Below are 115,343 nucleotides of genomic sequence, written 5' to 3' on the forward strand. Positions count from 1 at the left end.
GTAAGGTGGTGTTCGGTAATAACTTGGTGGTTCTATTTTTGTTACAAATCACGCGGTTAAATTTTTTACTCTGTTGTGGACGAGGCTAGGAATCCCGCCGTGCCACTAAGTCGCTGGGATTCGTAGCCTCGTCCACTACCTCCAAAGCGGGCCGACCTACGCCCATTCCGGTAAAGCTCTAGCGGAACGGCCCAAACGCCACCGGAGGGTTCGTGTCTTTCTGGAAACATTTTGAAGTGACGAAGTTAATTCCGAACGGTTCCTAAAGAACCATCGAATTTGGCACCAACCCTGTGGGGTTTACTAGTTGCAACCGGGCGGCTCGCGCCGTACCGCTACGAAAAATTGAACAGGTTGTCTGCTAAACCTCTCCACCAAGTTCGAGGACCGCTGTTTCAGCAGCAAGCGCATAGGCCGGAGGCCGAAACATGACCTGCCGTTGGTGTGAGCCAACGGTTTGAGGACGACCTGCCGTCGCGAGGCCGGAGGCCGACACACTGACGGCAGAGTGTGTCGCCCGCTGGGCGATGTTTTCCCACCTCCGCTATCCGGTGGCTGACGCCACCGGCAGAGGATGTGTCGGCCTCCGGCCTTTAATCAATGCCACGAAATCAGCAGTCTCTTTGTCGGTGGAGAGGTGGCAGACGGCAAACGCACGCACGACCAGACCCGTTCCACTGTTTTGACGGCCAAAGCGAGGACAACAGGGATTCGTCGCCTCATCCACTACCGGGAAAACGACGGGTAGCAAGGCGGATGGGCGTTAGCGATTACAGACTGCTGCTGGTCGCGTGCTCATGCAGTCGGTTGGTTTGGTAGGCTTCGATCAGCCGCTCGAGCATCTCGATCCGATAACGAATCCGCTGGCCGCGTTCGGTATCACGGGTGCACCGTGGTTGATCGAAAACGCGAATTTCTTGAACCGAGGGCACGATGTCGATTCCGTCGCGGATCGCCGCATCGACCGATTCGAAATGATGATGTTCGGCCAACACGATTCGGTTCGGCTCGAGCACCAAGGTGTATCCGTAGTCGCCGTAAGCTTCGGAAAAAGCTCCGTCGATCGTGATCGCTTTGCCACTGCGTTTTAGCGGAGACTCTCCTTCTTCGACCTTGACCGGCACGTGCCCGTTGACGATCAATCCGCCCTCGGTTTCCATCCCAAATTCCGCCAACACCTTGTCGCAAAACTCGGTTTCATGAATCAGCGAGAAGTAGGGGTCTTTGGTCTCGCGATGCGGTTTTTTGTCTGCAATGAAATCACGCTCGAGCGTCGCGATCCGGTCCTTCCCAAACAACGGTGACCGCGGCCCGCTCCAAAGGTACCAGAGGAAATCAAGATCCTCTTGGGCCGATTTTTCGACCGCACGACGGACCACTTTTTCGATCCCTTCAAACAATTGGCGTCCCGCCAGCGGTTGACCGTCGACCATCAGCGGTAAAAACGAACCGTCGGCATCCACCGGTACGCAACCGTGAAAAATCAAACATTCGTCGCGTCTCAAATACATCGACCCGTGTCCGACCATGAACCGCATTTGCTCTTGCAGTTTCTGGCTATCCAAGAACGAGTGTTTCAAACGGGCAAGGCAGTCCGATTCCTCTGAGGTCAATTCATATGGGTTTTCGGGATCCACGGTCGGGAATAGGTTGTCGCGTAGTTCATAGGTGTTTCCGTCAATTTCGATCGTGCCACGACGATAGTCGATTCGGTGCAACAAACGCCGATGGTCCAAGCCCCACTGCGGATTGCGTTGGATCAATTGGCCTTCGAGTTTGAACTGCATCACTGCCGCGGCTTTTTGCATCCGCGCCACCACTTCGTTGGGACGCATGCCCTCTCGTTTGGGCATAAAAAACGTAGCGGGATCGTCGGCATAGACGGTGCGTGCTAGGTGTTCAAGCGGTGTCAGCGGAACGCTATACCCTTCGTCCAATTGTCCAATCCGGCGATATCGCAGCGACACACGAAGCACCGTGCAAATCAACGCCTCGTTACCCAGCGATGCACCGAGCCACAACGCATCGTGGTTCCCCCAAATGAATTCCACATTGGGTTGCCGACGCGAATAGTCCACGACACGATCGCCGCGCGGACCGCGGTCCCAACAATCGCCCCCGATAATCAGTTCGTCGACGGCCAGGTTGCGAATCAAACGCCCAATCAAATGAATCAGATGTAGCGCACGTCCTCGCCGGACCAGTTCATCGAGCATGGCACCGACGAATTCCGGGCCACGATCGGTCGAAGGCGAGTGCAGCATCTCCAACAGCAATTCGCTGTATTCACGCGGAAATAGATTCGACGCTAACCGCAGACTGAAATTGGATACTAAATGACGCAGCAGCTCCAATTGCGACTTTAACATTCGCGCCGCGTACGTTTTCACCTCCTCGGGGCTCTTCAACGTGTGCCGTAGCCGCTCGGTGACTTCCGCTGGATAGAACGTCAGCTTCAGAAACTCTGCCAACTCATCCGCGTCCATCCTTCCCGAAAACATCTCCTCAACCAGCGGGCGAAGCGTTCCCGAGGCGTTATTGATCACATGCTGCAGTTTCTTGTCTTCCCCATGAATGTCGCTGATCACATGCACCGCCCCTTTGGGCAACGTTTGCACGGCCGCAAGCCGCGCCACCTCGGCGATGGCCGCGTCGACATTGGGATACTTCGCCGCAAGCAGTTCCAGACCGGATAGATCCGCTTCGGGACGTTTAAAAGATAATGACGTATTGAGCATGGCAGAGCACGTGTGAAGAAAAGTAGCGAGGCAGCGATCGAAGAGGTCCCTGCAAACTCAGGCCGCAAGCCGCCGGTGCTGCTGAAGCCCATCCCGGGGTGGCAGCATGTTTCAGCCGAGTTTCTCGGGTTTCGTCCCCCCCTTAGTGTAATGGCATGAGCACGCTCGAGGCTAGCGACGACATACCCCTTGCCGAATGAATCTGATCTTATTGGCAGCAGCCATCGGATTCGCGATACGGTTCGAAAACCGACGCGACTTTCGATTCCTGGAGCCGCGGATTAGCTCTGCAATTGCGACACTTCGACTTCGACTTCCATCACCGATTTTGCTTGCCCATGATAGGAACCGGATACAGGCGGAATCCACTCGGGGTGCCGCGCGACAGCGACGGCGATATGATCGCCTCCGACACGCAGTCCGGCGGTCGAATCGAAACCACGCCACCCGGTGCCGGTTAGGTAGACTTCGCACCACGCATGCGTGGCGCCTTCACCAGGTGCCAAATTCGGATCATGTCGATACCCGCTGACGAATCGAGCGGCCAAACCGAGATGACGACAAGCCTCCATGAAAAGGGTCGCGAAATCGCGGCACGATCCGGTTCCTTTTGACAGCGTTTCAGCGGGCCGTTGGACCCCGATTTCCTCTCGGCGGCCGTATTGCAACCGAGCCGGAATGGCTTCATTCATTTGATTCAATAGATCCAGCGTCGGCAGCGACTGCCCCGGCTGCCAGAATTGCTCGATCCAATCCTTCAGCGATTCGGCGCCTCGCGTGAAAACCGGCAGCATGTACGGCAGCAAGTCTTCCCGCTCGCCAACGTCATATTGGAAGGGAAACTGTTGGACTCGGGGATCCAAGCGAACGTCGGTCGGTGTGTCCTCGTAATGATCGATCACGACTTCGCTGTCAAATTCAAGCAGATCCGCCTCTTGTTGAAACGTCACCACCGCCACCGAGTTTCCATGGGCGTCGCGATGCCAATGAATCGAATGTTCCGGCTGGATCCCTAACCGCGACGAGACAATTCGAATGTCGTGGCCCTCGCGTGGTCGCAGCATCACCTTGTGTGCGTGTAACTTGACCGGATGGGGATATCGGTAACGTGTTTTGTGTATTATTTTTAGTCGGCGCATGTGTCAAGTTTATCGGACACAGGGTGCTAGAAACTACCCCTCGCGGCAAAACGAAGACTCGATGGACTCAGAAGATGACGTGATGCAGGCATTGGCCGCACACGATGAAGCGGTGGCTCGCTGTGGGCGAACGATTTGGGTGGGTGCAGAACCGACCTACACCGACCGCAATGCAGAAACACCGCAGTGGTTGTTTAATGCACTGGGCGATGACAAACTCCAGCGGGGCCAGCGGATGCTCAAACGCGTCGCCCAGGCCAATCCCGGCGCGGCGGTATTGCATTGCGTCGGTCGTCAATACAGTGGTGAACCGTGCCCACGGTGGAGTTTGGGACTCTATTTGCGGCGTGACGGTCGCCCGATTTGGCAGGGGCCACCCGATGTGCTGTTAGTGAACCCGAAGGAGCCCGCGGAGACGCCGGTGGCTAGATCCGAAGCGTTTGCCGCGGCGCTGACCGGTGTCTTGAACTCATTTCAATGGACCGCCGCAACCCTCGACGCTCCGCTTACCCAGCGTGTCGTTTTTCGCACTGACGGCGAAGCCCCCGTTACGGATGTCACTGTCGAACCCCTGCTGAATCGACCATCGCTTCACGGTGATAAGGTCGAAGGAGCCGAAGTGACCGATTCGCTTGCCGAGTCCGGAACCTACCTGGTCGTTGCTTCGGACGAGGCCGAGGGATTGCGAGTCGAGTTGCCTCGGGTCAGTGATGTCGCCGAGTTTGAGCGGTTGTTGTCCGCGGTCTCGACCGCGGCTCTCGAAGCGGAAGTGCCTGCGATCCTGCTCTCCGGCTTTCCGCCCCCCGTGGATTCGACCGTGGCGTGGACGACCATCACCCCCGACCCGGCCGTGATCGAAGTCAACATGGCGCCGGTCGGCTGCGCCACCGATCTGCTAACGCGACTGCGTGAGTTGGCCAACGCGGCGGATGCCGAGGGGCTATCGACGTACCGGTTGCAATACAATGGCGTCGAGAGCGATTCGGGCGGTGGCGGGCACATTACCTTTGGCGGCATCGAGCCTTCGTCGAGCCCCTTTTTGACCGAACCAAGTCTGTTGTCCAGTTTGGTGCGTTATTTTAATCGACACCCCTCACTGTCGTACCTGCATGCGGTCGACTCGGTTGGCTCGGACAGCCAGGCGCCGCGGGTCGATGAAACGCTCTCGCAAGCATTGCCGGAGCTGTCACTTGCACTCGAGCTGCTCAGCCGCGTCGAAAACCCGCTGCCAGAGACCATTTGGGGAACGCTGGCGCCGTTCTTGTCCGATCCTTCGGGGAACAGCCACCGTGCCGAGATCAATATCGAGAAACTAGCGAATCCGTATCTGGGCGGTCGTGGACGACTCGGCTTGGTCGAATTTCGTGCGTTGCGAATGGCAGCCGATCCCGAGACGATGGCGTCACTGGCCGCGCTGCTTCGTGCGATCGTCGCCATGTTGGCCGAGCATCCTTCGTCCGAACCGCTGATCGATTGGGGCGAATCACTACACCAACGATTCTCGCTGCCGTATTACTTGCACCGTGACCTCAAAGAAGTGCTCGCCGATTTGCAAACGCAAGGCTTCGGGTTGGCCCCGCCGCTGGTTGACCGCGTGCTTTGCGATCAACATCGCGTTTTGAAAGAGTGTCAGCTGGGGGAACTGAGAGTGGAGCTACGTCGTGCACTGGAGTTTTGGCCGCTGGTGGGTGACGTTGCCACGCAAGAACGAGGCGGATCGCGACTGATCGATTCAAGCACCTCGCGGATTGAGATCCGATTGCGATCCGCCAATACCGAATCGCTTGCCGATTGGACGGTGTCGGTTGCCGATTGGATCATTCCGCTGCAGCAGGAAGCCGACGACGAAGGATCGTTGCGATTGGCGGGGCTGCGTTATCGCAGCTTTGTACCGTTGGCCGGACTGCATCCCACGCTCGGCGCCCAGTCGCCGCTGACATTGACTCTATCGCATCCCATCGAGGGCACATGGAACATCACGATCCACGAGTGGCATCCGTTGGGCGAACCGTATCCGGGGTTGCCATCGACCATCGATGAAGCACGCGAACGACGCGCGGCGCGATGCGTGGTCCAAAGCAACGACAATCCCCCCGCTGCGCTGACAGCGCCACCAGCCGAAGCCGTCGGTGAATGTGTCGTTGACCTACGCTGGCAGTAAAGTCGGCGCTGGCAGTAAACTCGGCATTCCCGCTGCGGAGTGTGGCAAAACCGGGTGGGTTCACGCGTGAACGCGGGGCGTCACCTTCGGGCGATTGTCACCACGAGCGACTGGCTCACCGCGTTACCCGTCACCGTTTCGAATTGACATTCACTGGCGGGTACAGCCATCGCTGAAACAACCATGTCAAAAATGGCATGATCCCCCATGTCATCATCGCAACGCTGATCGCGGCAATTCCCGCACTGCCAATCGCCGAAGGAAGTGGGGCAGCGTAGGGCTTCAAAAAGCCGACCAGCGGAAGCACGGCGGCGTAGACAGCGATCCAGACGACGATCGCCATCTTGTATTTCGGTGGTGCCGACGAATCGCTTCCGCTCGGATGAGGCAACTCGAACCAAGTTTCCAACCCGGTCAAGTGGTGAATGTCCGCCGGTTTACGCTCGAGTGGCTGCAGTCGCGAAACTTTCTCTTTGCGTTGATCCGAGTGATGCCAACGCTGCATGTTTTCAACCGAATCGAATTTGGAAATCACACGATAGTATCGATCTCCCGATTGCTGAGGCCGAAGTACCAGCGATCCCAAATGCCCTGGGAAACTCAGCGACGTGCGAATCAAATCGCCAATCGCCTGTTCCCACTCACGCTCGCGTCCCGCCTTGGGCAGCGCCGTCACAAAGATCGTGGCAGGCTGAGTGGATGCCGACGCAGCGACGTTCACGTCAGACTCTAGGTCTGGATTGGAGGAGGCCGCCATCCCAGCCGACTCGCGAACATCGTGCGGAACGCGGGTCGCAAACTCGTGGTTCGCTTGTCGCAGCGGCGAACCCGAGATCCGCGACGCCGTGTTATTCAACAAGCTCATTGACGTTCCTCCTCGGCCAACGATTGGCGGGTCTTTTCCAATAGTGAAATCAGCTGCTTTAGCTCTTTTTCGGTCATCCGTTTCAGCAACGTCGATTCGAGTTTTTTCAGCAGCGGAATCGCTTGGTTGCAGACGGCTTCGCCCTGCTTGGTGATGCGAACATAAACGACCCGTCGGTCATCTCGGCACCGCTGACGCTCAACCAGTCCTTGTTTTTCCAGCCGATCGACGACGCCAGTGATTGCTGGCACGACTTGCACCATCCGCTCTTTGATCTCACCACAGGTGAGTTGCCTGCCCTCCGTTTGCAGGATACGCAGCATATTAAACTGAGTTAGCGTCAGATCGTGTTCACGAAAAAAACGCACTAGCCGGTTTTCCAGCTGGTCACCGGTGCGCAGCAAGCTCACCAAGGCTTCTTGCTGCACGGAAGCGAAGGGCTGTTTGCGATGTAGTTCGTTTTGCAGAGACATGACGGGCTTTCGTTGTACTTGACGTGTAATTATTTTACACGTAAAACTTTTGGGGTCAAGCAGTGAACGCGGCGGAGCGTTTGCTGTGAAACGTTGCCTATCTACGGTGCACCATGAAACCATTGCTCACTCTGTTGATTGCCCTGCTATTGGCGGCGGCTGGATGCCAATCGCAAGAAACGCCCCCCGCAGCGGCGCCGGCGATGCCCGCGCCCGAGGTGGAAACGGCCGAGGCAACGACGCGAACGATCATTGATTATCGTGAATTCACTGGCCGCACGGCGGCGATGAACTCGGTCGAAATTCGTGCGCGGGTCAGCGGTTATCTATTGCAAAGCCCCCGTTCCGCGAAAAGCAATCCGCCGCAGACAAGCGAGCCCACCGACCCTGATTCGTCAAACCGCGGCAGCGGAACCGATGAGGCGGCCGAAAGCGACAGCCCGATGAATCGTTCGATACCCGAGGTCAATGTCAACGAAGGCGACCTCGTCAAGAAAGGGGATCTGTTGTTCATGATCGATCCACGGCCTTATGAATTGGCGTTACAGCAATCAAAGGGCTCGCTTGACGCTGCCGAGGCACGACTTGAAAGAGCGAACAAGGATTTGTCGCGATCCGAGGAATTGCTCGATCGAAACGCCACCAGTGCGGCGGAATACGATCAAGCCGTTTCGACGGTCGCAGAGTTGCGCGGGCAGATCGATAACCTACGAGCCACGGTGGCACGCAACGAATTGGATCTCGATTACACTCGCGTCCGGTCTCCGATCGATGGGTTGTTGGGGCGTACGTTGGTCACCAGTGGCAACCTTGTCGCGGCGGACACGACGATTTTGACCACGGTGGTCTCGGTCGACCCGATCTACGTTGAATTCAACGTCGACGAACAATCCGTCCTGGATTATCGCCGCCGTATGCTTGAAGGCGAAGTCAAGGATGCTCGCGTGACTTCGATCCCGATCCGCTTGGGGCTCGCCAACGAAACCGGTTTCCCTCACGAAGGCACGATCAATTTCGTCAACAACATCACCGATCCAGACACAGGCAACACGCTCGTCCGAGGCCGATTCGACAATGATTCGGGGATCCTTTCGCCAGGCTTGTTCGCCCGCATCCAAGCCCCGTTCACATCAGAATACGAGGCCGTCTTGATCCCCACCAAAGCCATCGGGATGGATCAACAGGGGCGTTTTGTCATGGTGGTCGGTGATGGCAACAAGGTCCAGCGGCGCAGTATCAAAATGGGGGACAATGTTGATGAGATGACGGTCATCCGCAAAGGCATCAAGCCGGGTGAGACGGTGGTCACGTCAGGATTACAAAAAATCCGCCCCGGCAGCGAAGTGCGTCTTCAAGGAGCCAAGTCGTGATCAGCAACTTCTTTATCAACCGTCCGGTCGCGGCGAACGTGATCGCGTTCATGACGGTGATTCTGGGCATCGTCGGACTGGTCAATCTGCCCGTCGAACGCTATCCCAATATCACGCCCCCGACGATCCAAGTGACGGCGAGCTATCCCGGCGCGAGCGCGCAAGTGATGGCCGATACGGTTGCTGCGCCGCTAGAGCAACAGATCAACGGGGTCGAAAACATGTTGTACATGCAGTCGACCTCATCATCCAACGGCAGCTATTCGTTGACGGTCACCTTCGAAGTCGGAACCGATCTCGAGGAAGCTCAGGTATTGGTGCAAAATCGTGTCGCGCTCGCCGAGCCGTTTCTGCCTGCGGATGTTCGTCAACAAGGCATCTCAGTCCGAAAACAATCGACGAACATCTTGTTGGTGGTCTCGCTTACGTCGCCCGACGACACGTTCGACAGTTTGTACCTTTCGAACTACGCCAACCTACGACTCAAAGACGAACTCAGCCGCGTCGAAGGGGTTGGCGACGTTACCGTCAGTGGCATCGGTGCGTACAGCATGCGTATCTGGGCCGACCCAACGAAAATGGATGCACGGGGATTAACCTTCACGGATCTGGTCAGCCAGCTGCAACAACAGAACGTGCAAGTCGCGGCGGGGCAGATCGCTCAACCGCCGCTGGATCAATCACAAGCGTTTCAGTACACGATGACGGCGCTCGGGCGATTGTCGGATCCGAAACAATTTGAAGACATCATTGTCAAAGTCGGAGACGACGGCAGTCTGACCTACTTGCGTGACGTCGCGCGCGTTGAACTGGGCGCACAAACCTACGACACGTTCGCGCAAAAAGGCGGAATCAGTTCTGCGAGTGTTCTGATTTACCAACTGCCTGGTGCAAACGCCTTGGATGTCGCCGAGGGCGTCAAGGAAGCCGTTGCGGATCTGTCCGAGTCGTTTCCCGCCGGATTGGAGTACGACATCCCCTTTGACACCACGATCTTTGTCTCTTCGGCGATACACGAAGTCTACAAGACGCTTTTCGAAGCGGGCGTTTTGGTGTTGATCGTGATCTTGGTGTTCCTGCAGAACTGGCGTGCCGTCTTGATCCCGGCGACAACCGTTCCGGTCACGATCATCGGCGCGTTTGCGATCATGCCGCTGCTGGGATTCTCGGTCAATCTGTTGACGTTGTTTGGGTTGGTCCTTGCGATCGGAATTGTGGTGGATGATGCGATCGTGATTGTCGAAAACGCGTCGCATCATATCGAACGAGGCGAATCGCCCAAGGAAGCAACGATTCGCGCCATGAGCGAAGTCACCGGGCCGGTGATCGGGATCACTGCGGTGTTGATGGCGGTGTTCATCCCCACCGCATTTTTGGCGGGGATCACCGGCCAATTGTATCGACAATTCGCTCTGACCATCGCGGCCACTGCGTTTCTTAGCGCGGTTAACGCATTGACGCTCAAGCCTGCTCAGTGTGCGTTGTGGCTGAAACCTGCCAAAGCGGAAAGCGAAAAGTTTTTTCTGTCGCGATGGTTCAATCGCGTATTCGGATGGATCGAAGGTCTTTATGTCATCTGCGTGCGAGGTTTGATCCGGGTCTGGCCGGTGGTGATGCTGGCGTTTGTTTTGACCGTCGCAGGAACCGCGTGGTGGTATCAAAAGGTACCAACCGGTTTTCTGCCGACCGAGGACCAAGGCTATTTGATCACGGCGATCCAGTTGCCCGATGCGGCATCCCAAGACCGCACACGCGAAGTGGTCGAGCAGATGAACGCGATCCTCGCTGATCAACCCGGTGTGAAGACTTGGTTTACGCTCGGCGGAATGTCATTACTCGAAGGCAGCCAATCATCCAACGCGGCGACGATGTTCATCGGTCTAAAGGACTGGGAAGAACGTACGACACCGGAACTGCAACAAGGACCACTGATTGGCCAAATCTCACAAAAATTTTCGGCGATCAAAGACGCTTTCATTTTGGTCATTCCGCCCCCGGCGATTCAAGGCTTGGGAACAAGCGGCGGATTCGAGATGCAGGTCGAGGACCGCGGCGGTGTTGGGTTGGATGAATTACAAAAGGCGGTCAACGATTTGCTGGCCAGCGCGGCACAACATCCGGAACTGCAACGCGTCAACTCGACTTTCCGGGCTGGTGTACCGCAGCTGTATGCGGACGTCGATCGCGCCCAAGTGCTGAGCATGCAAGTCCCACTGAGCGAGGTGTTCACGACGCTCCAAGCGGCACTCGGGTCTACTTACGTCAACGACTTTAACAAGTTCGGTCGCACCTATCGGGTCACGTTGCAAGCCGATGCCGAGTACCGAGACGAGGTCGACGACGTGCGTCGTTTGAACGTCCGTAACGCGCAAGGCGAAATGGTTTCGCTGGGCAGTTTGATACGGGTCGACGAGATTTCTGGACCGCAAATCATTCGTCGATTCAATCTGTATCCGGCAGCTAATGTGACCGGATCGGCAGCACCGGGAACGAGTTCGGGCGAAGCGTTGCAAACGATGGCCCGCTTGGCGAAAGACGCGTTTCCCGAATCAATCGGATTCGATTGGAGCGGCGTTTCGCTGCAAGAGAGCCAAGCCAAAGGCGAAGAAGTCTACATCTTTGGATTGGCGGTATTGATTGTCTATTTGGTGTTGGCGTTTCTATACGAAAGCTGGGTACTGCCGTTTGCCGTGATCTTGGTCGTGCCGCTGGGATTACTGGGCACGGTCGCTGCGATCGCGATGATGGGGATGGACAACAACACCTACGTGCAAATTGGCGTGGTCTTGATCATTGCGTTGGCCAGCAAGAATGCCATCTTGATCGTCGAGTTTGCTCGCGATTTGCGAATGCAGGGCAAATCGATTCGCGAGGCTGCAATCGCGGCATCACGGATGCGTTTTCGACCGATCTTGATGACTTCGTTCGCGTTCATCCTAGGCGTGTTGCCGTTGGTGTTCGCAACCGGAGCGGCGGCCGCGAGTCGTCGATCACTTGGAACCGCCGTTTGCGGCGGGATGGTCACCTCCACCGTGCTTGCGGTCTTCTTCACGCCAGTGTTCTACGTTGTATTCCAGTGGATCAGCGAATGGAGGCAACCTCCGGTAGCGAAACCCGAGCCCGTCGAATTGGTTTCGTGATAGGACGCCGCGTGAGCCAAGCCAATTAACGCAGTGAAGCATCTCGCAAGTGGAAATCGTTAACGGCTCGTTGTTTTAGTCGTACGATGGACTTCCTAGTCCGTCGAATACACCATTGACGGACTAGAAAGTCTATCATACACCTCTTGCCGCAGGAAACTTCATTAAATCAACCAACCGTCAAGCGGATTGTTGATTCAATCCAAATGCAAATCGCTCTGGTGAGCCGTGGGTCGTTAGGCACCGGGTAGCACGTGGAACGGTGCCGGTGACACGTCGCGGCTCAATCGATCAACAAGCCGTCTGAGTCTTCCGCAACGCTAAAGCTGAAACAACTTTACCTGAAAGAATGCCTCACAGCGTTTCGACGTGTTCTGCGAGTTCGCTGTTGAGCGTCATCTGCGGAATTTCGGAATGCGGATCCATGAATCGGCGATGGTCATCGTAGCGAACCAAATACCAACCTGACCCGATCGCGGTCACCGCCTGCATTTGATGAGGATCTGCCAATCCGCCAGTGAACGACGCAGGGCGACTTTGCGGAGGATGCCATTCCACCCAGTCGCCTCCATCGGATCCCGTCAATTGCAACTTGATCGAGCCAGAGCTTCCTCGCTCGACCGCACTGACGTAGACCCGATCGTCGACTAACCACGGTGAATGCAACAGAACCAACGTGGTGGGGTTACCAAACGGGTATGCCATAAAGGGACCGATCGTCGACAGCTCGCCATCACGGGTTGGCCAAGCTTTACGCAGCGGTGCAGCGACCGCCTCGAGTTCATCAACACGCCAGGCAAAGCGAATCCGTTTGCCCTGCCACGCGATCGCGTCGTGATGAATGCCAAGCGAACACCATCCCGCCACAATCGCGGTCATCGCCAACAATGATCGTAGCGAGCGTGAGCGAACGTTGCCTCCGCAACGCGAAAACATCGCAGCAAACATCGCCATCAAACTTGAAGACGCCACCAGACTTGCCATCAAAAATAGCAACGTGCGTCCCCAGCCAACCTGCGAGACCAAATGCTCGGGCGCGGACCATGCGTAGTGGAGCGTGGTTTCAAATTTCGGATCGGCCACAGCCCAAACGCCAGCCGCTACCAGCGTTCCGATATGAATGACCCAGATACGATTCCAGCTCATTCCCGTCTCAGTTTCGCGATCGTGACTCACTTGCAATACGCCAATGACATTAGTGCAAAACTGGTCGCTAGATTTTTGTCATTCTCGAACCAGCGTCGATTGTCATTCGACCACGAACCGTCAGCGTTTTGGCGGCTGGCCAGCTCCTCCACTAAGTCCGCCTTCCAATCATGCTTTGTTCCGTCAGCAGCATCGACCGTCTTCAGCCCGGCAGCACTCAGTGCCGCTGCGAACGTGTGGTAGTAGTAATACAATCCCGCCGACCCCATACCGGGGTTGTTGTCGACGTCATAGTGCGTGGCAATCCACTGAAGCGCCGCTTTGACACGAGGATCCGTTGGGGTCAGCCCGGCAAAGATCATGCTTTTGAGTCCCGTGTAGCCCATCGAGCCGTAGCTTCGCAAACCGCCGTTGGCGGTGTAGCGTTCATCGGAGGTGCTCGGATCAATCTTGGTGGTGGGGATCTCGTAATAGAAACCACCGTCGTCAACCTTCGCAGCAAACGGGGTATCGTTGAACTTGCTGTCCAGGTTCTGACATCGCGACACAAACGCAAGCGCCCGCTGAATCGCAGGATCCTCGGGTCCCGACTCGGTCGCACGAAGCGTCTCGATAAAGTAGCCGGTGTTGGACAAATCGGGTCGTCCTTCGCCACCGTACCCGACGCCTCCGTACCAAGGATCCGAGGGGTCACGTTTCCCCTGACCGTACTGGATCCCGGTGACAAACGCTTTGGCGCGTTTGAGCGTTTCGTTATATTGTCCCGACTTGTTTGCTTCGGCGAGGCAAACCATCGCGACGCACGTTTCATAATTGCGCAGCCGGCCGTTGCCGTAGATGCCGCCGTCGGGTTTGACGAAGCTTTCGAGTGCTTTGAGCCCCTGGGCAACCATCGGGTCGTCGATCCCCCGCCCATTGCGAAGCGCCGATGTGATCGCCAACGCGGTCACGCCGGGCCCCACTTTTTCTGAAAACGTTCCCGAGTCGGATTGCCCTTGCTTTGCTAGAAACGCGAGCCCTTTGGCGACAATTTCTTGACGCAGCGTTTCGGTTTGGGAAGCGGATGGCGATTCCTCGGCAAAGACGGGAGCGAAGCATAGGCTGGCAGCGGCCGCGGTCACAAAAATCCGTCGGCCAAGGTGGAATTTCCATCGGTGATTCATCTACGGTCTCCAAAAAACACGCGTTTTGCCGCGTCTACGAACGCAGCACGTTTGACAAGCCATAGAAACGCAAGCGGCGCGCCATGGATAAATTTCGACCGAGCCAGGATGTGGACGCGCGCCGCTACGAAAAGGAATTCTTAAGCGAGACTCGCTAACGGCATGTTGATCTAATCCCAATGCGAATCGCACCGCTGAGCCGTGGGACGTTAGACCAATGCCATCTACTTTCGCACTAAGTGGGTGTTTTTTCTAGCGGTGCGGCGCGATCCGCCCGGTCAACATCGAACGTTTCACTTGCTGTAACCGGACGGCCCGCGCCCCGAGCGTTACCCAAACTTGATGACATTGGCCGTCAGGCACCGGGTCGTGCGTGGTACCCGGCCGCTGACGCGCGAGCGGCTCAAGACATCAACAAGCCGCTTACGAGATTTGGCTGGCGTGCGTGTATCGATCGAAAGTCATGACGGCTTGTTGATTTAATGAAGTTTCCTGCGGCAAGGGGTGTGCATGGACTTTCTAGTCCGCCAATGGCGTATTCGACGGACTAGGAAGTCCATCGTACGACGAAAACAACAAGCCGCCCGCGACTTCCGCTACGCTAGGAGGGCGGGCAACGCCCACGGCTCCGTCCGCCCGGCGAAGGTCGAGCAGACGCGCGACTTTTTCTCAGCACGGTGCATATTTTTCCAGCAACCGTGGGCGACTTCACTTGCAACCCCGCGAACCATCCCCCCCAGGTCACCGCGTGTATCTGGCTGTGAGGATGAGCGTTAACGCCGCAGAACACGCCTCCGACACCGCGATTCAGACCATTCGTTTCCCTAAAACGACGGATCTTCTCGTAAATCGTCTCACGCGAAAATGTTTGGAACAACGTTTGCTTAACTCTGCAGCCAATCCCAAACGTTGTCATGTGCCCCTAATCTGAAGGAAACAATTGTGGCGATTGCAATGAGAAACGGTGAGGTGACGATCCAAACCAATCATGGTCTTGTCTTCAAAGTGGTCGTTCCCACGACGGACTCAAAACGGCAAAGTAAAGAGGGAACATCCGGCGTGTGCCAACAACAGGGGACCGAGCCCACTGCTTCCGCGGAAGTTCAACACTAGTCGCAATCGATTCGCGATCGACCGATGCCCGAGCCGATCGACCGATACGTGAGCCGATCACTCGATGTGTGATCGGCAACGTCGTGAAGCGTGTAATCTCGTAGCGACCTTCGCCAGAAGGTGGTGGTACGGATCCGCCAAGCATCCGTCCACGCGTTGGGGAGCGTTGCCACGAAACGCAATGCCACAAAATTGCTGCGTGTCGCTAGCGGCACCGCGATCCCGAACGATCGCTTACTTCTTCTTTTCTTTCTTGTTGGGTTTCCCCATCTTGTGGACGGCGTGCGCCGCGACGACCCAACCACGGCAATTCAAGGCACCACAGCGGCATTGAGGGGTACCTTCGTGAGGTTCCCATTGATAGTCGAACACGATCTCGGACTCGGGTTCGATATTACAGATCGCAACCAACCCAAGCGAGTATTTGGTCAGCTGTACCAATTCCGAATTCGGGCTGCAGCTATGATTCAAAAACGCGGCAGGGATGGTGGGCTCGAGATACCAATTCTCGTTCAACTCCATCACGTAGTTTGAACCATGATAGTTCTCATGAGACAGCAGCTGTCCGGTGACTTCGAACACCAATTCTCCGGGCAGGAATTGACGTACCGCATAGACGCCAAGGCCATATTTGCCCTTGCGAACTTCGACATCGTCGTCGTGATAACATCGGTAGCCGTGAAGCTCGTCCACTTTTTTCTGTAGCTTCTCGCGACGTTTCTTAGCGGATTTCTTTTTCATTTTGCACAAGGTTGCGAATTTCAGATGGCGGAGCCAGGTGGTAAGGTTCTCTGCGTTGCTTGGCTGTCCATCGCGGATGCACGCAAAAAGTATCGTTACGCTAATTAGCCGCCAAGATTAAAACAGTCTTACCTGCGGGGATAGTGGGTGAGCGACACCAAGCACGAACGGTTGGTGCGAGTCGTATCGAAAAAGACACTTCGGCAACGCCCCGCTGCCACGATCGCAGCAACATGGTTCAAAGCATCCGGCGTCATCGCATTGCCGCTTGCGAGTTTGGCCCTGGCGAACCGGTTGCAAGTTTCACTCACGTTGCGGTGTTGCGTGTGGTATAATCTCACCCCCTCACTCTCCCCTTCCAATCGACGATTTCGATTCGACGATCTCGATTCGACTCGAACGCGATCATCCCCACCCGATCACGACATGTTTATGGTTCGCTCACCCCGATTTGCCCAATACAGCCTTCTGGTAATTGTTTTCGCATCCGTATTTCAGCTCACAGCAACCGCAGCAGAGAACGGCCACGTGCTTCGTCCTGACAATCTGGTGGCATGGTGCATCGTTCCCTTTGACGCCAAGAATCGGACGCCCGAGGCACGTGCGGCAATGTTGCAAGAACTCGGAATCACGCGAGCCGCCTATGATTGGCGAGCGGCCCATGTTCCGACATTTGAACAGGAGATCTTGGCGTACCAAAAACATCGTATCGAGTTCTTCGCGTTTTGGGGCGTGCAGGAAAATGCGTTCAAGCTTTTTGAGAAATACGACTTGCATCCTCAAATCTGGCAGATGCTTCGCGACAACGACGGCGACACCCAGGCAGTGAAGGTCGAAGCGGCGGCACAACAGATGCTTCCCCTCGCCAAACGCACCGCTGCGATGGGATGTCCGTTGGCGTTGTACAACCACGGAGGCTGGGGAGGCGAACCACAAAACCTTGTCGCCGTCTGTCAACGATTGCACGAACTCGGGCAAACGCATGTTGGCATCGTCTACAATTTCCACCACGCGCACGGGCACATCGACGACTGGGCCGCGTCGTTCGCCATAATGAAGCCGTTCCTCCACTGCTTGAATTTGAACGGCATGAATGCGGACGAGCAGCCAAAAATTCTGGGCATCGGCAAAGGCCAACACGAATTGGAGATGATCCGCGTGGTGGTCGACAGCGGCTATGACGGGCCCATCGGCATCCTGGACCACCGCAATGAACTTGATGCACGCGATTCGCTGATCGAGAACCGTGATGGATTGCAGTGGGTTCGACAAGAACTCGAGAAACGCGGTAGTGCAGGGCCGCTGCCGGCTACCCCGTCAAGTTACACAAAACCCAATGAAGAACCGAACGCCGGACTGGGACGAATCTTCCCCGGCGCCGACGGCTACCGCAATCCGCCGATTACCGTCGAAGTCCGAGCGACGATGCATCGCCACGATCGCTATAACATCCTGGTGGCAAGCGATTCCAAAAAATCGTCGGACCACTGGGAACTGTTTTCGATGAATCGTAGCGGCCATTTGACCGCCTACCTGCCCGGCAAGGTTCCCGATCACGTTCACACCAATGCAATGATTTGTGATGGTGATCCGCATACCCTGTCGATGACCTATGAACCAGGTCGCATCCGGATTTTTGTGGATGGACAACAGGTAGCCGACCAACCGCTCACCGACGCAAAACAGCGTACAAGCGTTCCTGGTGCACTGGGAATTGGACGACTCGTCCAGCGAGACCTAGGCTTTGATGGCGAGATTCAGTGGGTGCGAATTTCCAAAGGAGTCCGCCCGATCCCGGACAAACCGTTGGTCGATGTGTCTCGCGATGACGCGACGCTTGGATTGTGGAAGTTTGGCAACGAACACGCCCCCGATTCACCTCGCGTGGATCAACACAGTGGAATCGATTCCGGGCGATCCAACGTCGATCCGGCACCGGTCGCCACCGAAATGCCGTACGATCCCAAGACGGTAACACGAATCATCCACGAATCGAACGCGTCGGGCGAAGCGGCACGGGGCGTCCATGTTTTCGCTGATGCCAAATTGGGGTGTTTATCGTGTCACAAGATCGGTGATCACGGAGGCTCGATTGGTCCCGATTTGTCGGCGATTGTCAAAGACCGGACGCCGGCCCAGATCGTCGAATCGGTATTTTGGCCGCAACGCGATGTCGCAGCTGAGTATATGAATTGGAAGGTGCTGACAGCGGACGGCAACGTCATCACAGGTTTCAAACACAGTTCGGATGACCAGCAAGTGGTGATTCGTGACTCAGCCACCGGGAAGCTGACCCGCATTGCGGCAGATGAAATCGAAGCCGAGATCCCCGCGGGTTCGGTGATGCCAAGCGGGTTGACGGCGACATTGTCTTCTCAGCAGCAACTGGATCTGATTCGATTCCTCATCGATCTGGGACGTGACCAAGGCCGCCTTTCGGAATCAATTCAACACGCAATTGCTCACAGCCAAATGCACGGCCCTGCCGAAGCCCCATTGTCCTCGGCGCCGCTTGCGGCCGAGAACTGGCCTCATGCGGAGCACCGCGTGAACCGTGATCGATTGTACGATTTCTACACAAAACAAGCCGAATATTTTCGCAATCAACCGCATCCGCCCATGTTGATCTCGCCCTATCCGGGGCTCGACGGTGGCGAGCAAGGGCATTGGGGCAATCAGAGCGAACCCGACTGGAAAGATGACCGCTGGAATTCCACGCAACTTGGTTCGGTCCAAGCGGGCGTCTTTCGTTGGCGCGGGATCAAGGTGCCACGCGGCGTTTGTATCCGAATCGGTGAAGACGACGAGATGTCCGCCTGCTTCAATCCCGAGACGTTATCCTACGAAGCCGTCTGGACCGGCGGTTTTGTCAAATATGATTCGGTTCGTTTTGGCTTCGTTGGCGGTTTGCGTCCCGATGGCGATTTGCTTGAAGTTCCCAAGACAGAGAAGATCACAGAACCGTTTCAGTACCATGGCTTTTATCGACATGGCAAACGGACCGTGTTCTCCTACACCATTGGCGATGTCCACTATCTCGACTGTGCCTGGGTCGACGATGGCAAATTTGTTCGTGACGTTGCGCCGGCAGAGCAACATCCGCTGAGTCATGTCACCTCGGGCGGGCCCCAACAATGGCCGGATGTGATTGAAACCAAGATCACGCGAGGCAACCAAAATCCCTATGCGATCGATACGATCGAATTGCCAACGGACAATCCGTGGAACGCGTTGCTGTTCTGCGGTGGCCACGACTTCCTTCCCGTTGGCAGCGCATTGGTGTGCACGATGCAAGGTGACGTTTGGCGAGTCCGCGGCATCGATGCCACGAAGGACGATGAAAGCAAAGCGAGGTGGACGCGTTTCGCCAGCGGGTTACATCATGCTTTGGGCTTGGTGGTTGCGGACGGTCAAGTCTATGTTCAATGTCGTGACCAATTGACGCGTCTGAGCGATCTGAATGGCGACGGCGAAGCCGACTTTTACGAGTGTTTCAGTAATGCGTTTGTCACCTCAGCCGCCGGACATGATTTCATTTGCGGGTTACAGCGAGACCAACAGGGCAACTTTTACACGGCGTCCGGCAACCAAGGGTTACTGCGGATTTCGCCAGACGGCAAACAGGCGGACGTGATCGCAACCGGGTTCCGCAACCCCGATGGCTTGGGAATCCTGCCTAACGGAATGGTGACAGTGCCTGTATCCGAAGGCACCTGGACGCCTGCCTCGGCAATCCATGCGGTCCCACCATCCGCGTTGTCATCCACCGGCAATCCGCCTCACCACGGCTATGGAGGCCCAAAAAATGGACAACCTCCGGAGTTACCGTTAGTATACCTGCCTCGTGGGCTGGACAATTCCAGTGGCGGTCAGGCCTATGTCGACAGTCACGCATTTGGACCGTTACAGACGCAATTGCTGCACTTTTCGTTTGGTTCCGGGTCTTGGTTTTCGGTGCTTCGCGATCAGGTCAATCAGCAAATCCAAGGTGCCGTTGTCCCATTGGCCGGAGACTTTTTGTCCGGAGTCCATCGCGGTCGCTTTCACCCGATCGACGGCCAATTGTATGTTTCCGGCATGACTGGCTGGGGATCGTATACCCGTGATGACGGTTGTTTCCAGCGAGTTCGTTATACCGGCCAACCCGCTCAGGTTCCCGTTGGCTTTCATGTCCACGAAAATGGCATCCAAGTCACCTTTTCAATGCCGATCGACGAAGCGATCGCCAGCAACCCCGAGCAACATTTTGCGCAGTGCTGGAATTACCGATACAGCGGCGGTTACGGATCGCCCGAGTATTCTACGACACATCCTGGAACCGCAGGCCATGATCCGCTGCGAATCCAATCCGCTCACGTCCTTGACGATCGACATTCGTTGTTTTTAGAGATCCCCGATCTGCAACCTGTCAATCAATTGCACTTGCGAATGCATGTCAACGACGACAATCACCCGTCGTGTAATCCGGCAGGGGATGGTCAAGACATGTTCATCACTGTGCATCAATTGGATGAACCCTTCACCCAATTCCCTGGCTACCAGGTGGCCGAAAAACAGATTGCGGCTCATCCGCTGCGAGTCGATATTGCTTCGATGGCGGAGCGTGTTTCCAACCCATGGCATCAGAAAATCAAAGCCGCCCGCCCCATCAAAGTCGAAACCGGCAGCAATCTGACCTACAACACTGCCGAGTTCAACGTGCGAACCAACGAACCGTTAGCCGTCACGCTGGCGAATCCAGACGTCGTGCCCCACAACTGGGTACTCGTGCAGCAGGCATCGCTGCAACATGTCGGAGAGCTTGGCAATCAGATGATCGCGGATCCCAAAGCGTTTGCTCGGCAATACGTTCCGGAATCCGACCAAGTCATCGCACACACGGATATCGTTTTACCGGGGCAACAGCAGACGATCTATTTCATCGCGCCGTCCGCCCCCGGTCGATATCCGTTTCTTTGTACCTTTCCGGGCCACTGGATGGTAATGAACGGCGTGATGGTGGTTGAGCCGGCGGCGCGGTGATCACAACCGCCTGGATTTTTCGCAACCAAAGCGAATCAATCGATTGCGTCTCGGCGAACTTGGGGCCGAACCGCGTGGGTCGAGTTAAGTTCAGGTAAATGATCAACCGATTCGTGATGCAAGTCACGCTCGAATGACTGCAGACGCACGTCGCCAACCTCGGCGGCACCGTCGACAAACGCGATCATCGGTTCGCCGGGATCGTATGCCGCTTCGGCCGCAGCGGGCAGCGACAATTCCGTCGCGGAAACGGTCTCGGGTTGTTCACCGCTACGCAATCGTCCCGCCAACCACAAGCTGCTCATCCCCACAACGGCTGCGATCCAACCGACGGTCCCAAATCCTTCCAACGCCGCACCTTCACCGGCTTGCGTGACAAACAAACCGCCGACGTAGGCACCAACGCCGCCGAAAATATGTTGAACCGACGAGTTTGCACTGAGAAACGATCCACGGTGTCGCGGCGCTACGCTGGCCGTGATCATCGCCATCGCGGGGATCATTCGTCCCACGTTGCACACCATCAACGCGCCGAACACGGCAATGGCTAACACGATCCCCCCCTCGTACAAATGGGTGATCGCAAACATCAGTGCGGCCGACAGCGGTGCGATCACTCGAAACACCAACAACTTTCCCGCTCGGTCAGCCCAACGTCCGATGATCGGCGAAGCCACAAACGTCAACCCGCCCCCGGCGATATAGACCCAAGGCAGCTGTTGCTCGGACATACCGATGTTTCCGACAAAATAGGCACTGATGTAGGGGAAGATCAAAAAACCGCTGCAGGTCAGCGCTATGATCAGTGCAAAGGCGTTCAAGTGGTTGGGAACCGTAAACGTCCTGCGAAGGGACTCAAGCGGGTGCACTCTCGCTTCGCCAAAGTGGGCATCGAGCGACGGCAGCGAATATGCGGCAACGAACAGCACCGGCAACCCCGCCAAGGCCAACGCGATGAACGTCATGTTCCAACCGAAGTGATTGCCAATCACCAACCCCAATGGCACTCCGGCCACCGACGCAATCGCAAAGCCAGTCATCATCGCACCGGTGGCACGTCCTCGCCGGCTGTCTGGGAACACGTCCCCGATGATCGCCATCGATATTCCCCCTAAGATACCGCCAAATGCCCCCGTCAACACGCGAGCCAACACGAGCGTTACGTAGTTAGGAGCCAATCCACACAACAACGTGCCCAGGATAAATCCCGCGTACAAGACCAGGAATGCCGATTTCCGGCTGAAGCGATCGACCGTCGCCGATGCCACCAATCCCGCTAAACCTGCGGCAAACGTGTACGACGAAACGATCAACCCAAACGCACTTGGATCGATCTGCAATACACGCATCAACTGCGGACCGAGAGGCATCACGATCATAAAGTCGACGATGGTGATGAATTGAACCGTCGCCAAGACGAACAGAATTAACCGCTCGTTGTAAGTCGTCGTGTTGTTGGATTCCGCTTCAGACATTCACAGTTCGCTTGTATAAAAAATGAAGATGGCTCACATGGATTGAAATCAGCTGAAAACGTTTGCATGCATTTGAAGGTCCGCTTGAAATCGCCTTTGACATGCAGCGTTTCATGCTGGCGTTGTGGCCACCGTCGTAAAGGATCTCGTAGTGAACCCGCAGGCGGCTTGTTGGTTGACTGAGCCGCGACGCGTCAGCGGCTAATTCCATCAGCAGTGTCGCGTGACGGAGGCAACGCAGAATCAACGGTCCTTTTCCGATCCCACCTTATGACACGGCATCGGGTGCGGGGTTCATGGTGATTTCAACACGACGACGGCATCTGAACAAGGCTGTAAAGAGTCGCATTTGCAAAGTTCAGCAAATCTTTGCAAAGCGTTCAGCGCGGCCGTCGACATCGCTTTTTAGCCCCCCAAGTGCCCCACCCCCACTGCAAAAGCCTGTAACGGCGGACAAGCGACCACGCCACCTGAGCGAATGGATCGGATAGCGACCTAAAAAGAGTGCGTCATCGCAACAGCCGTTGCATCGCGGCGGCAACGCCTCGAGTGACCTCGCTCATTCGTTGGTAATCGAGCGTATCGGGGGTGTCGGTGGCTTGGTGATAGTTCGCATTGCGTAGAAAACTGGTGTCGGTCAACATCAACGCTGCATATCCATGGTCCCAAAACGAGCTGTTGTCGCTGCGACGGATCTCGCTCACTTTTTCAGGAAGCACGATCGAGAACAGTGGCATTTTTGTTCCGTGTTTAAAGCCACGGCGAAATTGCCAATTCAGTTTCCAAGAAGCAGGGTTGCCGACGGCGGCCAAGAAATTACCGCGTTTGGGAAACAAGCGATGCAGCGGTTTGGGTATCGATGGCGGGACTTTTTGTGAGCCGACTTCGTCGCGAAAATAGCCCACCATTTCCAGACACAGCATGCCAATTATCTTATCCCCTCGCTGTTTTGATTGACGTGCATGATGCTGGCTGCCCATCGCATCAAAATCACCGTACGGTTTCTCTTCACAGGTGAACGCGACGTAGCGTGCCGTACGTTTGCCAGCGTGGTGTCGCAACAAACGGCTGACTTCGATCATCACCGCGACGGCCGACGCATTGTCGTCGGCTCCGGGGGTGTCTGCGACGGTGTCGTAGTGAGCCCCTAACAAGACGATCTCGTCAGCGTGTTTCGTGCCAACGTTTTCAACAAAAAGGTTTGTCGCGGGCTGGCCCATCGCATCGTAGCCCTCCGACTGCACGTCGTACTGCATCGCATCCCATTGGCCTTGGATGTAACCCGTCGTTGCGACGATCGATTTTGGTCGATCAAGGGTGCGAGGGCCGATCAGACCCGCGATTCGATCGACGTGCAGACGCAGATTCGCTTCAATTTCATCGCTCATCAGCTGACATGCTCGTAGGGATTCGTATTTCGATTGACGCAGCACTGGGGCCCGGAATGTCACCGAAAATACCGCCGCGAGCGAAGGAAGTCAAAAGCGAATTGACCAACGTCGCCTACCAGCGTCGCCGCTCAGCGGCCACGACCGCCACGACGCCCTAGTTGCGCAAACACACGGTCATAAAACGTTGAGCGGTCGTTGCCGCTGCGGTGTGCCCGCTGCGGCGATGCCGTCGGAATCGTTGACGTCGTCGAGTCCGTGGTTTCGCGGTCTTCGAGCCAATCGACAAATTCTTCCAGCGAGACGCCGCCATCGCTGTTGGTGTCAGCCGTCACGATTTTCTGCCAGAATCGGCGGACTTCATCCTCGCTTAATGCACCATCTTCGTTGCTATCCTTGCTGGCGAATCGTTCTTCTTGCTGGATTTCAGTAAACAAGTCAAATTCGTCTGGGGTGATCAAACCATCGCCATCGGCATCGACGTTAATCTCAAGCAGCCGGTTCCAAACGACTTCGGGCATTTCGTCTTCGCTTAGCGAGCCGTCTTCGTCAGCATCGTAACGAGCAAGCAGCTGATCAAATCCGACGCGAAACGGACGTTGCGGATCGAAGTTGTTGTGGTGACCAAATGACGTAATGGGATCGTGATCACAGAGCCCGGGATCCTCGTCGTCACCGCTATCCTCATCGGTCAAACCACCGTCATCAACCGGGGTGTCATCGTCAACTGTCTCGTCAGTCTCGTCGGACGCATCTGTCTCGTCGTCAACGGACTCCGTATCGTCGACTGTCCGCTCGTCCGTTTCCTCGGTTTCCCCTTCGGACTGCTCGGTTTCCTGATCAGATTCCTCCAGTCCCTCATCAGATTCACTGTCCAATTCATCATCGGTGACGACGTCTGTATCGTCGTCGCTGCCGACCGTGGGGGTGCTGTTGGTAAGCTCGCTATCGTCCTCGGTCGTTACCGACTCGTCATCGTTTTCAACAACCTGCTCGAGCGAGTCGCTCGCCTCGGCGGCCACCACAAGCTCGCTGATTCCCTCGGTTTCGCTCTGCGCCAACGCGTTGATCACCATCAAGGCATCCAGCGCGGTGACGTTGCCATCACCGTTCACATCCGAAAATCCGCTGGTCAATTCATTGCTGCGACTCAATTGGTTGATAATGACCAACGCATCCAACGCCGTGGTCGATCCGTCATCGTTCGCATCGGTGGGGGAGTACAGGTTGTGGTTTTCCGGGACATCCGCTTCGAGTCGGCCGCCTCGACGATACCAATTTCCGCCTCGACGCCAACGTCGGCGTGAGAACGGATTGTCGTCGTCAGGCAGGTCAAAATCAGGGGTGTCTGTATCATCGTTGTTGCTGGGGTCGACGTTGTCGGTTTCGTCCTCGCCCGTGTCGTCCTCGCCCGTGTCATCGCCGCCCGTGTCATCGCCGCCCGTTTCGTCGGCACTTGTATCATTCCCTCCGGTCTCATCAACGGGAGAATCGTCGACCGAACCGTCATCCGTGTCGTTGACCGTCGCCGGTGCATACAACATCAACGCTTCGGCGATATCGCTATCATCCAACGCCGTGAACTCTTGGTTAGGCGACACGTACGCCTGAAGCACCGAACCGATATCGGTCAAATGGTCCAGCCCAAGCGAGTGCCCGATTTCATGAGCCGCGATCCGGACAAGATCAAAGGCTTGATTGCCCAACGAGTTACCGATCTCCCAAACCTCTGCCGCATCGAATTCGATGTCGCCCGCGATTCGTGCGGGATTAACATCGTCAGGAAAATAGGCCTGAGCCAACGTTCCGCCACTGCCATCAATGTTTGTAAACGAGATGTCAATCGAATCCGCCAGCCCGGTTTGTTCGACTTGCGTAAAGGTCACGTCGACGACGTCGGACCATGCATCCAGCGCCATTTCGATTGCCGTCTCCACTTCGACTTGCGAAAGCGAACTCGGCGAGTCGCTGATCGTGTAAGTCAACTCGGCTCCGCCCAACCCAGGCCCATCCCAGCCGAAACTTGCCGCCAACACACGTCGCGGTTCGAGCGGTTCGGCCACCAATCGGCGGCGTTGATTTCTACGAATTGACTTCGATGTCCGTTTTCGAAATAGTCGTTTCATCAAAAGGGCTTTAACGTTAGGTATTGCGACAAAAAGAAGCGTACAGATTGAAAACGTGGCTCCCCGTCAGGGGGCTCTGACGGAGAACCACAACAACGTCGGCGCTGCAACGATCACGCAATCGGGGATTTCGGAGGGTCAGAATGAAACCCCCGAACGACGTCATTGGGGTAAGGAGGATTTCGTCACCGCTTTGTCACACTTACGCGCCCGCATTTTTGAAAACGGCTCGTTTTTGATGCGTTTACTGCGAAAACAACCGACATCTACGATGCCAAAGCGTGACCGTCACGAAGACTGCGGCTTTACACCCCGCTAAAGTAGGTAGAAGCCATCGTGAAGTCCGGCACCGGTTTTGAGCGGATTCACGACGCCCCCAAAGCATCTTTCGTAACGAATGTCAGCCATGCCTGAGAACAACCACACCGACCATCCAGCCTCCTCAACAAAACAAGATCGCAGCAACGGCGGCGAACGCATTTTGTTGACCGGTGCGACCGGTTACGTTGGCGGCCGATTGCTGCGGTTGCTCGAAGACAGCGGTCGTCCGCTCCGCTGCATGGCTCGCCACCCCGAAAATTTGCGGGCTCGAGTTTCTCCGCAAACCGAAGTCGTCCACGGAGACGTGCTCCAGCGTGACACGCTGACGGATGCATTGCAGGGGATTCACACCGCGTACTACTTGATTCACTCGATGGGCACTAGCGATGGGTTCGAGTCGGATGATCGTGATGCAGCGGCCAATTTTGCTGCAGCCGCTCGCAATGCCGGGGTCAAGCGAATTGTCTATCTCGGCGGACTTGGCGAAGACGACGATGATGAATTATCGAGTCACTTGCGAAGTCGGCATGAAGTGGGAAGGGTGTTGAAAGAATCGGAGGCCCAGGTGATCGAGTTTCGCGCCTCGGTCATCATCGGTTCGGGAAGTTTGTCGTTTGAATTGGTGCGTGCCTTGGTCCGAAAACTGCCGATCATGCTTTGGCCCAAATGGGTATCCACCGAAGCATCGCCGATCGCGATCCGTGATGTGTTGAGCTATTTGATGGAAACGCTCGAGTTGCCGCTCGGGGAAAGCAAAATCTATCAGATCGGGGGTCCGCAACCGGTGTCCTACGGCGGCATCATGGACGAATACGCTCGCCAACGCGGATTGAAACGAATGCGAATTCGCGTGCCGTTGCTGTCGCCGCGAATCAGCAGTCTGTGGCTTGGGTTAGTGACGCCGGTCTACGCCCGAATCGGCCGAAAACTAGTCGAAGGGCTGAAAAATCCAACGATCGTCACCGATGATGCAGCCCTGCGTGATTTTTCGATCCGTCCAGTCGGTATTCAAGAAGCGATCCAGCGTGCGATCGAGCGTGAAGATCAAGAGATGGTGGAAACCCGTTGGTCCGACGCTTTGTCATCGGCGGGACGGACGGCCAAATGGGGCGGCGAAGCCTTCGGCAGCCGACTGGTCGATTCACGCACAATCGACGTGGATGTGCCGCCGGAATGCGCCTTTGTGCCGATCCAACGCATCGGAGGCGATGCCGGTTGGTACTACGGCGAATGGTTGTGGAAGATTCGCGGGTTCATGGACATGTTGATCGGTGGCGTCGGTTACCGCCGCGGCCGTCGTCATGCGAGCAGCGTGCACGTTGGCGACGCCATCGATTTTTGGCGAGTCGAGCTGATCGAACCTAACCAGCGATTGCGACTCGCTGCGGAAATGAAGTTGCCTGGACGAGGATGGCTCGATTACGAGGTTTGCCCCCGTCCCGGCGGTGGGTCGACCATTCGCCAAACCGCCGAATTTGATCCAGCCGGATTGTTCGGGTTGTGTTATTGGTACTCGGTGTGGCCGCTGCACCAATTGGTTTTCGCCGGGATGCTACGTGGCGTCGCCAAGCGGGCCGAAGCGTATTGCCAAGACCCGGCAAATCAAACTTCGCCATGACGCTTTGGCAGCAGCGGGAACGCAAGCGAAGCTACCAAACCGAGTAACGCAAACGCGGCGACCACCGCAAACAAGTGCTGGTGCCCGAGTGCACCAGGCGAATCGTCAAGCAGTTTTCCCATCATCGGCCCCATGAACACATCCGGCGTATATCCGATCGCTGATACCACCCCAACCGCGGTCCCAGTGTATCGAATCGGAACGTGCCCTTCCTGCATGATCGCAAAATAGAGCCCACGTAGTGCAAACACGGCGGCGCTAGTGACGATGATCACACCGAAAAACACGGCGTTCATTCCCGGTTTGAACCATCCCAATGCAATCGTCCCGCAACCGAGTGCCAGGATTAGGAAACTCAATGCGGTGATCCGCGAAATACGAGTCCGATCGGCGATGATCCCCGCCGCAATCGCAGCGATCGGACGCACCCACATCGATACGGTGCTCGTATGCGCCGCTGCAACCTCGTCATACTCCAAAACCTCGCGGGCATACAACGAAACATCATCGAGTCCTTTGTAGCCAACGTACGCACAAACGATGATCAACGCCTGCACCGCCACCGCGGGCATCTTTAGCACTGCCACGGCACCTGCCCATGTGATTCTCGGCTCGCTTGCCACCGTGTCGCGATCGTCAACACGAACGGCAAACCAAACCAACATCGCTGATGCCAACGTGATTCCGGCGAACACCAGGATCACTTGTCGAAACGCGGCGGTGCGTTCCGCGAAGGTTGCTGCATCCGAATCGCCTTGTAACAACCACGAATAGACCAGCACCGCGACCGAACCGGTGGCGGCTGCGACCAATCCGCGACCGCCATCGAGGATACCGAAGGCGGTTCCTGAAAACTCGTCGCCGCCGAGTTCACGCGTCGCGCGAATCATGGCCGCCCAAAACAACAATATCGTTGTCAGCCCCCAATAGGCATACAACCACTTCATCACCCCCAGCGACGGGATCGCGGCCAGCACTACTCCGCCAAGCGACGTCGATAGCAAAGCCACCGTCATCATCTTGCGAGCCGCAAACGCGTCGGCAAGCGGGCCGCCAGGAAAGTACGCGAGCATCGCAACAACGCCGTAGGAGGCAAACGCATAACCGAGTTCAAGGTTGCTGATCCCGAACACTTCCAACAACGTCGGACGAAACACACGAGCGATCACAAACGGCAAAAAAAAGATGGCTTCACCCGCAATCACCAATGCCAACATCGCCAACGTCAACGGGGGGCGACCCGGCGTGGGTTCGGTTTCGCTCATGCCATCGTTCCTATAGCCGCTCGGGATTCACGGGCGTCACCGGGATTTGCCCGGACGCGTGTGAACGTAGCAGCGGTCGCAGCTGCGCGATCACGTCTCTGGTCGCTTCGTCCGGGTCGATCGCCAAGTTATTGAACTCCAGCGGATCGGCATGATGATCGTATAGCTCAAAACCATATTTGCCTTCGCCCCACTCGGTATAGCGATAGCGGTCGGTGCGGATACTGCACCCCATCACCTGATCACCGAGTCGATCGTCCGCAGGCCGCAATACTTGTGTCACCGCGACGTTATCCCACGGCGCAAGCGGGTTGTTCAACAAGGGACGCAAACTGCGACCGTCAAGATTCTCAGGAGCCTTGATCCCGGCCAAATCGGTCAGCGTCGGATAGAGATCAACGAACTCGACAATTCGGCGACACACGCCCGAGGATTCCTCGTGCGTGGGTGACCGAATGATCAACGGAGCACGGGCGGATTGTTCGAACAAGGTTCGCTTTTGCCAGATGCCATCGTGTTCACCGAGGTGATAGCCGTGATCGCTCCAAAACACCACGATCGTATTTTCTGCGAGATCCAGCTGCTCAAGCGCATCCATCAGCCGTCCGACCTGAGCATCGACAAACGAGACACACGCATAATAGGCCTGCGTCGCCTTGATCAACGTGTCGTAATCGAGTTGATAGTTTGGCACGGGACAATTATGCGCGAATGCGGCAAGCGGAATGTCATCGCGATCGCCCGGCGGCGAATAAGGCAAACGCAACGCGGCCGCCGGATACAAATCAAAGTATTTCTTTGGGGCGACATACGGCGTGTGCGGACGAAAAAAACCGACGCCAAGGAATAACGGTTTGTCGCGTTTCTGCTGCATTAGCTTGATCGCTTCGCTGGCGATCATCCCGTCGGTCTGCTCTTCGTCCTCGCCGTCGGCAGCCAACCAGCTGAGTGCGCCGCTGATCTTTCGATGCGGTTCGGCGTTGTAGACCAACACCTCGTCGGTCTTATCGCGACCTCGGGGGTTAATGGTATGATTCCATGACGGCGGATCATCAAAACCGTCCGTCCCAATCGCCGCCGGCACGTTGTAGTGATAGATTTTGCCAACGCGAGCGGCAAAGTATCCAGCTGCCTGGAACGATTGCGATAGCGTGACCACATCGGGCAACTCGTCGCGAAAGTGGCGATCCAGGTCGTAGACTTTGATTTTGTCAGGCCGCAGTCCCGTCATGATCGACGCCCGGGTGGGGTTACACAGCGGCAATTGGTTATAAGCTCGTTGGAAACAAACGCCGCTGGCGGCAAGCCGATCGATATTCGGCGTCCTCGCGATCACGTCTCCGTAACAACCAAGCGTGCACGCCAAATCGTCAACCGCAATGAACAACACGTTCGGTGGCCGGGACGAGGTTATTGGCGCCGCGGGATCGCCCGCGTGAGTGCGAGGAACACCACACGCGAGCGAAACGCACATTGCAATGCAAACGCGAAACAACATCAACGAAGCACTCTCAAAAGAAGTCAGCGGTGGGGAACGGACAAATGGAGTCGCAGGTTACTTCGACTTCTTCGGCTTGTTCTTCTTCGGCGTTTGCTTGGCCGGTGCGGTCAATCCGTCGTTCGGTTGATCCCAAAGACGATACGGATCGTCCAGCCGCCGCATCTCACTCAGCAGCAAAGCCTCCATTTCGGCCAGTTTGTCAGCGTATTTGGGATTCTCTGCGAGATCAGTCTGCATTGGATCCTGCTTGCCATGTTGCGCCAAAAATTCGTGAGGATTTTCTGCGAGGTTGAAGAGCTGCGTCTCGCGTACGGTGCCATCCAAGACATCGTATTTAATCAGTTTCCAATCGCCTTTCTTGACCGCTCGCATCCCCGGTTTGGTACCGCCGCTGTAGGTGCCATACAACACGTCACGCACCTTTGACTTCTTCCCTTCCAAAACCGGTTTGAAACTGATCCCTTCGTTGGTTTCCGGGGGATCAATGCCCGCCAGATCACAGAGCGTCGCCAGCGTGTCGAGCAGGTAGGTGTTTCCGATCGCACGCGAACCTGGTTTGATCCCTGGTCCTTTGACGATCAGCGGAACTCGCCATGTGTGTTCGTACAGATTCTGTTTGCCTTGCAATCCATGACGACCAATCGCGATGCCGTGGTCCGAGGTATAAACGACGTAAGTGTTATCGAGTTCGCCCATCGAGTCGAGCTTCTTCAGTACTCGACCGACTTGGATATCGATCGCCTCGTCGCAAGCGTATTCGCGGCCTCGTTCGTTGCGAATCGTGCGCTCGTCACGATTCGTCCAGACGCCGCTGACCGAGACTTCGTCACGCAACCCTGGATGCCCATGGGGGAACGGATGCTCGGGAAGGTAGTTTTCCGGAAGCGCAGGTTGTTTGGGATTTTCGTCAGGCAGCGAGTTGCGATCGGTGTGATTGGTGGCTCCATACTTTTTAAGTAACTCAGGTCGGCCATCACGCGTGTCGTGCGGATGCGAAAATCCAAAGTAGACCAAAAATGGATCCGAATCATTATCCGATTCGCGTTGATTTAGATAGTCCATGACTTGATCGCCATGCCACGGGCTGCCCGATTCGTCAGTGCCGCCGCGTTTGGTGGCGTCGTGACGCACCGTAAATTGTTTGTTCGCCCCTTCATAAGAATTGCCTCGTTTGCAAGTTCGCATCGTGTCGTAACCCGCTCGATTGAACACCGCAGCAAGCGTGTTCTGTTCTAGATTGGGTGGACACAACTGTTTGCCATTGGGCGCGATTGGCAAATGCCAAACGGTGCGGCCCGACATCACCATGTGGCGTGATGGCGTACAGACGGCGCCCGAGAACGATCCCATGTGATAGGCGGCGTCAAAGACCATCCCTTCGGCCGCCAATTTGTCGATGTTCGGCGAGTGCAGAGTCGACTTTGGGTTGTAAAACTTGAAATCTTCGGGCGACTGATCGTCGACGATAATGAACAGGATGTTGGGGCGTTTGGGGGACTCGTTGTCGCGTTCCTCCGCCACCGCGTCGGCAGCCGATGGGATCATCGCCAAGCATAAAACGGCGATCAAGAGAGACAAATTGCGGATGGATCGTGTCATGAATTCCTTCTTCTCAGTTCAGTGCTGTGGGGGAAGTTCAGTGCTGTGGGGAATTTGTATGCCGCGGGCCCCGAATCGGCCATAACGCTCGATTCGACCTTGGAACTTGGCGTTTCGCATTTCACTGGTGCTAATGTCCTGCACTGCGACATTGTAAACATCGATTCCCAGTGATTTCGCCAGAAAGATCGAAAATGACCATGGGCGTACGCTCAGTGATAAATGCCATCGTTTGGTACCCTATAATACTCGATCCGACAGGGCGACTGTGATTCGCGTCCTTTCGATTCCCCTCCTCCTCGCCCACCTAAATTCCGATGATCGCACCGCAACGACGACTGTCACTTCGACCAATCATGTTAGGACTAAGAGCACCGAGACAAACGAAACCAGTTCGCTGGTCCATCGTTTGCCTGACATTGGCGATGACGTTCCTGATAAATTGTCCCGAGGAAGTCCGAGCGTCGGAGAAACCCAATTTCATCGTCGTCTTCTGCGATAACCTTGGCTACGGCGATATCGAGCCATTTGGTTCGAAGCTTCATCGCACTCCGAATCTTAACCGCATGGCCGCCGAAGGCCGCAAATTCACGCACTTCAGTGTGACCGCGGGAGTGTGTACGCCGTCGCGTGCAAGTTTGATGACCGGTTGTTACGCACAACGTGTTGGCATGCATACCAATCCTCGCGACGGTTTAGTGTTGCGTCCCGTTTCGCCTTACGGACTGAACCCCGATGAAGTGACGATTGCTGAATCACTCAAGTCCTCTGGTTATGCCACCGCGATCGTCGGCAAGTGGCATTTAGGGGACCAGCCACAGTTTTTGCCGACGCGGCAAGGGTTCGATTTCTTTTTCGGTGTCCCCTACTCGGACGACATGACGGCACGAGTGTGGAAAGACGGTTCGCAATGGCCGCCACTGCCGCTGATGGAAAACGAAACGGTCATCGAAGCCCCCTGTGACCGCAACGGGTTGACCAAGCGTTACACGCAACGGGCGATGCAGTGGATCGCAGAACATCGCGACGAACCCTTCTTTTTGTATTTCCCACAAGCGATGCCGGGCAGCACCTCGACACCCTTTTCAAGCGAACAATTCCGTGGCGAAAGTGCAAACGGGCCGTGGGGGGACGCCATCGAAGAACTCGATTGGTCGATCGGCGTGATGCTCGATCAGCTGCAAGAACTCGGGATTGCCGAAAACACGATGGTCGTTTGGACGTCGGACAACGGAGCTCCGATCCAACGCAATGTCAATGACCTGAGCCGAGGATCGAATCTGCCACTACACGGCCGCGGCTACACCACCGCCGAAGGTGCGTTCCGCGTACCAACGATCGTTTGGCAACCTGGGCGGGTTCCCGCGGGGACGGTTTGCGAAGAACTTGCCACCACCATGGATCTGCTGCCGACGTTCACCAAACTCGCGGGCGGAGTGTTGCCGCAAGACCGCAAGATCGATGGTCACGACATTTCGCCTTTGCTGTTTTCCGAACAAGCCGCCAAATCACCCTACCAAGCGTTCTACTATTATCACACCGATCAACTGCAGGCGATCCGCAGTGGTCCTTGGAAATTATTCTTGCCAGTGACGGGCAGGCCTCATCCGCATTTCAAACCGAATCAGCCGTCTGAACCGCTGCTATTCAATGTCGTCGAGGACATCGCAAGCGAACATAACGTCGCCTCGGAGCATCCCAAGATCGTTGATCGGCTGATGGCGTTGGCCGAACAGGCTCGAGAGGATTTAGGAGACAGTGGACGACCAGGATCGGGGCAACGTCCCGTCGGCCAGATCGAGGAATCGGCGATCGCCCAGCCGCAGCGATTGTTGCCGTAGCATGGTCAAGGCTTGTCGATCCAGTCCAAATGCAAATCGCAATGGTGAGCCGTGGGCCGCAACGCACCGGGTGGCGTGTGGGCCCCGGCCGCTGACGCGTCGCGGCTCAAACAATCAACAAGCCGGTCGAGGATTGAGCTTTGGAGTTACGGCTCAAGCGTATTGGCAGAACGACGCAAGTCTGAATCACTAAAACGCTTGGGTTCGTGAAACGGTCGGTCTTTCCGGTTCTCCGCCACCCAAGATTTCATCCAGTTTCCACCCCACCGTGAGTTCCGATCGCCCGCCATCAGACTACTCGCCGATGCAGTACAAGTACTCTTGGCGTTTGTCGTCTTCGTGGGCCGCAGTCCGCAAAAAGATCTGGCCACCGGCGATTGCTGCAGAGGCAAAGACGCTTTCGCCTAACCGGTTCTCACCGAGGCTCTCATACTCATCGGGGCTCGCGCGAAAAATAAACGTCTGCCCGTCTTCGTTGGTAGCGTAAATGCGATCCTTGACCATCACGGGCGAACTGGTGAACGATCCTCCGAGCCGTTTCTTCCACATCGTTTCACCCGTCTTGGCGTCCAAACACATCGCGACGCCGGCATCGAGTGTCAGATACAGATAGCCATCACGGTGCAACAAAGAAGGTACATAAACTCGCAAGTTTTCGTCCCAAGCAATCTTCCCTGATCCGTCCGCAACGATTGCTGCCAGGTGGTTGCGGGGATAACCGCCGCTACTGAACACGTGTGTCCCGTCGGTCACCGTGGTGGTCACGCACTCGGTGGTCGCCCCTTCGATTTCCCATAATGTTTCGCCCGTCAACGGATTCAAACTGGTCACCAAATCGCATCCGGTGACGATCAATTGCTCACGCCCGTCGATCTTCAAAGCGATCGGCGATGCATAATTGGGAAGCTCGGGACGATTCCGCTTCCAAACAATGTCACCGGTGTCGCGATTCAGCGCAGCAATCGCACCGCCCGCCTTGTTGTCACACGTGACAAGCACCAAATCTTGATAGATCGTTGGCGAGGATCCATAGCCTTGATGAATCAAGTATTCATTGACGCGAGTCTGCCACAGCACTTTCCCATCTAGATTCAACGCTGACGTGTACATCGCACTGTCGTTGATGAAATTGATGTACAAACGCGTTCCGTCGGTTGCGATGGTCGACGAAGCCAGTGTTGCTTTCTCGTTCGCCTTGCGGCCGCTCTTGTTCTCGACCCCACCTTCATGCACGACGGACTCCCATATCGGTTTGCCAGTAGCACGATCGAAGCACAATACCAACTGGACCTTCCGCGATTCGTCAGCAGTCGGCAGATAAACGCGTGAACCGAGCACGGTAGGCGAACCGTGCCCGCGACCCGCGATCGGCGTTCGCCACAACACGTTGTCTTCGCGGCTCCATTTTAAAGGTGGATCTTGATCCGATGAGGCGATGCCGTTGACGGTGGGACCTCGCCATCCAGGCCAATCGGTCGATGTCAATTTTGATTCAGCCGTGATGTTGGGCGATTGTGCGGTGGCATGGTTGACGTGCGCCAGACAACACCATGCAACAGCCACCGTGGCCGGGCCGAGACAGTAGAATCGTTTCAAAGAATATTCCATCACTTATCAATCGTTGCAAAAGAGTTTTATCAAGTCAAAGTCGTCGACCGCTTCGCGATCATAACGCAACCAGCCTGCGAATCAACATTCTCAATCAACCACCTCGGGTCAGGCAATCATCAAATACACCATCGCGGCAAGCGATGCACCGGCGATCGGCCCGACAACGGGAATCCATGCGTAGCCCCAATCGCTATCACGCTTCCCAGCGATCGGCAACAACGCATGCACCAGTCGCGGCCCCAAATCTCGAGCGGGGTTGATTGCATAGCCAGTGGTCCCGCCGAGTGACAAACCGATTCCGAACACCAACATCCCAACCGGCAAAAAGCCAAGGGTACCAAGACCGAGCACAGGATCGGTGTCTGCCGGAGTATCACCCTGCATCAAGCTCGGAGTAATCATCAAAAAAATGGGCAATATCAACGCGAAGGTGCCCACCATTTCACAGAAGAACGCCTGTGGAAGGTCGCGAATGTTGGGAGCGGTGCAAAAACAGGCCAACTTGCCATCGGCGTCCTCGGTGGCTTTGAAATGTTGACGGTAGAACAGATAGACGAGGGTCGCACCCGCGATGGCACCTAGTAACTGAGCGGCAAAGTAAGGAACCGCCAAATGCAAACTCAACTTACCGGCGATCAACATCGCCACGGTAACGGCGGGATTCAAATGAGCACCACTGAAATCGTTTGCACAAAAGGCGCCGATGAACACCGCAATTCCCCAGCCCGCTGCGATCACGATCCAACCGGAATCGTTTCCTTTGGTGCGGGCCAGGACGACATTGGCGACCACGCCATTGCCAAACAAAATCAGCATCATCGTGCCGATAAACTCAGCGACAAATGGGGACATGAACTTTGGTTTCGAGTTTTCTGTGGGGATGGGGGTGGGCATCACGGTAGCCGCCTGCGTGACGAGTCACGATCGAACGCGTCAACCGCGGCTTTGCTTACCGGAAAACACAGATCATAGTGGATGCCAAACGCCTGTACTGCCGTTTCCAACATTCGAAAACAGCAAATTACGATATTCGCGTTTCGCAGCCAGCCAATCCCCAGACAATCATCGCATCGCCGCCGCCACGCCGCGTCGCGTTGAAACGTGCCATACACACGATTACTGGATCGGTGCCAGCAGTCGCGAGCCTCGCACGAGCAGCTGAAATGGGTAGGCGCTGTCGGTCAATTCGCTGCCCGGTGCTGGTGCTGAATTGCGGAGATCCTCTTCCAGCATCTCCGCGACTTGGCCAGCGACGGTCGAATCAAAGAAAACCATCATCAACTCGAAATTGAGCCGGAACGAACGGTTGTCAAAGTTGGCGGTACCAATCGAGGCGATGTCATCATCCACCAAGATTACCTTTTGGTGCATAAACCGATCTCGATAGCGATACATCTTCACCCCCGCGTCTTCCATTTCCGGCAGGTACGAAAACGAAGAGAGCCAAACCATCCGTGCATCCGACACTTCGGGAATGATCACACGAACGTCCACGCCACGCAATGCCGCCAACTGCAGCGCCGTGGACATCTGTTGATCCGGAACAAAGTACGGACTTGCAATCCAGACTCGCTCCTCCGCACGATTGATCACTTGCAGAAAAAACAACGACGCGGTTTCAAACGTGTCGGCCGGCCCGCTGGGAAGACAAATACCTTTGACCTCACCATTTTCCGATTGCGTTGGTGTCCACTGCAGTTGATGGAGTAGTTCGTCGGTCACGGCGTGCCAATCCTCGGCAAAAACGATCTGCGCGCACTGCACCATCGGTCCTTCGAAACGCACGTGCGTATCACGATAGACACCGAGTTCTTCGTTGTCCGCAAGGTATTCGTCACCGATATTGTGCCCGCCCACAAACGCCTCACGTCCATCGACGACGACCAGTTTTCGGTGATTACGAAAATTAAGACGCGTTGTGGATCCATCGGCCAAGGGCGGATTGAATCCGTGAATCTGAACGCCTCCTGCTCGCAAACGGTCGACGTATCGGCTTGACATGTCGCGGCTGCCATATTCGTCGTACAGAACCTTGACTTGCACACCTTGCCGAGCTTTTTTCAGCAACAAATCAGCCAACCGGTTGCCAAGCTCGTCATCCCGCAGGATATAGAACTCAACCAAGACATAAGAATTGGCTTGCTCGATCGACTCGAAAAGCGAAGCAAAGGTTTGCTTGCCATCGATCAGCACGGTCGCCGCGTTTCCTTCTGTCACCGGGAAATGGACGAGCCTACTGAGTAGATGCTGCGTTTCATTTTCCGGAGCCAGCGCCAATCCCATCTCCACCAGATCTCGGTTCAACCTGTCCAAGATCGGAGCTCCCTCGGATTGGCGGGCGCGGTAGGCGATCGCTTGTTTGCCGTAGTCCGTTTCACCGATCGCCCAGTAGGCGGGAACGGCGACGTAGGGAAACGTATTGAGCGTGACGATCCAAGCAATCGCCCCTTGCGGCGTCCGAGGTTCGCTGAGCACGTTGATCGACGAGACGAAGCCAAGCGTATGAGCCAATAGCAAGATTGACCCCGTGATGCTGCGACGATGAAGACGCATCCAAGCGACCACGCGGCGCGATCGTTCGTGACGCAAATACAGCAGCCGGATGGGGCGCCAAAGCGTTCTCGAGACCGCTTCGCGTTTGCGATCGATCCATTCAAAAATCCGCGCGGGTAACAATCGCCGCTTGGAACCAGACGCGGCTGGGGTGGTCATCAGTAGAGCAGCTCACAAAAGGAAGCATCATCGGAGGTCGGTTGCACTGCGACGAGCATCAAAATGCAGCTTTCGTGCCAACACAGCGTCATCGCAAACGTTCCAGCAGAGGATGGAACAAAAATTGCAAGTCACTGACGCTGGTAAAATTGGAAACAAGGTAAACGAAAAGCGATGCTGAACCTGTACGGGATGATCACCGAACCGATGTTTTGGTGGGTAGCGACGGTGTCCGCGATCGTGTTTGCGGCTTCAATCGTCGCGGTGCCTTGGCTGATTCTGCGGCTTCCGAGTGACTATTTCAATCACCGCCACCGCATCATGATCCGCCCGCAAACCAGAGCGTCGGTCTATTATCACTGCGTTTGGATTGTCTTGAAAAACATCGCCGGCGCGGCGTTCTTGACGATGGGGGTCGCCATGCTGGTGCTGCCGGGGCAAGGACTGCTCACCATCTTCATTGGTTTGTCCCTGCTCGATTTTCCAGGGAAATACCAGCTACAACGATCGCTGGTGTCGAAGCCCTTTATTCTGAAGCCGCTGAATTGGATCCGGCGAAAAGGGGGAAAGGCCGACTTCATCGTACATTCCTCGTAAGCATGAATGCGTCGCGGCCCCAGCCCGCCACGTCAGCCTAAATTCGTCCATGGTCAGCCAAAGCTCAACATGGTGAAAAGCCGACCAAGCGACACGCAACATTCGCCTTTTGAGGTTACGCTACTGCCGTTTTTCAAGGCAAATCCTAACCCGAAGCGTTAGCGAGGGACCGAGAAAATATCGAGATTCCCTCGCTGACGCGTCGGGTTGTGCTAAAAGTGCAACTTGAAAACATTCGCCTTGGACGTGCGATAGAGCAAGACACATCTTGCTCGGACAACTTGCCATCCATCACTGATCGGTACAGGCGGTGTGGGCAATTTGGCGGTAGAAGGCTGCGTCGTCGTCGCTGATCCCTTTGGGGGCGAACGTCGTTTGGGTGGCGGCGATTCCCGTCAAATATTCGAACCAGACGAGCCCCGCCAAGAAACAACCATGCGAATTGCCGTGTTTGAAATCCAATGCCAATCGCGGTTTGTCACCTTGTTTCCGCCAATGCCAACCAATCACCAACGAGTGGTCTTGGTTGGGTAGATTGGGATACTCGGGATTTTCGTAATCGAAATTTGGGTCCGGAGCAACGACGGTGCGTCCGGCGGTTCCGCGAGCCATCTGGAACGCGGTTCCCACTGGCAGAATGCGTGCATCAAATTGCTTGGCATTAGCGTCGTAAGCGTTACGCAGCCGATCATACATCTGCTGCTGACTCAATCCATCTTTCGCCAATAGCGGCGAATCTTGTCGGTACGCCCACGTTTGGTGAATCAACAGCTGAGCCGTCGGCGCCAACTGCTCGACCAATGCCGCCAATTGATCAATGTGCGGATGATAGGTTTCGGGTTTGTGGCTGAGCGCACTCATCTGTTGGACGGTGACAAAGTCCCAGGGTTGCAGTTTCAGATAGTCCTGCAAACTTAACTTCTTTCCACTGGCTGCATCACGGTACGGCCGCACTTCGCCATCACTCGCCGACTGAACCGCCAGCGTGGCATGCTTTTCTAACGTGCAGCCTCCGATGTTGGCAGTGCCAATCACAAGTTCGACCGAGCCTTCGGATTGTGCGATCTCGCGAAGAAACAGACAGGCGTTCTGAGCGAAGCTGTTCCCAATCGTCAGTACGCGGATCGTCCGCTTGGATTCGTGCGGACGAGAGGTTTTAGAGTCATTTTCCGCTGCGGATGCAAATGACGCGACCAATAGGACGAGCACGACGGAAAGGACGAGTCGTGAACCGAGGCGGGCGGGGTGGTAAGTCATGGCGAGGTGAAGGTGTGTTGGGTGAGGGAGGGAGCTAACAACGAAGTTCCTAAGTCTAGCAAAGATTGACCGCACGTGACTGCCTCATGGCCCCCGTAGCGAAACTCGCCAAGAGTTTCGGCCTCCAGCCTATTCGCTTGGTGCTAAGTCAGCAGTCTACGATGTTGGTGAATAGCTAACGAAAAAGCGGCGATGGAAAATCGCTACAAGCCCGGAGTCGTAGCGTCTCAGCCTAGAGCCTATCCGCAGCGAGGTTTCCGTGTACCTGGTTGACGTCTTAACCAGTGATACAGCAAACACTCACGATTCGTGGTACATTTGCAGATCCTTCACTCCTTCACTCCTTCACTCCCCCTCTCCTCGATTCATGACCGCACGCCTCGCACTCACGCTCCTATTCGGTTTCGCCGGCACTCTATTGACTTTGGCTGCTAGTCCCGGCGACGCTCCGGTTTCCGACATGACGTGGTCGCTCGACAGCACCGGCGACTTTATCGTCCACGGTGACATCCAAACCGCCGATGGTGTGCAGGACCGCTCGCTCGTTTTTGACGGCCGATCGTTACTGACGCTGAAAGATTCAGCCGAACGGATCGCCGCGAACAAGCCATTCACGCTGGCGATCTGGGTCAATCCCTACCGGCTTGGCGGAACTCAGCAGATGATTGCTGCGGCGCATCAATACTCGTTGGGCCAGCGGAATTGGGGGGTGATGATTGACAACGACAAACGTTTCCGACTGTATGTATGGCAAGGCAAATGGGTCACCGCCGACTGCGACCAAGTCCCCAAACCAGGCCATTGGCATTTGGTCGCGATCCAATTGCGGGACGACGCCGCCGAGCTTTGGGTCAATGGCGAACTTGCCGCAAGTGTGCTACTGAAGCAACCGCTCCAACCCAGCGAGACTCCAATGACCTTTGCCGGCGTGAACGACGACGGTCATCTTCGCCAAAATTTCAGCGGCGCGTTGGACTTGGCTCGCTGGTTCGACCGATCGTTGACCGCTGCGGAAATGAAGGATCTGTATCATCCGGTGACCGCAACACATGAAGTTCCTGAGTTACCGAAACCGGTTCCGTTGTGGGATGAGACCAGCACGTTGCCCACCGCTTCCGATCTTCCGCACCTCGATGGCGTGCGTTTCGGTGTGATCAAACCGTACGAGTTTTCGAAAGATGGGTATCGGTTCTTGCATGGCGTGGCACTCGGATTTCATCGCAACCGTCTATACGCCTCGTTCGGGCACAATCAAGGTGGCGAGAATACGGATTCCGAACAGGCACGAGTCTGCCACAGCGATGATGACGGCCGGACTTGGAGCGAGGTGACGACGATTGACGCGGGGGACGAACCGGGAATCGGAGTCAGCCATGGAGTGTTCCATTCGCACGATGGCGAATTTTGGGCGTTTCACGGAGCGTACTCCGGCACGATGCAAAGCGTCCACACTCGTGCTTACCTGCTTGACGAGTTGACTGAGACTTGGACGCCAAAGGGAACGGTAATCGAAGGCGGATTTTGGCCGATGCAGCAGCCGATCAAAATGCAAGACGGCAACTGGATCATGGGTGGTCTTCGTGTCGGCGATGGCAATCCTGCCGCAGTCGCGATCAGCCACAGTGATGACTTCACCGCCTGGGATCTAATTGTGATCCCACGCGGTGAGGGAATCGGCAACATGTGGGGTGAATCGACCGCGTTTGTCGATGGTGCGACGATCGTCAATGTTTCTCGCTATGGAGCTGAGGCCACCGCGCTGCTTGCCGAGAGCGACGATTATGGTCGCACATGGACCGCGTCACGTCCATCGGATCTGCCGATGACGACAAGTAAACCCTACACCGGCACGCTCAGCAGCGGTCAACACTATCTCGTCGGAACCACGGCAGCAAACAATGGCGGACGGCGTTCGCCGCTGACGATTGCGGTGACGCGCCCCAATGAGAACCTGTTCAGCAAAGCGTTCGTGATTCGCCACGCGGAAGATGACGACGGACCAGGCGAATCGCATCCGCAAGCGAAATTGTCGTATCCCTACGCGATCGAGCATGACGGAAAATTGTATGTTGGTTATTCCAACAGCGGTGGCGGCGTCGGCCGTGTCGGAAGCGGACGTGAATTGTGGAACAACAACAGTGCCGAGCTAGCCGTGATCCCAATTCGAAGTTTGATATCGCCGTAGCAAGCGTCGCGAAGACTTTCGACGCGAACCGAACAGCTCCTCGTTAGCCTTTGATCTCATCCCACTTCAACTCGTGAGGCATCACATGTTGCTTGACCGAGATGGCAGCGGCTCGCCCGGCGGCCTCGCCCATCGGCACCGAATTGCCAGTCACTCGGTAGCTCGAGTGGGCAATGAAATCGCCGCTGATACAGCGGCCTGCCATCAGCAATCCGTCGACATCAGCGGCGATCAAGGCAGGATACGGGATGTCATACGGCTTCAGACCACCTTTCTTAAACTCGCGGCTGACCTCTTTGTTGCCATCTTGATTCAGTGCATGAACATCAATCGGAAACTTGGCCTGGCAGACCGATTCAGGGTGCTTTAATCCCTTGGCAAGATCCTGTGCAGTAATGTGATAGCGACCGCGAATCCGGCGACCTTCGCGTACGCCCAACTGCTCGGCAGTCGCGACCACGGCGATGTCTTTCCAGATGCCGCCGAGACTTCGCAATCCGTTGACGATTTCGTGAATCTCGCGGCGGGCCCGGATGGTCGCTTGGGTAATGGCATCAGCGTCAAACGCGGACACACCGTACTCGTGATTGGTCATGATCGAGTAGATTCCGCTGTGCAGATGCCGAAGTGTCGGTCCGCGATACGATGGCGTGATCCCGTTGTCCTCCATCAACTTTAACAGCAACGGTTTGGCGGACGCTGCGGTTTCGCGAATGTAGGGGCGAACGGCTTCGGCATCGATCCCGGTCAATAACGCGAGCATCGACATCGGTTGACATTCACAATCGCTACCCACTCCAACATCGAAACGACAGCCAGCGTGGGCCGCCAAATCGCCATCGCCGCTGCAGTCGACAAAGCGGTCGGCCAGCCAGGCTTCGCGTCCTGATTTGGATTCCGTCAGCACCGCGACCACGCGGTTGTTCGAATCGGTGACGGCCCCGACCAATCGAGTATGCAAGCGAATTTTCACCCCCGCATCGACGCACAACTCTTCCAGAACCAGCTTGGCGATCTCGGGATCGTAAACGGTGCCACGTGAATCGCGTGCCACCTCGCTGCCACGCGATGCAAACGCCGTTAGCAGCTCGTCCATGACCCCCGACTTGTTTTCGGCATCGAGGATTTTAGTCAGCAGCCCTGCGGTCCAAACACCGCCCAAACATCCGGCGACCTCGATCAATTGCACCGATGCGCCGGCGCGAGCGGCCGCAATGGCAGCGGCGATCCCGGCAGGTCCACCTCCGCAGACTAAGACATCGGTGTTTCCCGCAACGGGGATCGCTCGCTGTTGTTCGATTAGTTGTCGGCGGTCGGCAGATAACATCCCCTGCGTTTGCAAAACATCGCCGCTGACAGGGTTCGCCACGCGAATCGCCTCGCTCGCGGCGGCGGCGTCAGTATCCGGCGACGTCAGCGATGCAGAAACAATAACACCACCAGCAGCCGATTGCAGAAAAGCACGACGCGACGACGACTTTAAGTTCATTTTGGTTTCATCCCATGGGAGACATCCTCACAGCCTGGCGACCGCACTCCGGTTGCGTAAATCGCTGCGTGGGAAACAGGTCCGTCTTACCAGTCTATATAGACTATACGAAACCCGAACCTAAATGTTGGCCAGACTTACGATGCTGCCGACAATAATCGCGAGCCAATGCGTTGGTTTTAAACTTGCGTTATTTGGCACTCACGGACAATTTTGCCAACGAAATACGAGCACGAATCGCAAGAGAGTGCGTTCGTGGCTTGGCTGCGGCCAGAGCAAGCCGAACCAGAAGCCAGCCATTCACTGGCCTACGCCACGTGTTTGTATTAGATAGCGCAACTTTAACCATTTACGCATCGGAAAATTCAAGATCTGGGCTAGGCCGAGAATTTAAGTTAGGCCGAGCTAACTGCGGTTACAACGTTCTCGGGGTCCAACAAGTGGTCGTTCGCGTCTTGACCGTTCGCCCACACTTCCATTCCCGTGCTCTGGGCGTCTCCGCGAAGTGTCGCAAAAGCAACATCGGCGGCGTCGCGGCCCGTGCCGATGCGAACAAAGCCCCCGACTGGGGCAAGTCTGGTCGCGTCGAACAGAAACCATTCTCCACTGAGGTAGGCTTCAAAGAATCCGTGAAAGTCTGGCGGTTGCAATTTGACGGCGTACCCAGAAACGTAACGAGCCGGGATTCCCATCGCACGACAGAGACTGATGGCGACATGGGCATAGTCGCGGCACACACCGGTTCGTTGTAACAACACGTCACAGGCAGTGGTTGTCGGGCCAGTGCTGCCAGGCGTGTAGGTCAAATGCTCGTAAGTCCAGTTGCAAATTGCGGTCACTCGCGAGTAACCAGGAACCAGCTGGCCAAACTCTTCTCCAGCAAAACGATATAACTTATCGGATTCACAGTAGCGGCTCGGATTGAGGAAGCTCAGCACGTCGGCGGGAAGATTCTCGTAATCAACCTCGCACAAATCAGTCGAATCGACTTCGCTTGCACGAAGCTCGACGGTGGCCTGATACTGAATCGTCAGTTCACCTGGGTCAGCCGTCATCCGCAGCAAACGATTGCCGAGCGGTCCAACGGCGCACTCCTCCACTTTGTGATAGGGGTAAATTTCGATCGACTCATTCGTCGTCGACTGATGCTCGTTCTGTGCGACGGAGATGTTCAGAAGGAAAGTAGTGGGCGAATTGACCGTGTAATTGATTCGGCTGCCAACAAGGATCTGGTTCATCATTAAGTCTGTGGTTGAAGAGTGGGGGAAAGTTTCCTGTTACGCAATGCGTGGACGTAAGCTAGTTTGTCTAAAACAGCAGGGGGAATTCGTTCTGGAAGCAACGACTTCAGCCCCAGATCGAAATTGTATTCGTTCACTTCGATGACGATCTCCAGCACGGACAAAACGAGCTCCTCTGCATTCGCGTCGGCCGATAGATCAAATTCACAACGTCCAAGTTCCATCGCGGTGGTCGCGATGGCCATGATGTCGAGGTAGGCGTTTACTGTTTCGGCAAAATCTTCCCATGGGTGCATCGTAGCATAGGCACTGACAAAGCTGTTGGCCCAATTCGATGGCGGGCCTTGGTTGTAGTGCCTTTTCATCGCTTCGCTATAATCGATCGCTCCAGGATCACCAAAAAGTTGCTGGTATCGCTCATAGGCCACACGCGATGCCCACGACCAATCGATGTAGTGCCCGATCTCATGTCGCATGTGCCCGATTAGGGTACGGTGAGGCTCGCCCAGTTCAACTCGCAGTCGCTCGCGATGGACACTGTCTGCTTCCGCTAAGTTGATCGTGATCAATCCGTTCTCATGTCCGGTGGTGACCTTCGTTGCTTGCCCTTGAATATCGATCGAATTTTCAAGGAACTCGAAGCTCAATGGATGCGATTGCTGCACCCCGTCGATGAAAGGCGGCAAGTTGAGTTCTTCGAGCTGCAACAGCAATCGACGTTTCGCCGATTCCATCGTCGCCCAACGATGCACACTTTCAGGTTGATTTAGCGGTGGAATCACACTTGTGAATTCGCAAAAGCGACAGAGTGTGTTGGCTAGTCGATTGAACGAATGACAAACGCCGTGCGATTGGTTCGTGCAGGCATGCACCACGCAATGACACGAATCGCAAATCCAAGACGGTTTATCTTCCAAAAAACTAGTCAGCGAACCACACGCTGTACAACGTCCAAGCGGCGCATGACAGGAAAGGCAACGATGATTGTTGAAAAAAATACGACTTCCACAGCGACACTTGCCTGTTTTCACGATCGCACCGCATCGGAATGACCCGCTATGTCGCCGAGCAACATGGTTAATTCGCGACCACCCCATGTGAAATCGCCACCCCAAAGGCCGAACGGAACAAAGCCGGCCGAGACAGCGATGTTACGGATAGCCGCGAGCAACAGGGCATCCGCAGTAATAATTGCCATTTTAGACTTGGGTTTTGCCATTCAGTGGATCACACGAATTGTTTGGAATCCTGGTGTAAGCAATTTCGATCGTCGAACGAAAAAGCAAAGATCCGAAGAGCAAAGACTGCGCCAACCCGGTGAGAAACGAGGCAAAACAATCGATCGCCTTAATAAATCGATTTGGGTTTTAATCTCCGTTGCCTAAAATCTGGTGCCCGCCAACGCGATCGGATCATCCCCCCCAGTCTTAGCGGTGCTTTTGAAGTGACGTGTTGCTGGCGTGACAAACCGATTACAATGCAACACCCCGCCGAGTGTATCGATCCTTCGAACGCTCTCCTCTCCCTCCCTCCGATAATCCACTGGTGCGATCCTACGATGGCTCGGTCCACGCCAACTTCACCGAATCAGTGCAAGTCAGCACGACGCGTCGCCGCGGCGGTTCGCTCCGCGAAATCGAGCCGAGCGGCGTTTTATCCCGCTCGTTGCCAATGTTTCTTGGTCTTGCTCTGTTTGATAACGACGTCGGTCGCGGCGGAACAATCCGAAGCGGATTGGAGTCAGGCTTACGAAGCGACCATTCTGCCACTGATGAAATCTCACTGCTTGGATTGCCATGGCGAAAAGGACGCGGAAGGCGAGTTTAACATCGCCCAATTCACCGACGGTGCGATGGCGATCAAGCATCGCGATTCGTTTGAACGGATCGTCAAGCGAATTGAGTTGGGCGAGATGCCGCCCGAAGACAGTGAACCATTCACTGCCGAGCAAAAGCAATCGATCCTTGCCTGGTTCGATGCTCGGCCTAAACAAAAACTGTGCGATGAATTGGCGTCCGAGGCGACTCAGAAATGGTACCGCGGCAACGTGATGTCACGGCGATTGACGCGTAGCGAATATTGTTATGCGATTGAAGATCTCGTCGGTGCTCCGCTGCCGGATTCGATCAGTCTGCCGTCCGATGGCAGTGGTGGCGAAGGCTTTGACACTAATGGTGATTCGCTGTTCTTGTCCCCAATTCATCTGGAAAGCTATTTGCATGCTGCCGACTGGGCGTCACATCAGTGGCTTTCCACCGACCAAATCGGCGAAAAGCCCGATACAGCTGACGCAACGTCGGCTCGAAAATCCACTCAAGAAATCGTTCGTCGGTTTGCTCGCCGAGCGTGGCGGCGGCCAATCAGCAGCGAGGAAATCCAACGTTTAATGACGTTGTATGATGCGGCGGTCGAGCGAGCAAAATCCCATGATACGTCCCTTGTCGCCGCGGTCTCACAACCACTCAAGGCAATCTTGTTGTCGCCGAATTTCCTGTTCGTCGTCGAAAAAGAATCACCCGAAGGAGGTGTCCAACGTTTGACGGCTCATGAATTGGCAATGCGATTGTCGTTATTCCTTTGGTCGTCCATTCCTGACGACGAGTTGTCGCAGCTTGCCGATTCGGGCGAGATCCTTCACGACGACGTGGTCAAAAGCCAAGTGGCCCGGATGTTGGCCGATGAACGGTCCAACCGGCTTGGCGAGAATTTCGGACTGCAGTGGTTGGGCCTGACCGATCTAAAATCAAAAACGCCCGATCAAGAGATCTTTCCCGATTTCGACAACGCGCTGCTTGCCGACATGCAACTCGAAGCGACGTTGTTTGTCAGCGATACTTTCCGACAAGATCGGCGGCTATTGGATTTGATCGATGGCAATCATGTGATCATCAATCAACGGCTTGCTGAGCATTACGGATTGACCGTAGCCGCAGAAGATTTCGCCAAATCGAAATCCGATGACGCAGCCGCGTGGACACGAATCAAAGTCGACGACGGTCGTCGCGGCGGCGTGATGACGCTCGGCGCGGTGTTAGTCAAAACATCGCACTCGCGTCGCACCAGTCCGGTGTTGCGAGGCCAGTGGATTCTGAGCGAAGTGATCGGTTCTCCGGTGCCACCGCCGCCTCCCGGCGTACCGCCTCTGGAAGAAGCCGACAACGAAGGCGAGCACGCCACGCTTCGAGAACAGCTCGAACTGCACCGCAAAAACCCAGCCTGTGCCTCGTGTCACAACCGGATGGACCCGCTTGGCTTTGGACTTGAAAACTTTGATGCACTCGGACGATGGCGTACGAAGGATGGGGAAAGCCCGATTGACGCCAGCGGCCGCTTGCCGTCGGGACAGACGTTTAGTGGTCCGGCGGAACTGAAGTCGTTGGTGGCAAAACGTGCCGACGAGTTCCGCAAACACTTCGTGAAGAAGCTGCTCGGATTCGCCTTGGGGCGATCGCTTAACAAATTTGACGACTGCGTGGTTCGTGAATGTATCGACCAGCTGAAAGCCCACGATGACCACGCCGCGATTTTGATTGAAACGATTTGTTTGAGCTACCCATTTCAACATCGTTTCTTCAAAGCCTCGGTCGACGCAAACTAACCGCAACCTAAACTGACAACGCAATTGGATGGCAATGAACACGCAGCCCCCCACAAAAGCTCGGATGAACAACGCCACACGCCGCCGTTTTCTCAAAGGCATGGGCGTTTCATTAGCACTTCCGTGGATGCATTCGGCATTGCCATCTTCGGTTCGTGCTGCTTCGGACGCCACCGGTGGCAACGCGCCGCTGCGAACTGCATTTTTGTATTTTCCTAACGGGGTTTGGGAGAAGGCTTGGGTGCCCGAGACGGAGGGCAGCGACTACACGTTAACGCCGTCGCTCGAACCACTTGCGGATGTTCGCAGCGATGTGTTGGTGCTAAGTGGACTTGATAAAAAGAACAGCCATGGTGGTGACGGTCACTACGCAAAGACCGCGAATTTCTTGACCGGAATGCCGGTCACCAAGACCACCAGCAAGGACATCAGCAGCGGCGGTATCTCGGTAGACCAATTGATCGCCAAGCAATTCAAAGGCAAGACGCCGATCACCTCGCTCGAATTGGCAACCGAACCGGTGATCTCAGGAATCGACAGTAACGTCGGCTATACCCGTCTGTATGGCTCGTACATCTCGTGGGAAACCCCCAATCGGCCAGTGGCGAAAGAGATGAATCCGCGGATCGTCTATGACCGTTTGTTTGGTCGCGACGCAAACACGTCGCAATCGGAGGCCGAGTCGTACCAGAATTTGCTGGATTACGTACTCGACGATGCCAAACGCGTCCGCGGACGGTTGGGCCGCGATGATCAATTCAAAATGGATGAATATCTCGAAGCCGTCCGTGCGGTCGAGCGACGCATTGAATTTGCCACTCGGGGGCAAGCCCGCGAATGGGAACCGAGTATCGATCCCGCGGAGATTGCCCGCCGACGTCCCGGGGTTCCCAATGATTTTCGGGAACACATTGACGTGATGTTGGATTTGATGGTTTTGGCATTTCAAACGGATTCCACGCGAGTCGCATCGTTTATGTTTGCCAATGACGTCTCGGGACGCAACTTCTCGTTTCTTGATGGCGTCAAAGGTGGGCATCATGAAATGAGTCATCACGAGAACAAGGATGCCAAGATCGACCAGTACCAACAAATCAACCGTTGGCACGTCGAGCAGTTCGCAACGTTGCTGAAGAAAATGAAAGGCATTCAAGAAGGCGAATCAACACTGCTGGACAATTCAATGATCATGTTCGGATCGAGCATTTCCGATGGCAACCGCCATGATCCCGATAATTTGCCAATCTTGGTTGCCGGTCGCGGTGGTGGCAAAATCCAAAGCGGGCGTCACATTGCTTACAAAGACATGCCGCTGTGCAACCTCTATCATTCGATGCTGGACGCGAACGGCGTCGAAGTCGAATCGTTCGGCGACAGCACCGGCCCCTTGGCCGAATTGCTCAGTTGATCCAGAGTCCCCTGCTCCAAGGTCCCCTGCTCCGGGGTCCCCGTACGATTGTCGAACCGAATGCCATACCAGCGAGCAAAACGCCCTGAAAGTGACGCCTGCGGCATCGAAATGCCTCACCTCGTTTTGTCAAAATGGCAAATCGCCTGAGAAACCCCGGGATGCCCGCTCAGCAAGCTGAGGCAACCACGTCGCAGGCAGCCTGAAATGGCGGCTTTAAATCGAGCGTATTCCATTGGGGTTTGGCGATACGATCGCAGCTCAACGGCTGTGCACACAAGCAAAAGAATACACTTTCTACGATTTTTTGCATCGCCTTTAGTTGTCAACGGGATGGCATTCCTGTTAGTCTATGGAACCTTCTATAGTCCATAGAGTAAGTTTAGGCACCGTTACATCAGATGAACGCGCTGGCTGGGCTTTTTCAACACATCCATGATCAAAGACCTTGGATTTTTCCAAGAGTCGAGACTCGGGCGTTTGGCTCGCGAACTGAAACTCCTAAGACGACAGAAGCGAATCTTTCGGGGCGATTGTTTTCAATCTTACGTTTCAACGCTCTACCCTTCGGTAGGTCGTCTATTTTTTCTCCCCAAATCGTTTAGGAGTTTTCCTTATGCGCATCCGAATTGAATCTCGGCAGCGAGGCTTCACCTTGGTGGAGCTTTTGGTAGTAATCGCGATCATTGGCGTCTTGGTTGGACTATTGCTGCCGGCAGTCCAAGCGGCTCGCGAAGCCGCTCGGCGAATGAGTTGCAGCAACAACTTCAAGCAAATCGGGCTTGCCGTTCACAATTACCATGCGGCATACAACCTGATTCCAAAGCATGGAACGGGCACTCCAAGCTTAGCCGGTGTTCCCGAGGGGCACACGGTGGCAAATGCTCCGATGTCAAGCAGTCGGCTCGAAGTCAGTTGGTTGGTTGGGCTTACACCATTTATGGAGCAACAAGCGTTGTGGGAACAGATCAGCAATCCCTACAAAGACCCGGTATCGGGTGCGCAGTTTCCGCCGATGGGCCCCAATCCACGCCGCTCGCTGGATCACCACGCTGCCACTCGATACGAGCCTTGGCTGACAGAGATTCCCGGTCTTCGTTGTCCAAGTGATCCTGGCAAAGGGTTACCGTCGCAAGGGCGAACCAACTATGCCTGTGCAGTCGGCGACTCGGCCCTGCAGTTGAATGGCGGTGTCTCGGATAATGGTTCGCAGTCCACCTCGGGCGCGATCTCAAAGAACGCATCGAGTCGGGGCTTCTTTATCCCGCGAAACACAAGTTCCTTCACCGATGTGCTTGACGGATTATCCAACACAATCTGTGCTGCAGAAATTGCTACCGACCTTGGAGACAGCGACGTACGCACGCGGGGGGCGAGATCGAGTCTTGATAACGTAAGCGTGGCAGGTGGCATCCAATCCTGTGACCAGTACGTCGATCCTCTTCGTCCAAGTTTTTGGGCGAGCACGTTTGTCCCTGCGCTTCATGAAGGAGGAGGCACCGAGCCCGAGCAACGTCGCGGATACAAGTGGGCAATGCAGCGAGGTATCTGGGGTAATGTCACAACCATTAATCCGCCCAATAGTCTTGTTTGCGTCGATCGCAACAACTTTAACAACGGCTTATACCCACCAAGCAGTCGGCATCAAGGCGGCGTTCATGTTTTGATGGGGGACGGAGCGGTGAAATTTGTGACCGATTCGATTGAGGCCGGCGACCAGACGAGCGCTCACGTAGGTACCGCTGCACCTTATCTGCTGCCCGGAAACAAGAGCCCCTTTGGACTTTGGGGCGCGCTCGGAACTCGAGCTGGGAAAGAAACCGACTCGACACTCGAATAGGAATCGTGTCGACGCACATTTCACATAAACCTGGTTGCAGCCAAAGTCGCTGTACTGACTGCGACCCATCATTTTCAGAGGATCTAAATGAATCGATTATTTAAGTTTGCTGTACCTGCAATGGCTGTCGCACTGCTCGTCGGATGCGGCGACAGCAACGCCACGGCCCCCATGGCTGAGCAAGATGAACTGACGCAATGGGTCAAAGATAACCCAGCGCCTCCTGCGACACCTGTGGAAGAGTCCAACTAATTTCCCAGTCCTCTTTGGATTATTACTTGGACATCGCTCGATTTCATCACTTGCCCATGGTGCAGCGGATGCTTCCGCCGGACCATGGGCTTTTTTGTTGCGGTGAATCTACGGCTTTAGCACCACTTTGATGCAGCCGTCTTCGCGGGCTTCGAACGTTTTGTACAGGTCGGGTGCATCTTCGAGTTTTGCTCGATGCGTGATGATGAACGACGGATCAAAACCGTCGTCAATAATTCGCTTCAGCAGCGGTTCCATGTAATGCTGCATATGCGTTTGACCGCTCTTGATGGTCAGCGCTTTGTTCATCACCGCGCTCATCGGCATGCCGTTCAAATTGTCGGTATAAACCCCCGGCACCGACACGGTCCCTCCCTTGCGACAACACTTGATCGCTTCGGCCAGCGAGTAAGGGTGATTCGCCGGAACGTGCGCGGCTTCGCGGAGATCATCCACCGTTTCCCGGACACTGCCGGCGGCATGCGACTCCGCGCCGACTGCGTCGATACAGCGATCCGGACCTCGTCCCGATGTCATCTCCATCAGCTTTTCGTAGACATTTTCTTTTTCAAAATGAATGACTTCGGCGCGTCCTTTTGATTTCGCTAGTTCCAATCGTTCGGGCACACGGTCAATCGCGATCACACGGCCGGCACCCAACATCCATGCACTCTGGATCGCAAATTGGGCGACCGGACCACAGCCCCACACGGCGACCGTGTCACCCGGTTCGATACCGCAGTTTTCCGCGGCCATGTATCCGGTGGGAAAAATGTCCGACAGAAACACGACCTGATCATCGTCGATCCCTTCAGGGACTTTGATCGGTCCGACGTCCGCATAGGGGACTCGCAAGTATTCGGCTTGCCCGCCGGCAAACCCGCCTAACATATGCGAGAAACCAAACAAGCCGGCGGGGGATTGCCCCAAGACTTCGGCGGCCTGTGCCGCGTTGGGGTTCGATTCGTCACACAACGAATACAAGTTACGTTGGCAGAAAAAACAGGAGCCACACGAGATCGTGAAGGGAACTACCACACGATCTCCTTTTTTAAATTTGGTAATCGCGTTGCCCAGTTCCACAATCTCTCCCATCGGCTCGTGGCCGATGATGTCCCCCGCTTTCATGGTCGGCATGTAGCCGTTGTACAAGTGCAGGTCGCTGCCACAGATCCCAGATGATGTGATCTTCACAATCACGTCGCGAGGATCTTCGATTTTCGGATCATCCACATTGTCTACACGAACATCATGTCGTCCGTGCCAGCAAAGCGCTTTCATTTTATTTCTCCCCGTGGCACCGCGATTGGGAATCTCGCGAGCGTTTAATTGTTGAACTACAAATGATTCCGCGGTGCCGTCGTGTGCTTCCCCGTCGGCCGGGACTCGTCGAGCGTCACCACCTCGATCCCGAGCAACGCAAAGTCCATTCCATTTGTGAATTGCCCAATGGAACCGGGCCATCAGACCGCATCGCCGATGCCAAACGTCACCGCACTGGAACACGCTCGTTCATCGTGGTCGCTGTGCGATCAGATCGCTTCGAAAACAGCGGGCGTCAATATGAAGTCAAGTGATGGCAAATTTGATCCAATCTTCATCCGCTCAGTGCATGCGATCGCTCATTACGAACCGCATTGCTGCGTTTGGCTTGACAACGATTGTCCACTGCGGAGAATCCGCCGTAAAAGCCGCCGTTTTCTGGTGTTTGTTCAGCAGTGTTTTGTTGCCATGTCGTCGACATCGCGGACGTGGGGGGGCCGGATAGGAAGCGATGTTTGCGGTCCGCTCGCCCCTTTAGCCGACGTTGCAACTCGCCGCTGCAAATCTCATTCGCTACACTTCGTCTAAAACAGGTGACCGAATGATCGATCATCTGCACATTGAATGCCCGCATTTCGACTCTCACCGATTCAATCCAACATGCCTGCCACTTTTTCCCCCACGAATCTCTCTCGTCTGTCTCGTCAGCTCATCACCTTGTTCTGCACCGCGGTTGCGATCGGCAACAGCGTTGTCAGCGGTAGCGACCCAAGTTCGCAGCAAACGCCATTTAGCGAAGTGAAATGCGATGGCGATTACGCCCATCATCTGCAAGGCGTCTGCACGAATCGCCAGGACGCCATCTATTGGTCATTCACAACACAACTGGTGAAAACCGATCGCGATGGAAACGTTCTAAAACAGGTCGCGGTCCCTAACCATCACGGAGACCTCTGTTTTGACAATGGCCGCGTTTACGTCGCGGTGAACCTTGGCCAATTCAATCATCCTCAAGGCAATGCTGATTCGTGGGTCTATGTTTACGACGCCGATTCGCTTGACTTAGTCTCGAAGCATGAAGTCCAAGAGGTCTTCCATGGCGCGGGCGGAGTTGGAATTGCCGAAGATCATTTCTTCGTGGTCGGAGGACTGCCCGACGGCGTGCAAGAGAATTATGTCTATGAATACGACGCCGATTTTCAGTTTGTCCAAAAGCATGTGATCGATAGCAAGTGGACTCAGCTTGGGATTCAAACCGCGACATTTCACGAGGGTGCGTGGTGGTTTGGTTGCTACGGGGCACCATATACGCTGTTGAAGACCGATGCCGATTTCAACATGATTGGACGTTACCATTTCAATTGCAGCCTGGGGATTGTCGGAATCGCGCCGAACCAGATGCTGTACGCCCTCGGCCCGAAAACCGCGAACGGACGCTGCATGGGAACGCTGCACTTAGCACGCCCCGATGAAAAACAGGGACTCGTGGCAATCAAGAAATAACTTCTTGCCCGATCAAAGGTTGCGGTCATCGTCGGTTTCGCAGTGCGATCTGCTTTCGCCCAAAACTAGGTTAGCTTTTGTAGCGTTGCGTCCGATCGCTACTTCACCAAGCTGACCGAGCGTCTCACTCGTTAACGACAGCGTCATTGCATCGGAGAGGTGCGGTCGATTGCGTGGTCGCCCCCTCACCTGAATTCCATAACTGCTGATTTATTTGCACTGATTATAGGCCGCGGGCCGACACACCCTCGGCCGGTGCTGTCAGTGTGTCGGCCTCCGGCCTTACGACGATCAGTCGCCTCTAAACCGTTGGCTCACGCCAACGGCAAGTAATGTTTCGGCCTCCGGCCTACTCGCTTGCTACTATTTCAACAGTCGCCTTCGTCGGTCGGCAGGACACGGCGGCATCGTCCGGCGGAAATCGTAGTTTTCTTCTCGCTCCGACCGGACGGCTCGCGGCGTGCCGCTCCCCGAAGGAGACTGCATTGGGCAACCGGTCCGCGAATTTCCGCTGGTGTGGCGAGGGCGATTGTGCAATGAGCAAAATTTTCAGCTAAACTAGCCCTTCGGCGTTTAGTCCCTCCCCCCTCCCCATTTTGGCGATCTTGCCCTCGATACGTTCCCATGAAACAAAATACCTTTGTGCCTCTATTCTTCTTGTCTCGCGTCAACTTGGCATTGCTTGTACTGACCGCACTGCTTGCGTACTGCCCCCGCCATGCCGATGCCTCCGAACAGCCCAACTTCATCATCATCTTCACCGATGATCAAGGCTACGGCGATCTTGGTTGCTTTGGTTCCGAGACAATCAAAACGCCAAACATTGACCGCTTGGCAGCCGAGGGCCGCACCTACAAGAGCTTCTATACCGCTTGCTCGGTCTGTTCACCATCGCGTGCCGCACTATTGACCGGCAGCTATCCAAAACGTGTTGGATTGCACCAGCATGTGTTGTTTCCGCAAAGCAACCATGGGTTGAATCCAGACGAATACACGATCGCGGATCATTTGGGCAGTCAAGGTTATGCGACCGCGTGCGTTGGCAAATGGCACCTGGGGCATCACCCCGAAACGCTGCCTCGTGCGAACGGATTTGATTCCTATTTTGGCATCCCCTATTCCAATGACATGAATCATCCCGACAACAAGGGAAAACCGCGGTTGCCATCGGACACACTTTGGAAGGATCAAGCCAGTGCCATCACGATGTGGAAGACGCCGCTGGTTCAAAACGAAGAGATCATCGAAGTTCCCGTTGACCAACGCACCATTACGCGGCGGTACACCGACCGAGCGATCGAGTTCATCACTGAGAACAAAGAGAAGCCCTTCTTTTTGTACCTGCCGCATTCGATGCCGCACATTCCGCTTTATGTGCCTGAGGATGCGTACGATCCGAATCCCGCTAACGCTTACAAGTGTGTGATTGAACACATCGATGCCGAAGTCGGCCGCATCGCCGACACGGTGCGTGAACTGGATCTGGCCAAGGAGACTTACATCATCTACACGAGTGATAACGGACCGTGGTTGCAATTCAAGAATCACGGCGGCAGTGCAGGCCCCTTGCGTGAAGGCAAAGGAACGACGTTCGAAGGTGGCCAACGGGTGCCGTGTGTGATGTGGGGACCTGGCCGCATTCCAGCGGGCACGTCCACCGACGCATTCACATCGACTTTGGATTTGCTGCCGACGATTGCGGCACTTACTGGCACCCCGCTTCCCGAGTCGGGCAATACGATCGACGGATTTGATATCTCGTCGACCTTTACCAGCGACACATCGCCACGCGATGAATTGCTTTTCTATTCTTCACATGGTGATTTGCAAGGCATCCGCAAGGGCGATTGGAAATACCTCGAAAAAGCGCCACGCAAACGAAACAACCCAAAAAACGTTTCGTCCGAGCCACAGGTGTTTCTGTTTAATTTGGCCGACGACATTGGCGAACAGAAAAACGTGAAGGACAGCCACCCCGAGATCATCGCCAGGCTGAAGAAACGCATGCACAAGGTCGATGACGAAATCACCGCAAACGCACGACCGGTATGGCGAAAACAGGTTGCCGCATCGAAATAAGCCGCTGGTCAATCGCGGCACTTGACGCCGCATGGCGAGCGTCAAGTGCCGTCGACTTTGGGTGCGGTACGGCGCAAGCCGTCCGGTTGCAGCGTGAAAAACGTTCGATTTCAACCGGGCGGGCCCCACGCCGCACCGCTAGATACACCATCCGATGAATTTCCATGTGCAGGGCGAGCGAAAACCGATCGGTCCTCGTCGCTTTTTAACGCTTGGCGTTTCGCTTTTTCGCACTTTGCTCGTCCGACGTCTTTTTCGCTAGCTCGCTGAACTGATCAAGCAAGGCATTCCACTGAGCTTCCAATGCCTGGGCTTGCTCTGGCATTTGCGAGATCAAATTACTCGATTCCGCGCGATCAGTCCTCAGGTCGTAAAGTTCCCACGGTTGTCCCTCAGCCGCGACGAGTTTCCAGTCACCGCTGCGAATGGCACGATTGCCATCGTGTAACCACCACAATGCATCTCGCTCGATGGTGACGTCGTCCTTCAGCGCCGCTGCAAGACTCTTGCCGGGGAATTCGGGGCGTTCCTTCGTTGATTCGTCATCGGGAATTTTAACATCCGCAACATCTAAAATCGTGGGCAAGATATCGATCACATGCGACGGCGTATGCCTTAGCTCTCCTCGATCCGCGATCCCATCCGGCCAATGCACGATCAGCGGCGTGCTGGTCCCGCCCTCGTGAACCCAAGTTTTGTGACGCCGAAAGGGAGTGTTGCACGCACTCGAGAACCCAGGCCCAAGACACAGGTAAGTGGCCGCCGAACCGGGATCGGCATGGGGATCATGACCGCCGTTTCGAATCATGATCTCTGCACTCGCGCCGTTATCCGATGCGTAGAATAGCAATGTCTTGTCGAGTTCTCCCATCGCTCGCAACTGATCGACCACGCGGCCGATTTCTTGATCCATCCGATCGACCATAGCGGCGTGGATTGCCATCTTGGTGGCTTGGAATCGTTTTTGTTCTTCGCTCAATTGATCCCAAGGTATCGGACGATCGATCTCGCCCGCCCCCAGTTCTTTAATCGCTTCGGGAAACGCGTAAGGAGGACCGACCTCGGGTTCCAAGGCGGAAAGTGTGGTGTCCAACAAACCGAGTTGCTGTTGTTTTGCGAACCGTTGTGCGCGCATCGCATCCCAACCATCCAAATAACGGTCGCGGTAACGCTCAATATCCTCGGGCAACGCGTGCAGAGGAAAGTGCGGCGAGATGAATGCGATGTAGTGAAAGAAAGGCTGTTCAGCGAAATGCGTTTGATGATCTTTCAAACATTCGATCGCATGATCCGCAGTCGCAGTGGTGGTGTAATAACCCGTTTCGTCCGCGGGCACTTTCAACGGCACATCGTCGACCAGGTTGCCCTTGTCGGTAAAGAAGTTGCCTTGGTTATTGACGCAGTAGGATCGATCGAATCCCGCATCGAGCACCTTGCCGTCGATATGCCATTTGCCACTGTGGTAGCTGCGATAGCCGTGAGGCTTCAAATATTCGGGAATCAGTTTCGCCCACGACTGACGCACGCCACGGCCACCACCGCCCAGTTTGGGTAACGCATCGCGGTGGACTTGTTGAGCATAAAACCCGGTCATCAACGCAGCACGTGTCGGCCAGCAGCGCGCGGTGTTATAGAACTGAGTGAAGCGAAGTCCGTTTTCCGCAAGTGCGTCCAGATGCGGCGTCGCGATCTCGCCGCCATAGCAACCAACGTCGCTGTAGCCCGAATCATCTGCCAAGATAAACACGATGTTGGGACGTTTCGCCTGCAGTGGCGACGCAGCGGCTAACAGAAATCCGACCGCGGAAATCAGGGTGCAAATCGTACGATTCATAGCAGGTATTCACTTCGAGAGTTTGAGTCGATCAACATCCATCGCTGCCGCGATCCCATCGTCTTTGATCACAATCGCTATGACGAGGCAACTTCGATCGCGCACCACCGCCAATCGCTCGTCATTCGACTCAACCGGGGCCGCCTTCGCAGCAGGTTTCACAGATGGTGTGACAGCGTGAACATTGCAGTTTAGCCCGAATCTCGATCATTGTCCCGCCACAGACAGGGCAGGCGGGACGCGGCGGCTTGGGTTCGTCTTTTTTCGTGTCGTTGGTCATGAATCGGTGAAACTTGGCGAATGCGAATGGGTGCGTGAGGACCAGTATAGAAGGTTACCGCCAAGCAAAACAATCAACCCCGCGGCCACGTCGACGGCATTTTTCAACGGGGCTGGTCCTGCACCCGCAATTTCGGCTCAAATACAGCGTTCGCAAACCACTCAATCGCCGGAGCCTAATTCGTTGACCGCCACGCAATCGATTCAGCCAGTCCTTCGCAGCGACTACCAGCCCCCCACCTATTGGATCGAAAACGTCGAACTCGACTTCGACCTCGATCCTCGTGAAACCTTGGTAACGTCCCGCATCTCGGTGCGTCGCAACCCCGAGCAATCCTCGAGCAAGCTGGATCTGGCCGGTGAAAATCTGAAATTCCAATCCGTGGCGGTCGATGGCAAACGGCTGGACGAAACGCAATATCAGCTGCGCGACGATGGGATGACGCTGCTGGATTTGCCCGAGTCGTGCGTCATCGAAACGAAGGTTCTGGTTTCGCCAGTGACCAACAAATCGCTTTCAGGGCTGTATCAAACCTCTGGCAATTATTGCACTCAGTGTGAAGCGGTTGGTTTTCGCCGGATTACCTATTTCCTAGATCGTCCCGACGTGATGACGACTTATCGTGTGACGATCCGTGGCGACAAGCAATCTTGTCCCGTGATGCTGTCCAACGGCAACCGAGTTTCGCAGCGATCGCTTGACGACGGGCGGCATGAAGTTGTATGGGAAGATCCATTTCCCAAACCGAGTTACCTGTTCGCACTCGTCGCCGGTAATCTGAGATGCCACCGAGGCACCTTCACTACCCGCAGCGGCCGAGACGTCGCTCTGGAAATCTGGGTCGAACCACAAAACATCGACAAGTGCGAACACGCGTTGGTGTCGCTGCAGAAATCGATGAAGTGGGACGAGGACGTTTTCGGACTCGAGTACGACCTGGATATCTACATGATCGTGGCCGTGAACGACTTCAACATGGGCGCGATGGAAAACAAGGGGCTGAACGTCTTTAATTCCAAATACGTGCTGGCACTTCCTGATACGGCGACCGACGAAGATTACATGTTGATCGAGGCCGTGATCGCTCACGAGTACTTTCACAATTGGACCGGCAATCGTGTCACCTGTCGCGATTGGTTCCAATTGACGCTCAAGGAAGGCTTGACGGTTTTTCGCGACCAGCAATTCACGGCTGATCAAACCTCCGCTGCAGTCAAAAGGATCGATGACGTGTCGGGATTGCGAGCCGGCCAGTTTGTCGAAGACAGCGGGCCAATGGCACACCCGATTCGGCCTGAATCCTATATCTCGATGGACAATTTTTACACCGCAACGGTCTATCGCAAAGGTGCCGAGATCATTCGCATGTACCACACGATCTTGGGTGCCGAAGGCTTCCGTCGTGGTATGGACTTGTATTTCGAGCGACACGATAACTCGGCGGTCACGTGTGACGATTTCCGTGCCGCGATGGCCGACGCCAACGATGTCAATTTCGATTTATTTGATCGTTGGTACTCGCAAGCCGGAACGCCGGAGTTGACCGTCACCGAAGCCTGGGACGCTGCGAAGGGCGAATACACGCTGACGATGACGCAGTCCTATCCACCGCTGCCCGGTGGCAATCCCGGTACCGTGGACCGAAAACCGGTGCCTTTGCCGGTGCGTGTCGGATTGTTGGATGCCGAAAGTGGCGAAGAGATCGAACAACACGGCGGCGTTGTGATGCTGCAATCGGAATCCGAGTCTTTCACGTTCGGCGGTCTGACCGCAAAGCCGATCGCCTCCGTCTTGCGAGGATTCTCGGCACCGGTTCGCTTGCGAATGCAGCGTAGCGAAGCGGAACTCGCGTTCATAATGGCTCATGACACCGATTCGTTCAATCGTTGGGACGCTGGCCAAACGCTGGCGACAAAATTGCTGATCGATGCAGCCAACGTGATCAGCGAGGGAGGAAATCTCGAGTTGTCAGGTCAATTTCGTGACGCGTTTGGGCGCGTGCTTCATGACGACTCCGTTGATGAAGCCTTCAAAGCGCTCGCGTTGACGTTGCCTCGCGAAAGCGTTTTGGGGCAAGAAATGGCCGTGATCGATCCCGACTCGCTGCATACCGCTCGCCAATTCTACCGACAGCAACTTGCTGAGTCCTTTCAATCCGAATTGACGGCCCTGTACAACGATCAGGCGGCGGACGGAGCCTACAAGAATGATCAACAATCAATCAATCGCCGCCGTTTGAAGAACGTCGTGTTGGCCTATTTGTCGGCACTGGATACATCCGAGTCGGTGTCTTTGGTTGCCGGTCAATTCGATCAGGCCGACAACATGACCAACAAGCAAGCCGCATTATCGCTGTTGGCAAACTTGGATGTGCCGGCTCGGGAAGAGGCACTCGCTGCGTTCTACAAGAAATACCAATCCGACCCGTTGGTGATCGACAAATGGTTTGCCGTACAAGCGGTTTCGAGTCGCGAGGATACGATCGAGCAGGTCAAGCGGTTGACGACACATCCCGACTTTAGCGTCGATAATCCGAACCGCGTTCGCTCGCTGATCGGAGCGTTCACGCAAAACCAGGTCCGTTTTCACCAAGCCGACGGAGCCGGTTACAAGTTGTTAGCCGATTACGTCTTGAAAATTGAATCGGCCAACCCGCAGTTGGCTGCCCGGTTGGTCGCGGCTTTCAACAGCTACCGCCGGTTTGATGAATCACGACAAACGCAAATGCAAAACGAGCTGAAGCGGATCGCTGAACATCCAGGGCTATGCAAAGACGTCCACGAGATCGTCCAGCGGGCCTTGCGTTTTTAAACACGGAAAAGGCTTCTAGAGTGGCACGGGGCGTCTCGTTCCCAAACTCACCCACCGTTCCCCTCGCCATCGATCCAGCATCACCCGGATGGAATTGGCCGTTAGCCGCCGGATCAGTGACTTGGTTCGCTGGGTTTTGGCGCCCGCAGTGAGGACAGGAACGCTAACACACGATCTTTGTCTGCTCGCGAGAGATCGTAGTATCGATTCCGAGCCGCGGCCGCCTCACCACCATGCCACAACACCGCCTCTTCGAGCGTTTCGGCGCGTCCGTCGTGAAGATAGGGTGCACTGTCGGCAACACCCCAAAGCGGCGGAGTCCGCCATTCACGCTGCAGCGTGTCCCAGTAAATCGTGTCGGTTTCGGGCATATCCCCGCGAGGAAACTGCGGCTGTTCGGGTTCATCGATCGGGTAGGGCTTGGGCATCCGTGCGACAATCTCGCCCGACCCATAAGCCGATTGAGCCGACGACATTGTCGGACCACGCTCACCAAACGAAACCGATTTCATCAATTGCGCCTTGGTATCAAAACCCAGCGGTGCAGAAAGCGGCGACTGCAACTCAGCTCCCATATCATGCAACAACAAGTCGCTAAAGATGCCCGAAACGGGACGCACGTCGGCGACGTGGCAATCGATGCAGCCGATCCTGCCAAACAACCGCTCGCCATCACGCACATCATCGAAGCTGTGTTCGGGCTGCGGCAATTCGGTCGGACGTGGAAGCGACCTCACAAAGCGTTCTAACTTTCTGACTTCATCCAGCGACATATCCCGGCCTGTATTCATGTAGTCCAGGTCGGCTGGATCGCCGGCTTGCGTCGCGGTGACAAACGAAGCCATCATCATCGATTCGATTGTAATTTTCGTACGTTCAGACTCGTCTACAGAACGGTCCCGACTCACGGCCCCCAGGCGATCGCTTCGTGATGCCCGAGCACCGCCTGGGGTCAGCCCCAATTCACCGACGCAGGCCTGAGTAATGAATTGATTCAGAGAACCGACTTGGCCACGCCAGCCGAATTTGCCAACGAATCGCCCTGTGATTGCTCCGTTAGATTTTTCCGATTGCCGTTTTGCAAGGGCCATGATCCGTTCCACTGCAATCGAATCGATCGCTCCGGCGCCAAACAAGGCGGGCGAGTTCAGTTGGCTGAGATAAAAGTCAACGCTGTCGTGGCGGCCAGCAACAACCGGCTGTGCCGCGATAGCGGCAATCGTTCGCTGGTTCGGATCAAACCACGTGTTTTCGATCCCGCCTGGAACGTACGACGCCAACCTGTCTCGAATCAACGAATAGCCAGGTCGAGTCGAACGGTCGTGCACGACGGTGCTAAAGGTCACCGCGCCGCGGGGCCCGAGCAATGCTGGGAAGACTTCGAACAGTCGTTTTCCGCCGTGCTTCTTATCGGTCAATACGCTCGAACGAGGATCGACCGTGATCAGCGTGATGTTATGTTGAACGCCGGCGGCACCCCCATTTTTGTGGCACGCGGCACACGAGGTCGCATTGTGCAGCGGCCCAAGTCCGTCTCCGTCGACTCGCTTGGTCTGGGCGATCGCCGTGTCAGACGTCTTTGCGGGTTGCCATTCGTGCTCGAACAACTGCTGGCCGGTAAAGCCAATCCGTGCCTCAATCGCAGATTCCTGCGCCGCCGCGACACCCGGAACCCCGAACCCAATCAGCACGACTGCAACACATGAAGTCGCAAATTTCCGGTATGACGTCTGCATCGCCTCGTCTCCCTTTGAAGGATCGCTCGCCCCGCCCACCACGGTTATGACACCTCCAAAGACAAACTGCAAACTTTTTATTGAATTCGCTCTTACTTTTTCATCATTGCCGAGATCAGTAACCCCACGGCGCAAGGAGACGGATCCCCGGGGCTAGTCTATCGCAGTGAGGGGTTTGGGCTAACGGGGTGGAGGACTCTTTCGTAGCTATTTTCGCCATCCGGTGGTGATTCCTATCGGCCGACAAACAACCACGTTCTGGCGAACATAGCGAAAAAAAAGGAGCCGCTCGCGTCCACGCGTTACCGCCGAATCGGGTAACCGATGGCGGCCTCCGACGCCGTGAAAATCATTTTAACCCGCAAAACCCCGTTGATACGCGTTAGTGTCTTTATCAGACACGCTGATTTTTGCGGAGCGATTGTTTGTCCGTTTTCGCTGACAAAAAGCGGGCTATTTGATTACACTCTACGCGGCGGATCTTATCAATTTGAACTGACACTTATTCACGGTTCTAGCGATGCGCCCATGAGGTGTCTCGGCAAGCGAACCGACGGAGCCGACACACCCGTGGCAATACACGTTGGCATAGAACACTACACTCGCTATCTGTACGACCGGCCGATTCGGATGTCACCGCATCTGATCCGGCTGCGTCCCGCGCCGCACGCGCGGACGCCCATCCACGACTATCAGCTGAAGATCGAACCGGCCGAACACCATCTGCATTGGCAACAAGACCCGTTCGGCAATCAGATTGCCCGCATCATCTTTCCCGAACCGGTGACCGAATTTGTCGTCGACGTCCAATTGGTCGCCGAGATGACGGTGATCAATCCGTTCGATTTTTTCGTCGAAGACTACGCGGAAAAGTTCCCCTTCGATTACGAACCGCTGCAACATCACGAGCTAGCCCCCTATTTCGAACTGACCGATAACGGACCGCTATTGGCCGATTGGATCGCGGGGATCGATCTGACACCTCGTCGCTGTGTCGATTTCCTGGTCTACATCAATTCCAAGCTGCAGGCCGATATTGGTTACAACATTCGCATGGAGGTCGGGATCCAGACGTGCGAAGAAACGCTAAAGATGCGGACCGGCTCTTGCCGTGACACCGCTTGGTTACTGGTCCAGATCCTTCGCCATATCGGTTTGGCCGCTCGCTTTGTTTCCGGCTACCTGGTTCAGTTGACCCCAGACGAAAAGTCGCTCGATGGACCGTCCGGCACCGATCATGACTTTACCGACCTGCATGCATGGACCGAGGTCTATATCCCTGGTGCCGGTTGGATTGGCTTGGACCCAACCTCGGGGCTGTTTGCCGGCGAAGGCCATATCCCGTTGGCATGCACCCCCGATCCCGTCTCCGCTGCTCCTGTCACCGGAGCATCCGACAAGTGTGAGGTCACGTTCGAATTTCGCAACGTGGTCACTCGTGTCCACGAGGATCCTCGCGTCACCAAACCATACACCGACGATCAGTGGGAATCGATTTGCACGTTGGGACGGCAAGTTGACAAAGAGCTGAACGAGCTTGACGTCCGATTGACGATGGGTGGTGAACCGACGTTCGTCTCGATCGACGACATGGACGGAGCCCAGTGGAACACCGAAGCACTCGGGGTTCATAAACGCGAGCGAGCCGGTGTGCTGTTGAAGCGTTTAAAAGACTCCTTCGCCCACGGTGCCTTGTTGCATTACGGTGAGGGAAAATGGTACCCCGGCGAACCCTTGCCTCGCTGGGCACTCGGGTGTTTTTGGCGAAACGATGGGATCCCGTTGTGGCGGGATGAACGCTTGATCGCCGACGAAACCCGCCCCACCAACGTAACCGTCCACGACGCCGAACGTTTTGGCCAAGTCGTGGCAAGCAAAATGGGAATCGATTCGCGTTTCTTGATCGCTGCACGCGAAGATTGGCTGTACTACCTGTGGCGGGAAAGTCAGCAGCAGGTCGGAGCGGACAACATTGTCATCCCGTGGGCACGCCAATATCGCGACGACCTTAGCCTCGCCCTTGCTCGCGGATTGGACAAGGCGATTGGTTACGCGTTGCCGATGCGTTACGACTGGTCTCGCGATCGCTGGCGATCGGGCACATGGACCTTTCCACGTGGCGAGATGTTCTTAATGCCCGGCGGATCCCCGATGGGATTGCGACTGCCGCTCGGTCAATTGCCATGGGCCATCGAAGAGCTCGTTGAATACGACTACATCGCTCCGTCCATCGAACCACCGCAACACGACGGCGGCATTGGAACCGCCACCGCTCCGCCGGCAGCCGACGCGAAACCCGAAACCGTTCGGGCCTACTTCAAACAAATGATGGAGGTGCCGTACACGGCGTTGTGTATCGAACCGCGAAATGGCCACCTGTACGTGTTCATGCCGCGACTAGAAAATTTCGACCATTTCGCTGAGTTGCTCGCAGCAATCGAAGACACTGCTGCCGAATTGCAATTGCCGGTGTTGATCGAAGGCTATGAGCCCCCCGATTCGCCGCAACTTGATTCGCTAAAGGTCACGCCCGACCCTGGCGTTATCGAAGTCAACATTCAACCGGCCGACAATTGGGACGATCTGCAGCAGAACACCGTCACCTTGTATGAACAAGCACGGCTGTCACGGCTTGCGACCGAAAAATTCATGCTGGATGGTCGTCACACCGGCACCGGCGGCGGCAACCATGTCACGCTGGGCGCCGAACAACCAAGCGACAGTCCGTTTCTGCGGCGTCCCGACCTGTTGCGGTCATTGATCACCTATTGGCAACATCATCCATCGTTGTCGTACCTGTTTTCCGGATTGTTCATCGGGCCGACGTCTCAGGCGCCTCGAATTGACGAACGAGGCAACCATTTACTCGATGAACTCGAAGTCAGTTTGGGCGAAATCGAAACCGGGGTTTCCCCGATCGAACTGGACTACAGTCTGCGAAGCTTCCTCGCCGATTTGACTGGCAACACGCATCGTGCCGAATTTTGTATCGACAAACTCTATCCCGCCGATCGTCCTAAGGGGCGTTTGGGTTTGCTCGAGTTTCGTGCGTTTGAAATGCCGCCGCACTCGCAAATGAGTCTGGCGCAAATGTTACTGCTGCGAGCATTGATCGCCAAATTTTGGCGGAAACCGTATCGACATCGATTGGTCCGCTGGGGAACGGCGTTGCATGACCGATTCATGTTGCCACACTACGTTCGCAGTGATTTTCAATCGGTAATGCAAGAGCTTGCCGAGGACGGATATCCGTTTGAATTGGGATGGTACGAACCGTTTTTCGAGTTCCGATTCCCCGTTTACGGCCGCGTCCAATACGGTGGCGTCGAACTCGAGTTGCGAATGGCACTTGAACCGTGGCTGGTGCTGGACGAAGAGGACGGGGCTCAGCGTCAAGCTCGCGTCGTCGACTCGGCCGTGGAACGTTTAGAGATCATTTGCCGCGGGCTCGATCCGAAACGCTATCGCGTCACCTGCAACCGACGCAGTTTACCACTGCATGAAACCGGGGCGGCCAACGAATACGTCGCTGGCGTGCGGTTCAAAGCGTGGAAGGCGGCCTTCGGACTGCATCCGACCATCGACATGCACGCTCCGTTGGTGTTCGACGTGTTCGACATCCAACTCGGGCGTTCGATTGGCGGTTGCGTTTACCACGTCTCACACCCCGGCGGATTGGGTTACGAAACCTTTCCTGTCAACGCATTTGAAGCGGAAGCTCGGCGGATGTCCCGCTTCTGGTCCTGGGGCCACAGTGCGGGCGACCCACCACGACCGAAATGGGTCGATCAATTGAAAGACTACTACGCCGAGCTGCCGCCACTTGGGCATCGCGATCCGGCCTCCAAAATTAATTCTGATTATCCGCACACCTTAGACCTGCGCCGCGAATACAAATCATGAGCATGCGTGTTGCCCTTAGCCATCATCTGAGCTTCGTCTTCCATCGTCAATTGAATCCGACAACGCTGTGGTTGCGTCTGCGTCCTGCGCCGCATACCACGGCGAAAATCGAGGCGTACTCGATCAAAGTTCACGCGGACCCCGTCTGGTTAACTTGGGCTCGAGATCCGTTTGAAAACCATCTCGGCCGTCTGGATCTACCGAAACCGTTTAGCAGCGTCGGGTTTGATGTTGAATTCATTGCCGATTTGGTCCCCTTCAATCCGTTTGGATTCTTTGTCGAACCGTTTGCAAATGACTATCCGTTTGCTTACCCCGAGCAACTTCGCAAAGAGCTGATCCCATATTTGCATCCCGAACCACACGGAGACGCGTTCGCTGGTTGGCTAGCCGGACTCGACCGTTCGCCGCGTTATCTGGTTGAGTATTTAACGCTGATCAATAACGTCGTGCACGACCGATTGAGCGTCGATTGGTCTTCGGGCTCGAAACCGAATGGTCTGGACGCCGTCATCGAAAACGGGGGTGGATCGCCGCAAGACTTGGCCTGGGTTTTAACGCAAAGCCTGCGTTCGCTTGGATTGGCAGCACGTTTTACTTCGGGGTACCTGATCACGTTGACGACCGACAGCGAAGGAAACGTCAGCGACGATGACAGTACCGATACCGCGCGTGTTCATGCATGGAGTGAGGTGTTTGTTCCCGGCGCCGGTTGGATCGGCTTGGACCCAAGCCTGGGGATTTTTACAGCCGAATATCATGTTCCGCTAGCCAGCACGCCGGATCGTTTTCGCACGGTGCCGTTGGTAGGGATCCAAGCACCCTTGGTCGCCAGTTCGAAGGACCAACTGACACTGCGGCGATTAAAACCAACCGTTCCAAATAAACTACTTAGCCAAACCCACTGGCACGACATCGCCGCGACAGGCCGCTACGTCGATGACCAATTGTCCAAGCAACAGATTGCATTGTGCAGCAGTGCGGAAGTCAACTTTATCCGCGATCCATCGATGGCATCCGACGCGTCAATCGCCGGTCGCGATGATCGCGAGCTCGCAGAATTGTTGCTGGCCCGCTTGCGGACGCAGTGGGGATCCGGCGGCGCCGTCCACATCGGCCAAGGCGAACATTATCGCGGCGAGAGCAGTGCGCGGTGGCGGATGAGCTGCTGTTACCGCAGCGATGGACATCCGTTGTGGCGGGACGTGAACCCGCTGCCTCGTGGCACCGAATCACCACGTGAAGTCACCGCCGACGATGCGAATCAGTTTGCCACTGCGCTGGCGTCCGGATTGACCGTCAACCCCGATTACGTCATCCCCGCGTACGAGGATCGACTGCACCAACTGTGGACCGACCCTTCACAATTGCCCCTCGTTCCGGAGACCGACGAACTTACGGATCCCCTCCGGCGGCAACGCTTGGCGCAGCGGCTTTCAACGCCTCAATCGGCCCCAACCGGCTACGTCTTGCCCCTGCGTTGGCATCCAATCCGAAACCTCTGGTCCAGTGGCACTTGGGAATTTCGCCGTTCGAAGCTTTATTTACTGCCAGGCGATTTTTCGATGGGATTCCGGTTGCCGCTGGGCAGTTTGTCCAAACATGCGACCGAAGCCGATGAGATTGCCAACGAGCCAAGTCAGTTCGAGGAAAAGGATTTATTGCCGCAAATTTATGGCGAAACCAGCGCCCGGCAAACCGTCTTCTCACCCCCTAGTGACCGCTCGGAGGAGCTTGACAGTGAGAAAAACGGTCGCGCACCGCGAACCGCATTGTGCGTCCAAGCACGCGACAACGCGATTCACGTCTTCTTGCCGCCGATCCATCATGTCGAACACTACGTCGAATTGGTTGCCGTCATCCACGCAGTTGCTCAGCAATTGCAGCTACCCGTGGTGCTGGAGGGCTACGATCCACCGCAAGACCCTCGATTGTTGCGATTTGTCATTGAACCTGATCGCAACCGACTGCGGTTGGTCCTTCCTGCCGCATCCAATTGGCAACAACAATCGGAACTGTACGAGACCGCGTTCGCCGAAGCAAAAGCTGTCGGTTTGGTTGCCGAGAGCGGATTGGCCGAGGATACCGAGGACGTCGCTCATCTGGATGAATTGAATGAGGAAAAGGTCCAACGCGCCAGCAGCAACACCGCGCTGACACTCGGCGGCCCCACGCCCGCGACCAGCCCGTTCTTAAATCACCCTCCGCTACTGCGTTCGTTGATTAGCTATTGGCTAAACCATCCTTGTTTGTCTTACCTGTTTTCAGGGACGCAGATCGGCCCGAGCGGCAATGCGCCGCGTCCTGATGAAGGCCGAGACGACGCGTTGTACGAACTGGGCATCGCACTCGAGCGCATTCCCGTTGCAGATTCACCTCACTTGTGGTTGCCCGACCGACTGCTACGTCATCTGCTGGCGGATGCTTCGGGCAACATGCACCGCGCCGAAATTCGCGTCGATACGCTGTATGCTCCTGAGCGTCAGAGTCGTCGACTCGGTCAGATCATTCTGCAAAGTTTCGCGATGGCGCCGATCTCAAAACTTGCCTCACTGCAGGCGCTGCTGGTGCGTGCTCTGGTGGCTCATTTTCATCAACGTCCGTACACCGAACCCTTGGTCCGTTGGGAAAGCCAGCTGCATGATCGGTTCATGTTACCGCAAGTCCTCTGGGACGATTTTTCGCAGGTGATTCGCGACCTGAACGAATCCGGGTTGCCGTTACAACAGGAATGGTTCCGATCGATCTTCGAGCTGAACTTTCCGCGACTTGGACGTGTGCAACTCGGTGACATCACGCTCGAACTGCGACGGGCGCACGAACCATGGCCACTGTTGGCCGAAGAGGTTACCGGGGCCGGCATCGCTCGCTTCATTGACGTCGCCAATGAACGACTGCAAGTGCGATTGAGTGGCGTTGTTCCGGACCGCTATGTATTGGCTTGCAACCGAGAATCAGTGCCACTGAAACGAGGCACGACCGAGGGCGAATATGTTGCCGGCGTTCGCTACAAGGTGACCCAGCCCCCATCGACGCTGCACCCCACGATTGCTCCCGTGAACAAGTTGGTTTTCGACTTGATTGACACATGGACCGGCAAATCGATCGGCGGCTGCACCTATTATCCTGCGGCCCCACATACCTGGACCGCAGGACCAATGGGAACGCCCACGCCAGTTCAACTTCCGGGCACCGAGCCGACGGTTCCCCCGGTCCCCGAAGCTCGATCACCGGTTCGCGTCTCCGGTCGATTCGAAGGAAGCGGCAGCGGCGAATGCGACTTCTCGATGCCAACGCATCGCCTGGACCGCCGCTTTCCCTACCTGTTGGATTTGACCAAAGTCGCAGTCGAAAACGGCATGGTGGTGCAAAGCGACGTCCGCGTCGTCTAGACGACGAAGATGGCCTGTCTTTCGATTTAGCGTTCACAATCGGTCTCCTGGCGTCTGACAAACCCTCGCTCGGTTTCCCGCTGGGACAGCGCTGCGTTTTCGATTTCGAAAATCGCTCGCTCGAACGTGTGTGGGTCACCTTCGCATGAAGGAGACTGATGACGTCATCGTAACCGCCCCCGCCCCGGAGGCGGACACGTTGAATCGCGTTGGCGTGGCCCTCAATGCGGCGAGCATCTCTACAATTTCCGGCGCAGCGACTAGCACCCCGTTCGCACAGTACACAAGCGACGGCGGCGTGCTACGATGGACGCAACGTCGGTGATCGTCATCGCGTAACACCAAACGTTTTCCGCTGCACTCGCGGGAGCACCGCGATTGAACCGGATTCAATTCTCCACCGCGACTTTGCTGCTCTTGACGCTGCTGTTCGCGATCTCGCTAGCACTATCGCGGTTCGATTCGCTATGGATCCCAATCGCGTTTCCGTTTTCGGTCGGTCCGATCGTCGCTTTTCGCGTAACGCAGGCGAAATCGGCTTTCGCGATCGGGATACTGTCGTCGATTTACTGGACGCTGGTTGGCATCATCCCGTTTGTCATTTGTAGCGGAATTGGCATTTGCCTGGTTTCAATGATTGACGAGCGGTTGTTGACGCGGACACTGCTTGTTACCTGGACGATCACTTATTTCCTTGCCGTATCGATCATAGGCGGATACATTGGCGGTGTCGTTGCTCGACCTGATTGAGCGGCGCCGACGACTCTGCAGACTGTCCCAAAATCGGCTACCGGAATCGTTTGGCGGCACGCGTCATCAGATTGTCACCATAGCGAAATCAAAACGTCCTAATCACCACTCACTTCGTTGGAGGGCGGACATGCTGCGACTCTCACTGCTTATCGTCGTTCTACTGCTGAATCCTGCGTTTGGCGAGGACGGCGAAATCCGTTCTGATGCCGAGTCGACGGTTCCGAAAGCGAACGCACCGCAGGTTGCCCCGACATCCTTTCCCTTCTTCGCTCCTCTCTCGGCGTCCGAGGCGCGGTTCGTTGGCCAGTGGCAGCAAACCATTCTACCGACCAACGAACCAGGACCGGTGTGCGAATTTGCATCCGACCGCACGTTTCGTTCCGACTCGGGGCTTGCAGGACGGTGGTGGGTCCGTGACGAACAACTGCATATTCAGTATTGGACCGACAAGCAGTCAGTTTTACCGTTCGCCGACCTTTTGCGGGGCTGGCAAGCTGAAAAGCATACCTGGAACACCACGTTTAACGACGAGGGAGACCGCGTTGAACTGGCGCTGCCAAACAAAACGTTAGAGGCCGTGCTCACGCGTATAAGTGATGAGGCGAAACGCAGCATCGCTGACCCGCCATCAACTCCCGCCGATCAAACACGCGACGAATAACAGAACCTCCCCTTGCTAGCGACCATTGTCTGCTTCGAATCTTTCTGTCGCACCAATCTTTCTGTCCTTAACTCCGGCATGAGCATTTTCTCACGCAGGAACAATACGGCTGCAGATCCAGTGAATTGACATTCTGCTAGGTACCCTACGAAAATCCCGTTCGTTAAACGCTGTCTAGTATTGGGTAGACAGAAAAATGGGTGCGACAGAAAGATAAGAGCACTTGGCCCAACGGCGACTCAATCGCAAACAATCGTTCCGTCTGCAACGCTGCACCGTACGTCGTCTAATTTTTTTCTCCTCCTGCGTGCGAAGCTTTGGGGAAGGAAAAATAGAAGTTGCAGTTAGTAGCGACCATTTTCCTGCCCAACCACAGGTTGCCGGGATCCCATCAGCCATCAAATCACGTGTTTGCACCGACTGCGATTCCCACATTCCCTGCAACCAAGAAACTTTCTGTCGCACCAATCTTTCTGTCCTTATCTCCCGCATGAGCATTTTCTCACGCAGGAACAATACGGCTGCAGATCCAGTGAATTAACTTTCTGCTAGGTACCCTACGAACATCCCGTTTGTTAAACGCTGTCTGGTATTGGGTAGACAGAAAAATTGGTGCGACAGAAAGATAAGAGCACTTGGCCCAACGGCGACTTGTCATCAAACCTTCTTTCTCCTCCCGCGTGCGAAGCGTTTCGCAACAAACAACAAAGTTACATTTAATAGCGAACATTTTCCTGCCCCTCTCATCTTCCTGCCCAACCGTAGGTTGCCGGGATACCATCAGCCATCAAGTCGCGTGTTTGCAGCGACTGCGATTCCCACATTCCCTGAAACCAGGAATTTTTCTGTCACACCAATCTTCCTGTCCTTATTTCCCGCATGACCATTTTCTCACGCAGGAACAATACGGCTCTAGAACCAGCGAATTGACTTTCTGCTAGGTACCCTACGAAAATCCCGTTCGTTAAACGCTGTCTGGTATTGGGTAGACAGAAAACACGGTTGCGACGGAACGAGGAGCGTCCCTAGTGCACATTCGTCGGGCTACATATTGCCGCGGTTTTCGAGTCTCTGCTCACGATCGCGATTGCTAAGCAGACTTTCACGCGTGGGCATCGCTACGAACCTGATTGCATCAAGATCGAACGTTGAGAGCCGATGGATGGACGGTCGATAGCGTTTCCCAGTTGCATCGCGACACACCTTTATTAACGCCGCTTCTTTCGTCGATAAATCTCTGCGGTTCGATCAACTCGCATCCAAACCGAAGCATCTATCACAGCAAACCATGCACAGCAAACCATGTCTATCGACCGGCGCACTTGACCAACTATGCGTGGACCATCACAGGAATCCGCACGCACATCCCGGCGTTACATGATAACGCATCCGCAATTCGACAACGTGCAAGTAGCAAACTTTTCCTCAGTCCACTGGACCTGGGTGCAAAACAAGCCCATGCACTCACAAAAAAATTTTTCCAAAACTTGATCCCGATCTAGTGTATAGACCTCTTTTTTTCGCGTCAGCGATCCGTTCCAATTTCTTGTAATCTTCTAAGCATCGTTGCCGACAAGCAATCTTCCAGTGGGTCAAAGCCACTTAGATTGCAAAGACCAATTCGGTAGATGTGCTGAATGTCATCGACCAAGTGGCTATTCAGCAGGCGATTCTTACTTTTCCTTTTTCAGCGTCCCTTTTTCAGGAACAGGCGATGGCGGCAACCCAATCAGTAACAAAGCGGACAAGCAATAGGCGAGCAACCAAGCGGAACCGACGTTGTTTGAACAAACGACTGCGAATGGAAACACTTGAGCAACGCCGACTGCTTGCAGCCGACACGGGACTCACAGGAATTGTTTTTAGCGACGTAAACCAAAACGGCAAACAAGAATCCAGTGAGGTATCGGTCGCGGATACAACCGTGTATTTAGACCTCAACGACAACGGCATGCTCGACAACGCCGAGCCATCGACCACCACCGACGAGTATGGCCAGTACGCGTTCGATGACCTGGATCCTGGAACCTACGTCGTACGTCAAGCACTGCCCCAGGGAGTTGATCAAACGGCTCCACACGATCAAGAAGCCTTTTTGTATGCGTTTGATCGCGCCACCAATCCTGATCAAATCCTGCGACTTGATCCCACCACCGGAAGCCTGTTGTCGACAATCCCTTCGCCCGTCAACTTGGGTGCCAACTACATCGGAATGGCGTTCGACGGCACCTCGCTCTTCATCGCCGATGCACAGACCGACACGCTCTATGAAGTGGATCCCAATACAGGAAGTCTAATTGACTCGGATTATCTAGGCCTCAATATCGACGGAGTCGCGGCGTTAAACGACAAGGTCTACCTTTCCGATCCCACCTTGGACAGAATTTTCGAATTTGACCCGGTCACTGACACCATTACGAACGAGTATTCCGTTTCCGATGGAACAACAACATTCAATCTGGTCGGCGGTTTAGATGCGTTTGAGAACCCAGATCAATTAGTCGCGACCACGGGATCGAATCGCCTCGTCTTTTTTGATCCGGAAACGGGTGCCGTGCAAGACATTTTTGCTCACGGTGGTGAAACCGATATCGCTGCGGCGGTTGTCGGGCAACACCTTCATCTGACCTACGATGGTCCGGAATACTATGGAGCGGTCATTTTCGATCGGAGCGGAGCGTACATCGACTCGTACGTCATCAACAACGGCAACAACAACCTGACCGTGCGTGCTTTGGCGGGCAAGCTTGTCGTCGAGACCTCGCATCGCGTGCAACTCGCCGCAGGGGAAACGGCAACCGGACTTGATTTCGGCCTTTTCGATACTCGGGGTGAAATCGCAGGCAAGCAGTTTATCGATCGTGACGGCAACGGACAATGGGATGCTGGTGAACTTCCAAACAGCGGTGTTACGGTCTACTTGGATCTGAATGACAATGGCGAGCATGACGATGGCGAGCCGACTCAGGTCACGGGTGATGACGGCGAATACGTATTTCAGGACCTATTGCCGGGGAACTACGTCGTTCGCGAAATTCCGCCGGAGCGTTTTGAGCAAACATCGCCGAACAACGAATCAGGGATACTGTTTGGCATTCGCCACGGTGTTAGTCCCGACGAGATCTTTCGCATTGACCCAATCGACGGATCGGTTATCAGTCAAATGAGTCCCGCGTACGACGTCACAATCTTCCGAGTCGGGCTGGCTTTTGATGGCAAGTCGTTGTTTGTCGTTGACGCCAATACCGACACCGTCGTCGAAATCGATCCCGAGACGGGAGCCGAACTCGACCGCGACTCGATTGGTCCCGGCGACTATGACGGAATCGCGTCACTTCGCGGTTTGCTCTACATCTCGGATTACGATGCCGACGATATCAAGATCTTTGATCCGGTCAGCGATACAGTGATCGGCACGCTGGACATCGATGGCCTGAACAATGGAAAAAATATCGTCGGTGGCCTCGGGGCAATCCAAAACCCCGATGCATTGGTAGCCACGACAGGATCGAACGACGTGATCTTCATTGATCCCGTTACCGGCGTGATCGTTTCGCAATTTACGCACAACGGCCAGAATGATCAGGGGGTCGCCGTGCTTGGTGACCAGATTCTGCTGTCGTACACGAGCGCGCTTACCGGCATTGTTGCGTTTGATCGCAGTGGAGCGTTCAAGCGATCATTTCTGACTAACTATCCCTACTACGGGTTGGCTGGCAAAAACGTCAGCGACTCGGCACATCGCGTCTCACTAGGCGTTGCAGACACAATCGCCGGACTCAATTTTGGGAATCTGCCTCTGAACAAGATCCCGGTCCCGGACGCTGGGGGACCATACGTGATTGACGAAGGCGACGGCGTAACGCTAGACGCATCGGCGTCCACTGATGGCGACAATGACGATTTGACCTATCGCTGGGATCTCGATCTCGATGGTGAATTTGACGACGCAATCGGAGTCAGCCCGACCATCGACGCTGAGCAACTTGCCGCCTTCGGCATCGCCGACGACGGAGATTATGACATCGCCGTGTTGGTCGACGACGGTTTCGACACCAGCGTTACGGGGTCGACCATTACCATCCAAAACGTTGCGCCGATGTTGACTGTCGAAACGAACGTCGGTTTGGGAACACGGGCAGAGAAGGCAACGGTGGATGACTCACTTACGATTCGTGGTAGTTTCACCGACGTGGGAATCCTCGACACGCATACAGTCGTCATCGATTGGGGCGAAATCGACGACGCGGCTTCCAACGCAGATGATGACCGGACAGTACTGACGTTCGCACCCGGTCAATCCAATGCGTTCGCGGCTGATCATCAGTACGCTACCGGGGGCATTTTTACGATCACGGTCACGGTAACCGACGATGACGGTGACGCTGCGACCAAGATGGCATCCGAATTATGGGTCAGCGGCGTTCGTGTCGATCCGAATACAGGCGAGCTGCAGATTATCGGCACGAGTGGCAAAGACAAAATCACGGCGCGGATGACCGGCGGTAGCGATGGCGGGTCCGACGGCGGATTGGATGCCCCCAATGTTCAAGTGGTCGCGAAGCTGAAACACGGTGGATCTGATGGGGGCAGTGACGGAGGGTCTGATGGAGACGCCGACGTTTACAACTTCCATCCAGACGCTATCCGAACGGTTCGCATCGTTCTTGATGACGGTGACGACCACGCCGATCTCGGAGGGTCCGATGGCGACGACGATGCATGGTATGAATCATCCGTTATCGAGGGTGACGGTGGTAAAGATCGGCTGACCGGCGGTCGTGGAAACGATCTCTTGATCGGCGGCGACGGCGACGACCAACTTAGCGGCGGCGATGGATTGGACTTGTTGATCGGTGGGCTGGGCAAGGACAAACTGAAAGGTGGCGATGGCGACGATCTCCTTGTCGGCGGCTCTGTCGCCAATGCAGGTAACCATGCCGCGTTGGATGCCGCCATGGCCGACTGGATCAGCGGCGATCTGGCGTCCGCCCTAATCGATCTAGGCGAGTTGACGGACGACCTCGAAAAAGATGATTTGAAGGGAGAAGATGGAGTGGATCATCTGATCGATGGTGCCGGAGACAAGCCAAAGCAATAAAGCTGCCGCATTAGTCGGCCCTTCGAAGCATTCCAATTCGTGCCAAGTCGATCTTGACCAAGTCAAGGTGATGGACGGTGCGGATGCAGGAACGCCGGAGCGCATTTAGCGCATCCAGGGACGCAGCACTTTTATCGGGCATCGCATCCAGGGACGCAGCACACTTTCATGGGGGACGCAGTACTTCCATGGGGCGGTGCGGCACACCCCTGCGGGAGCATGCCCGATAATCTGACGAGATTGGACGAATCAACGAACGCTAAACTTGAAGCGATTTGCTAGCAGCCAAGTGAGCGACCCCACGTATGGGCGGATTGCATTAAGCCTGAAAACAAGCTCTGTCCCTTCCTGAAACGTCAGTCGGATACCATCCCCAAATAGGCTCTGTCCCTGATTAGTTACTGCGATACCCAGAGTCCCCGCATCCAAGCATTTTTCTGTCGCACCAATCTTTCTGTCGTCACTGCTGAGTCCAGGGATGCCGTGCTGAGTCCATGAGTCCAGGCATGAGTCCAGGAACGCAGCACTTTTACGGGGCAACGCTGCCCCCCCCCTTTTTTCGGGGCATGCCCGATAATCCGACGATATTGGACGGTTCAACAAACAAACACGAAGCGATTTGCTAGCGGCCATGCGAGCGCCCCCACGTATGGACGGATTGAATGAAGCCTGAAAACAAGCTCTGTCCTTTCAGAGAACGTCAGGCAAACTCCCCCGTACAGGCTTGTCGGATACCGTCCCAAAACAAGCTCTGTCCCTGATGAGTTCAGCGCCGTGGCCCAAACAATCGTGTCTCCCGGGTTGACCTGATTGGACTGAATCAGCGATTCCAGTTCATCTTCTGAACGAACTGTATGCTCGCTGCCAAATGCTAGCAAGATTGCTAGTGAGACGGAGTACAGAACGCAGACGATGACAAGATTTTGTCGCATGGCGTTTACCGATGTATCGCTGGACGATAACTCGCAACGCTACGATGTTACGCGATCCGTAGTCGGACACGGACTTTCGTCAATTTGTCTGATTGAAGCTTTGCCGATTACGGTTTGAGCGGCCTCCGCCAGATTGGGCCTGTCGTGTTCTCCAAATCACGGATCGTGAACGTCGTACCAGGATCATCGCAACCCGCAAAATGCGCCTTTCGCGGTTCTCCGTCGATGTCCATCTCGACCTCACACGGCTGATCGCTTTGCAAGGTTTTCGAACTCGTGGGGCGGAGTATTCCATCCTCTGCTCGCGTCAGCTTGATCTCGACTCGCTGCATCTCGACCAAATCCGCGCCACGAGTCGCGTCCGCTTGACATTTGTTACCGATCCAATTGAATCTGTCTGGCTTATTTTGAACGCGGAACAATTCCCATTTTCCAGGTAGAAAAACGTTGTGGATAATAAGACACTCCGAAGGCACAACGGTCACGCGTTTGCTGGGACTGACGCCAATTTCCATCGATACTTTGCAGTCGATAAGCGTATTGTGTGCGATTAGTGCATTGGTGACCGGAGCATAGCCATTCAATGGCCCGTCCGGTATTCCATTCATCAAGCAAATCGCTGCACGTTCGGCATCACCGCGTAAACCTTCAAAGTAGTTGTTGGTAACACGATGATCGCTACCGATGATCCGTACGCCCCCGGTTCCCTTTGCTTGATGACCTAAAAAGATATTGCCATCGACTAGGCACCGATGGCCGTGACGTAACGTCAACGCTCCTTGACACCGTTCAAATAGGTTGTGTCGATAGGTATTTTCGCAGGATTTGTTTGAGACAATTTCCGCCTCGCCGTTGCAGCGTTCGAAATAATTCTCTTCGACAATCGTCTTGCTGACGAACTCCGATACATCGCTTGTTCCGATCCGAATCGTCTCGCCGCCGTTTTTACCTAGTTCAGGTCTTGGACCAAAATGGTTATGATCGATCCGGTGCGATCCTGGCGTTTCGGCCACCCACACGACCAGCGTCGTGCCAGCGTTGGACTTACCGGCAAAATAACAGTGGTCGACCCGGTTGCGGGTCCCATACACATTCAACCACCGCGACTCTTTGCTGCTGCCGGATTCAGTCTGTGCGAAGGAACAATCGGTGACTCGACAGTCATGCGCATGGATCGAACTTTTCGTGCGAAAGTCAAAAACGTCACTGGTACCGACGGGATTGACAAACGAGAGTCCTGACACTGTGACGTGGGATCCTGACACGCGGAATTCAATCGCTCCGGTCAACACCACTTCACCTGGTGACTCGGCCCTGATCTGGATCGGCTGATCGCTTGTGCCAGCGAGCGATTCAAATTTTAGTTTTGGATCCGTCCATGTACCGTTAGCAAGCACAATGACATCCCCTGGTGTGACCTGTTTAAGGACGGGTTTCAGATCAGAATCTGGAGTGATGCGGAACTCGCCCGCGAAAACATTGCCCACCGAATAACCGAGCACGACGCAGATCAGTATTCGAGTTAACATCGTGCGAGTTCCGATGGCCGTGTTCCGAGCCGCGAAAGATTGCCAACACACTGCTTTCGCAGAGCCAATGGCGAGATTTGTTAGCATGAGTGATTGTTCCATGAAGGGAAGGATGAAAGGTCATTCAAAAATTCGAACGCGCACTCTAGCTGAGCCAATTGCGTAATACTTGAAGATCACGTCGCAGCGCTTCGATATTAGCCTGCGTGCCCTCTTTGTCGAGATACTCGACGTGCAACGAAATCGGCCCGTTAAATCCATCGGCTTTGACCATTTCGAAAAATTTGGGGTCAACACGTCCCGTTCCCAACGGAACATGTTTGGCCTTGCGACCGTCCCATTGGAAATCTTTGACAAACAAAGCACCGATGTGCGGCTTCACAACATCGTAAAGCACGGGCCAAGATAGACCGGCTTCGACGGTGGCGTGGCGGATATCAAAAGCGAGTCCGACTTGGTCTTTGGGAATGTCCTGCAGCAAACCGAACATGTCCCACAGCGTTGCGCCGACATACTTCGCATCGGAATGGTTTTGATAGAACGCCGTCATCCCTAAATCGCGGTTGAAAGCGGCGAGCTCCTGCACCTGCGGACGGATCTCATCCAACTGAGGAAGAATTCGCTTGTTGAGATCATATTGGTAAAACCCCATTCGGTACGAATTGATTCCCAACGACTTGGCAGTCCGCAATACCTTTTCACTTAGTGGCTCCGACGGATTCAACACGTCCGAGGCCATCGTGGTGACTTCCAAATTGCGTTTCTTCAGCGCCTCTACCAGCTTTGGCAGATCGTCTTCGACACGTTCGGGCAGCACGTGGCCCTTGTTGCGGACCGTTGCCTCGATCCCGACAAAGCCAAGTTCTGCCACCACATCGGCAAGCTCGTCGTAAGACAGATCCTGAAGATATTTCTCAAACACACAAATGCGATAGTCCTTCATCAAGGCATCCGCCGCATTAGCCAGCGGTCCAGCTGAAACGGCGGCGAATCCCGCTAACAACGATCGAGAAATGAATTGTCGACGCCCAAGTTCCGAATGTTCTCTTTGCACAATGATGTTCCTTTTAGATTCAAATCGCCCCCGCAGCATCGTTTTGAATTACGGAGGCCCAAAAATAGGGTGACGGAATGAATAACGTTTGCTCAAACCACTGCTAAACCAAGCTGTATGGCTTTCGATAGTCTTTGTTGAGCCATTGTTCCCCGTCGGCGTCACCCTCGATGGTTTCCGTTTGTGGATTCCAAGTAATTTTCTTCCCAGACCGCACGGCGATGTTTCCTAGATGGCAAACCGTGGCGCTACGATGCCCGATGCTTATGTCTGCCGCCGGAGTCTGGCGTGTTTTGACACAGTCAATGAAGTTTTGAACGTGTGCAATGTTGGCGTACCTCTTTTCTTCGTTTGGCAGCGTCACCACATTGCCATCGCGAACCAGAAGTTCGGGAACGTCGACCGATCTTAATAGGTCGGCAGAACTCGCTTCCAAGCCGCCTCGCCATACAAACAGGCTTCCCTTATCGCCAATAAATTCGGTTCCCTGTTTATTGCTTGGGGTGCCAGGCGTTTGACGACAATTCATCGTCACTCCGTTGGCATACTGGTACTTCATGACGGTTTGATCCGGCGTCTCATACCAACCATTGGGATGATAAACGGCGGTTCCCTCCACACTGATCGGACCACTGTCATCCATTCCCAGTCCCCACTGAGCGATATCAAGATGGTGAGCACCGAAATTCGTCTGCTGACCGCCACTGTAGTCCCAGTAGAATCGGAACAGATAGTGAACGCGATTCTTGTTGTAGGGACGCATCGGAGCAGGGCCTAGCCAGCGGTCAAAATCGAAGTCGCTTGGCGGAACGCTATTGGGCACGGGCGATTTCGCATGATCGATCCAGTTGGGCCCAGGCAGAGTGACGTTGACTTCTTTCACCGTGCCAATCGCTCCCGATTGCACCAACTTCGTCGCCAATTCGAACTCCAGCCCACTTCGCTGCATCGAACCGGTCTGCACAACCCGCCGGTGTTTACGAGCCGCATCGATCATCGGACGGCCTTCGCCGATCACCAAAGTCAGCGGCTTCTCGCAGTAAACGTCTTTTCCAGCTTGGCAGGCCTGGATCGTCATCAGCGCATGCCATTGGTCAGGCACCGTAACGACGACGGCGTCTAAATCTTTAGCATCGAGCAGACGACGGTAATCGTCGGTCATCATCACCGACCTCCCCGTTTGCTTATCTAGATAAGCTGCTGCTTCACCGCGATAATTAGCATCGAGATCACAGATCGCTTCGATGTTGTTCATGAAATAATTCATGTTGTTTCGCGGACCGCCTTGATTGCCAACACCGATCATGCCGACGCGAACACGCTCACTCGGTGCCTCCGCCCCGAACGTTGCGTTGTAACTATTCGCGGAAATCCCCATGAACAGACCCGCGACGGCGGACTTCTTCAAAAACGAACGGCGTGGCAACTTCGACATCAATAAACACTCCGAAAAGGCGGTGCAATAAAACAGAGAAAAATCTTCCAATCGGGCGTCTCGTTCTCAATCGAAAACGAGAAACGTAACCAAGAACTTATCCAACAGCCCGTAGCCTAAGTCGTGAACGGTTTGTCACTTTCGTGACTGGTGCAACGTCAGCGGCCGGGTTTCACTATGGGCCATCCAGCATGCCTCCGGATGGCCAATCGAGGTTCATGCCTAAGCCTAAAGCACTAGAACTCGGTCGAAATCGTTTCTTTGTTGGCGCGAGTACCGAGTGCGCCCCAAAGCCCAAACGGACTGGCTCGACCTGCCCCCAGATACGGACCAGTCCATATGCTGTTGACCCGCTGGACCATTGCACTACTCTGGTCGCCAGCGTCGATCGAGTCGGTAATGAACTTAACGGCACCGTCACCCATCAGCACGTGGCATCCACCTTGGTGACGGCTACCCGCAGGGACGACCCCTGGGCTCGTGTGGGATCCCGCAGAAAGAGTACCACCGGATGTCGCCGACCCCATGCATACTTCTTGGTTGGGTGGACGAATCGTATTGAACTGGGTGTACAGTGGTCGCGAGTAGGCCCACTTATATCCTCGTTTATTTTCAGCTGTGCCGGTAAGCGGTGCCGTGGACGCCCAGAACTGAGGTCGCGTGGGATCGGTAAAGGTCGAGCAACTCAGCGCACCACCGGCGACGGCAAGATCGCCCGTGATGAAGGCCGCATGCGTTCGTTTGTCCTGGTCCCCTAGATCAGTCACAATCTCGCCCATGCAGATCGTGTTGGCTAGTCCGTCCAAAATATCTCGAAATCCCATTGCCGACCGGTGGACAAAGAATCCACGCTGACATGTGCGAACGTCCTCCGAAGTACCACTGCTAGGTATGCCAGTGACGGAATTCGGAATACCAGAGTTGCCCATGAACACTGAATCTCCAGCGCACACGGCATAGTTCGTTCGACCTTGAGCGGGCAAGCCAACGCCGGGATCGCTGGGGCAGCGTAACGAGGCGATGTCGGTTTCAAACGGGGCGTAACTGCCACCCACCGCATTGGTAATGTTACTAATGCTGCGGTTTGGATCGGGCCCCATTGGGTTGAATACCCGCCCGATCGCAGCCCCCGAAGTAACCTGGTACGGATTGACGACTTGCTCCCAAATCGCCTGCTGTTCGAAGAATGGTGTGAGTGCAACCAAGGAAGACAGATTCAGTGCGTTGCGTCCTGCGGGTGCAGTGGAGGTTCCGCTTTCCCATGCAGTGCCGCTGCCACTGTCCAACGTGCCGCCGCCATGGATCGGCAGTCGGTTGTAGGCGGCGTGATAGTTGTGGATTGCCAGTCCAATTTGCTTGAAATTGTTGCTGCAACTCATCCGCCGAGCAGCTTCTCGAGCCGCCTGGACCGCCGGCAACAACAACCCAACAAGAACGCCGATAATTGCGATGACTACCAGCAGCTCGACAAGCGTAAAGGCCTGTCGTTTTGCACGAAAACACATAGAACGAATCCTTACAAAAAGTGAGATAAAAACTGCAGGATGCAACAGTCGCCCCTGAAAATGCGTTGCTTTTAGCCGTTCAATCATTAATCGGGCGGATCCTGGACGTGGATCGCCGCCTCAGGATGTTTTGCAATGTAGGCCTCGTAGTCATTCGCGGCAGGCGTTTTGTTATTCCCTCCGCCATCTCCACAACCGACGACGACAAGAAGAAAACAAGCGAGAAACGCGTGGCCCAGTCGTTTAAACATTGAAGGGAAATTCCTTAGACTCAGCGAAGAAGGAAGGAACCAATTGCAGCGTGTTCCGTGAAAATTGCAGCCAAGCATCCAAACCGTCCGTAACCGACGTCGCTGGCGGATTTGCAAAACGCATCCAACCCATGGAAGGATTCTCGTTGTCCGCATCAACTTGCCGAGCAGCTCGCTACGGTGCTGGTGTGCTCACTAATGTAGTGATAGTGGCACCCGCCCTTCTATTGGCCGATTGGCCAGTATGAAGAAATTTTTTCGGAGGCTACCCTGCGCTGTCGCAACGCGGAGGAATCACGCCGCGATCAAGGACGTCCAAGTTCCACGATTTCCAGGCTGTCTGAGAACCAAAGAGGAACGATCATTCGCAACTTGGGTCGTCACTGAGATTCGTAAAGCGCCGCTCGATTGCAGGGCTGCTCGAATGCATGACGCCCAACTGGTTCATCGCGAGACCAACCATCAAAGCGATCGTCACGGACGTAGCAGACCGAGTTCAAATCCGCGGGCGACGGCGGCCGCCCGGTCGTGTGCCTCGAGCTTCACCAGGATGGCCGCCACATGAGCCTTTGCTGTCCGCGGCGTGATCTGCAGCGTCATCCCAATGTCTGGATTACTCATTCCCTTGCGTAGCAAATGGAGCACCTCTGTCTCTCGAGGTGTCAAGGTAGGCGTGATGGAGCAACACTCTAACTTACGCAACACATGATTTGCAAAAGACTTTTCACCTCGTCCGACGGCCTGGATCGCTACGACCAATTCGCCCGGCAAGGCAGACTTAAGCATGTAGCCGCTAGCCCCCAATTGGATTACCTGACGCATGTCTGATTCAATCTCGGACGAACTCAGTATCAACACCTTAGCGTTTGGGACTTGTTGTTTGATTCGCTTCAAACAGTTGATTCCACCCATGCCAGGCATTGTGATGTCCAGCAGCGTCACATCAGGTGCATGCTGATGATGTAATTCTAGTCCGGTTTCACCATCACCCGCCTCTGCCACCACTTCAAACTCGGGGCGTACATTCAGCATGTTTGCCAATCCCGCTCGCATCACGGAATGATCGTCGATCAGAAGCAGTCGTAGTGGAGTGATTGGTGCAGACGTGGACATAGTGATCTGTTTCGTGCGAGTAAGCCACCGTGTGAATGATCATGGTTCTTTGTCGATTGCGGGATCAAACTCTTTCAAAGGAATCGATACGCGAAGCGTTGTCCCGGCACCTGGCTGACTTTCGATGGCGAATGTGCCACCTAGTCGTCGCACCCGTTGCTCCATGCTCACAACGCCAAAGTGTCCATCGCTGCGACCAAGATGGTCGCTGGTATCAAAACCGACCCCATCATCGATAACGGAAACGGCAACATGATCCGCCCCTGGTGTCCATGATAGCTTAACGTCGACGTTCGTCGCGCTGGCATGTTTGATTGTGTTGTGGATCGCCTCTTGAATGATCAGTAACAAGTTTCCTGCAATAAAATCGGCAAGCACGGGGAAGGGTTCGTCGCACTGGACGTTCACCTGCATGTCTTGTTCGACCCTCTGTTTTCTCGCGAGTTGATTGACTGAATCAACAAACGTGCCGTCCTCAAGCGGCATACAGTGTAGCGCCCAGACAACGTTTCGCAAATCGTTCTGTCCCCTCTGTATCATGTGTCTCGCGGTTCGCAGATATTGATGATCATCTGACGAATTGGCAGTGGCCAGCTGACCGCAAGCATCGATCTGATAGGCAATCCCGGCCAGAGTCTGCAGGACAGTATCGTGCAGATTCGCCGCCAAACGAGTGCGTTCGCGAATCGATGCCTGAAATTCGAGTGAGGCGTCATGACGATCACGCATCTCGCGGGCTAGTCGACTCGTTTGGCGATCCAACGATCTCCGCAGCGTGAACGCCCACAAAAACGCGGACAACGCAGCGATCGTAATCACGGTCAGCGCCGCCAATGTTCGTTGACGCGTCCACCATGACGGTTCTTCTAAAATCGAAATATCGCGTGCGTCCCTCAGCAACAAATCCAATCCGGTCGGCATGGCCAAATTTGCCGATGTGTCAGGTGAAGCGAACGTCATATTGGCGATCCCCGTCATTAGAACCTTCGTTCCGGGACGCAACGGTTTGACCTTACCCGGCAGAAATGCGGTCGTTGTCGATTGACCACAATCAACAACCAATTGATTCTGCCCATTTCCGACCCGAGGTTGAAAGCTAAGAACTTCGCCCTCCAAGTGAACAAGCCGTCCCTCGTAGTTCACGATTTCTTTTGCTTCGCCGGAGACAAATCGAGAGCGTTCGTCAAAGATTTCAGGCAAATCCGCTAATACCGACTCGGTCGCTTCTCCATCGCCGAGCTTTCGTACCGACGCACCGCGAAACCCCGCGAAATAGTGACTGTTGTCGATAAAGCCGGACACTTCCACTCGCTCACCAATCTCGATCGAATCCAGATCACTAACGCTGACCCGAACGCCCACTCCGTCATCCTGAATATACAACAGAGAATCGCCGTCACAATACGTTACTGTCCCCTGGGAACACAGACGATGCAATGGACGTCCCTCGGGCTTAAAGCCATCCAGTTGCGCCAGTGATACCTTGGTAACCGAAAACGGATCGTTGGGGGCTGGTTTCAGGATTTCAACGTGACCACGGTGATCAACGATCATGCGAGGACAAACAAATTCGAATCGCCAGTTCCGAGAGGCGCCAGCAAGACCGGTGATTTGAAGTTCCGCATCAAGCATCCTGTCTGGCCCGTATTGTTCCTCCAGCGGCAATCGCACCAAGAAGTGACCAACGCCGGTCTCGACTCGCAGCAGCCAATAGTTTTTCGTCTCCTTGGTAACGTTTTGGACGACCCCGCGGACGGTGACACGGCGAATATTTTCTGCTCCACCGAGGAATCGCTTCATGTCGGGTACCGTCGCCGCTGGTAAGTGTCCCTCGCCCAATTTCGTGATCCGCATCGGTAGCAACACGGGCGAGAAACCGCCCGCGTCGAGCAGCCCAACGAGTTCAATTTTTGTACCGTAAGAAAGTGACGAAAGAAAACTGGCGTCTTGAAAAAGCTGTTCATCCAAAGCCAGACTGGACCGCACCCAGATTCCACCGGTGGCATCTTCCAAACAAAATGACTTCGCTGCACCAGGGTGAGTTGGCCAAGTAATGATTCCGTCACCCACCGACGAGATTGTCGCCTGGACTCGAACCACCTTGCGTTTTGCCGCCTCGTGCCGAGGTGTATGCAGCAAATCGACGATCTTACTGATCGGTAGGGTTGCTGGCTCGGTGCTATAGACCGGGCCAACCAACGATAGTAGACACCACAGGCATAAACCCCCGAGGCTGCAGCGGCGTATCATCGACACGCCGCTGAAGCTCCAGGAATTGCTGCGGTGGAATGCTTCAAAATTCATGACAAGTCAAAAGAGTGACGTCAAGCAAAGTGACGAGGGATGCGGATCCTTCGGTATCGCTTTGTGGCAGAGGTTCAAGCCGATCACGACACACACGCATCACAACGCTCGGACGCAAACCCGCCGATTACATCCTAGCCTGTACCGCGGAAGCCTGCATCAATATGCACACCAAACGGATTCTCTCACACTGCGTTGATCGTCATACCCTCCTTGACCAACACCATTGGACAGGGACTAACTGGACAGCGACACTTTGTGGCTTGCTGATTTCGTTGGAGCCTCTTCCTGCCGATTCAGAAACCGAATTCGAATTTCGTGATTGTGTGGCGGGCGGTCGCATTTCGCGGTCTTACATCGCTGCGGTTCGTGAAGGAGTCATCGAAGCGCTGTCATGTGGATTGCTTGGCAATTATCCCGTGGTCGGCGTTCGCGTCGTAATACTTGACGGCATGGAGCATGAGAAGGTCACATGACTTGGAAGGGATCTGTCAAATCGAAGCTCAAGTTCCGCTTGTCGAGATGCTTGACGATGCCAACGAATTCGTTCACTGACGCAAGGCAAGGGTACGTTTGCGATAACGCCTGATGGTTATGAAGCGTTGCCCAAACGCATCGCGGATCAAGTCCTGAAATCGGATGCTGCATGAAGCATGAACATCGGATAACGCACAACACCGCAGCCCCTTACAAGGCTGCGGTGTCTTTTTCGGGCACTTATATTTAGGCACTTGCAATTGGGCACGATGTGGTCCGAATCAATTTAGGCAAACTTCGATCCCTCGGCACGGTTCCATGCTCGCATCGACTCAACAAGTATCGCAAACCTAACCATCGGAATGGCCCCGCCTGAGCAATTCGTTTACTTCTCCGCTATGTCGCTTTCTTGCGAGAGACCTTTTTCTGCGACTTGGAATTTTGCCACAGTCGAGTCTCGGCACCGTCGATATTCTCGAGTCCCCACTCGACGATGGACTGGACGAGTGGACGAAGCCGCTCGCCCTCGGCGGTGATCAAGTATTCGAATCGATTGGCATGGTCGCTATACAGCCGCCGCTGGACAAACCCGAGACCTTCCAGTCGTTTGAGCCGATTCGCCAGAATGTTTGTCGAAATCTTTTCTGGACGATCGAGAAACTGCTCGTAGCGAGTCATCCCGAGAAGCAGGTCTCGCACGACAACCAAAGTCCACTTGTCACCAACTAAATCCAGCGTGCGTGATACCGGACAATAAGATCGCCAAGACTGCTGAAGCTGCAACTTTTTTTTCATCGTTCCTATTCTAAAGCGGTCGATTGCAAGTCACAAGTTGCGGAAAAGCTCTCGCCCGTCCTTGGTGATCGACTTGACTTGCCCCCCCTGTCGTCCGCAGACTCGGCACCAATCGTCGATCGCCGCTGCTCGAGTGCTGCTAAGTGAAAACAGATCCATAGTGGGACCGCGAAGCCGGGAATCAGCGACAACGGCAGCTCCCCGAGGATGGTGGTGGCGGGGGTCGATGCAGCCATCCCAAACGTTCCCCGTGCAATCAGCCCACTGCCAACCGCACCGACAAAGTCGAGAAGTCCCAGCAAGTGAAAGCCGACAAATGCGTGGGATCGAATAAAGCGGCGGTCACTTGCAATCGCAGCCGCGGTTGCCGGAGCAAGCACGGCGACCGCGACATCACCCCATCCCGCTGGCCAAGCAAACAGCGATGGCAAATGCCCGAACCACCAGAGAAACAAAAATGCAGCCCCAAGGATTCGCAGCCCTTGTACGGACGTCAGAAACACAGGGCTGAGGTGATGAACGTAATCACGCACCGAACGAGACCCGTTGATCAGTGCGTAAAAAATGATCGGGGGCCCTAGAATCGCCGCCAGCATCAAAAGTGGCGGCTCGCTGGGTCGGGCATGAAATCCGCCTTGGCTGGCCACAAACACGCTGCATGAAAGCCACGCTGATAGAATCAGCAATGCGAACACATGACGAGAAAGCTTCATCGGTCCATTCCTTAATGAGGTTTGGGTGGAAAGAGTAAGGATTTGCTTGAAAGTGACCATGGTTGTCAGCGGAGCGGCACGAGACACTTTGTGTTGCAGCAGGGTCGATCTTCGATTGCGTCCCAAACGCTCGTGCCACTGGGCAACAATCACAGCGGACACTTGGCCGTAACGATAGGGACCGCGTTTGAATCACAACCCCGCCTTCAATGCGTCGTTCGTACGTTGCTCCGCTGGCGATGATTTGGTCACCACTTACCGCGTAAACTCGATTGCTAAAAAAACGCTTCGGTCGCTTGCATTCCGCAAGCCACTTGCTAAAACTATAACTTGTATTCTGCAAGCGACAAGTGCGGCGTGTTCTTTTGTTGGTCTGCGTTGCTGTGGACGGACGCTCGCATTCGTCCTGCAACGACTTTCCTTGAAGGGTTTGTGATGAATGATTTTCTGAAGACCATTGATCAGTACGCAAACGGGCCTGACCGATTGGAATTGGCGGTTTCCGGCACCACACACAAACATCAGCATGCCAAGCCTGGCCCCGGCGATTGGTCGATTCACGAGGTTGTGATCCACCTGGCCGACAGTGATGCCGTCTCGATCGAACGGATGAAACGCATTGTTGCAATGGAGGAACCAAGTCTTTTAAACTTTGACGAAACCGCATTCATTCGCGATCTCAAACCTGAACTTCAATCGATCGAAGACGCGATGTTGCTGTTCCGCATCAATCGACGTCAATGGAGTCGCGTCCTGCGTCAGTTACCGACTCTGGCATTTGACCGCGTGGGGCACCATTCAGTTGCCGGACCAGTCTCGCTTCGGCAGATGGTTTCTCTCTACATCGAACATCTCGAAGGGCACCTTTGTTTCATTCGCCATAAACGCGAGCGGCTGAATTGTCCATTGAGTCCGGAACCATCACCGACAATGAGATTGCAAAAATGATTGCTCCCATTTTGATGCTTACTTTGCTGGTCGCCCCGTATATCATCTGTCGCTTACTTCACCGCATTCACCAACTGCAACACAGTGCAGCGATTGGCGTTGGGATGATGCTGATGTTGACCGGGTCGTCTCACTTTGTTCGCACGCAACAGATGACGCAAATGTTGCCCGAGTTCATGCCGTTGCGATATGAAGCAGTCCTGATAACGGGCATTTTGGAATGGGTGCTGGCCTTGCTGGTCGTATTTCCAGCGACACGACCTACAGCGGCAGTTGCCGTGCTAGTCATGCTGATGGCCTTCCTTCCGGTAAACATCTATAGCGCATGGGTCGAGGCACCAGTTGGCGGGCATCAGTGGGGAATATCCTATTTGATCCTACGCATACCGCTGCAATTGTTCATCGCCGGCTGGGTCTGGTACTGGTTGTTATCGCGCCGCACGACACCGTCATCGACGTTTATCAGGTGAACCTTGTGACAGCTCCACCGTCACGAAAATCGCTCGAGTCGCATTGGCACTGCGAATCAAGACGCTGCAAAAACTTCTTTTGCATGCCGCACGCGACTTTCTCATACGATCGCAGCAGTGCGTCTTTCTACGAGCTCGATGCGAGAGCGTCTCGCCCCGCTATTCACGGCCGCAGCCCTACCGAACGCTTGCGACGACGCGTCGCTTCTGCCATCGTCGTGATGGCGACGTTGATTCGTTGCATCCGTCCGACCTCGCCGAGCCCTGACGCACTGTGAGATAAAATGCGACTGCCGAGAGCTGAGTGAGCCCTGATTGGAATCTAAATCGAGAAACGCTTTTTCGGAGCTTAGCGTTTGCCGTTCTTAACCAGCGACATTAGGTAAAGCATTTCGCTACAGATCTGAGCGGACCGTTCGTCGTACGTTTGACTCTCGAATTGGGTGTCGTCTGCGACTTTGGGGTCTTCATAGCGAATCGGCAAGCGAAGATCACAGCCTAATACAAGCGGACATGCTTCGTCGGCTTGGGAACATGTCATTACCGCGCAATAGTCCCTGCTCGGGTTGGGCGGCGAACTGTACACCTTCGAAAAACAAACCAGCGGAGCGGAGGAATCCCAACGATAGACGCGGTAGCGTGGGTTTGTCCCGCCGCCGTCCTCGGCCACAATCTTCATCCCGCATCGCTGTAGCGCAGCGACCGTGCGTGGGTTCAAAGCGGTCGCCTCGGTGCCGCCTGAGTAGGTTTCGATGCGATCCAAGCCATAATACTCAATCGCTAGCTGTGCCCAAATTTGCGTGAAATGACTGCGACGCGAATTGTGGGTGCAGATGAACGTCAGTTTCGCCGTCTCTGACTTAGCATGACGATCGCAAATGTACTCGGCGACTTTCGCCAGATCATCCTTTCGCTCATCCGGAATCGCATCAAATCGACTCACTCCATCATCGAGGTATTGTTTGAGCAGCGGGTAAAAATCGGCGGACGCTTTTTCCGGTTGGTTCGATGTCATACCTATTTCCTTGATAAGCTCTTGATCTCACGCGAGCAGGCATGATCCTAGCTGCTTGACGCCCATCGCGGTAGCCCCTATCCTTGCATATTGACGCAAGCATGCACTTAATAAAATTGCCATGAATTTAAAGCAAGCCTCGCTGTGTACCGGGCCTATCGACGATTTGCTCGACGCGGATTTATTCAAAGCGCTCGGGGAACCGACACGATTGAAGTTGCTGTCTTGTCTAGCAAAAGGGGGAAGACCGTGTTCGGTCACCGAGCTGACTGAATGCTGTGAAGTCGATTTTTCGGTCGTCTCGCGTCATTTAAGTGTGCTCGAAAAGGCGGGCGTTTTAACTGCCACAAAGCAAGGTCGCACGGTCTTTTATGCGGTGCGATACAAACACCTAAACGAAGTCTTTCGCGAGTTGGCCAAAGCGATCGAAGATTGTCGTCCCAAACGCCGCTCAAAGAAGCCATAGCATCGACGTGCCCGACACCGGGCCTCACCTCGCGACGCACACGCCGCCCCGGCTAGATCCGAGAAAATTGAAACGGAAAGAACATCGAAATGGACAAATCAGCAAACACGGGAATTAGCTTTTTCGAAAAGAATCTCACGATCTGGGTCGCGTTGTGCATGGTGATCGGCGTGTTGATCGGGAAATTCGTGCCGGCAATCCCTGGGGTGCTGGCAAAATTTGAATACGCCAACGTCTCGATCCCGATCGCCATCCTGATTTGGTTGATGATCTACCCGATGATGATGAAGGTCAATTTCGCCAGCGTCAAAAACGTGGGCAAGAACCCCAAAGGCTTGTTCGTCACCTGGATTGTGAATTGGTTGATCAAACCGTTCACGATGTTCGGCATCGCAGCGTTCTTTTTCTATTACGTCTTCCGCCCTTGGATATCACCCGAGTTAGCTAAGGACTACTTAGCAGGCGCGGTATTGCTGGGGGCAGCTCCTTGCACCGCGATGGTGTTTGTATGGAGCCATCTGACGCGAGGCAACGCGGCGTACACGGTCGTCCAAGTGGCGACCAATGACTTGATTATTTTGGTTGCCTTCACGCCGATCGTGGCGTTGCTGTTGGGCATTGGTGGCATCACGATTCCATGGATGACACTGATTGTCTCGGTGATGCTCTTTGTGGTGGTGCCCTTGGTAGGCGGAGTCTTGACGCGACACCTTGTCATCCGCTCGAAAGGGGAAACGTATTTTCAGCATGCCTTTCTGCCTAAGTTCAACAACATCACGATTGCCGGATTGCTGCTCACCTTGGTCTTGATCTTTTCCTTCCAAGGCGAAGTGATCATTAACAATCCATTGCACATTGTCCTGATCGCGATTCCATTGATCTTGCAAACGGTGCTGATTTTTTTTCTGGCCTATGGTGCGTGTTACCGACTGCATTGCCATCATGACATCGCCGCCCCGGCCGGGATGATCGGCGCTTCGAACTTTTTCGAGCTTTCGGTGGCCGTGGCGATCACATTATTCGGAGCTTCGTCGCCAGTGGTCTTAGCAACAATTGTGGGAGTGTTAGTCGAAGTTCCGGTGATGCTGGCCCTGGTCGCCTATGCCAACCGAACACGAGAATCCTTCTCTCGTTTTGAGGCAAATCACGGGGACTCGTAGTCCTCGTCCACTACGGGAACACTACGGGAAATCGCACCGGTATAGTGGAGCGGCGCAAGCAGCCCGGCCAATTTCGAACTTTTTGTCACCGCAACCGGACGAGCTCCGCGCCGTAATCGCTATCTAAAAAACTAGGATGGCGACGTGCTTAGGTCGCAATGCGTTAGTCGGCTTAGCCCCTGAATCCCGGTCGGTGGCTGTAACTGCCATGGGATGATGGCCACGCGACTGGCTTGCTGTTGACTTACTTCGCGAAGGTACTGCTGTTCGTGCTTCTGACGCTGCTTCATCAGCGGATCGGTTAGCGGCAGCGAGCTCAACACCTGATTGACCACCCACGCATACGGCTCGATCTCGGCACGCCGCAGATCTCGCTGCAGTGCAGCCGCTTCGTGGACCGGAGTGGCTTCTGCCAAGGTGACAATGAGCACGCGTGTGAAGTCCGGATCGCGGAGTCGCGGCAGCAGGTTCTCGACCGCTTCGGGCATCTCACTGGATTGCCGGGTGACTTCGCGGTGGTAAGCCAACGCGGAAACGAGCAACAACACCGTATGGCCGGTCGGAGCCGTGTCGAGTACCACAAATTTGTTTGTCCCCGCAGCAACGGCATCCGCAAACGCGCGGAACACCGCAATTTCCTCGGTACATGGAGACCGCAAATCCTCTTGCAGTAACGCCTTGCCCTGCTCGTCCAAATTCGCGCCAGCGCTGCTCAAGACTTCCTCCGAGTAGCGGGCGGTTTCAGCAGCGGGATCAATCCGCGTGATCGACAAGTTGGGTAAGCGTTCGTCGTTCATCGCCGCTTCGAGATGGGCAGCGGGGTCCGTGGTGGAAAGATGAACGTCATAGCCACGCTGGGCGATCGCGACCGCAACGGCGGCCGCGACGGTCGTTTTGCCAACGCCCCCTTTGCCCATCGCCAAGATGACACCGTGACCAGGTGCTACCAAATCATCAATCAAGCCCGACAGGGGTGCTAGTTCATCGTCCCCAGAGACGCTTTCGTCGGCGACATCGGTCGCCACAGCGCTATCGAGCGTGCCAAGTCGGCGAAGCGAATCGATCCCCAAAATTACACCGGGGCACAGAGGAACGGTGGTCTGCGGAAACGCGTTGAGCCCCGCCGGAATCTCGTCAATTGCCGCGGCGCCTCGCTGTTGCAGGGCGACGGCATAAGGATCCGTCGTGTCGACGGCTTGGAACACACCATTGATGACAAGATGTTGATTCCCAACGCCGAGTTCTGCCAGTTCTTCGCTAGTGCGTGCCGCTTCTCGCAGCGCACTGCTTTCCGTTCGAGCCACCAACACCAACGTGGTCGTGGCCGCGTCACAAAGTGCTCGCACCGATTGTTGATAAAGCTTTTGCTGCTCCTGTAGACCAGCAAGTGGTCCGAGACAACTGGTACCCGTCGTATTTTGTGACATGAAACCATCCCAAGCCGATGGCAGGGTTAGCAGTCGCAGCGTGTGCCCGGTCGGAGCGGTATCGAAGATCACATGGTCAAACTCGGCCGTAACCGCCGGGTCGCCTAACAACCGTGAAAACTCGTCGAATGCCGCAATCTCGAGCGTGCAAGATCCCGAGAATTGTTCCTCCATGCTCTTAATCGCCGCATCAGGCAGCAGCCCTCGATACGGCCCCACCATCCGCTCGCGATACTCAGCTGCCGATTTCTCTGGATCCAAGTTCATCGCCGAGAGCGTAGGAATCGCAGAAATCGGCGTCGGGTGGTTTTCCAGCGAAACATCAAACACCTCATCCAGATTGGATGCCGGATCGGTCGAAACCAGCAAGACTTTTTTTCCTGAGTCGGCCAGCTTCACTGCGGTCGCACAAGCCACCGATGTTTTGCCAACGCCGCCTTTGCCGGTGAAGAACAAGTTGCGGGATGGATGATCTAAGAATTTCATGGTTCAAGTTCCTCGTGTTGGTTGTATTTCGCGGGCGAAAGGCCAACGCCATCGACATTTTGGGGAGCGATTGCGGCGAGGGGCCCGCCCGGTTGCGGCGAATAACACGTTCGAATCAGACCGGGCGGGCCCAGCGTTACTCCGCTAACAAAATCCCCCGTGAACTCCCAAAGCAAATGGCATTGGCTGAAAAGTTCGGCTTGGTGTGTGGTCGCTAGCAGCAGCCGCTCGATCCGCAGCAGCCACCACCGGATTGAGCCACCGGCAATGTGGGCTTGGCGGCTGCCCCGGCAAACCAACCGGCAAAGTCTTCTCGCGACGGATACACCGCTTTGCTGACGATTTGGCCATCGATGACCACCACGGGCAAACAGTCCGTTCCGGCGGTACTAAGCAGATGATGAATCGACTTGTTCTCGATAAACGCCTGTGGCTGCTGTCCCAAGTTGTAACGCTCGACATGATGGCCTTGTTCTTTGAGCCAATCGAGATCCGCTGCAAACTTTGGCAGCACGGGGTCCACATCTGGCCCACACACGCCGGTCGAGCAGCACATTGGTTTGTCGTAGATTTGTACGGTCTTCATCTTGTTCTCCTGTGAAAACGAATGGGATTTGGATTGGGAATTGGATTCGTTCATTGGTGTTGATGTTGACTTGAGCGCATGCACGCGAACGCTTGCGGCATACGCATTGGCGTCAAAGGATTGCATGACCGAGGCTAGTCCGTCATGCAGCGATTGCGGCTCAGCAGCGGCTGCCGCTTCGTCAGCCTCTGAGTTGCACGAGCCACTGCCACAGCAACCGCCATCACTTGCCATCGCATAAGCATTCAAATCGGCTGCCGTGTCGGTCACCACGACCGACTCGAATCCAGCTTGTTCAAGCAGGCGGCGATACTCGTCGACAAGAATCGCGCCGGAGATGCAACCGACATAGGCTTCGACGCTTTGTTTGACATCCGCGGGCAGTTCTTGTTTCAGCGCAATGTCGCTTAATGCCACGCGGCCACCCGGCTTGAGAACCCGCAGGATTTCGCGAAACACAGCCGACTTGTCCGGCACGAGATTGATCACACAATTGCTGATCACGCAGTCGACCGAGTTGTCCGCTAGCGGCAACTGATCAATCGTCGCCTGATGAAACTCGACATTGGTCAGTCCGAGTTTCTGCTGGCCCGCGCGAGCCCGCTGGAGCATCTCGGTGGTCATGTCGATTCCAATCACGCGGCCGGTTGCCCCGACTTTACGAGCGGCCAAGAACACGTCCATCCCGCCGCCGCATCCGAGGTCCACGACGACTTCGCCGTCGCGAATCCCAGCCAACGCCAAAGGATTACCGCACGACAGCCCCATGTTGGCTTCGGCGGGCAATTGATTCAGTTCGTCCTCGGTGTAACCAAACGCCGACGCGATCGACCGGACTGCCGTTGTTTCGTTGGTCAGCTCGCCTCGAGCAACGCTGGCATATTGGTCTCGCACGTCATCCACAATCATTCGTTCATTAGTTCGCGGCTGCATTTTCTGCTCCTTTCAATCAATCGCCTATCGCCGAATAACGATAGGCTTTGTTAAAATTTTTTGCTCTGTTCGATGCGGTTCCCTTGCCGGTTTCTCAAGCCAAGCAGGGTGACCGCGAATCTCTATAGGTCTGCGATAAACTTCTTTAGCCGTGCCATCGCATCGGGGTTGATGCAGTAGCAAACGCGAGGGCCGTCAATTTCGCCCTGCACCAAGCCGGTTTCTTTCAAAATCTTCAGGTGCTGGGACACCGTCGACTGTGCCAGCGGCATCTCTTCGACGATTTCGCCGCACATGCATGACGTCCGGTTCCGTAGCAGCCGAACGATACGCACGCGCGCCGGATGCGCCAGTGCCCACGCCAGCTTGGCCAAATCCTCAGCCCCAGCGACATCGGGCAACGCCAGCTTTTCGTCGCTGCTGCAGCACTTTTCCGCTTCTGCCTTGGATCGCCCCATCGTTTTTCGCCTTAGAGGTTTTGCCTAAAGAAACCCAACTAAATTGCTTATCGTCGATTAACGATATATCAAATTAGGTTATCTGTCAAGAAAGCCGTTTGTCTTTTTACGGGGCTGTTCGGAAGGAGCGAACGACTGGAATACGGCCGGTGCCCTCGAAGTTCGTCTCAATCGAGTGGTTTTCGGCGGCGCTGCGCAAGCGGTCCGGTCAAAATCGAACGTTCCACTCGCTGCAAGCGAGCGGGCCCCGTGCCGTGTGCTACCCAAAAGTAGATGGCATTCGCCGTAAGGCACCGGGCTGTGCGGGGGCCGCTGGCGCGCGAGCGGCTTAATATTTCCAAAAGCCGTTGACGGGCTGTTGAATTAGTCGCAGGACGGACTTCCTAGTCCGTCCAATACATCATTGACGGACTAGGAAGTCCATCATACACCCGTTGCCGCAGGAAACGTCAATAGATCAACGAGCCGTTGACGACGTCCGCTACACGTTCCGCAGCGTCGCTCGTCAATGCATGGACGAGCGTGGATCGTTGCCGTGCAAATCCCAATTACCATCCAGACAGCGAAGGTTGCTGTCCGTGCACCACCCGTTTTTGAGCGACTTTTCTCGGATGCACCGCGCCGTGACACGGCTCAATCGATTTTCAGCACGTAAGCGAACTCGCACGGCTCTTTCGCAGGCAGGTTGACGTGTAAGCCGCTTGCATCACGACGCCACTTGATTTCATCCTGGGATCCGAGCAACTTGACCGAGTGAACGTCGATGGATTCATCGCCAGCCTGCTCGGCGAGCGATTGGATCGAGATCTGATTCGATTCGGGCCAATCGAGCAGGATCGCATAGAGCGTGTCGCCCTTCCGAGTAAAGCGAATGTCTTTGGCTGTAAAGGGTTGATCTTTGTGTTCGGCAAGGTGTCCGGTAGTCGTCTTGGTAGGACCTTCGCCGAAACTTTTCCAATAAGTGGTCCCGTAGATCGCTTCGCCATTGATCTGTAGCCACTGGCCGATGCTGAGCAAGATCTCGCGATCTTTTTCGGGGATGGTCCCATCGGCACGAGGCCCAACGTTTAGCAGTAAACAACCATTTTTCGAGACGATGTCGACAAGGTCATCGACCAACCGCCCCGCCGATTTGTACTTTTGGTTTTCGGTGTAGCCCCACGAACTGCTGCTGATCGCGGTGTCGGTCTGCCAAAACGGAACGCGGATCGCATCCATCTTAGAACGTTCAAGATCAAGGACCGCAGCGCCTTCGGGAAAGGCTTGCCATTTGTAATTGATGATGCCGAGGTCGCCCTGCCGCTTCGCCGTCGCGTTGTAGTAATACGCCGCGAAACGCTGCAAGTAGGGTGAATAGTGATTGTCCGAGAAATGCGTGTCGTGGTTGGCGGTAATGCCGAAATCGAACCAGACCAAATCGGGATCGTACTTGTCGACAATCTCGCACGTCCGTGCCAACCAATCCTCTTTGAACTGCTTGTCCTGAGGTTCAAACCGCGATTGGTAATCCGCGGCATCTTCTTTGAATAAAAACGGCATCGGCCGGCCATACAGCCCGGCGTACTTAGGATCGGCGTTATCGAAATCGGGCCGCCGGACGTAATACTTCCAATTGAACGCACGATGGCTGCTCAGTCCAAGCCGCATGCCTCGATCGCGAATCGCCGATCCCAATTCACCGATGATGTCACGCTTCGGTCCCATCTCCGTTGCGTCCCACTCCGTGAAACTGCAGTCGTACATGGGAAACCCATCGTGATGTTCGGCCACGGGCACGACATACTTGGCCCCGGCCTGCTGAAACAGATCGGCCCAGGCGTGCGGATCAAATTTTTCGGCTTTGAATTTCGGAATGAAATCCTTATAGCCAAACTTTGACTGCGGGCCATACGTCGCAATGTGATGTTCGAAAAAATTGTCGCCGCGCCGCTTGGTATCGATATACATTTGCCGCGGATACCACTCGCTACCAAAGGCAGGCACGCTATACACCCCCCAGTGAATGAAAATTCCAAACTTGGCATCCTTGTACCACTGCGGAATCTCGTACTCTTCGAGCGAGTCCCAGGTCGGAGCAAACGGGCCATCACTCACCACCTGATCAATTTGTTCCAGTGCCGCAGGTACCTTGGGATGGGGTGCCAATGGATCAGCGGCCGACAACCGAACCGTCATGCCTTGCGATGCAATGACAAAGGCAATCAGGATCACGACGGACAAAATGGTTTTTGGAATCGTTTGTCGAAACATTTGCACGTTGACTCGTTGTTGTTGGGAAGGACTTGTACTGAATTCATGAACGTCGCAGCATTTGCGTCGCATCACTAAGTGTCGCAGCAATGACGGTCGCGGGAATGATTGTCGTGGGGAAAACCGTGATCGTCATCTGGAACTCGACATCACGCCGTCACCTCAATCATCGCCTTGATGACTCCTGACTTGGGATCGATCCACGAGTCGAACACGTTGGGCACCTCTGCAAACGGCGCGTGGTGTGTGATCCATGGCCCCGTGTTGATCTTGCCCTCTTGGATCAGACGAATGATTCGCTGGAAATCCCGCGGCAATGCATTGCGGCTAGCCAACAACGTCAACTCGCGACGATGAAAGACGGCTGCATGAGGAAATTGTAAATCATTTTGAGTGATGCCAACGTAAGCAACGCGCCCCGCAAAGGCAGCGAACTCAAACGCACGCACCATGCTGTGATTGTTTCCAGTGGCGTCCACGATCACGTCTGCTAAGCGTCCGTCGCCCAGCTGCCGGATCGCTTCGACGTCTTGATCGTTTCCTTTTAACAGCACCGTTTTGGTAACGCCCATTGAATTGGCGACGAAATCGAGTCGCTGCTGATTGATGTCCGCCACGATCACGTTGGCGTCCGCGAGCTTTGCGAATTCCAATGCCGACAATCCAATCGGTCCGGCACCCAGGATCAACGCGTTTTCCCCAGCCTTCGGGGCGCCCCGGTCAACCGCGTGACAGCCGATCGCCAATGTCTCGACCAATGCGGCTTGCTCGTAGGTAAGCGAATCAACCGGGTGCAGTTTTCTCGCCGGCAAGATCACTTGGTCAGTCAGACCGCCATCACACATCACGCCAAAGGTTTGATTGTGTTCGCAACAATTGGTATGTCCTCGCACGCACGAATCGCATTGGCCGCAATTCAAATAGGGCTCGACACAACATCGGTCGCCGGGTTTGACATTGCTCACCCCTGCGCCGACCGCGACAACCTCGACCCCCAGTTCATGTCCTGGGATTCGCGGAAACGCAAAGAACGGGAACTTTCCTAGATAGCAGCCGACGTCGGTGCCGCACACGCCCATGCGGTGAACGCGAACCAACGCCTCCCCCGCCCCCGGGTCACCCGGCTCTGGAATATCGATCTGCTTCCATGTACGTACGTCGCTGATTTGTAACGCTTTCATCGTTAGTTATTCTCCGCTAGCCCTTCACGATGGCTGATATTGTGGACGGGTTCAAATAGTTTCAAAACGTCTGCGAGCAGTTCTTCGTCGATCGGTTGGCTAATCCAATCAGCCCACTTGCGAATGTTCTCGGGATTGGCGCTGCCAGCCACGGTCGTCGCCAAATCGGGATGACTGCACGAAAATTGAAGTGCAAGCTTCGCGATATCAACGCCTCGCTGTTCACAAAGCTCAGCGGCACGACGCGCGGCCTGGCGAACTTCTTGCGAATCTTTATGCCAACTCGGCAGCGGTGCGTTGGTCAACAACCGCGCCGCAAAAGGCCCCGCGTTCATGATCCCGACCCCCTTCGGCCTCAACGCCGGCAACACGTCATCGACAAGCCGTGTGTTCTGCAGCGTGTATTGGTTGTACGACATGATGCAGTCGAGGTCTGCTTGGGCGGCGACTTCGTTAAACGCCTTCATCGGATAGCCGCTGATCCCGACGCAGCGGACCTTGCCTTCGGCTTGCGCCTTCCTGACGGCCGGAAGCGTCTCTTCGATAATTTGTCCGAGCGGCACAAACTCGATGTCATGGCAAAGCACAATGTCGAGATGGTCGGTCCGCAATCGATGCAAGCTGACGTCGATGCTTTCGGCCACCCGCTTTGCCGAAAAATCGAAATGGTTCACGTCGTAGCGGCCTAACTTCGTACAAAGCATGTACTGGTCACGAGGAATATCTTTGAGTGCAACGCCCAACATGACTTCCGACATCCCGCGACCATAGTAGGGCGACGTATCGATCAAGTTCATGCCAAGTTCGAGCGCCGCGTGGACGCTGGCGAAAACCTCAGATATTTCAACGTTGCGAAACTCGGCCCCGAGCGATGACGCTCCGAAGCTAAGGATCGGCAACTCGAGTCCAGTATTGCCAAGGGGACGTGTGGGAAGCGCTGCGACACTCATAAATTTCTCCGGTATTATTGACGACAACTTAACGAAATGTTTCAACAAGTCGTCCGACCTGCGAGTCGGTCTGACCCAATGCGTCTGTATCAGTGTGCCTGTCTCGGTCCACTATCCAGGAACCTGTTTTCACGTCGACCACGGTAGCAACCAGCCGCGACGAACGAACTCTCACGATGCCGCCCTATTGCGTCCCTACGTCCGACCGTCGGTGCGACGTTGGACGCCATCGAATCAAACCATGGGGATCGCAACGGTTCTGCCTCGCTCCTGCAAAATGCGTTTCCGTCCCGCTGTCAATTGCACCCGGCAAATGCGCGTTATTGCGCCATGCTATGATAAAAACGACAGTCCGCGACGCAGGGCAATATGTAATATCCGCAGTGAAGCATTCGCATTTCGTTGGCGATTCACGTATCATTCTAGGTTCCTCCTCGACGCGTCCCATAGCCAAACCTGAACCGCACATGTCATTTCTTAACCTAGACGCATGACCAACGATCCCGACTTTGTCTCGCGCCAAACGCACGACGCGAGACGCTTTTACCTGAACCTGCAGCCGTCAGAGAAACACCCCTTGTCGCTGGTATGTGGCGGCGTCGAGCGGATGAACGCTGACTACGTTGTCCAGCGAACCGATTTTCCCTACTACGCGATCGAGTGGGTCAGCGAAGGCCGCGGGCTACTCAGCATGGGCGGGAAAGAACACGAGTTGGCGATCGGGTCGCTTTTCGTTTACGGTCCCGGCATGCCGCATCGGATCCTCAATTTAGCCCCCGACAATATGCGGAAATATTATCTGGATATCGCGGGGACCGAAGCAGCACAGCGATTAGAGGAACTCGGATTGTTAGAAGGGCGACCGGTCACGATCGGGCGACCGCATGAGTTCGTCGAGCTTTGGAATTTGATTGATCGCGAGGCGCGTGACGCGGGGGATCATGCGGATGCAATCTGTGAAATGTTGATTCGTGTCGTTTTACAGAAGATTCGACAGCGGATGGTTTCTTCGAGACCCGGAGAGTCGTCCGAAGCGTTCCAAACCTTCGAAATGGCACGCCAATTGATCGAAGAGCGATTTCTCGAATTCCGCACCGTTGAAGAGGTTGCCGCCGAGATTGGATTCTCTCCCATCTACCTGTCGCGGCTGTTCAAGCGATTTGCAGGCTCTGGTGCCTACCGCTACCTACTGCGTTTGCGGATGAACTACGCGGCGGAACTGATTCTCGAACGTGGGCTCAAAGTCAACGCCGTCGCCGAACGCCTTCGTTATGCGGATGCGTTTCAATTTTCACGGGCCTTCAAGCGTGTTTACGGAGTCCCACCGAGCTCGCTTTCAAAAACATTTTCCGCCAGCCCGCGGCGATAGACGTTCATCACGCTCGACGAAAACAACGAGATCACATTCACCCTGGCATCAACCGCGTGCTCATTCGCGTATCGGAGTCGCTGCACGAAGTTTACCGTTTCGAATCTGGCCGGTCGTTTTGCCGGGGTTGAACTGCGGATTGGGCGTCGGCAGTTGCGCGCCGACCGATTTTCGCCAGGCAACCAATTTCTTGTACAGCAGTTTTGCTTTTTCCGGTTTCTCATCCACAAGGTTGGTATCCTCGTGAATGTCGCTGCTCAGATCGTACAGCTCTAATGGTTGCCTCCCGAAAACTTCGATCAACTTCCAGTTGCCTGAACGGATCGCGCTGTAGGGCTGAGCTCCCATCGAGTGGTAATGAGGGTAATGCCAAAACAGATCGTCTCGCATCGACGCCATCTGCGGAACCTTCAAATACGGCCGCAGCGATACACCGTCCTGCACGCTCGCAACCTCGCTGGGCAACGTGATTCCCAGCACATCACAAATCGTCGGCACGAGATCCATCGTGATGGCCGGACGATCGCAAAGCACATTGGTCGCTCCCTCGCCGGGCAATCGAATGATCAAAGGGACACGGACTCCGCCCTCGTAGATCCCTCCCTTGCCTTGACGAAGCGGTGCATTGTCAGTCGCCGCCGGTTTCAGCCCGCCATTGTCGCTGGTAAAGATGACTAACGTCTCGTCCCAGATGTCATGTTCTCGCAGCTTCGCAACGATTCGTCCGACGGCCTCATCGACACTCTCAACCATTGCCGCGTAGCGAACGTTGGTATGCGTTCGGTGCGGATTCGCCTGGAGCTTCGCTTCGTATTTTTTTATCAGATCGGGGCGTCCCATCAGCGGCGTGTGCACGTTGTAGAACGAAAAATTCATGAAGAACGGCTTCTTCGCTTTGGCCAACCGATCAATCAACAATTCTGCTTCGGTGGCCAAACGATCGGTCAAGTACTCGCCTTTTCGTTCCTCGTCCGAGCGGCCGCCTTTAGGAAGCGTTTCATAGATCGAATTCTTCTTTTGTTCAGCTAATCCCTTTCCTTTCCCATAAGGCCAAAAATAGCTCGGCGGTGCCCCTTTTTCGCAGCCACCCACATTGACATCGAAACCATGGGCTTGTGGGTAAAAATCGGGATCCGGACTGTCTTCCTTTCCGGTGGTGTAACCGTCACGATGGGCTAAGTGCCACTTGCCGAGGTGCACGCAGGTGTATCCATACGGTTCGAGCATCTCCGGCAAAGTAACATGTTCTTTCTCGAGCACCTGGGTCCACGATGGAATCGTCATGGGGGTGTTCACGAAAGAGTGACCAGGAATGAAGTCGGTCACATGCAACCGCGCCGGCGACTGGCCCGTCATCAGTGCGGCCCGACTCGGCGAACAAACCGTACACGCAGCGTAGCCATTGGTAAAACGCACGCCGCTTTGGGCGAGCGCATCGATATTGGGTGTTTCATAGAAATCGCTGCCGGTGCATCCTAGGTCTGTCCATCCCATGTCGTCGACAAAAAACAACACGACGTGACGCGGAGCCGCCTTCGCAGAAACCGATCCCCAAAACAGACAGACGAAGGCAATCAACAAAACTCGGCTTGTCAGTTTCATGGGGATCTCCATTGGTATGCAACAGGCGGGGCGAAGCAACGCTCAAAGTCTATAGACGCACGGTGAAAACGCAAGCCGCAGCGGAGACATGCGAGGAATTGACGGCAGTGACGTCAGGACAAGTCTTACTAGCGAACACGGGCCGACAAATCGCCAATTCCATCACAGGCGAGCATCCACGACTCCGATGTCACGGAGTCACCGCAGACCAATGAATTCGATCTTCTCAAAATATTCCACATCCCCGGTAAGTGATTTATCCACTCCGTGCGAAAAGATTCCGCTATCCCCCCGTCAAATCGAAAAACACTGAATAGAATGGCAGCTTGATATTGTATTTGATTTCCAAAGCCCCCCCGATTTTCTCTGGCTCCCTGGTTCTGGGAGCGTCAGAGTCGCGGGGGCCTGCAAAATCGCTAGAAACCTAAGTCGCGTCGTTTTGTATCCGCTGGGAGCATCCCTTGAAGAAGCTGTTGTTTGTGTTTTTGCTTTTTGCCAATTTGGCACACGCGGAACGATCAAATTTTGACGAAGGCTGGAAATTCCAGCTTGGCGACGATTCCAAAGCAGCGGAAACCGCGTTTGACGATCGTCCGTGGCGCACTTTGGATGTGCCACACGACTGGAGCATCGAAGGCGAGTATCGCAAGGACAATCCGATGGGTGGTACAAGCGGATACCTTCCCGCCGGCATCGGCTGGTACCGCAAGACGATTTCGATTCCCAACGATTGGAAGGGAAAGCATGTCGAGATCGCCTTTGACGGGGTCTACATGAACAGCACCGTGTGGGCCAACGGGCAAAAACTTGGCACGCGGCCCTATGGATGGAGCTCGTTTGCTTACAACCTCAGCGACATTGTCGACGCTGCGGATCACCTCACCATCGCGGTCCGCGTGGACAATGAAAAACAACCATCCGCACGTTGGTATACCGGGAGCGGGATTTATGCCCATACGTGGATCGATGTAAAGAATCAAGTTCATGTCGCCCGCGATGGTGTCTTCGTCCGCACCTCTGCAGACACCGTCAACATCGATGCAGAAATCCGCAATACCGGTGACACAACTAAAACGGTCGATGTTGAGGTTGCAATTGTTGATCCATCCGGCCAAACGGTGCAGACCCAAACCAAGTCGCTGGGCGTTGCCCCGACGGAACTTCAAGAGTCCAACTTCGAGTTGGAAGTGCCCAACCCTCAGCGCTGGGACATTGATTCGCCACAGCTCTATCAGGCCATTGTCAAACTGTCCGCCAATGGACAAACGCTCGATACATCCACAACCCGGTTCGGATTTCGCGATGTTCAGTGGAAGCCCGAAACCGGCATGTGGCTGAACGGAAGAAACGTCAAACTGCGTGGCGTGTGCAATCATCAAGACGCCGGCGCACTCGGCGCTGCAGTGCCAGACAAAATACTGCGTTTTCGCATCGAGCAACTCAAGGCAATGGGTTGTAACGCCATCCGCACCTCGCACAACCCGCAAACGCCGCTGTTCTATGACATCTGTGACGAAGTCGGCATGCTGGTGATGGACGAGATATTTGACGGTTGGAAAAAGAAGGCCCAACACGACTACGGTCGCTACTTTTTTCGAGAATGGTGGCGACGTGATCTGAGCGACTGGATTCGCCGCGACCGTAACCATCCCTCCGTGGTGATTTGGAGCGTCGGGAATGAGACGGGCGGATCAGTCGGAGCCGATTTGGTCGCCCTTTGCCACGAACTTGATCCCACGCGTCCTGTCACCTCAGGCCACTCCGGATCGCAGTGGATGGATGTACTCGGGGTCAACGGCAGCAGCGAAAAGGTGGGGTGGTTCGACCAATTGGAAGACGACCGAGTCTTCATCGGAACCGAAAACACGCATACGTGGCAAGTGCGTGGCTATTACCGCACCAAAACTTGGTATCGTGATGGCGGCCCGGACGTCAACAAGGCTGTCCACGAAATTCCCGACCTCACCGAAACCGAAGTCTTTACTCACGATTGGATTCGAGAAGCGGAGCGAGGAAATCGCAAACAAGTCTTCAATTCCAGCTACGACAATGCAACCGTTCGCACCACGGCTCGCCATAACATCGAACAACTTCGCGACATCCCGAAATTTGCAGGATCGTTCCGCTGGACCGGTCACGACTATATCGGCGAAGCCTCGTACGTGCACGGCGGTTGGCCTTTCAAAGCCTTCATGGGTGGCGCGATCGACCTCGCCAATTTTGAAAAGGACTTGTACTATCTTTACCAGAGCCAGTGGACCGACGAGCCGATGGTGCACATCCTGCCCCACTGGACGCATCCAAAGGTAGAACCGGAAACGGAGATCCCCGTGTGGGTCTATTCCAACTGTTCCGAAGTCGAACTGTTCTTCGCAGGCCAATCGCTTGGCAAACAGAAACCGGGACGAAAATGGAATGAAATGCAGTGCCAGTGGATGGTCCCGTGGAAACCGGGCGAATTGAAGGCGGTCGGATACAATGACAACCAACCGATCGTCGAAACGACCGTCCGTACCGCGGATGCTCCGGCCAAGATTGCACTGTCGATCGACGGCGAGCCGCTGTCCAGCACCGGCAAAGACATCGTGCAGATACGCGTGACCGCCACCGACAACAAAGGTGAGATGTATCCCTACGGTGAAAACCGCACCTTTTTCCGGGTGATCGGTCCCGCGCGGATCCGTGCCCTGGACAACGGCAGTCCCGTGGATGTCGAGAAACATGTCCAAACGGATAACCGCATCGCCTTCAACGGACTAACACGAGGCTATGTCGAGGCGACTGGCGATTCCGGCGATATTGCACTGGTGGCCAGCTGCATCCTCGGCGAAAAGAAACAAGTCACTTCGAACGTCGTCAACATCGACACTCAGGTACTGGGGCTCCGCGGCAACACTCCGCAGCTTGACATCGAAGTCTTCTACACCACCGACGGGTCAACACCGACGCGAACTTCCACGCCCTACACCGGAGCTTTCCCGGTGCCGCTTGACACCACCGTCAAAGCACTCGTCACGGTCAATGGCGAACCGTTCCAGACATTGCAAGAACGGTTTGTGCTGGACGAGGGCTTTGTGTGGAACGATCCATCGGATGCTCCGGCTGCGTCCCAGCCCGGAAGCGAACAGGCCGAAGACGCCGCACTGAGCGGAGCGAAGATCAAATCACAAGGCAACGGATTCCACGGCAAAGGATACGTGGATTTCGGCCAATCGCAGGGTGGTTATGTGCAGTGGTATCAAGAAAACGACGGCGATGTCCGACAAGCAGAGTTGGTGATCCGCTACAGTGGAAAGCATCCGAAACGCCCGGGGCGTTTTATCAAAGTGACCGTGAACGGCCAAGTCGTCAAGGATCGCCTGCTGCTACCAAACGCCCAGAATTGGGGGCAAGATTGGAAAACCGTCAGTGTGCCCATCCGGCTCGGACGGGGTGCAAACACAATCCGGTTGACGACGGTCGAAAACGGCGGCATGTATATCGATGAAATCTCGATCAAATGATGCGGGAATCGGTGGCCGTGGTATATAGCGACAGCAAGTTGCGGCCGCACCGATGACCGCGGCCGTTTGCCTTTGCCGTTGTGGTCGCATTAGCCTGCCAACGCGACTGCATGCCTACTGCGGTGAAGGAGTCCATCCGATTTTTTGCTTCATAGTCGATCGGGCCAAGGCTTCGCACCGGTGACGCCAGCTTGTACATTGGGTGCTAAATCCGTTAACAACGCCGTCGACCTTGGCTTACCGCGAAATGAATTGCGGATTAACAACCGGTCGCACTCGTCCCTTATCAAACGACAACCGAAAGATTGCTGGAATGAAACGAATCGAGAGCAGCATTTTAATTACACTATTTTGGGTAGTAATGATCGGACACGCAGCTGCGGACGACGGAATGCGAATCCGTCTGCTGATCGACTCGGACGCCAACAACGAAACCGATGACCAACACGCCATCGCCTATGCGTTACTGAGTCGTGATAAGTTCGAGGTTGAGGGGATCACGGTCAACAAGACGCACAACGGCGGCGACGTCGACGAGCAAATGGCCGAAGCCGAGCGTGTTGTCAAACTTTGCGGTTTCTATCCGCAGTTACCCGTGTTCAAAGGGGCCAATGGCAGTTTCGCAGAGATTCTGCCGCATCTCGATGAACCGGTTTATGATGGCAAGGAAGCGGTCGACTTCATCATCAAGCAAGCCAAAAAACAATGCGACCGCAAACTGGTGCTATTGCCGATTGGAAAACTAACCAACATCGCGCTGGCGCTGGCAAAGGATCCTTCGATCATCCCCAACATCCGAATTGTGTGGCTCGGCTCGAACTACCCTCGGCCTGGCGAGTACAACCTGACTGCGGACCTGACCTGTATCGACTACGTTCTATCGCTTCCGGTCGACTTTGAAATGGTGACAGTTCGCTACGATGACCCGTCGGGAAGCTGGGGTGTGAAGGCCTACCAACAAGACATTTTTGACAAGATGCCTGGAATGGGACCCCAGGTCGATGTCCGCGTCGAAGGTCGTCACGGCGGCACCTTCACCACGTTTGGCGACTATTCGGTCAGCCTGTACCGGCATGCACCGCAGCATGGCGATCCTCCGTTCCGCTCCTTCTTCGACGCAACGGCGGTGGCCGTCCTGAAAGACCCCAAACTTGGCAAGGCCATCGAGGTACCGCGGCCGGCACTGAACGGTCGAGGCTGGGTGGAACGCCCGAAAAACCCGCTGAAGATGGTACTATGGCAGGACTTTGACGGACCGGCCATCATGCAAGACTTCTTCAACGTGATCGACGCCGCCACAGCGGAGTGATCGCCAAACGTACGGCCGTCGTGGTAAAGCGTTTTTCCGCCCAGGCGGTACAAGGTTAGCGTAGCGGAAGTCGTCAACGGCTTGTTGTTTTAGTCGTACGATGGACTTCCTAGTCCGTCGAATCCACCATTGACGGACTAGGAAGTCCATCCTACACCCCGTGCCGCAGGAACCTTCACTAATCCAACAAACCGCCAAGACTTTCATCCCACGACGTATCCCTCTCGAAACGCTTGGCGGCTTGCTAATCCAATCCAATCGCGAATCGCAACACTGAGCCGCGGGCCGTCAGGCACCGGATACCGCGTGGGACCCGGCCGCTGACGCGTCACGGCTCACTAAATCAACAAACCGATTGACAACGTACGGATTTATCCCTTGCGCTAAGCTAGATGGAGCAATAACAGAAACGCCACTGCAAGCATCGCGACAACTTGGACGATATTAAAGCCCCGAGGTAGTCGCTGCCTCTCAATAAGGCACAGCAATTGCTGATAGAGAAACGAAGTTAACCATTTCTTGACTTCAACTTCCTTCTCCGTTTGACGTCCGCAATTATGTTCGCATTCTTCTCCAACCGACTCGGCTGCATTGGCTCGATAATCGTTTCCTTGATTGGGACCGCCGTCCTGTTTTTACTGATGGGATGGTTGTAAAGCATGCAGTGACGGGGGAAACAGGTGCAGGTTGCCGCCCGCCATCTCGGTTCGGTCAATCGCGGTTGCGGCGACATACGCCATCCACCATCCCAGCGCGACCTGTGACGGGTAGTGATCGTCATCATTGACTCGCGACAGCGGGCCGAGCAACGAACCTGCGTAGAAGGTTGCTTTTAAAAAAAGGACGATCGGTCATCTTGGCCGCATTGATGAAGGGCAGCGACGACATAAAGGCATGACCGCTGACGCCATTGTTGTCTTGAAACGGAAGCCAACGAGAACCGCGAACCTTTTCACCGGGCCGCGAACCTCCGGTCAGCCGCTGAGCCAGTATCAATGGCGGCGCCCCGACCAGGAATGATCTCATCGAACGCTCGCCCCATCGTCCAGTCATCACCATCATTGGCGATTCATCAAAATAGCCGCCCGCTGCCCAGGCCGCTGCGAAAATGGGTAGCGTATAGCGACCATTGCCTAGCTCCTTGCTGCTGTGCAGTCCCTCGAACCAATCATCACTCGTCGCGCCGCGAACGATGGTTTGAAAATGATCCTGTATCTCTTGATCTAGCTGGGTATTGGCGACGGCCGCACCAATCAAAAAACTGCCGGCAATCAGTTTCAGTGAACCGATGTCATAATAGTTTCGCTGATCTGAAATGATCCGCTGCCACAGTGTGCCGCGGTCGATCGCAGACCGCGCGGCACTCTGCGTTTCACATTCGATCAGGTAAGGTTCAATTAGGGTAGGGTCATTAATCGCGACCATGGGCGAGTCGCCGGAAGCCGTCAGCGATTCCACTGCTTGCTCACCCGAAGCGTCCGTCGCCAACGAAAACGATGGCATCTGCACGAACGCCGACAAGTCGTCGGCGCGAGAATCCGTCGACCAGGCCATGATGACCACCGCGACGAAGGGACAAAAAGCGACTGCGAAAAAACGAAACCAACGCGTCAGCAAATCGATCATCGTGGGCTCTCTCTCCTTGCGGACACGTCGTGATGGTGATGTAGCATATGGTGCCCGCGTACAGTCGCTCACTAAGCCTGTTCGGCAACCACTCACCGCTAACCGCACAGCTTTCAACGGAGACTCGCCCGGCGATTGCGACGGTGGACCATGAGTTCTCGGGAGTCCCCTTCTATCTGGACCGCAACGACATTCAAAACTTTCTGGATTTTCACGATCATGGACTGAGCGACTTTGTGACGGCCAACCGCTCTGCTGTGCTCATCGTCGATCATCGAATCGCACCAGAAGAACTGCGGAAACAGTTACCCGAGGAAACGAGCCTTACCGAGATCGGCCATCGTGCGTCCGCGTGTATTTACAGAGCGAAAGTAAGCCCGCAAGTTCCCAAGATCGCAAACGCGGCAAGCGCTTCGTCGAATCAATTGACACCGCAGCGAAATCGACAATGAAATCGGTGCGAATTGGATAGCTCGCTTTCTGAGCGGCTCGCGGCGAGTCGTCCGGTTTGTGGCGGATTATCGTTCGACAAACCCGTCAACATCTTCTAAGTGGATTCGCTTCCTCTCGTCCGGGGCACGTGTTTCCAGTTGAACGTTGTCGAAATGAATGTTCTTGGCATGACGGATGTAGGCACCCCAAGCCGGCAGTACGCCAAAGAAGAACTGTTCTGGATAGCGATCAACGTCTTCAGACACCGTGCGTTGAACATCTTCCTTCGTCCCGTGTCCAGGAAACGAGATTCTGATATTTCGCAACGTGACATCCTCGACGAAGTGACCGGGGATGCCCGTAATCATAATCGGTCCGGCTTTGGACTTCTCGGCGTCAGTGATTTGTGAACTCTCCTTCGCTTTGACGTTCTTGTAGCTTGCCCGTTCCGCACGCTCTCTATCCTCAATCGTGACGGATGCAATGACGTCGCTGATTCGAATGTTTTTCAGCGTTCCAACGGGTGGTTTTTCTTTATCGTTATCGTCGAAGGTGTTTCCCCGGTCTCCCAACCGTATAAAAATCGGGCACCCGACATCTTCCATCGTGATTCTTGAGATTGCGACGTTTTCCATTCGTCCGCCGTCGACCAATTGAAGCTTAATGGCCCCCATTGGACTATCGTAGAAAAAGCAATTGGTCACTTTCACATCGACAAAGCCGCCCCGTGACGACGTCCCGAATTTCAGCGGAGCTGTGTTGCTGGACACCTTGCACTGACGCACGACGATGTTCCGGCATGGATACTTAGAACTCTTCAAACAGATCGCGTCATCGCCGGAATCAATATCGCAGTTTTCAATCAGAACGTTCTCGCATCCGTCCAGATCGATTCCGTCGTTGTTGAAGTTGTTGTTGCGAAATCGGATGGTCAATGAGTCGAAATGAATGTTCTTACAGTCAATCAGGTGCAATCCCCAGAATGCCGGTCGCTTCCACGTCACCCCCGAGAACTTCAGCCCGTCGCAGTTGACCATCCGCAGTAGCCGCGGACGAACCCCTCGATTCTTGCCACCCGAGCGAAGTCGAGGGAAGTTCTCTGGAGTCCCTCTGCCATCAATAACCCCCAAGCCTTCAATTGCAATGTTGGTTGCCCCATTTGCATAAATCAGACAATGCGGGGATCCTTCCCTCGGTTGATCGATGTTTTCGGTCCTATAGTCCGCTTGGTTCGTACTGCCAAGTAGATTGGCGCCATGGTCGAGCGAAAGGGTGACGTTGCTCTTCAATTCGACCGTGCCAATCTGATAATCGCCTGCAGGCACGCGTACGATCCCGCCACCTGAGTCATGACAGATGTCAATGGACTCCTGAATCGCATCGGTTTCCAACGCAACTCCATCACCGATCGCACCAAAGTCCTTGATGTTGACCATCTTGGTGAACGTCGTTGCGCCGTCATCGGCAACCACACTCTCCGAATTACACAAATGCGATGAAACGACTCCCAGCAGCACTGCTGCCGCGATCAACATGACTGGCGATTGTCGGTTCATCTGCATTTCTCCAGATTTCAGTTCGAAACGGTTTCAATTCTACCAGCCAGTAGGCATGCTACATGGCTTTGCATAAACGAATACACTAAACCTCCGATATCGTAATCGAGTTGTCAGTAGTCGTGTCGGTTTCGATCTCAAATAGGTGCAGCGTGATGACGTCGAGGTTTGCGGCGTGTCGCTGAATGACTGATGGTTCGACCGCGAATGTTGCAACACAGTATGGTCATCTCGTTGTAAATTATTAGAAATCCGCAATCACTAACATCGATTGGCTGTTCTAAAACTTCCCCCCTTCGTATCCCATCGGATACTTGGTTTTCACGTTACGACCAATCATACCCCCGCATGTCCCATCTCTCTTCGAGCCAGTTGCCGTCGAATTTACCACGGCGTTTTGAATCGACGCGATGGTCGATCGTGGCCGACGCTCGCCACGGTACGCCGGCCAGTGCACGGGTTGCGCTTCAGGAGCTGTGCCGAGCCTATTGGTACCCGATTTATTCTTTCGTCCGTCGCAAGGGGCTGGCGCCGGAATCCGCCCAGGATGTCACTCAGTCGTTCTTCGTGCGGGTCTTGGAGCGTGATTTTTTCGATGCGGCAAATCCGCACCGCGGGCGTCTGCGATCCTTTCTGCTAAAGGCTGCACAAAACCATCTCATTTCTTGCCAACGATCCGACGCCGCGTTGAAACGCTCGCCGCAGCGAGCGATCCTATCGCTGAATCAATTAGAATCCGAAGCCCGCTTTCAGCTCGAACCGAGCGACGTCCAGACTGCCGAACGCAGTTTTGAACGACAGTGGGCGTTGACGGTGATCCAACGTGCGATGGACCGATTGGCAACAGAATTGACGGATAAACTGGGGTCGCAACATGCCGCGCGTCTGATGCAGTTGTTGACGGGCCAAGCCGAGGACGTCTCGCTGGCCGCCGCCGCCACCGAACTGCAGACGACCGAAGCGGCAATGAAAGTTCGCATGCACCGAATTCGTGGGCGGTATCGCCAGATCTTGCGTTTGGAAGTCGCCGATACGGTCAGCGAAACGGTCGATGTTGACGAGGAATTAAGAAATTTGCTGGATGCCCTGTAACTTGGTCTGGCATTTTGCGTAGTTGAGGTTAGAGACCGCCTCACACACGTTGTGAAGAATTTTCAGCCGGCACATGTCCGCATTTCCGTTCGCTAGCAACGCTCGCCACAGAGTCGATCGCGGACTTGCAGTGCGGACCGCCACCTGCTGGCGAAGGGAACGATCCGAGAAAAATCTTCACCGCGTTGCCCCCCTCACGCTACCTTGCTGCCGGACGGTGTAGCCATGACCGACGACTCAACCCCCGAACCGCAAAATCCCGAACCGCAAAATCTGGATTCCCAATCATCGGACGCCGCCGCTTCGACCACGGCGAATCGATGTCCACAGTGCGCTGCCGATTTGCCAGCCGACGCGCCGGCCGGACTGTGTCCGCGCTGTCTGCTTAAACTCGGGTTCGATAGCCAACGCGAGGCCTCATCGGCAACCGATCCCTACCGGGCTCCCTTTGTCGCTCCGCTGCCAGAACATCTGGCACCCCATTTTCCACAACTCGAAATCATCGAGCAAATCGGCCATGGTGGCATGGGCGTCGTCTATCGTGCCAAGCAGTTGAATCTGGATCGTCTAGTCGCCTTAAAAATCCTGCGTCCCGACGTCGACACCGATCCCACATTTGCCGAACGATTTGAACGCGAAGCCAAACTGCTCGGCCGGCTGAATCATCCGCATATTGTCGGTATCCACGATTACGGCAAAGCTGGT

Annotated in this window: 76 protein-coding genes (1 of these 76 running past the window's edge); 32 read left to right on the plus strand and 44 right to left on the minus strand. The window is 55.2% G+C overall.

Annotation, left to right across the window (positions count from 1 at the left end):
* Nucleotides 1–770: 770 nt before the first annotated feature.
* Complete coding sequence (locus ABEA92_RS20485; RefSeq protein ID WP_345685722.1) at nucleotides 771–2,738, minus strand: fructose-bisphosphatase class III; 1,968 nt, start codon at nucleotides 2,736–2,738, stop codon at nucleotides 771–773.
* Between the two features lie 281 nt (nucleotides 2,739–3,019).
* Complete coding sequence (locus ABEA92_RS20490) at nucleotides 3,020–3,877, minus strand: transglutaminase family protein (protein WP_345685723.1); 858 nt, start codon at nucleotides 3,875–3,877, stop codon at nucleotides 3,020–3,022.
* A 61-nt stretch (nucleotides 3,878–3,938) separates the two neighbouring features.
* Here ABEA92_RS20490 and ABEA92_RS20495 point away from each other — a divergent pair, with 61 nt between their 5' ends.
* Nucleotides 3,939–6,038 (plus strand): transglutaminase family protein, encoded by a 2,100-nt coding sequence (locus ABEA92_RS20495; protein ID WP_345685724.1) that lies wholly within the window; start codon nucleotides 3,939–3,941, stop codon nucleotides 6,036–6,038.
* A gap of 130 nt (nucleotides 6,039–6,168) precedes the next feature.
* On the opposite strand, the gene ABEA92_RS20500 is transcribed toward ABEA92_RS20495, so the two are convergent.
* Together ABEA92_RS20500 and ABEA92_RS20505 are read right to left on the minus strand one after the other, a co-directional pair.
* Nucleotides 6,169–6,903: an antibiotic biosynthesis monooxygenase gene (locus ABEA92_RS20500; RefSeq protein ID WP_345685725.1), complete on the minus strand. Its 735-nt coding sequence runs from the start codon at nucleotides 6,901–6,903 to the stop codon at nucleotides 6,169–6,171.
* A complete protein-coding gene (locus ABEA92_RS20505) occupies nucleotides 6,900–7,376 on the minus strand; it encodes a MarR family winged helix-turn-helix transcriptional regulator (RefSeq protein ID WP_345685726.1) in 477 nt (158 codons plus the stop codon). Before ABEA92_RS20505 ends, ABEA92_RS20500 begins: the two co-directional genes overlap by 4 nt.
* 113 nt (nucleotides 7,377–7,489) lie before the next feature.
* On the opposite strand from ABEA92_RS20505, the gene ABEA92_RS20510 reads away from it, so the two are divergent.
* Complete coding sequence (locus ABEA92_RS20510; RefSeq protein WP_345685727.1) at nucleotides 7,490–8,746, plus strand: efflux RND transporter periplasmic adaptor subunit; 1,257 nt, start codon at nucleotides 7,490–7,492, stop codon at nucleotides 8,744–8,746.
* Entirely contained in the window at nucleotides 8,743–11,886 is a 3,144-nt protein-coding gene (locus tag ABEA92_RS20515) for an efflux RND transporter permease subunit (RefSeq protein WP_345685728.1), read from the plus strand. Before ABEA92_RS20510 ends, ABEA92_RS20515 begins: the two co-directional genes overlap by 4 nt.
* Before the next feature lie 354 nt (nucleotides 11,887–12,240).
* Here ABEA92_RS20515 and ABEA92_RS20520 read toward each other — a convergent pair whose 3' ends face one another.
* The 3 genes from ABEA92_RS20520 to ABEA92_RS20530 form a co-directional block, all read right to left on the minus strand.
* Nucleotides 12,241–13,032 carry a hypothetical protein gene (locus ABEA92_RS20520; RefSeq protein WP_345685729.1) on the minus strand — a complete coding sequence of 264 codons (792 nt, stop codon included), beginning with the start codon at nucleotides 13,030–13,032 and terminating at the stop codon, nucleotides 12,241–12,243.
* Nucleotides 13,033–13,058: 26 nt separating this feature from the next.
* Complete coding sequence (locus ABEA92_RS20525; RefSeq protein WP_345685730.1) at nucleotides 13,059–14,195, minus strand: prenyltransferase/squalene oxidase repeat-containing protein; 1,137 nt, start codon at nucleotides 14,193–14,195, stop codon at nucleotides 13,059–13,061.
* A 1,347-nt stretch (nucleotides 14,196–15,542) separates the two neighbouring features.
* A complete protein-coding gene (locus tag ABEA92_RS20530; protein ID WP_345685731.1) occupies nucleotides 15,543–16,049 on the minus strand; it encodes an SET domain-containing protein in 507 nt (168 codons plus the stop codon).
* A gap of 528 nt (nucleotides 16,050–16,577) precedes the next feature.
* On the opposite strand from ABEA92_RS20530, the gene ABEA92_RS20535 reads away from it, so the two are divergent.
* Nucleotides 16,578–21,071, plus strand: a complete 4,494-nt coding sequence (locus tag ABEA92_RS20535; RefSeq protein WP_345685732.1) for a DUF6797 domain-containing protein — start codon at nucleotides 16,578–16,580, stop codon at nucleotides 21,069–21,071.
* Between the two features lie 35 nt (nucleotides 21,072–21,106).
* Here ABEA92_RS20535 and ABEA92_RS20540 read toward each other — a convergent pair whose 3' ends face one another.
* The 3 genes from ABEA92_RS20540 to ABEA92_RS20550 form a co-directional block, all read right to left on the minus strand.
* The gene (locus tag ABEA92_RS20540) at nucleotides 21,107–22,546 is read right to left on the minus strand and encodes an MFS transporter (protein ID WP_345685733.1); all 1,440 of its coding nucleotides are present in this window, start codon (nucleotides 22,544–22,546) and stop codon (nucleotides 21,107–21,109) included.
* 509 nt (nucleotides 22,547–23,055) lie between these two features.
* Entirely contained in the window at nucleotides 23,056–23,934 is an 879-nt protein-coding gene (locus ABEA92_RS20545) for a M28 family peptidase (RefSeq protein ID WP_345685734.1), read from the minus strand.
* 131 nt (nucleotides 23,935–24,065) lie between these two features.
* Entirely contained in the window at nucleotides 24,066–26,060 is a 1,995-nt protein-coding gene (locus ABEA92_RS20550; RefSeq protein WP_345685735.1) for a matrixin family metalloprotease, read from the minus strand.
* Between the two features lie 406 nt (nucleotides 26,061–26,466).
* Here ABEA92_RS20550 and ABEA92_RS20555 point away from each other — a divergent pair, with 406 nt between their 5' ends.
* Nucleotides 26,467–27,999: an SDR family oxidoreductase gene (locus tag ABEA92_RS20555; protein WP_345685736.1), complete on the plus strand. Its 1,533-nt coding sequence runs from the start codon at nucleotides 26,467–26,469 to the stop codon at nucleotides 27,997–27,999.
* Here ABEA92_RS20555 and ABEA92_RS20560 read toward each other — a convergent pair.
* Genes ABEA92_RS20560 through ABEA92_RS20570 form a run of 3 tightly spaced genes read right to left on the minus strand, consistent with a single transcriptional unit; the run spans nucleotide 27,984 to nucleotide 32,364 of the window.
* The gene (locus tag ABEA92_RS20560; RefSeq protein WP_345685737.1) at nucleotides 27,984–29,264 is read right to left on the minus strand and encodes an MFS transporter; all 1,281 of its coding nucleotides are present in this window, start codon (nucleotides 29,262–29,264) and stop codon (nucleotides 27,984–27,986) included. The two genes, ABEA92_RS20555 and ABEA92_RS20560, sit on opposite strands and share 16 nt — an antisense overlap.
* Nucleotides 29,265–29,274: 10 nt before the next feature.
* Nucleotides 29,275–30,762 carry a sulfatase gene (locus tag ABEA92_RS20565; protein ID WP_345686104.1) on the minus strand — a complete coding sequence of 496 codons (1,488 nt, stop codon included), beginning with the start codon at nucleotides 30,760–30,762 and terminating at the stop codon, nucleotides 29,275–29,277.
* A gap of 57 nt (nucleotides 30,763–30,819) precedes the next feature.
* Nucleotides 30,820–32,364: a sulfatase family protein gene (locus ABEA92_RS20570; RefSeq protein WP_345685738.1), complete on the minus strand. Its 1,545-nt coding sequence runs from the start codon at nucleotides 32,362–32,364 to the stop codon at nucleotides 30,820–30,822.
* A 425-nt stretch (nucleotides 32,365–32,789) separates the two neighbouring features.
* On the opposite strand from ABEA92_RS20570, the gene ABEA92_RS20575 reads away from it, so the two are divergent.
* Nucleotides 32,790–34,205: a sulfatase family protein gene (locus tag ABEA92_RS20575; RefSeq protein WP_345685739.1), complete on the plus strand. Its 1,416-nt coding sequence runs from the start codon at nucleotides 32,790–32,792 to the stop codon at nucleotides 34,203–34,205.
* 294 nt (nucleotides 34,206–34,499) lie between these two features.
* Here the strand turns inward: ABEA92_RS20575 and ABEA92_RS20580 are convergent, their stop codons facing one another.
* The 3 genes from ABEA92_RS20580 to cls all read right to left on the minus strand — a co-directional run bounded on the left by ABEA92_RS20580 (nucleotide 34,500) and on the right by cls (nucleotide 38,528).
* A complete protein-coding gene (locus tag ABEA92_RS20580; RefSeq protein ID WP_345685740.1) occupies nucleotides 34,500–35,813 on the minus strand; it encodes an outer membrane protein assembly factor BamB family protein in 1,314 nt (437 codons plus the stop codon).
* 108 nt (nucleotides 35,814–35,921) lie between these two features.
* Nucleotides 35,922–36,710, minus strand: a complete 789-nt coding sequence (locus ABEA92_RS20585) for an MIP/aquaporin family protein (RefSeq protein WP_345685741.1) — start codon at nucleotides 36,708–36,710, stop codon at nucleotides 35,922–35,924.
* A 222-nt stretch (nucleotides 36,711–36,932) separates the two neighbouring features.
* Entirely contained in the window at nucleotides 36,933–38,528 is a 1,596-nt protein-coding gene (gene cls / locus ABEA92_RS20590; RefSeq protein ID WP_345685742.1) for a cardiolipin synthase, read from the minus strand.
* A 174-nt stretch (nucleotides 38,529–38,702) separates the two neighbouring features.
* Between cls and ABEA92_RS20595 the strand changes: the two genes are divergently transcribed.
* Entirely contained in the window at nucleotides 38,703–39,125 is a 423-nt protein-coding gene (locus ABEA92_RS20595) for a PGPGW domain-containing protein (protein WP_345685743.1), read from the plus strand.
* Between the two features lie 291 nt (nucleotides 39,126–39,416).
* On the opposite strand, the gene ABEA92_RS20600 is transcribed toward ABEA92_RS20595, so the two are convergent.
* Complete coding sequence (locus ABEA92_RS20600; RefSeq protein ID WP_345685744.1) at nucleotides 39,417–40,382, minus strand: DUF4886 domain-containing protein; 966 nt, start codon at nucleotides 40,380–40,382, stop codon at nucleotides 39,417–39,419.
* 367 nt (nucleotides 40,383–40,749) lie between these two features.
* On the opposite strand from ABEA92_RS20600, the gene ABEA92_RS20605 reads away from it, so the two are divergent.
* Nucleotides 40,750–42,567, plus strand: coding sequence for an exo-alpha-sialidase (locus ABEA92_RS20605; RefSeq protein ID WP_345685745.1), 1,818 nt, complete (start codon nucleotides 40,750–40,752; stop codon nucleotides 42,565–42,567).
* A gap of 43 nt (nucleotides 42,568–42,610) precedes the next feature.
* Here ABEA92_RS20605 and ABEA92_RS20610 read toward each other — a convergent pair whose 3' ends face one another.
* The 4 genes from ABEA92_RS20610 to ABEA92_RS20625 all read right to left on the minus strand — a co-directional run bounded on the left by ABEA92_RS20610 (nucleotide 42,611) and on the right by ABEA92_RS20625 (nucleotide 46,516).
* Nucleotides 42,611–44,056, minus strand: coding sequence for an FAD-dependent oxidoreductase (locus ABEA92_RS20610; protein WP_345685746.1), 1,446 nt, complete (start codon nucleotides 44,054–44,056; stop codon nucleotides 42,611–42,613).
* Nucleotides 44,057–44,451: 395 nt separating this feature from the next.
* The gene (locus ABEA92_RS20615) at nucleotides 44,452–45,297 is read right to left on the minus strand and encodes a transglutaminase-like domain-containing protein (RefSeq protein ID WP_345685747.1); all 846 of its coding nucleotides are present in this window, start codon (nucleotides 45,295–45,297) and stop codon (nucleotides 44,452–44,454) included.
* Nucleotides 45,297–46,394 carry a putative zinc-binding metallopeptidase gene (locus ABEA92_RS20620; RefSeq protein ID WP_345685748.1) on the minus strand — a complete coding sequence of 366 codons (1,098 nt, stop codon included), beginning with the start codon at nucleotides 46,392–46,394 and terminating at the stop codon, nucleotides 45,297–45,299. The genes ABEA92_RS20615 and ABEA92_RS20620 overlap by 1 nt, the downstream gene beginning before the upstream one ends.
* The gene (locus tag ABEA92_RS20625; RefSeq protein ID WP_345686119.1) at nucleotides 46,325–46,516 is read right to left on the minus strand and encodes a hypothetical protein; all 192 of its coding nucleotides are present in this window, start codon (nucleotides 46,514–46,516) and stop codon (nucleotides 46,325–46,327) included. The genes ABEA92_RS20620 and ABEA92_RS20625 overlap by 70 nt, the downstream gene beginning before the upstream one ends.
* 339 nt (nucleotides 46,517–46,855) lie before the next feature.
* On the opposite strand from ABEA92_RS20625, the gene ABEA92_RS20630 reads away from it, so the two are divergent.
* The 4 genes from ABEA92_RS20630 (at nucleotide 46,856) to ABEA92_RS20645 (ending at nucleotide 52,395) form a co-directional block, all read left to right on the plus strand.
* On the plus strand, nucleotides 46,856–48,895 hold the full coding sequence (locus ABEA92_RS20630) for a DUF1592 domain-containing protein (protein WP_345685749.1): 2,040 nt from the start codon (nucleotides 46,856–46,858) through the stop codon (nucleotides 48,893–48,895).
* A gap of 64 nt (nucleotides 48,896–48,959) precedes the next feature.
* Nucleotides 48,960–50,303 (plus strand): DUF1552 domain-containing protein, encoded by a 1,344-nt coding sequence (locus tag ABEA92_RS20635; RefSeq protein WP_345685750.1) that lies wholly within the window; start codon nucleotides 48,960–48,962, stop codon nucleotides 50,301–50,303.
* 616 nt (nucleotides 50,304–50,919) lie between these two features.
* Entirely contained in the window at nucleotides 50,920–52,143 is a 1,224-nt protein-coding gene (locus ABEA92_RS20640) for a DUF1559 family PulG-like putative transporter (protein WP_345685751.1), read from the plus strand.
* 87 nt (nucleotides 52,144–52,230) lie between these two features.
* Entirely contained in the window at nucleotides 52,231–52,395 is a 165-nt protein-coding gene (locus tag ABEA92_RS20645) for a hypothetical protein (RefSeq protein ID WP_345685752.1), read from the plus strand.
* Between the two features lie 108 nt (nucleotides 52,396–52,503).
* Here the strand turns inward: ABEA92_RS20645 and ABEA92_RS20650 are convergent, their stop codons facing one another.
* Entirely contained in the window at nucleotides 52,504–53,676 is a 1,173-nt protein-coding gene (locus tag ABEA92_RS20650) for a zinc-dependent alcohol dehydrogenase (RefSeq protein ID WP_345685753.1), read from the minus strand.
* 62 nt (nucleotides 53,677–53,738) lie between these two features.
* Here ABEA92_RS20650 and ABEA92_RS20655 point away from each other — a divergent pair, with 62 nt between their 5' ends.
* Complete coding sequence (locus ABEA92_RS20655) at nucleotides 53,739–53,972, plus strand: hypothetical protein (protein WP_345685754.1); 234 nt, start codon at nucleotides 53,739–53,741, stop codon at nucleotides 53,970–53,972.
* 20 nt (nucleotides 53,973–53,992) lie between these two features.
* On the opposite strand, the gene ABEA92_RS20660 is transcribed toward ABEA92_RS20655, so the two are convergent.
* Nucleotides 53,993–54,292, minus strand: coding sequence for a hypothetical protein (locus ABEA92_RS20660; RefSeq protein WP_345685755.1), 300 nt, complete (start codon nucleotides 54,290–54,292; stop codon nucleotides 53,993–53,995).
* Between the two features lie 26 nt (nucleotides 54,293–54,318).
* Here ABEA92_RS20660 and ABEA92_RS20665 point away from each other — a divergent pair, with 26 nt between their 5' ends.
* Nucleotides 54,319–55,161 (plus strand): hypothetical protein, encoded by an 843-nt coding sequence (locus ABEA92_RS20665; protein WP_345685756.1) that lies wholly within the window; start codon nucleotides 54,319–54,321, stop codon nucleotides 55,159–55,161.
* 624 nt (nucleotides 55,162–55,785) lie between these two features.
* Nucleotides 55,786–57,240, plus strand: a complete 1,455-nt coding sequence (locus tag ABEA92_RS20670) for a sulfatase family protein (RefSeq protein WP_345685757.1) — start codon at nucleotides 55,786–55,788, stop codon at nucleotides 57,238–57,240.
* A 205-nt stretch (nucleotides 57,241–57,445) separates the two neighbouring features.
* On the opposite strand, the gene ABEA92_RS20675 is transcribed toward ABEA92_RS20670, so the two are convergent.
* Nucleotides 57,446–59,074, minus strand: a complete 1,629-nt coding sequence (locus ABEA92_RS20675) for an arylsulfatase (RefSeq protein ID WP_345685758.1) — start codon at nucleotides 59,072–59,074, stop codon at nucleotides 57,446–57,448.
* Between the two features lie 463 nt (nucleotides 59,075–59,537).
* Between ABEA92_RS20675 and pepN the strand changes: the two genes are divergently transcribed.
* Complete coding sequence (gene pepN, locus ABEA92_RS20680) at nucleotides 59,538–62,165, plus strand: aminopeptidase N (RefSeq protein WP_345685759.1); 2,628 nt, start codon at nucleotides 59,538–59,540, stop codon at nucleotides 62,163–62,165.
* A 113-nt stretch (nucleotides 62,166–62,278) separates the two neighbouring features.
* Here the strand turns inward: pepN and ABEA92_RS20685 are convergent, their stop codons facing one another.
* The gene (locus ABEA92_RS20685; RefSeq protein ID WP_345685760.1) at nucleotides 62,279–63,901 is read right to left on the minus strand and encodes a di-heme oxidoredictase family protein; all 1,623 of its coding nucleotides are present in this window, start codon (nucleotides 63,899–63,901) and stop codon (nucleotides 62,279–62,281) included.
* A gap of 570 nt (nucleotides 63,902–64,471) precedes the next feature.
* Between ABEA92_RS20685 and ABEA92_RS20690 the strand changes: the two genes are divergently transcribed.
* From ABEA92_RS20690 to ABEA92_RS20710, 5 genes are all read left to right on the plus strand, one after another.
* Nucleotides 64,472–67,804, plus strand: a complete 3,333-nt coding sequence (locus ABEA92_RS20690) for a transglutaminase family protein (RefSeq protein WP_345685761.1) — start codon at nucleotides 64,472–64,474, stop codon at nucleotides 67,802–67,804.
* A complete protein-coding gene (locus ABEA92_RS20695; protein WP_345685762.1) occupies nucleotides 67,801–71,196 on the plus strand; it encodes a transglutaminase family protein in 3,396 nt (1,131 codons plus the stop codon). The genes ABEA92_RS20690 and ABEA92_RS20695 overlap by 4 nt, the downstream gene beginning before the upstream one ends.
* Nucleotides 71,197–71,574: 378 nt before the next feature.
* The gene (locus ABEA92_RS20700) at nucleotides 71,575–71,946 is read left to right on the plus strand and encodes a hypothetical protein (protein ID WP_345685763.1); all 372 of its coding nucleotides are present in this window, start codon (nucleotides 71,575–71,577) and stop codon (nucleotides 71,944–71,946) included.
* Nucleotides 71,947–72,076: 130 nt separating this feature from the next.
* Nucleotides 72,077–72,610 (plus strand): hypothetical protein, encoded by a 534-nt coding sequence (locus ABEA92_RS20705; RefSeq protein ID WP_345685764.1) that lies wholly within the window; start codon nucleotides 72,077–72,079, stop codon nucleotides 72,608–72,610.
* Nucleotides 72,611–74,393: 1,783 nt separating this feature from the next.
* Entirely contained in the window at nucleotides 74,394–77,711 is a 3,318-nt protein-coding gene (locus tag ABEA92_RS20710) for an SdrD B-like domain-containing protein (protein ID WP_345685765.1), read from the plus strand.
* Nucleotides 77,712–78,750: 1,039 nt separating this feature from the next.
* Here ABEA92_RS20710 and ABEA92_RS20715 read toward each other — a convergent pair.
* The 7 genes from ABEA92_RS20715 to ABEA92_RS20745 all read right to left on the minus strand — a co-directional run bounded on the left by ABEA92_RS20715 (nucleotide 78,751) and on the right by ABEA92_RS20745 (nucleotide 87,834).
* Nucleotides 78,751–80,172: a polysaccharide lyase 6 family protein gene (locus ABEA92_RS20715; RefSeq protein ID WP_345685766.1), complete on the minus strand. Its 1,422-nt coding sequence runs from the start codon at nucleotides 80,170–80,172 to the stop codon at nucleotides 78,751–78,753.
* A 145-nt stretch (nucleotides 80,173–80,317) separates the two neighbouring features.
* Nucleotides 80,318–81,226, minus strand: a complete 909-nt coding sequence (locus ABEA92_RS20720) for a sugar phosphate isomerase/epimerase family protein (RefSeq protein WP_345685767.1) — start codon at nucleotides 81,224–81,226, stop codon at nucleotides 80,318–80,320.
* Between the two features lie 103 nt (nucleotides 81,227–81,329).
* Nucleotides 81,330–82,661, minus strand: coding sequence for a Gfo/Idh/MocA family protein (locus ABEA92_RS20725; RefSeq protein WP_345685768.1), 1,332 nt, complete (start codon nucleotides 82,659–82,661; stop codon nucleotides 81,330–81,332).
* A gap of 236 nt (nucleotides 82,662–82,897) precedes the next feature.
* Entirely contained in the window at nucleotides 82,898–84,166 is a 1,269-nt protein-coding gene (locus ABEA92_RS20730) for a DUF1559 family PulG-like putative transporter (RefSeq protein ID WP_345685769.1), read from the minus strand.
* An 86-nt stretch (nucleotides 84,167–84,252) separates the two neighbouring features.
* Nucleotides 84,253–84,417 carry a hypothetical protein gene (locus tag ABEA92_RS20735; protein WP_345685770.1) on the minus strand — a complete coding sequence of 55 codons (165 nt, stop codon included), beginning with the start codon at nucleotides 84,415–84,417 and terminating at the stop codon, nucleotides 84,253–84,255.
* 474 nt (nucleotides 84,418–84,891) lie between these two features.
* Nucleotides 84,892–85,530, minus strand: a complete 639-nt coding sequence (locus tag ABEA92_RS20740) for a response regulator (RefSeq protein ID WP_345685772.1) — start codon at nucleotides 85,528–85,530, stop codon at nucleotides 84,892–84,894.
* 39 nt (nucleotides 85,531–85,569) lie between these two features.
* Nucleotides 85,570–87,834: a sensor histidine kinase gene (locus ABEA92_RS20745; RefSeq protein ID WP_345685774.1), complete on the minus strand. Its 2,265-nt coding sequence runs from the start codon at nucleotides 87,832–87,834 to the stop codon at nucleotides 85,570–85,572.
* A gap of 275 nt (nucleotides 87,835–88,109) precedes the next feature.
* On the opposite strand from ABEA92_RS20745, the gene ABEA92_RS20750 reads away from it, so the two are divergent.
* On the plus strand, nucleotides 88,110–88,310 hold the full coding sequence (locus ABEA92_RS20750; protein WP_345685776.1) for a hypothetical protein: 201 nt from the start codon (nucleotides 88,110–88,112) through the stop codon (nucleotides 88,308–88,310).
* A 397-nt stretch (nucleotides 88,311–88,707) separates the two neighbouring features.
* Here ABEA92_RS20750 and ABEA92_RS20755 read toward each other — a convergent pair whose 3' ends face one another.
* Both ABEA92_RS20755 and ABEA92_RS20760 read right to left on the minus strand, forming a co-directional pair.
* Nucleotides 88,708–89,106, minus strand: a complete 399-nt coding sequence (locus ABEA92_RS20755) for a winged helix-turn-helix transcriptional regulator (protein ID WP_345685778.1) — start codon at nucleotides 89,104–89,106, stop codon at nucleotides 88,708–88,710.
* Nucleotides 89,107–89,111: 5 nt separating this feature from the next.
* On the minus strand, nucleotides 89,112–89,819 hold the full coding sequence (locus tag ABEA92_RS20760; protein ID WP_345685780.1) for a hypothetical protein: 708 nt from the start codon (nucleotides 89,817–89,819) through the stop codon (nucleotides 89,112–89,114).
* A gap of 435 nt (nucleotides 89,820–90,254) precedes the next feature.
* Here ABEA92_RS20760 and ABEA92_RS20765 point away from each other — a divergent pair, with 435 nt between their 5' ends.
* On the plus strand, nucleotides 90,255–90,767 hold the full coding sequence (locus ABEA92_RS20765; protein ID WP_345685782.1) for a DinB family protein: 513 nt from the start codon (nucleotides 90,255–90,257) through the stop codon (nucleotides 90,765–90,767).
* A complete protein-coding gene (locus ABEA92_RS20770; protein WP_345685784.1) occupies nucleotides 90,719–91,237 on the plus strand; it encodes a DoxX family protein in 519 nt (172 codons plus the stop codon). Before ABEA92_RS20765 ends, ABEA92_RS20770 begins: the two co-directional genes overlap by 49 nt.
* A 349-nt stretch (nucleotides 91,238–91,586) precedes the next feature.
* Here the strand turns inward: ABEA92_RS20770 and ABEA92_RS20775 are convergent, their stop codons facing one another.
* Complete coding sequence (locus tag ABEA92_RS20775; RefSeq protein WP_345685786.1) at nucleotides 91,587–92,252, minus strand: low molecular weight phosphatase family protein; 666 nt, start codon at nucleotides 92,250–92,252, stop codon at nucleotides 91,587–91,589.
* A 121-nt stretch (nucleotides 92,253–92,373) separates the two neighbouring features.
* Here ABEA92_RS20775 and ABEA92_RS20780 point away from each other — a divergent pair, with 121 nt between their 5' ends.
* Together ABEA92_RS20780 and arsB are read left to right on the plus strand one after the other, a co-directional pair.
* Nucleotides 92,374–92,718, plus strand: a complete 345-nt coding sequence (locus ABEA92_RS20780; protein ID WP_345685788.1) for an ArsR/SmtB family transcription factor — start codon at nucleotides 92,374–92,376, stop codon at nucleotides 92,716–92,718.
* An 89-nt stretch (nucleotides 92,719–92,807) separates the two neighbouring features.
* Entirely contained in the window at nucleotides 92,808–93,878 is a 1,071-nt protein-coding gene (gene arsB / locus ABEA92_RS20785; protein WP_345685790.1) for an ACR3 family arsenite efflux transporter, read from the plus strand.
* A gap of 131 nt (nucleotides 93,879–94,009) precedes the next feature.
* Here arsB and arsA read toward each other — a convergent pair whose 3' ends face one another.
* The 6 genes from arsA to ABEA92_RS20815 all read right to left on the minus strand — a co-directional run bounded on the left by arsA (nucleotide 94,010) and on the right by ABEA92_RS20815 (nucleotide 102,149).
* Complete coding sequence (gene arsA, locus ABEA92_RS20790) at nucleotides 94,010–95,791, minus strand: arsenical pump-driving ATPase (RefSeq protein ID WP_345685792.1); 1,782 nt, start codon at nucleotides 95,789–95,791, stop codon at nucleotides 94,010–94,012.
* A 214-nt stretch (nucleotides 95,792–96,005) separates the two neighbouring features.
* Nucleotides 96,006–97,310, minus strand: coding sequence for an arsenite efflux transporter metallochaperone ArsD (gene arsD / locus ABEA92_RS20795; protein WP_345685794.1), 1,305 nt, complete (start codon nucleotides 97,308–97,310; stop codon nucleotides 96,006–96,008).
* Nucleotides 97,311–97,432: 122 nt separating this feature from the next.
* Entirely contained in the window at nucleotides 97,433–97,768 is a 336-nt protein-coding gene (locus ABEA92_RS20800) for an ArsR/SmtB family transcription factor (RefSeq protein WP_345685796.1), read from the minus strand.
* A gap of 633 nt (nucleotides 97,769–98,401) precedes the next feature.
* Nucleotides 98,402–99,943, minus strand: coding sequence for an alpha-L-fucosidase (locus ABEA92_RS20805; RefSeq protein ID WP_345686106.1), 1,542 nt, complete (start codon nucleotides 99,941–99,943; stop codon nucleotides 98,402–98,404).
* 224 nt (nucleotides 99,944–100,167) lie between these two features.
* The gene (locus ABEA92_RS20810; RefSeq protein WP_345685798.1) at nucleotides 100,168–101,199 is read right to left on the minus strand and encodes a zinc-binding alcohol dehydrogenase family protein; all 1,032 of its coding nucleotides are present in this window, start codon (nucleotides 101,197–101,199) and stop codon (nucleotides 100,168–100,170) included.
* Between the two features lie 2 nt (nucleotides 101,200–101,201).
* Nucleotides 101,202–102,149 (minus strand): aldo/keto reductase, encoded by a 948-nt coding sequence (locus ABEA92_RS20815; RefSeq protein WP_345685800.1) that lies wholly within the window; start codon nucleotides 102,147–102,149, stop codon nucleotides 101,202–101,204.
* A 490-nt stretch (nucleotides 102,150–102,639) separates the two neighbouring features.
* Here ABEA92_RS20815 and ABEA92_RS20820 point away from each other — a divergent pair, with 490 nt between their 5' ends.
* Nucleotides 102,640–103,518 (plus strand): AraC family transcriptional regulator, encoded by an 879-nt coding sequence (locus ABEA92_RS20820; RefSeq protein ID WP_345685802.1) that lies wholly within the window; start codon nucleotides 102,640–102,642, stop codon nucleotides 103,516–103,518.
* Between the two features lie 60 nt (nucleotides 103,519–103,578).
* On the opposite strand, the gene ABEA92_RS20825 is transcribed toward ABEA92_RS20820, so the two are convergent.
* A complete protein-coding gene (locus tag ABEA92_RS20825; protein ID WP_345685804.1) occupies nucleotides 103,579–105,120 on the minus strand; it encodes a sulfatase in 1,542 nt (513 codons plus the stop codon).
* A 461-nt stretch (nucleotides 105,121–105,581) separates the two neighbouring features.
* Here ABEA92_RS20825 and ABEA92_RS20830 point away from each other — a divergent pair, with 461 nt between their 5' ends.
* Entirely contained in the window at nucleotides 105,582–108,623 is a 3,042-nt protein-coding gene (locus ABEA92_RS20830) for a glycoside hydrolase family 2 TIM barrel-domain containing protein (RefSeq protein ID WP_345685806.1), read from the plus strand.
* 361 nt (nucleotides 108,624–108,984) lie between these two features.
* Nucleotides 108,985–109,932 carry a nucleoside hydrolase gene (locus ABEA92_RS20835; RefSeq protein WP_345685808.1) on the plus strand — a complete coding sequence of 316 codons (948 nt, stop codon included), beginning with the start codon at nucleotides 108,985–108,987 and terminating at the stop codon, nucleotides 109,930–109,932.
* 780 nt (nucleotides 109,933–110,712) lie between these two features.
* Here the strand turns inward: ABEA92_RS20835 and ABEA92_RS20840 are convergent.
* Nucleotides 110,713–111,558 (minus strand): hypothetical protein, encoded by an 846-nt coding sequence (locus tag ABEA92_RS20840; RefSeq protein WP_345685810.1) that lies wholly within the window; start codon nucleotides 111,556–111,558, stop codon nucleotides 110,713–110,715.
* Nucleotides 111,559–111,701: 143 nt separating this feature from the next.
* Between ABEA92_RS20840 and ABEA92_RS20845 the strand changes: the two genes are divergently transcribed.
* Nucleotides 111,702–112,010 carry a hypothetical protein gene (locus ABEA92_RS20845; protein WP_345685812.1) on the plus strand — a complete coding sequence of 103 codons (309 nt, stop codon included), beginning with the start codon at nucleotides 111,702–111,704 and terminating at the stop codon, nucleotides 112,008–112,010.
* Nucleotides 112,011–112,076: 66 nt separating this feature from the next.
* On the opposite strand, the gene ABEA92_RS20850 is transcribed toward ABEA92_RS20845, so the two are convergent.
* Nucleotides 112,077–113,546, minus strand: a complete 1,470-nt coding sequence (locus ABEA92_RS20850) for a glycoside hydrolase family 28 protein (RefSeq protein WP_345685814.1) — start codon at nucleotides 113,544–113,546, stop codon at nucleotides 112,077–112,079.
* Nucleotides 113,547–113,894: 348 nt separating this feature from the next.
* Here ABEA92_RS20850 and ABEA92_RS20855 point away from each other — a divergent pair, with 348 nt between their 5' ends.
* The gene (locus tag ABEA92_RS20855; RefSeq protein ID WP_345685816.1) at nucleotides 113,895–114,638 is read left to right on the plus strand and encodes an RNA polymerase sigma factor; all 744 of its coding nucleotides are present in this window, start codon (nucleotides 113,895–113,897) and stop codon (nucleotides 114,636–114,638) included.
* 225 nt (nucleotides 114,639–114,863) lie between these two features.
* Nucleotides 114,864–115,343, plus strand: partial view of a serine/threonine-protein kinase gene (locus ABEA92_RS20860; RefSeq protein WP_345685818.1) — the 5' end (the start) only. It continues 2,262 nt past the right edge of the window; the window shows 480 of its 2,742 coding nt (coding positions 1–480); its start codon is at nucleotides 114,864–114,866; its stop codon lies off the right edge, out of view.

It is taken from the genome of Novipirellula caenicola (assembly GCF_039545035.1).
In the GTDB taxonomy this organism is placed as follows: Bacteria; Planctomycetota; Planctomycetia; order Pirellulales; family Pirellulaceae; genus Novipirellula; species Novipirellula caenicola.

What these genes read in the sequence shown, in the direction of transcription:
- ABEA92_RS20485 (WP_345685722.1), bottom strand. Translation starts at nt 2,738, where the DNA reads ATGCTCAATACGTCATTATCTTTTAAACGTCCCGAAGCGGATCTATCC.
- ABEA92_RS20490 (WP_345685723.1), bottom strand. Translation starts at nt 3,877, where the DNA reads ATGCGCCGACTAAAAATAATACACAAAACACGTTACCGATATCCCCAT.
- ABEA92_RS20495 (WP_345685724.1), top strand. Translation starts at nt 3,939, where the DNA reads ATGGACTCAGAAGATGACGTGATGCAGGCATTGGCCGCACACGATGAA.
- ABEA92_RS20500 (WP_345685725.1), bottom strand. Translation starts at nt 6,903, where the DNA reads ATGAGCTTGTTGAATAACACGGCGTCGCGGATCTCGGGTTCGCCGCTG.
- ABEA92_RS20505 (WP_345685726.1), bottom strand. Translation starts at nt 7,376, where the DNA reads ATGTCTCTGCAAAACGAACTACATCGCAAACAGCCCTTCGCTTCCGTG.
- ABEA92_RS20510 (WP_345685727.1), top strand. Translation starts at nt 7,490, where the DNA reads ATGAAACCATTGCTCACTCTGTTGATTGCCCTGCTATTGGCGGCGGCT.
- ABEA92_RS20520 (WP_345685729.1), bottom strand. Translation starts at nt 13,032, where the DNA reads ATGAGCTGGAATCGTATCTGGGTCATTCATATCGGAACGCTGGTAGCG.
- ABEA92_RS20525 (WP_345685730.1), bottom strand. Translation starts at nt 14,195, where the DNA reads ATGAATCACCGATGGAAATTCCACCTTGGCCGACGGATTTTTGTGACC.
- ABEA92_RS20530 (WP_345685731.1), bottom strand. Translation starts at nt 16,049, where the DNA reads ATGAAAAAGAAATCCGCTAAGAAACGTCGCGAGAAGCTACAGAAAAAA.
- ABEA92_RS20540 (WP_345685733.1), bottom strand. Translation starts at nt 22,546, where the DNA reads ATGTCTGAAGCGGAATCCAACAACACGACGACTTACAACGAGCGGTTA.
- ABEA92_RS20545 (WP_345685734.1), bottom strand. Translation starts at nt 23,934, where the DNA reads ATGAGCGATGAAATTGAAGCGAATCTGCGTCTGCACGTCGATCGAATC.
- ABEA92_RS20550 (WP_345685735.1), bottom strand. Translation starts at nt 26,060, where the DNA reads ATGAAACGACTATTTCGAAAACGGACATCGAAGTCAATTCGTAGAAAT.
- ABEA92_RS20555 (WP_345685736.1), top strand. Translation starts at nt 26,467, where the DNA reads ATGCCTGAGAACAACCACACCGACCATCCAGCCTCCTCAACAAAACAA.
- ABEA92_RS20560 (WP_345685737.1), bottom strand. Translation starts at nt 29,264, where the DNA reads ATGAGCGAAACCGAACCCACGCCGGGTCGCCCCCCGTTGACGTTGGCG.
- ABEA92_RS20565 (WP_345686104.1), bottom strand. Translation starts at nt 30,762, where the DNA reads ATGTTGTTTCGCGTTTGCATTGCAATGTGCGTTTCGCTCGCGTGTGGT.
- ABEA92_RS20570 (WP_345685738.1), bottom strand. Translation starts at nt 32,364, where the DNA reads ATGACACGATCCATCCGCAATTTGTCTCTCTTGATCGCCGTTTTATGC.
- ABEA92_RS20575 (WP_345685739.1), top strand. Translation starts at nt 32,790, where the DNA reads ATGACGTTCCTGATAAATTGTCCCGAGGAAGTCCGAGCGTCGGAGAAA.
- ABEA92_RS20580 (WP_345685740.1), bottom strand. Translation starts at nt 35,813, where the DNA reads ATGGAATATTCTTTGAAACGATTCTACTGTCTCGGCCCGGCCACGGTG.
- ABEA92_RS20585 (WP_345685741.1), bottom strand. Translation starts at nt 36,710, where the DNA reads ATGCCCACCCCCATCCCCACAGAAAACTCGAAACCAAAGTTCATGTCC.
- cls (WP_345685742.1), bottom strand. Translation starts at nt 38,528, where the DNA reads ATGACCACCCCAGCCGCGTCTGGTTCCAAGCGGCGATTGTTACCCGCG.
- ABEA92_RS20595 (WP_345685743.1), top strand. Translation starts at nt 38,703, where the DNA reads ATGCTGAACCTGTACGGGATGATCACCGAACCGATGTTTTGGTGGGTA.
- ABEA92_RS20600 (WP_345685744.1), bottom strand. Translation starts at nt 40,382, where the DNA reads ATGACTTACCACCCCGCCCGCCTCGGTTCACGACTCGTCCTTTCCGTC.
- ABEA92_RS20605 (WP_345685745.1), top strand. Translation starts at nt 40,750, where the DNA reads ATGACCGCACGCCTCGCACTCACGCTCCTATTCGGTTTCGCCGGCACT.
- ABEA92_RS20610 (WP_345685746.1), bottom strand. Translation starts at nt 44,056, where the DNA reads ATGAACTTAAAGTCGTCGTCGCGTCGTGCTTTTCTGCAATCGGCTGCT.
- ABEA92_RS20615 (WP_345685747.1), bottom strand. Translation starts at nt 45,297, where the DNA reads ATGATGAACCAGATCCTTGTTGGCAGCCGAATCAATTACACGGTCAAT.
- ABEA92_RS20620 (WP_345685748.1), bottom strand. Translation starts at nt 46,394, where the DNA reads ATGGGGTGGTCGCGAATTAACCATGTTGCTCGGCGACATAGCGGGTCA.
- ABEA92_RS20625 (WP_345686119.1), bottom strand. Translation starts at nt 46,516, where the DNA reads ATGGCAAAACCCAAGTCTAAAATGGCAATTATTACTGCGGATGCCCTG.
- ABEA92_RS20630 (WP_345685749.1), top strand. Translation starts at nt 46,856, where the DNA reads ATGGCTCGGTCCACGCCAACTTCACCGAATCAGTGCAAGTCAGCACGA.
- ABEA92_RS20635 (WP_345685750.1), top strand. Translation starts at nt 48,960, where the DNA reads ATGAACAACGCCACACGCCGCCGTTTTCTCAAAGGCATGGGCGTTTCA.
- ABEA92_RS20640 (WP_345685751.1), top strand. Translation starts at nt 50,920, where the DNA reads ATGCGCATCCGAATTGAATCTCGGCAGCGAGGCTTCACCTTGGTGGAG.
- ABEA92_RS20645 (WP_345685752.1), top strand. Translation starts at nt 52,231, where the DNA reads ATGAATCGATTATTTAAGTTTGCTGTACCTGCAATGGCTGTCGCACTG.
- ABEA92_RS20650 (WP_345685753.1), bottom strand. Translation starts at nt 53,676, where the DNA reads ATGAAAGCGCTTTGCTGGCACGGACGACATGATGTTCGTGTAGACAAT.
- ABEA92_RS20655 (WP_345685754.1), top strand. Translation starts at nt 53,739, where the DNA reads ATGATTCCGCGGTGCCGTCGTGTGCTTCCCCGTCGGCCGGGACTCGTC.
- ABEA92_RS20660 (WP_345685755.1), bottom strand. Translation starts at nt 54,292, where the DNA reads ATGCGGGCATTCAATGTGCAGATGATCGATCATTCGGTCACCTGTTTT.
- ABEA92_RS20665 (WP_345685756.1), top strand. Translation starts at nt 54,319, where the DNA reads ATGCCTGCCACTTTTTCCCCCACGAATCTCTCTCGTCTGTCTCGTCAG.
- ABEA92_RS20670 (WP_345685757.1), top strand. Translation starts at nt 55,786, where the DNA reads ATGAAACAAAATACCTTTGTGCCTCTATTCTTCTTGTCTCGCGTCAAC.
- ABEA92_RS20675 (WP_345685758.1), bottom strand. Translation starts at nt 59,074, where the DNA reads ATGAATCGTACGATTTGCACCCTGATTTCCGCGGTCGGATTTCTGTTA.
- ABEA92_RS20685 (WP_345685760.1), bottom strand. Translation starts at nt 63,901, where the DNA reads ATGCAGACGTCATACCGGAAATTTGCGACTTCATGTGTTGCAGTCGTG.
- ABEA92_RS20695 (WP_345685762.1), top strand. Translation starts at nt 67,801, where the DNA reads ATGAGCATGCGTGTTGCCCTTAGCCATCATCTGAGCTTCGTCTTCCAT.
- ABEA92_RS20705 (WP_345685764.1), top strand. Translation starts at nt 72,077, where the DNA reads ATGCTGCGACTCTCACTGCTTATCGTCGTTCTACTGCTGAATCCTGCG.
- ABEA92_RS20715 (WP_345685766.1), bottom strand. Translation starts at nt 80,172, where the DNA reads ATGTTAACTCGAATACTGATCTGCGTCGTGCTCGGTTATTCGGTGGGC.
- ABEA92_RS20725 (WP_345685768.1), bottom strand. Translation starts at nt 82,661, where the DNA reads ATGTCGAAGTTGCCACGCCGTTCGTTTTTGAAGAAGTCCGCCGTCGCG.
- ABEA92_RS20730 (WP_345685769.1), bottom strand. Translation starts at nt 84,166, where the DNA reads ATGTGTTTTCGTGCAAAACGACAGGCCTTTACGCTTGTCGAGCTGCTG.
- ABEA92_RS20735 (WP_345685770.1), bottom strand. Translation starts at nt 84,417, where the DNA reads ATGTTTAAACGACTGGGCCACGCGTTTCTCGCTTGTTTTCTTCTTGTC.
- ABEA92_RS20740 (WP_345685772.1), bottom strand. Translation starts at nt 85,530, where the DNA reads ATGTCCACGTCTGCACCAATCACTCCACTACGACTGCTTCTGATCGAC.
- ABEA92_RS20745 (WP_345685774.1), bottom strand. Translation starts at nt 87,834, where the DNA reads ATGAATTTTGAAGCATTCCACCGCAGCAATTCCTGGAGCTTCAGCGGC.
- ABEA92_RS20755 (WP_345685778.1), bottom strand. Translation starts at nt 89,106, where the DNA reads ATGAAAAAAAAGTTGCAGCTTCAGCAGTCTTGGCGATCTTATTGTCCG.
- ABEA92_RS20760 (WP_345685780.1), bottom strand. Translation starts at nt 89,819, where the DNA reads ATGAAGCTTTCTCGTCATGTGTTCGCATTGCTGATTCTATCAGCGTGG.
- ABEA92_RS20765 (WP_345685782.1), top strand. Translation starts at nt 90,255, where the DNA reads ATGAATGATTTTCTGAAGACCATTGATCAGTACGCAAACGGGCCTGAC.
- ABEA92_RS20775 (WP_345685786.1), bottom strand. Translation starts at nt 92,252, where the DNA reads ATGACATCGAACCAACCGGAAAAAGCGTCCGCCGATTTTTACCCGCTG.
- ABEA92_RS20780 (WP_345685788.1), top strand. Translation starts at nt 92,374, where the DNA reads ATGAATTTAAAGCAAGCCTCGCTGTGTACCGGGCCTATCGACGATTTG.
- arsB (WP_345685790.1), top strand. Translation starts at nt 92,808, where the DNA reads ATGGACAAATCAGCAAACACGGGAATTAGCTTTTTCGAAAAGAATCTC.
- arsA (WP_345685792.1), bottom strand. Translation starts at nt 95,791, where the DNA reads ATGAAATTCTTAGATCATCCATCCCGCAACTTGTTCTTCACCGGCAAA.
- arsD (WP_345685794.1), bottom strand. Translation starts at nt 97,310, where the DNA reads ATGCAGCCGCGAACTAATGAACGAATGATTGTGGATGACGTGCGAGAC.
- ABEA92_RS20800 (WP_345685796.1), bottom strand. Translation starts at nt 97,768, where the DNA reads ATGGGGCGATCCAAGGCAGAAGCGGAAAAGTGCTGCAGCAGCGACGAA.
- ABEA92_RS20805 (WP_345686106.1), bottom strand. Translation starts at nt 99,943, where the DNA reads ATGACGGTTCGGTTGTCGGCCGCTGATCCATTGGCACCCCATCCCAAG.
- ABEA92_RS20810 (WP_345685798.1), bottom strand. Translation starts at nt 101,199, where the DNA reads ATGAAAGCGTTACAAATCAGCGACGTACGTACATGGAAGCAGATCGAT.
- ABEA92_RS20815 (WP_345685800.1), bottom strand. Translation starts at nt 102,149, where the DNA reads ATGAGTGTCGCAGCGCTTCCCACACGTCCCCTTGGCAATACTGGACTC.
- ABEA92_RS20820 (WP_345685802.1), top strand. Translation starts at nt 102,640, where the DNA reads ATGACCAACGATCCCGACTTTGTCTCGCGCCAAACGCACGACGCGAGA.
- ABEA92_RS20825 (WP_345685804.1), bottom strand. Translation starts at nt 105,120, where the DNA reads ATGAAACTGACAAGCCGAGTTTTGTTGATTGCCTTCGTCTGTCTGTTT.
- ABEA92_RS20835 (WP_345685808.1), top strand. Translation starts at nt 108,985, where the DNA reads ATGATCGGACACGCAGCTGCGGACGACGGAATGCGAATCCGTCTGCTG.
- ABEA92_RS20840 (WP_345685810.1), bottom strand. Translation starts at nt 111,558, where the DNA reads ATGATCGATTTGCTGACGCGTTGGTTTCGTTTTTTCGCAGTCGCTTTT.
- ABEA92_RS20850 (WP_345685814.1), bottom strand. Translation starts at nt 113,546, where the DNA reads ATGAACCGACAATCGCCAGTCATGTTGATCGCGGCAGCAGTGCTGCTG.
- ABEA92_RS20855 (WP_345685816.1), top strand. Translation starts at nt 113,895, where the DNA reads ATGTCCCATCTCTCTTCGAGCCAGTTGCCGTCGAATTTACCACGGCGT.